Source organism: Geodermatophilus sp. FMUSA9-8 (assembly GCF_037034165.1).
In the GTDB taxonomy this organism is placed as follows: domain Bacteria; phylum Actinomycetota; class Actinomycetes; order Mycobacteriales; family Geodermatophilaceae; genus Geodermatophilus; species Geodermatophilus nigrescens.
In genome coordinates this window covers 1-112,323 of sequence record NZ_JBAGKE010000014.1, presented here as the reverse complement: position 1 = coordinate 112,323, position 112,323 = coordinate 1, and the positions used below count along the sequence as shown (strand labels likewise).

109 protein-coding genes, 2 tRNA genes, 1 other RNA gene, 2 pseudogenes and 1 riboswitch (1 of these 115 only partly in view) are annotated in these 112,323 nt (G+C 75.4%); of the genes and pseudogenes, 49 read left to right on the top strand and 65 right to left on the bottom strand.

All coding sequences use genetic code 11. The annotated features are described in order from the left end of the window. A protein-coding gene (locus WA616_RS23560) for a GGDEF domain-containing protein (RefSeq protein WP_336033692.1) crosses the window boundary here: on the top strand, positions 1-945 show its 3' portion. It extends 213 nt beyond the left edge of the window; the window shows 945 of its 1,158 coding nt (coding positions 214-1,158); its start codon lies beyond the left edge, outside the window; it ends in the stop codon at positions 943-945. 50 nt (positions 946-995) lie between these two features. After that, a complete protein-coding gene (locus WA616_RS23555; RefSeq protein WP_336033691.1) occupies positions 996-2,285 on the top strand; it encodes a M24 family metallopeptidase in 1,290 nt (429 codons plus the stop codon). Here the strand turns inward: WA616_RS23555 and WA616_RS23550 are convergent, their stop codons facing one another. From WA616_RS23550 to WA616_RS23540, 3 genes are all read right to left on the bottom strand, one after another. Next, the gene (locus tag WA616_RS23550) at positions 2,286-2,711 is read right to left on the bottom strand and encodes a ChaB family protein (protein WP_336033689.1); all 426 of its coding nucleotides are present in this window, start codon (positions 2,709-2,711) and stop codon (positions 2,286-2,288) included. A 75-nt stretch (positions 2,712-2,786) separates the two neighbouring features. After that, complete coding sequence (locus WA616_RS23545) at positions 2,787-3,521, bottom strand: polysaccharide deacetylase family protein (protein ID WP_336033688.1); 735 nt, start codon at positions 3,519-3,521, stop codon at positions 2,787-2,789. Positions 3,522-3,534: 13 nt separating this feature from the next. Beyond that, on the bottom strand, positions 3,535-4,713 hold the full coding sequence (locus WA616_RS23540; protein ID WP_336033687.1) for an endo-1,4-beta-xylanase: 1,179 nt from the start codon (positions 4,711-4,713) through the stop codon (positions 3,535-3,537). Positions 4,714-4,874: 161 nt separating this feature from the next. Between WA616_RS23540 and WA616_RS23535 the strand changes: the two genes are divergently transcribed. After that, entirely contained in the window at positions 4,875-5,894 is a 1,020-nt protein-coding gene (locus tag WA616_RS23535; protein WP_336033685.1) for a LacI family DNA-binding transcriptional regulator, read from the top strand. Between the two features lie 16 nt (positions 5,895-5,910). Here WA616_RS23535 and WA616_RS23530 read toward each other — a convergent pair whose 3' ends face one another. From WA616_RS23530 to WA616_RS23515, 4 genes are read right to left on the bottom strand one after another with little or no spacing between them, the layout of a single operon-like run. After that, positions 5,911-6,270, bottom strand: a complete 360-nt coding sequence (locus WA616_RS23530) for an acyl-CoA thioesterase (RefSeq protein ID WP_336033716.1) — start codon at positions 6,268-6,270, stop codon at positions 5,911-5,913. A 38-nt stretch (positions 6,271-6,308) separates the two neighbouring features. Continuing rightward, positions 6,309-6,539: a hypothetical protein gene (locus WA616_RS23525; RefSeq protein ID WP_336033683.1), complete on the bottom strand. Its 231-nt coding sequence runs from the start codon at positions 6,537-6,539 to the stop codon at positions 6,309-6,311. Between the two features lie 4 nt (positions 6,540-6,543). Further along, positions 6,544-6,801 carry a DUF2795 domain-containing protein gene (locus tag WA616_RS23520; RefSeq protein WP_336033681.1) on the bottom strand — a complete coding sequence of 86 codons (258 nt, stop codon included), beginning with the start codon at positions 6,799-6,801 and terminating at the stop codon, positions 6,544-6,546. A 14-nt stretch (positions 6,802-6,815) separates the two neighbouring features. Then, positions 6,816-7,949, bottom strand: a complete 1,134-nt coding sequence (locus WA616_RS23515) for a baeRF2 domain-containing protein (RefSeq protein ID WP_336033679.1) — start codon at positions 7,947-7,949, stop codon at positions 6,816-6,818. Between the two features lie 133 nt (positions 7,950-8,082). On the opposite strand from WA616_RS23515, the gene WA616_RS23510 reads away from it, so the two are divergent. After that, positions 8,083-8,418 (top strand): hypothetical protein, encoded by a 336-nt coding sequence (locus tag WA616_RS23510; protein WP_336033677.1) that lies wholly within the window; start codon positions 8,083-8,085, stop codon positions 8,416-8,418. 86 nt (positions 8,419-8,504) lie between these two features. On the opposite strand, the gene WA616_RS23505 is transcribed toward WA616_RS23510, so the two are convergent. From WA616_RS23505 to WA616_RS23465, 9 genes are all read right to left on the bottom strand, one after another. Continuing rightward, complete coding sequence (locus tag WA616_RS23505) at positions 8,505-9,389, bottom strand: type II secretion system F family protein (RefSeq protein ID WP_336033675.1); 885 nt, start codon at positions 9,387-9,389, stop codon at positions 8,505-8,507. Then, positions 9,389-10,330: a type II secretion system F family protein gene (locus WA616_RS23500; protein WP_336033672.1), complete on the bottom strand. Its 942-nt coding sequence runs from the start codon at positions 10,328-10,330 to the stop codon at positions 9,389-9,391. The genes WA616_RS23505 and WA616_RS23500 overlap by 1 nt, the downstream gene beginning before the upstream one ends. Further along, complete coding sequence (locus tag WA616_RS23495) at positions 10,330-11,823, bottom strand: CpaF family protein (RefSeq protein ID WP_336033671.1); 1,494 nt, start codon at positions 11,821-11,823, stop codon at positions 10,330-10,332. Before WA616_RS23495 ends, WA616_RS23500 begins: the two co-directional genes overlap by 1 nt. Beyond that, a complete protein-coding gene (locus tag WA616_RS23490; protein ID WP_336033669.1) occupies positions 11,820-13,007 on the bottom strand; it encodes an AAA family ATPase in 1,188 nt (395 codons plus the stop codon). Before WA616_RS23490 ends, WA616_RS23495 begins: the two co-directional genes overlap by 4 nt. Further along, positions 13,004-13,708, bottom strand: a complete 705-nt coding sequence (cpaB, locus tag WA616_RS23485; protein ID WP_336033666.1) for a Flp pilus assembly protein CpaB — start codon at positions 13,706-13,708, stop codon at positions 13,004-13,006. The genes WA616_RS23490 and cpaB overlap by 4 nt, the downstream gene beginning before the upstream one ends. 5 nt (positions 13,709-13,713) lie before the next feature. Then, positions 13,714-14,739, bottom strand: coding sequence for a pilus assembly protein TadG-related protein (locus WA616_RS23480; RefSeq protein ID WP_336033664.1), 1,026 nt, complete (start codon positions 14,737-14,739; stop codon positions 13,714-13,716). Further along, positions 14,727-15,158 (bottom strand): TadE/TadG family type IV pilus assembly protein, encoded by a 432-nt coding sequence (locus tag WA616_RS23475; protein ID WP_336033662.1) that lies wholly within the window; start codon positions 15,156-15,158, stop codon positions 14,727-14,729. The genes WA616_RS23480 and WA616_RS23475 overlap by 13 nt, the downstream gene beginning before the upstream one ends. 145 nt (positions 15,159-15,303) lie before the next feature. Further along, complete coding sequence (locus tag WA616_RS23470) at positions 15,304-15,501, bottom strand: Flp family type IVb pilin (protein ID WP_336033661.1); 198 nt, start codon at positions 15,499-15,501, stop codon at positions 15,304-15,306. A 331-nt stretch (positions 15,502-15,832) separates the two neighbouring features. After that, a complete protein-coding gene (locus tag WA616_RS23465; RefSeq protein ID WP_336033659.1) occupies positions 15,833-16,525 on the bottom strand; it encodes a prepilin peptidase in 693 nt (230 codons plus the stop codon). A gap of 246 nt (positions 16,526-16,771) precedes the next feature. On the opposite strand from WA616_RS23465, the gene WA616_RS23460 reads away from it, so the two are divergent. The 4 genes from WA616_RS23460 to WA616_RS23445 all read left to right on the top strand — a co-directional run bounded on the left by WA616_RS23460 (position 16,772) and on the right by WA616_RS23445 (position 19,273). Then, a complete protein-coding gene (locus WA616_RS23460; protein ID WP_073422273.1) occupies positions 16,772-17,032 on the top strand; it encodes a hypothetical protein in 261 nt (86 codons plus the stop codon). A 24-nt stretch (positions 17,033-17,056) separates the two neighbouring features. Continuing rightward, positions 17,057-17,347, top strand: coding sequence for a hypothetical protein (locus WA616_RS23455; RefSeq protein ID WP_336033656.1), 291 nt, complete (start codon positions 17,057-17,059; stop codon positions 17,345-17,347). A 79-nt stretch (positions 17,348-17,426) separates the two neighbouring features. Next, a complete protein-coding gene (locus tag WA616_RS23450; RefSeq protein ID WP_336033654.1) occupies positions 17,427-17,693 on the top strand; it encodes a DUF1905 domain-containing protein in 267 nt (88 codons plus the stop codon). Positions 17,694-17,749: 56 nt separating this feature from the next. Beyond that, positions 17,750-19,273: an HNH endonuclease signature motif containing protein gene (locus tag WA616_RS23445; protein WP_336033652.1), complete on the top strand. Its 1,524-nt coding sequence runs from the start codon at positions 17,750-17,752 to the stop codon at positions 19,271-19,273. Between the two features lie 24 nt (positions 19,274-19,297). On the opposite strand, the gene WA616_RS23440 is transcribed toward WA616_RS23445, so the two are convergent. From WA616_RS23440 to WA616_RS23425, 4 genes are all read right to left on the bottom strand, one after another. Further along, a complete protein-coding gene (locus WA616_RS23440) occupies positions 19,298-20,116 on the bottom strand; it encodes an alpha/beta fold hydrolase (RefSeq protein WP_336033650.1) in 819 nt (272 codons plus the stop codon). Next, complete coding sequence (locus WA616_RS23435) at positions 20,113-20,850, bottom strand: hypothetical protein (protein ID WP_336033648.1); 738 nt, start codon at positions 20,848-20,850, stop codon at positions 20,113-20,115. The genes WA616_RS23440 and WA616_RS23435 overlap by 4 nt, the downstream gene beginning before the upstream one ends. 156 nt (positions 20,851-21,006) lie before the next feature. Next, positions 21,007-21,642: an SIMPL domain-containing protein gene (locus WA616_RS23430; protein ID WP_336033647.1), complete on the bottom strand. Its 636-nt coding sequence runs from the start codon at positions 21,640-21,642 to the stop codon at positions 21,007-21,009. Continuing rightward, positions 21,639-22,142, bottom strand: a complete 504-nt coding sequence (locus tag WA616_RS23425; protein ID WP_336033645.1) for a hypothetical protein — start codon at positions 22,140-22,142, stop codon at positions 21,639-21,641. The genes WA616_RS23430 and WA616_RS23425 overlap by 4 nt, the downstream gene beginning before the upstream one ends. Before the next feature lie 132 nt (positions 22,143-22,274). On the opposite strand from WA616_RS23425, the gene WA616_RS23420 reads away from it, so the two are divergent. The 3 genes from WA616_RS23420 to WA616_RS23410 all read left to right on the top strand — a co-directional run bounded on the left by WA616_RS23420 (position 22,275) and on the right by WA616_RS23410 (position 24,258). Next, positions 22,275-23,225 carry an ABC transporter substrate-binding protein gene (locus WA616_RS23420; RefSeq protein WP_336033643.1) on the top strand — a complete coding sequence of 317 codons (951 nt, stop codon included), beginning with the start codon at positions 22,275-22,277 and terminating at the stop codon, positions 23,223-23,225. Further along, entirely contained in the window at positions 23,218-23,598 is a 381-nt protein-coding gene (locus tag WA616_RS23415) for a hypothetical protein (RefSeq protein WP_336033642.1), read from the top strand. Before WA616_RS23420 ends, WA616_RS23415 begins: the two co-directional genes overlap by 8 nt. 96 nt (positions 23,599-23,694) lie before the next feature. Further along, positions 23,695-24,258: a hypothetical protein gene (locus tag WA616_RS23410; RefSeq protein ID WP_336033640.1), complete on the top strand. Its 564-nt coding sequence runs from the start codon at positions 23,695-23,697 to the stop codon at positions 24,256-24,258. A gap of 45 nt (positions 24,259-24,303) precedes the next feature. Here the strand turns inward: WA616_RS23410 and ppk2 are convergent, their stop codons facing one another. The 4 genes from ppk2 to WA616_RS23390 all read right to left on the bottom strand — a co-directional run bounded on the left by ppk2 (position 24,304) and on the right by WA616_RS23390 (position 27,991). Beyond that, positions 24,304-25,140 (bottom strand): polyphosphate kinase 2, encoded by an 837-nt coding sequence (gene ppk2, locus WA616_RS23405; RefSeq protein WP_336033639.1) that lies wholly within the window; start codon positions 25,138-25,140, stop codon positions 24,304-24,306. A 61-nt stretch (positions 25,141-25,201) separates the two neighbouring features. After that, the gene (locus WA616_RS23400; RefSeq protein ID WP_336033637.1) at positions 25,202-26,662 is read right to left on the bottom strand and encodes a protein adenylyltransferase SelO; all 1,461 of its coding nucleotides are present in this window, start codon (positions 26,660-26,662) and stop codon (positions 25,202-25,204) included. A gap of 73 nt (positions 26,663-26,735) precedes the next feature. Next, positions 26,736-27,512, bottom strand: coding sequence for an MBL fold metallo-hydrolase (locus WA616_RS23395; RefSeq protein WP_336033635.1), 777 nt, complete (start codon positions 27,510-27,512; stop codon positions 26,736-26,738). Next, complete coding sequence (locus WA616_RS23390; RefSeq protein WP_336033633.1) at positions 27,509-27,991, bottom strand: hypothetical protein; 483 nt, start codon at positions 27,989-27,991, stop codon at positions 27,509-27,511. Before WA616_RS23390 ends, WA616_RS23395 begins: the two co-directional genes overlap by 4 nt. 550 nt (positions 27,992-28,541) lie before the next feature. Between WA616_RS23390 and WA616_RS24575 the strand changes: the two are divergent. After that, positions 28,542-29,102 (top strand): annotated as a pseudogene (locus WA616_RS24575) (hypothetical protein); the annotation flags it as partial. A 67-nt stretch (positions 29,103-29,169) separates the two neighbouring features. Then, entirely contained in the window at positions 29,170-29,490 is a 321-nt protein-coding gene (locus WA616_RS23385; RefSeq protein ID WP_336033632.1) for a helix-turn-helix transcriptional regulator, read from the top strand. A 4-nt stretch (positions 29,491-29,494) separates the two neighbouring features. Here the strand turns inward: WA616_RS23385 and WA616_RS23380 are convergent, their stop codons facing one another. Next, positions 29,495-29,959 (bottom strand): RidA family protein, encoded by a 465-nt coding sequence (locus tag WA616_RS23380; RefSeq protein WP_073419381.1) that lies wholly within the window; start codon positions 29,957-29,959, stop codon positions 29,495-29,497. Positions 29,960-30,099: 140 nt separating this feature from the next. Here WA616_RS23380 and WA616_RS23375 point away from each other — a divergent pair, with 140 nt between their 5' ends. Continuing rightward, positions 30,100-31,548: an amino acid permease gene (locus WA616_RS23375; protein WP_336033630.1), complete on the top strand. Its 1,449-nt coding sequence runs from the start codon at positions 30,100-30,102 to the stop codon at positions 31,546-31,548. 8 nt (positions 31,549-31,556) lie between these two features. Here the strand turns inward: WA616_RS23375 and WA616_RS23370 are convergent, their stop codons facing one another. Together WA616_RS23370 and WA616_RS23365 are read right to left on the bottom strand one after the other, a co-directional pair. Continuing rightward, positions 31,557-32,198 (bottom strand): hypothetical protein, encoded by a 642-nt coding sequence (locus tag WA616_RS23370; RefSeq protein ID WP_336033629.1) that lies wholly within the window; start codon positions 32,196-32,198, stop codon positions 31,557-31,559. 161 nt (positions 32,199-32,359) lie between these two features. After that, positions 32,360-32,905 (bottom strand): annotated as a pseudogene (locus WA616_RS23365) (maleylpyruvate isomerase family mycothiol-dependent enzyme); the annotation flags it as partial. 82 nt (positions 32,906-32,987) lie between these two features. Here WA616_RS23365 and helR point away from each other — a divergent pair. From helR to WA616_RS23350, 3 genes are read left to right on the top strand one after another with little or no spacing between them, the layout of a single operon-like run. Beyond that, complete coding sequence (gene helR, locus WA616_RS23360) at positions 32,988-35,228, top strand: RNA polymerase recycling motor ATPase HelR (RefSeq protein WP_336033628.1); 2,241 nt, start codon at positions 32,988-32,990, stop codon at positions 35,226-35,228. Between the two features lie 33 nt (positions 35,229-35,261). After that, positions 35,262-35,483 (top strand): hypothetical protein, encoded by a 222-nt coding sequence (locus tag WA616_RS23355; RefSeq protein WP_083628482.1) that lies wholly within the window; start codon positions 35,262-35,264, stop codon positions 35,481-35,483. Between the two features lie 15 nt (positions 35,484-35,498). After that, on the top strand, positions 35,499-35,993 hold the full coding sequence (locus tag WA616_RS23350; RefSeq protein ID WP_336033625.1) for a Clp protease N-terminal domain-containing protein: 495 nt from the start codon (positions 35,499-35,501) through the stop codon (positions 35,991-35,993). 6 nt (positions 35,994-35,999) lie between these two features. Here WA616_RS23350 and WA616_RS23345 read toward each other — a convergent pair whose 3' ends face one another. Next, the gene (locus WA616_RS23345) at positions 36,000-36,632 is read right to left on the bottom strand and encodes a LysE/ArgO family amino acid transporter (RefSeq protein ID WP_336033623.1); all 633 of its coding nucleotides are present in this window, start codon (positions 36,630-36,632) and stop codon (positions 36,000-36,002) included. Positions 36,633-36,704: 72 nt separating this feature from the next. Between WA616_RS23345 and WA616_RS23340 the strand changes: the two genes are divergently transcribed. Both WA616_RS23340 and dapB read left to right on the top strand, forming a co-directional pair. After that, positions 36,705-37,589 carry a LysR family transcriptional regulator ArgP gene (locus WA616_RS23340; protein WP_336033621.1) on the top strand — a complete coding sequence of 295 codons (885 nt, stop codon included), beginning with the start codon at positions 36,705-36,707 and terminating at the stop codon, positions 37,587-37,589. Positions 37,590-37,598: 9 nt separating this feature from the next. Beyond that, positions 37,599-38,396, top strand: a complete 798-nt coding sequence (gene dapB, locus WA616_RS23335; protein ID WP_336033620.1) for a 4-hydroxy-tetrahydrodipicolinate reductase — start codon at positions 37,599-37,601, stop codon at positions 38,394-38,396. Here the strand turns inward: dapB and WA616_RS23330 are convergent. Together WA616_RS23330 and WA616_RS23325 are read right to left on the bottom strand one after the other, a co-directional pair. Next, the gene (locus WA616_RS23330; RefSeq protein ID WP_336033618.1) at positions 38,393-39,490 is read right to left on the bottom strand and encodes a sensor histidine kinase; all 1,098 of its coding nucleotides are present in this window, start codon (positions 39,488-39,490) and stop codon (positions 38,393-38,395) included. The genes dapB and WA616_RS23330 overlap by 4 nt on opposite strands. After that, positions 39,487-40,173: a response regulator transcription factor gene (locus tag WA616_RS23325; RefSeq protein WP_336033616.1), complete on the bottom strand. Its 687-nt coding sequence runs from the start codon at positions 40,171-40,173 to the stop codon at positions 39,487-39,489. Before WA616_RS23325 ends, WA616_RS23330 begins: the two co-directional genes overlap by 4 nt. Before the next feature lie 88 nt (positions 40,174-40,261). On the opposite strand from WA616_RS23325, the gene WA616_RS23320 reads away from it, so the two are divergent. Next, a complete protein-coding gene (locus WA616_RS23320; RefSeq protein ID WP_336033614.1) occupies positions 40,262-40,849 on the top strand; it encodes a M15 family metallopeptidase in 588 nt (195 codons plus the stop codon). Positions 40,850-40,856: 7 nt separating this feature from the next. On the opposite strand, the gene WA616_RS23315 is transcribed toward WA616_RS23320, so the two are convergent. The 4 genes from WA616_RS23315 to WA616_RS23300 form a co-directional block, all read right to left on the bottom strand. Next, complete coding sequence (locus WA616_RS23315; protein ID WP_336033613.1) at positions 40,857-41,183, bottom strand: hypothetical protein; 327 nt, start codon at positions 41,181-41,183, stop codon at positions 40,857-40,859. A gap of 651 nt (positions 41,184-41,834) precedes the next feature. Beyond that, positions 41,835-42,074 (bottom strand): hypothetical protein, encoded by a 240-nt coding sequence (locus WA616_RS23310; RefSeq protein ID WP_336033611.1) that lies wholly within the window; start codon positions 42,072-42,074, stop codon positions 41,835-41,837. A gap of 93 nt (positions 42,075-42,167) precedes the next feature. Further along, positions 42,168-42,572, bottom strand: an RNA gene (rnpB, locus tag WA616_RS23305) — RNase P RNA component class A. 36 nt (positions 42,573-42,608) lie between these two features. Beyond that, positions 42,609-45,062: a phosphoketolase family protein gene (locus WA616_RS23300; RefSeq protein WP_336033609.1), complete on the bottom strand. Its 2,454-nt coding sequence runs from the start codon at positions 45,060-45,062 to the stop codon at positions 42,609-42,611. Positions 45,063-45,249: 187 nt separating this feature from the next. Continuing rightward, positions 45,250-45,410, top strand: a riboswitch (cyclic di-AMP (ydaO/yuaA leader). A 251-nt stretch (positions 45,411-45,661) separates the two neighbouring features. On the opposite strand from WA616_RS23300, the gene WA616_RS23295 reads away from it, so the two are divergent. Then, entirely contained in the window at positions 45,662-46,297 is a 636-nt protein-coding gene (locus tag WA616_RS23295) for a hypothetical protein (RefSeq protein WP_336033607.1), read from the top strand. A gap of 31 nt (positions 46,298-46,328) precedes the next feature. On the opposite strand, the gene WA616_RS23290 is transcribed toward WA616_RS23295, so the two are convergent. After that, positions 46,329-47,048: a PIG-L deacetylase family protein gene (locus WA616_RS23290; protein WP_336033605.1), complete on the bottom strand. Its 720-nt coding sequence runs from the start codon at positions 47,046-47,048 to the stop codon at positions 46,329-46,331. Further along, entirely contained in the window at positions 47,045-47,407 is a 363-nt protein-coding gene (locus WA616_RS23285; RefSeq protein WP_073419359.1) for a DoxX family protein, read from the bottom strand. The genes WA616_RS23290 and WA616_RS23285 overlap by 4 nt, the downstream gene beginning before the upstream one ends. Before the next feature lie 24 nt (positions 47,408-47,431). Between WA616_RS23285 and WA616_RS23280 the strand changes: the two genes are divergently transcribed. Both WA616_RS23280 and WA616_RS23275 read left to right on the top strand, forming a co-directional pair. Beyond that, entirely contained in the window at positions 47,432-48,184 is a 753-nt protein-coding gene (locus tag WA616_RS23280; protein WP_336033603.1) for a sulfite exporter TauE/SafE family protein, read from the top strand. Between the two features lies 1 nt (position 48,185). Continuing rightward, complete coding sequence (locus tag WA616_RS23275) at positions 48,186-49,421, top strand: SLC13 family permease (RefSeq protein WP_336033602.1); 1,236 nt, start codon at positions 48,186-48,188, stop codon at positions 49,419-49,421. A 63-nt stretch (positions 49,422-49,484) separates the two neighbouring features. Here WA616_RS23275 and nadA read toward each other — a convergent pair whose 3' ends face one another. Both nadA and WA616_RS23265 read right to left on the bottom strand, forming a co-directional pair. Continuing rightward, complete coding sequence (nadA, locus tag WA616_RS23270) at positions 49,485-50,516, bottom strand: quinolinate synthase NadA (RefSeq protein WP_336033600.1); 1,032 nt, start codon at positions 50,514-50,516, stop codon at positions 49,485-49,487. Between the two features lie 117 nt (positions 50,517-50,633). Beyond that, entirely contained in the window at positions 50,634-51,224 is a 591-nt protein-coding gene (locus WA616_RS23265) for a dihydrofolate reductase family protein (RefSeq protein ID WP_336033598.1), read from the bottom strand. 157 nt (positions 51,225-51,381) lie between these two features. Here WA616_RS23265 and WA616_RS23260 point away from each other — a divergent pair, with 157 nt between their 5' ends. From WA616_RS23260 to WA616_RS23250, 3 genes are read left to right on the top strand one after another with little or no spacing between them, the layout of a single operon-like run. Next, entirely contained in the window at positions 51,382-52,272 is an 891-nt protein-coding gene (locus WA616_RS23260) for an ABC transporter substrate-binding protein (protein WP_336033596.1), read from the top strand. Beyond that, positions 52,233-53,141, top strand: coding sequence for an amino acid ABC transporter permease (locus WA616_RS23255; protein ID WP_217651143.1), 909 nt, complete (start codon positions 52,233-52,235; stop codon positions 53,139-53,141). The genes WA616_RS23260 and WA616_RS23255 overlap by 40 nt, the downstream gene beginning before the upstream one ends. Then, complete coding sequence (locus WA616_RS23250; RefSeq protein WP_336033593.1) at positions 53,138-53,881, top strand: amino acid ABC transporter ATP-binding protein; 744 nt, start codon at positions 53,138-53,140, stop codon at positions 53,879-53,881. The genes WA616_RS23255 and WA616_RS23250 overlap by 4 nt, the downstream gene beginning before the upstream one ends. 124 nt (positions 53,882-54,005) lie before the next feature. On the opposite strand, the gene WA616_RS23245 is transcribed toward WA616_RS23250, so the two are convergent. Genes WA616_RS23245 through WA616_RS23225 form a run of 5 tightly spaced genes read right to left on the bottom strand, consistent with a single transcriptional unit; the run spans position 54,006 to position 58,772 of the window. Then, positions 54,006-55,100, bottom strand: coding sequence for a bifunctional RNase H/acid phosphatase (locus tag WA616_RS23245; protein ID WP_336033591.1), 1,095 nt, complete (start codon positions 55,098-55,100; stop codon positions 54,006-54,008). Further along, positions 55,097-55,837, bottom strand: a complete 741-nt coding sequence (locus tag WA616_RS23240; RefSeq protein WP_336033589.1) for a zinc ribbon domain-containing protein — start codon at positions 55,835-55,837, stop codon at positions 55,097-55,099. The genes WA616_RS23245 and WA616_RS23240 overlap by 4 nt, the downstream gene beginning before the upstream one ends. Before the next feature lie 44 nt (positions 55,838-55,881). Further along, positions 55,882-57,534, bottom strand: a complete 1,653-nt coding sequence (gene mctP, locus WA616_RS23235; RefSeq protein WP_336033588.1) for a monocarboxylate uptake permease MctP — start codon at positions 57,532-57,534, stop codon at positions 55,882-55,884. A 3-nt stretch (positions 57,535-57,537) separates the two neighbouring features. Next, positions 57,538-57,909 carry a DUF3311 domain-containing protein gene (locus tag WA616_RS23230; RefSeq protein ID WP_336033587.1) on the bottom strand — a complete coding sequence of 124 codons (372 nt, stop codon included), beginning with the start codon at positions 57,907-57,909 and terminating at the stop codon, positions 57,538-57,540. After that, the gene (locus tag WA616_RS23225) at positions 57,894-58,772 is read right to left on the bottom strand and encodes a Nif3-like dinuclear metal center hexameric protein (RefSeq protein ID WP_336033586.1); all 879 of its coding nucleotides are present in this window, start codon (positions 58,770-58,772) and stop codon (positions 57,894-57,896) included. The genes WA616_RS23230 and WA616_RS23225 overlap by 16 nt, the downstream gene beginning before the upstream one ends. 61 nt (positions 58,773-58,833) lie before the next feature. On the opposite strand from WA616_RS23225, the gene WA616_RS23220 reads away from it, so the two are divergent. From WA616_RS23220 to WA616_RS23190, 7 genes are all read left to right on the top strand, one after another. Beyond that, complete coding sequence (locus WA616_RS23220) at positions 58,834-60,786, top strand: FUSC family protein (protein ID WP_336033584.1); 1,953 nt, start codon at positions 58,834-58,836, stop codon at positions 60,784-60,786. Positions 60,787-60,850: 64 nt separating this feature from the next. After that, positions 60,851-61,843 carry an alpha/beta fold hydrolase gene (locus WA616_RS23215; protein ID WP_336033582.1) on the top strand — a complete coding sequence of 331 codons (993 nt, stop codon included), beginning with the start codon at positions 60,851-60,853 and terminating at the stop codon, positions 61,841-61,843. A 104-nt stretch (positions 61,844-61,947) separates the two neighbouring features. Next, positions 61,948-63,354, top strand: a complete 1,407-nt coding sequence (locus WA616_RS23210; RefSeq protein ID WP_336033581.1) for a WS/DGAT/MGAT family O-acyltransferase — start codon at positions 61,948-61,950, stop codon at positions 63,352-63,354. 39 nt (positions 63,355-63,393) lie between these two features. Beyond that, positions 63,394-64,401, top strand: a complete 1,008-nt coding sequence (locus WA616_RS23205) for an NAD-dependent epimerase/dehydratase family protein (protein WP_073419347.1) — start codon at positions 63,394-63,396, stop codon at positions 64,399-64,401. A 129-nt stretch (positions 64,402-64,530) separates the two neighbouring features. Next, positions 64,531-66,780, top strand: coding sequence for a glycerol-3-phosphate 1-O-acyltransferase (locus tag WA616_RS23200; RefSeq protein WP_336033577.1), 2,250 nt, complete (start codon positions 64,531-64,533; stop codon positions 66,778-66,780). Beyond that, positions 66,777-69,728 carry an HAD-IB family hydrolase gene (locus tag WA616_RS23195; protein WP_336033576.1) on the top strand — a complete coding sequence of 984 codons (2,952 nt, stop codon included), beginning with the start codon at positions 66,777-66,779 and terminating at the stop codon, positions 69,726-69,728. Before WA616_RS23200 ends, WA616_RS23195 begins: the two co-directional genes overlap by 4 nt. A 73-nt stretch (positions 69,729-69,801) precedes the next feature. Then, positions 69,802-71,328, top strand: coding sequence for a long-chain-fatty-acid--CoA ligase (locus WA616_RS23190; RefSeq protein WP_336033575.1), 1,527 nt, complete (start codon positions 69,802-69,804; stop codon positions 71,326-71,328). On the opposite strand, the gene WA616_RS23185 is transcribed toward WA616_RS23190, so the two are convergent. Further along, positions 71,303-72,214 (bottom strand): alpha/beta fold hydrolase, encoded by a 912-nt coding sequence (locus WA616_RS23185; protein ID WP_073419343.1) that lies wholly within the window; start codon positions 72,212-72,214, stop codon positions 71,303-71,305. The genes WA616_RS23190 and WA616_RS23185 overlap by 26 nt on opposite strands. 216 nt (positions 72,215-72,430) lie before the next feature. Between WA616_RS23185 and WA616_RS23180 the strand changes: the two genes are divergently transcribed. Further along, positions 72,431-73,231, top strand: a complete 801-nt coding sequence (locus WA616_RS23180; protein WP_336033573.1) for an esterase/lipase family protein — start codon at positions 72,431-72,433, stop codon at positions 73,229-73,231. 115 nt (positions 73,232-73,346) lie between these two features. Here the strand turns inward: WA616_RS23180 and WA616_RS23175 are convergent. From WA616_RS23175 to WA616_RS23165, 3 genes are all read right to left on the bottom strand, one after another. Further along, a tRNA-Val gene (locus WA616_RS23175) sits at positions 73,347-73,418 on the bottom strand. A gap of 38 nt (positions 73,419-73,456) precedes the next feature. Further along, a complete protein-coding gene (locus WA616_RS23170) occupies positions 73,457-73,918 on the bottom strand; it encodes a peroxiredoxin (RefSeq protein WP_336033572.1) in 462 nt (153 codons plus the stop codon). An 87-nt stretch (positions 73,919-74,005) separates the two neighbouring features. After that, positions 74,006-74,431 (bottom strand): DUF3052 domain-containing protein, encoded by a 426-nt coding sequence (locus WA616_RS23165; RefSeq protein ID WP_073419341.1) that lies wholly within the window; start codon positions 74,429-74,431, stop codon positions 74,006-74,008. Between the two features lie 312 nt (positions 74,432-74,743). Between WA616_RS23165 and aceE the strand changes: the two genes are divergently transcribed. Together aceE and WA616_RS23155 are read left to right on the top strand one after the other, a co-directional pair. Further along, positions 74,744-77,542: a pyruvate dehydrogenase (acetyl-transferring), homodimeric type gene (gene aceE, locus WA616_RS23160; protein WP_442902021.1), complete on the top strand. Its 2,799-nt coding sequence runs from the start codon at positions 74,744-74,746 to the stop codon at positions 77,540-77,542. 38 nt (positions 77,543-77,580) lie between these two features. After that, positions 77,581-78,525, top strand: coding sequence for an FAD-dependent oxidoreductase (locus WA616_RS23155; protein WP_336033571.1), 945 nt, complete (start codon positions 77,581-77,583; stop codon positions 78,523-78,525). Here the strand turns inward: WA616_RS23155 and WA616_RS23150 are convergent. From WA616_RS23150 to WA616_RS23120, 7 genes are all read right to left on the bottom strand, one after another. After that, entirely contained in the window at positions 78,432-79,223 is a 792-nt protein-coding gene (locus tag WA616_RS23150) for a glycoside hydrolase family 88 protein (protein WP_336033569.1), read from the bottom strand. The two genes, WA616_RS23155 and WA616_RS23150, sit on opposite strands and share 94 nt — an antisense overlap. 215 nt (positions 79,224-79,438) lie before the next feature. Further along, positions 79,439-80,176 (bottom strand): SDR family NAD(P)-dependent oxidoreductase, encoded by a 738-nt coding sequence (locus tag WA616_RS23145; protein WP_336033568.1) that lies wholly within the window; start codon positions 80,174-80,176, stop codon positions 79,439-79,441. Then, on the bottom strand, positions 80,173-81,570 hold the full coding sequence (locus WA616_RS23140) for a GH1 family beta-glucosidase (protein WP_336033566.1): 1,398 nt from the start codon (positions 81,568-81,570) through the stop codon (positions 80,173-80,175). Before WA616_RS23140 ends, WA616_RS23145 begins: the two co-directional genes overlap by 4 nt. Before the next feature lie 113 nt (positions 81,571-81,683). Then, positions 81,684-82,778 carry an ABC transporter ATP-binding protein gene (locus WA616_RS23135; protein ID WP_073419335.1) on the bottom strand — a complete coding sequence of 365 codons (1,095 nt, stop codon included), beginning with the start codon at positions 82,776-82,778 and terminating at the stop codon, positions 81,684-81,686. 53 nt (positions 82,779-82,831) lie between these two features. After that, complete coding sequence (locus WA616_RS23130) at positions 82,832-83,734, bottom strand: carbohydrate ABC transporter permease (RefSeq protein WP_336033565.1); 903 nt, start codon at positions 83,732-83,734, stop codon at positions 82,832-82,834. Positions 83,735-83,742: 8 nt separating this feature from the next. Then, positions 83,743-84,732 carry a carbohydrate ABC transporter permease gene (locus WA616_RS23125; protein WP_336033564.1) on the bottom strand — a complete coding sequence of 330 codons (990 nt, stop codon included), beginning with the start codon at positions 84,730-84,732 and terminating at the stop codon, positions 83,743-83,745. Positions 84,733-84,849: 117 nt separating this feature from the next. Continuing rightward, on the bottom strand, positions 84,850-86,145 hold the full coding sequence (locus WA616_RS23120) for an extracellular solute-binding protein (RefSeq protein ID WP_336033563.1): 1,296 nt from the start codon (positions 86,143-86,145) through the stop codon (positions 84,850-84,852). Positions 86,146-86,332: 187 nt separating this feature from the next. Here WA616_RS23120 and WA616_RS23115 point away from each other — a divergent pair, with 187 nt between their 5' ends. Both WA616_RS23115 and WA616_RS23110 read left to right on the top strand, forming a co-directional pair. Then, entirely contained in the window at positions 86,333-87,358 is a 1,026-nt protein-coding gene (locus WA616_RS23115) for a LacI family DNA-binding transcriptional regulator (protein ID WP_073419331.1), read from the top strand. Between the two features lie 160 nt (positions 87,359-87,518). Next, positions 87,519-88,799: a right-handed parallel beta-helix repeat-containing protein gene (locus WA616_RS23110; RefSeq protein ID WP_336033560.1), complete on the top strand. Its 1,281-nt coding sequence runs from the start codon at positions 87,519-87,521 to the stop codon at positions 88,797-88,799. Positions 88,800-88,835: 36 nt separating this feature from the next. Here WA616_RS23110 and WA616_RS23105 read toward each other — a convergent pair whose 3' ends face one another. Then, positions 88,836-89,321, bottom strand: a complete 486-nt coding sequence (locus tag WA616_RS23105) for a pirin family protein (RefSeq protein ID WP_336033558.1) — start codon at positions 89,319-89,321, stop codon at positions 88,836-88,838. After that, positions 89,318-90,022 (bottom strand): phosphatase PAP2 family protein, encoded by a 705-nt coding sequence (locus WA616_RS23100; RefSeq protein ID WP_336033556.1) that lies wholly within the window; start codon positions 90,020-90,022, stop codon positions 89,318-89,320. Before WA616_RS23100 ends, WA616_RS23105 begins: the two co-directional genes overlap by 4 nt. A 45-nt stretch (positions 90,023-90,067) precedes the next feature. On the opposite strand from WA616_RS23100, the gene WA616_RS23095 reads away from it, so the two are divergent. From WA616_RS23095 to WA616_RS23070, 6 genes are all read left to right on the top strand, one after another. Then, entirely contained in the window at positions 90,068-91,246 is a 1,179-nt protein-coding gene (locus tag WA616_RS23095) for a PucR family transcriptional regulator (protein WP_336033554.1), read from the top strand. 149 nt (positions 91,247-91,395) lie between these two features. Beyond that, positions 91,396-92,598, top strand: a complete 1,203-nt coding sequence (locus tag WA616_RS23090) for an acyltransferase domain-containing protein (RefSeq protein ID WP_336033552.1) — start codon at positions 91,396-91,398, stop codon at positions 92,596-92,598. Continuing rightward, the gene (locus tag WA616_RS23085) at positions 92,595-93,560 is read left to right on the top strand and encodes a beta-ketoacyl-ACP synthase III (RefSeq protein WP_336033550.1); all 966 of its coding nucleotides are present in this window, start codon (positions 92,595-92,597) and stop codon (positions 93,558-93,560) included. Before WA616_RS23090 ends, WA616_RS23085 begins: the two co-directional genes overlap by 4 nt. 76 nt (positions 93,561-93,636) lie before the next feature. Further along, a complete protein-coding gene (locus WA616_RS23080) occupies positions 93,637-93,876 on the top strand; it encodes an acyl carrier protein (protein ID WP_073419326.1) in 240 nt (79 codons plus the stop codon). A 49-nt stretch (positions 93,877-93,925) separates the two neighbouring features. After that, entirely contained in the window at positions 93,926-95,164 is a 1,239-nt protein-coding gene (locus WA616_RS23075) for a beta-ketoacyl-[acyl-carrier-protein] synthase family protein (protein ID WP_336033547.1), read from the top strand. Between the two features lie 44 nt (positions 95,165-95,208). Then, the gene (locus tag WA616_RS23070; protein ID WP_336033545.1) at positions 95,209-96,624 is read left to right on the top strand and encodes an acyl-CoA carboxylase subunit beta; all 1,416 of its coding nucleotides are present in this window, start codon (positions 95,209-95,211) and stop codon (positions 96,622-96,624) included. A gap of 183 nt (positions 96,625-96,807) precedes the next feature. Here WA616_RS23070 and WA616_RS23065 read toward each other — a convergent pair whose 3' ends face one another. Then, the gene (locus tag WA616_RS23065; RefSeq protein WP_073419323.1) at positions 96,808-97,308 is read right to left on the bottom strand and encodes a DUF3145 domain-containing protein; all 501 of its coding nucleotides are present in this window, start codon (positions 97,306-97,308) and stop codon (positions 96,808-96,810) included. Positions 97,309-97,663: 355 nt separating this feature from the next. Continuing rightward, positions 97,664-98,782 carry a GGDEF domain-containing protein gene (locus WA616_RS23060; protein ID WP_336033542.1) on the bottom strand — a complete coding sequence of 373 codons (1,119 nt, stop codon included), beginning with the start codon at positions 98,780-98,782 and terminating at the stop codon, positions 97,664-97,666. A 97-nt stretch (positions 98,783-98,879) separates the two neighbouring features. On the opposite strand from WA616_RS23060, the gene WA616_RS23055 reads away from it, so the two are divergent. Beyond that, positions 98,880-99,779 carry a maleylpyruvate isomerase N-terminal domain-containing protein gene (locus tag WA616_RS23055; protein WP_336033540.1) on the top strand — a complete coding sequence of 300 codons (900 nt, stop codon included), beginning with the start codon at positions 98,880-98,882 and terminating at the stop codon, positions 99,777-99,779. Between the two features lie 8 nt (positions 99,780-99,787). On the opposite strand, the gene WA616_RS23050 is transcribed toward WA616_RS23055, so the two are convergent. Continuing rightward, positions 99,788-101,011, bottom strand: coding sequence for a M23 family metallopeptidase (locus WA616_RS23050; RefSeq protein ID WP_245794352.1), 1,224 nt, complete (start codon positions 101,009-101,011; stop codon positions 99,788-99,790). A 438-nt stretch (positions 101,012-101,449) separates the two neighbouring features. Here WA616_RS23050 and WA616_RS23045 point away from each other — a divergent pair, with 438 nt between their 5' ends. Continuing rightward, positions 101,450-101,908, top strand: coding sequence for a DUF1707 SHOCT-like domain-containing protein (locus WA616_RS23045; RefSeq protein ID WP_336033536.1), 459 nt, complete (start codon positions 101,450-101,452; stop codon positions 101,906-101,908). Positions 101,909-101,930: 22 nt separating this feature from the next. Here the strand turns inward: WA616_RS23045 and WA616_RS23040 are convergent, their stop codons facing one another. Further along, positions 101,931-102,380 (bottom strand): hypothetical protein, encoded by a 450-nt coding sequence (locus WA616_RS23040; protein WP_073419319.1) that lies wholly within the window; start codon positions 102,378-102,380, stop codon positions 101,931-101,933. A gap of 121 nt (positions 102,381-102,501) precedes the next feature. Between WA616_RS23040 and WA616_RS23035 the strand changes: the two genes are divergently transcribed. Continuing rightward, positions 102,502-102,575 (top strand) — tRNA-Ile (locus WA616_RS23035). An 80-nt stretch (positions 102,576-102,655) separates the two neighbouring features. On the opposite strand, the gene WA616_RS23030 is transcribed toward WA616_RS23035, so the two are convergent. The 3 genes from WA616_RS23030 to mobF all read right to left on the bottom strand — a co-directional run bounded on the left by WA616_RS23030 (position 102,656) and on the right by mobF (position 107,895). Then, on the bottom strand, positions 102,656-103,753 hold the full coding sequence (locus WA616_RS23030; RefSeq protein ID WP_336033534.1) for a tyrosine-type recombinase/integrase: 1,098 nt from the start codon (positions 103,751-103,753) through the stop codon (positions 102,656-102,658). A gap of 85 nt (positions 103,754-103,838) precedes the next feature. Continuing rightward, on the bottom strand, positions 103,839-104,051 hold the full coding sequence (locus WA616_RS23025; protein WP_336033533.1) for a helix-turn-helix transcriptional regulator: 213 nt from the start codon (positions 104,049-104,051) through the stop codon (positions 103,839-103,841). 190 nt (positions 104,052-104,241) lie between these two features. After that, entirely contained in the window at positions 104,242-107,895 is a 3,654-nt protein-coding gene (gene mobF, locus WA616_RS23020; protein WP_336033531.1) for a MobF family relaxase, read from the bottom strand. A 595-nt stretch (positions 107,896-108,490) separates the two neighbouring features. Between mobF and WA616_RS23015 the strand changes: the two genes are divergently transcribed. Continuing rightward, entirely contained in the window at positions 108,491-108,730 is a 240-nt protein-coding gene (locus WA616_RS23015) for a hypothetical protein (RefSeq protein ID WP_336033529.1), read from the top strand. A 97-nt stretch (positions 108,731-108,827) separates the two neighbouring features. Here the strand turns inward: WA616_RS23015 and WA616_RS23010 are convergent, their stop codons facing one another. Then, positions 108,828-109,253 (bottom strand): hypothetical protein, encoded by a 426-nt coding sequence (locus tag WA616_RS23010; RefSeq protein ID WP_336033527.1) that lies wholly within the window; start codon positions 109,251-109,253, stop codon positions 108,828-108,830. 226 nt (positions 109,254-109,479) lie between these two features. Between WA616_RS23010 and WA616_RS23005 the strand changes: the two genes are divergently transcribed. Beyond that, complete coding sequence (locus tag WA616_RS23005; protein WP_336033525.1) at positions 109,480-110,313, top strand: hypothetical protein; 834 nt, start codon at positions 109,480-109,482, stop codon at positions 110,311-110,313. A 255-nt stretch (positions 110,314-110,568) separates the two neighbouring features. Here WA616_RS23005 and WA616_RS23000 read toward each other — a convergent pair whose 3' ends face one another. Continuing rightward, a complete protein-coding gene (locus tag WA616_RS23000; protein WP_336033523.1) occupies positions 110,569-111,201 on the bottom strand; it encodes a GrpB family protein in 633 nt (210 codons plus the stop codon). Between the last annotated feature and the right edge of the window lie 1,122 nt (positions 111,202-112,323).

Here is a 112,323-nt window from a genome sequence, read left to right as displayed (position 1 = left end):
GCCCTCGTGCTCGCGGTGCGCCGCCGGGTGGACCGCTGGTCGACCTTCGGCCTGGTGCTGCTCGGCGAGGTCATCTACGCCGTGGTCGCGCTGTGCATCGAGGACCCGGTGCGGCACGCGACGCCGATGATGCTGCTGTTCGTCGCGCTCACCGCCGCCTGGTTCCTCGACGGCTGGATGTTCGCCGTCTCGCTGGCGGTCACGCCGGTGTCGGTCCTGGTCGCCATGGCCGGCAGCTATCCCGACCGGGTCGACCTCGCCGTCCAGGTCGTGGTGCACGCCGGGATGCTCGACGTCGTCGCCACCGGGGTGTTCCTGCTGCGCCGCCGCGTGCAGCGGCTGCTCGTGGCCACCGAGGAGCTCTCGCAGCGCGACCCGCTGACGGGGCTGGCCAACCGGCGGCACCTGGTCGAGCAGGCGCCGCGGCTGTGGCGCCACGCCCGCCGGGAGGGCCTGCGGGTCGCCGCGCTGGTGATCGACCTCGACCACTTCAAGCAGGTCAACGACGTGCACGGCCACGCCGCCGGCGACGCGGTGCTGCGCGCGGTGGCCGACGCCCTCGGCCGCAGCGTGCGCCCCAGCGACGTGCTCGCCCGGCTCGGTGGCGAGGAGATGGTCGTCCTCGGGCTGGTGGGCGACCCCGGGGAGGCGGGCCGGCTCGCCGAGCGGCTGCGGCACGCGGTGTCCGCCGCCCGCACCGACGTCGGGCACGCCGTCACCGCCTCGATCGGCGTCGCGCTCACCCGGCCCGCCGACGGCGACGACGCCGCCGCGGAACTGTGGTGGCTGGTGGACCGGGCGGACGCCGCCATGTACGCCGCCAAGCAGGGCGGCCGCGACCGGGTGGGATGGCCGGCGCCGCCGCGGCCCCGCCCCGCGCCACGCGACGAGCGGGTCGACCCGCCGACGGTCCCCGGCCCGGCGCTGCCCTCCGACGCCGGCTGACCTCTCGTCCCACCCGGTGGGGATGGCGTTTCTCTGCTTCCCTGTCCTACATGACGCTGGTCGTCCCGGACCCGACACGGACGGTCCCGCTGCCGCTGCGGCAGCAGGCCGACGTCCGCGACCGGTGGCTGACCCAGCGCCTGCTCGACCTGCTGCCCGGGCTCATGGACCGCGCCGGCATCGACCTGTGGATCGTCACCGGCCGGGAGAACAACGAGGACCCGGTGCTCGCCACCCTGCTGCCGGCCAGCTGGCTCTCGGCGCGCCGGCGCACCGTCCTCGTCCTGCACCGCAGCGACGACGGCGTCACGCCCGTCGCGGTCTCCCGCTACCCGGTGGGCCAGTTCCTGGCCGGCTGGGCGCCCGGCGACGGCGGGCAGTGGTCCGCGGTCCGGCGGATCGTCGAGCAGGCCGCCCCGCGCCGGATCGGCGTCGACGTCTCCGGCCGCTGCGCGGCGGCCGACGGGCTGTCGGTGGCCGAGCACCGCGCGCTCACCGAGGCCCTCGGCCCGTGGGCGGACCGGGTGGTGTCGGCGGAGGACCTCGTCGTCGGCTGGCTGGAGACGCGGCTGCCGGAGGAGGTCGCCGCCCTCGACGCGCTCAACCGGCTCACCGACCGGGTGCTCGCGCACGCCCTCTCCCCCGACGTCGTCGTCCCGGGCTCCACGACGGCCGCCGACCTGGCGTGGGCGGTGCACCAGCGGCTGGCCGACCTCGGCGTGCCGCCGTGGTTCCACCCCGGCGTGACCGTGCAGCGGGCCGGTGTCCCGCTGGCCGACGACGGCGGGACCGCGCTGCCGTCGCTGCCCCAGGACACGGTGCTGCGGCCTGGCGACCTGGTCACCTGCGACGCCGGCCTGGCGAGCCTGGGCCTGGCCACCGACCTGCAGCGCAGCGCCTACCTGCTGCGGGAGGGCGAGACGGCGCCGCCGCCGGGGCTGCAGGCGGCCTGGACCGCCGGCACCCGGGTGCGCGCGCTCACCGCCGAGGCCCTCGCGGCCGGCCGCACCGGCGACGAGGTGCTGGCCGCCGCCCGCGCCGCCGCGGCCGCCGAGGGCCTCGACGCGGAGGTCTACTCCCACCCCGTCGGCGTGCACGGGCACGGCGCGGGCCCGGCGATCGGCCGCTGGGACCGTCAGGACGGCGTCCCCGGCGACGGCGAGCGGGTGCTGCGCCCGGCGACCGTCTTCGCCCTCGAGCTGGCCGTGCGCGTGCCGGTGCGCGAGTGGGGCGGCCAGTGCGTGCGCCTGGCGCTGGAGGAGGGCGTGGAGCTCACGCCCGCCGGCACGGTGTTCCTCGGCGCCCCGCAGCGGGAGCTCTGGACGCTGCCCGCCGGCTAGCTAGCCCTCGCGCGCCTTCCGGGTCTCGCGGTCGCTCGCCTTCTGGATGGCGTCGACGAGCTCGTCCTTGGTCATGGACGACCGGCCGTGCACGTCGAGCCGCTTCGCCACGTCCATGAGGTGCTCCTTGGTGGCGTTGGCGTCGACGCCGCCCCTGGTCTCCCGGTCGGTGTCGGCGCCGCCCTCGGCCTGCGCGTCGGAGGGGCCGTTGTGGTCCTTCGGCTCCCAGTGGTCGCCGACCTTCTCGTGGGTGTGCTTGACCGCCGCCCACGCCACCCGGTTGGCGCGCTGCTCGTCGCCGTCGTAGCTCTCCGCGGCGGAGTCGTGCGCCTTGGCGAAGGTGCGCTGCGCCTTCTCGTCGGAGCGCTGCAGGGTGCTGGGGATCTCGTCCTGCTTCGCCTTCCCGCTCTTCGTCGTCTTCGGCATGGGACGGACCTACCCAGCCGCGACGCCGGGGAACGGCGGGCTGCCCGGCCGGGGTGCGGCCGGGCAGCCCGTCGGTCAGCCCCGGCGGTCGGGCTTGTGGAACCGCCAGCCCTCGGCCCGCAGCTCCGGGACCACGCGCGCCACCGCCTCGACGGTGCCGCTGCGGTCCATCACCGGCCCGTCGTGCAGCAGGACGACGGCGCCCGGGTTGGCCCGGATCCGCGACTCCAGCCGCTCGGTGAGCACGTCGGCGTCCTGGGTCTCCCAGTCCTCGATGGTCACCGTCCAGCCCAGCGGCTGCATGCCCAGGTCCGCGGCCACCTGCGCGCTCTGCCCCCACGACCCGTACGGGGCGCGGAAGTACGGGATGGGCGCGCCGGGCGCCACCTCCCGGATGAGCGCCGAGGTGGCCTCGAGGTCGGCCCGGACGGCCTCCGGCGTCCAGGTGGCGAGGTCCTCGTGGTGCATCGTGTGGTTGCAGAGGGTATGCCCCGCCGCCACGATCTGCCGCACCAGGTCGGGGTTCTGCCGCACCACGTCACCCCAGAGGCAGAACACCGCCTTCACGTCGTTCTCGGCCAGCACCTCGAGCAGCCGCGGGGTGTCGTGCGGGTTCGGTCCGTCGTCGAAGGTCAGGGCGGCGACCTGCCCGCCCAGCCGCGTGGTGGTGACGACGTCGGCGGTGGCCGGGCCGCCCTGGCCGGGGCCCGCCCCGGTGCCGCCGGCCAGCGCCGGGGCGGCGCCGGACAGCAGCGCCCCGACGGCGAGCGGAACGGCGAGCAGGCGCAGGCGGGTCCGCCTCGAGGTCATCGCGCTCCCCCGCTCAGTCCTGCGCCGCGGCGAGGGTCTCGTGCAGCGCCCAGTACGCGGGCTTGCGCTCGTAGTCCTCGAACATGACGTTCGCGGCACCGGTGCCCTCGAAGAAGTAGGGCACCCACGAGTACTCGTCGGTGAAGCCCCAGATCGTGAAGGAGTTGCACTCCTCCACACCGAGGCAGGCCTCCAGCGCCTGCTGGTACCAGTCGGCCTGCTGCTCCAGCTGGGCCTCGGTCGGGCCGCCCTCGGCGACCGGCATGCGGACGTCGAGCTCGGTGACCGCCGTCTCCAGGCCCAGGTCGTCGAAGCGCTGCAGGTTCTCCTGCAGGGAGGCCGGGAACGAGTACTCGAAGCTCAGGTGCGCCTGGACGGCGAAGCCGTGCAGCGGCACGCCCTGGGCGAGCAGGTCCTGCGCGAGGGCGTAGTAGGCGTCGCTCTTGGGCCCGATGTGCTCGACGGCGTAGTCGTTGAGGAACAGCGTCGCCTGCGGGTCGGCCTCGTGCGCCCAGCGGAACGCGTCGGCGACGATGCCCGGCCCGAGCCGCTGGATCCAGAAGTTCTCCGGACGCAGCCGCGGCGTCGCCGCGTCGGTGAAGATCTCGTTGGCGACGTCCCACTGGTCGATGCGGCCCGCGTAGCGGCCGACGACGGTCCGGATGTGGTCCTCGAGGATCTGCCGGAGCTCGGCGTCGTCGATCTCGCCGCTGGCCACGCCCTCGGTGAGCCACGCCGGGTTCTGGCTGTGCCACAGCAGGGTGTGCCCGCGGACGGCCTGGCCGTTGCGCTCGGCGTTCTCGACGATCGCGTCGGCCGGGCCCCAGTTGTACTGGCCGCGCTCGGGCTCGAGGAACTCCCACTTCATCTGGTTCTCGGGCGAGACGGAGCTGAACTCGGCATTGAGGATCCGCCGGTACTGCCGGTCGTACGTGAACGGGTCGGGGTAGCCGGCCGTGACGTGGTGCCCGCCGCCGGCGGCAGCGGTGCCGATGACGAGGTCGTCGGGCGCGACGGTGCGCAGGCCGTTCTGCTTGGCCTGGCCGTACGACTGGTCCTCGTTGGCGTGCGGCGGCGGGCCCTGCGGACCGGGCGCGGCCGACGCGGGGAGCACCGCGGCGGCCAGCAGGAGGGGCGCGAGCCCGAGCCCGACGGCGCCGCGGGCGAGGGTGCGGTTGCGAGAGGAACGCATGCGGGGAGGACCTTCCGGGAGGAGCGACTCTGCTTTTCGGAATGTTCCGGAACATGAGCCACGTTACGAACCCGACCCGGACGGGTCAAGGCCGACCCCGGGTCCGGCCGGTGCCGGAGGCGGCAGCCCTAGGCTGACCAGCACCGAGGCAGGAGGCACGCGTGTCCGAGAGTCAGGGCCGAGCCGTCACCATCGCGGCGATCGCGGCGGAGGCGGGCGTCTCCCTGCCCACGGTGTCCCGGGTGCTCAACGGGCGCTCCGACGTCGCCCCGCACACCCGCGAGCGGGTCGAGGCGCTGCTGCGCGAGCACGGCTACCAGCGCCGCGGCGGCCGCCCGCGGGAGCGCGCCCGCCTGGTCGACCTGGTGTTCAACGACCTCGACAGCCCCTGGGCGCTGGAGATCATCCGCGGCGTCGAGGACGCCGCGCACGCCGAGGGCGTCGGCACCGTCGTCTCGGCCATCCACCGCCGCGTCAGCGCCACCCGCGCGTGGCTGGAGAACCTCGCCGCCCGCGCCAGCGACGGCGTCATCCTGGTGACCAGCGAGCTCGACCCGGTGCTCGGGTCGGAGCTGCGCGACCTGCAGGTGCCGGCCGTGGTGATCGACCCGGCGGGCGTGCCCTCCCTCGACGTCCCCACCGTCGGCGCGACCGACTGGGCCGGCGGCCTGAGCGCCACCGACCACCTGACCGGCCTCGGGCACCGGCGCATCGGCTTCGTCGGCGGGCCGGCCCCGCTGTGGTCCAGCCGCGCCCGGATGGACGGGTACCGCGCCGGCCTGGGCGCGGTCGACGTCGCCGTCGACCCCGACCTCGTCGTCGAGGGCGACTTCGGCTACCGCTCCGGGTCGGAGAGCGGCGAGCGCCTGCTGGCGCTGCCCGACCGGCCGACGGCGGTGTTCGCCGCCAACGACCAGATGGCGCTCGGCGTCTACGAGGCCGCACGCCGCCGGGGCCTGCGGGTGCCCGAGGACCTCAGCGTCGTCGGCTTCGACGACCTGCCGCAGGCGCAGTGGTCCTCGCCGCCGCTGACCACGGTGCACCAGCCGCTCGCGCAGATGGGCACGCTGGCGGCGCGCACCGTCCTGCGGATGGTGCGCGGCGAGCCGGTGGAGACCCCGCGCATCGAGCTGGCCACCCGCCTGGTGGTCCGGGACAGCACCGCTCCCCCGGCCGGCTGACCCCGCCGGAGCGGGGTCAGCCCACCTGCCAGCGCGCCCAGTGCGCCCGCTGCGCCTCGGTCATGGGCGCGGACCGGTCGGCGGCGTAGTCGAAGGTGACCAGCACCATCTCCGCGCGCAGGGCCACCTCGCCGTCCTGGGTGAGGTCCTGGCGCATGCCGATCGAGCTGCGGCCCAGCCGGGTCACCGTGCTGGTGACCGTCAGGTGCTCGGCCACCCGGTAGTGGACCTGCCGCAGGTAGTCGATCTCCAGCCGGGCGAGGATGATCCCCGCGCCCGGCGACGGGTCGGCCATCGCCAGGCGGGCGTCCTCGAGCAGCCCGAGCACCCGGGCGTGGTTGACGTGGCCGAACACGTCGGTGTCCGACCAGCGCAGCTGGACCGGGTGCTCGTGCGGCTCGCCGCCCCCTCCGTTCAGGGCAGGTCCGCCGTCTCCGCCGACTGCCGGTGCGCGCCCTGGGCGTCGTCGGGGTCGGGGTGCGCGGTGCGCTCCTCGGACTCGGCGAGGATCACCTCGGCGGCGACCTCCTCCATGCCCGTGCCGCGCACCGCCGCCTCCTCCGGCAGCAGGTCCGCGCGCGTCTCGATGTTGTGCTCGGTGAGGTTGGCGAGGGCCTCGGCGCTGGGCTCCTTGTTGGTGGTCACCGGGTCAGAACCGCTGCTGCTCGGTGCCGATGCCCAGCGCCCGGGCGACGTCCTGCACGTTCTCGAAGGTCTGGCCCTCCGGCAGGCGGCGCAGGTCGCCGAGCACGCGATCGGGGGCGTGGGACTCCTGCGCCTTGGCCACGAGCGCGTCGCGGTCGGCCGGCCAGACCTCCTTGCCGAGGGCCTCGGCGATGGCCGCGCGGTGGTCGACGTCGGCCGGGCTGGTGCCGGCGGGGGTGCCTTCCTGGCGGGGATCGGTCATGTCTGCTGCCTCCGTCACTGCGGGGTGGGGGTCGAGTCGTCGGTGTAGCGCAGGATCGCCGCCACCGGGATGTCGCCGGGCATGGCCGCGCGCGGGACCACGACGACGCCGGCGGTGCTGGCGACGGCGGCCGCGAGCAGCGCGTTCGTGGCCGGCACCGAGCGCGCCTCCTGCACGCCGAGGGCGTCCATGTCGGCCTGCGCGACGCCGAGCTCCAGCGGCGAGCCGCCCACGAGCAGCTCCTCGTCGTCGGCCGGCTCGGCGAGCACGAGCGTCTCCACCTGGGCCTTGCGGAGCGCCCCCACGACGTTCGCCGTGCCGGTCACCGCGAGGCCGTGGGCACCGGCCGAGCTGATCTTCTCGACGGCGTCGGCCTCGTCCCGGGCCTCGTGCTCGGCGACCAGCTCGGCGGCCTTGCGCTCCACCGGCTCGCGGTCGGCGCCGGCGGCCCGCCCGCCCTCGTCGATGGACACGATGAGGTCCGACCACAGGTCGCTGGCGCGGTCGGTGAGGATCTGGCGGGCCCGCATGTCACCGGCGAGCAGCACGAAGCGGGGGTGCAACCGGCGGACCACCGAGGAGACGTGCTGGGCGACGTCCTCGGCGTTGTGCACCCACTTGTTCTCCGCGTTGTGCTGGTACCGGTGGTGGGCCCAGCCGCCGCCCTGGAACTTGCGGATCTGGAAGGTGTCGCCCTTCACCGTCTCCTCCTCCTCGGCGTGCCCGGGGAGGCTCGCGACGGTGAGGTCGGCGCCGGTGCGGTCGGTGAGCACGACGACGTGCGGGATGCGACCGGGCAGCGCGCGCAGCACCGGCAGCAGGTCCGGCGTCGGCGACCACTGCGCGAGCTCCTGCCGCGGCACGTCGGCGAGCTGGGAGTCGAAGACGACGGTGCCGTCGGCGGCCACCACGACCGCGCGGCCGCGGACGGTGCCGGCCTCGCCCCCGTCGTTGCCCTCGAGCAGCCGGCCGCGCACCGCCTCGACGACGGCCTCGGGCGCGCCCTGCTCGCTGAGCTTCTCGGCGACCGCGCGGACCTTGAGCTCCAGCTCGGTGTCGGCGGTCTCGGTGTTGTGCGTGACGTCGGCGGTCACCGTGGCGTAGGGGCCGGCGGCGTCGAAGACGGGTGCCAGGAACGACACGTCCATGGGTGGGACCACTTCCTCGGTGCGGATCGGTGGGACGGCGTCCTCGGCGGGACGCGCACTGTCCGCCGCCTACCCACCGGCCCCACCCCCACACACCGTGTCGGAACGGGAGAGGACGGGTAGGCGCTGCCCCATGACCGAGCACGACCAGCTGCCGCTGCCCGACTACGACCACCTGCCGGTGGGGGGACTGATCTCCCGGATCCGCACGCTGGACGCGACCGGCCTGCAGACACTGCTGGACTACGAGCGTTCCCACGCCCGGCGCCTGCAGGTCGTCACCGCCATGGAGAACCGGCTGGCGTCACTGCACGAGGGCGCGCAGCCCTCCGGCGGTGACCCGGCGGCCGCGGCGGCCGACGACCCGGTGCACGCGAGCGGGGGCTCCAAGGTGTCCGAGGCGACCACCGGACCGAAGATCAACCCGCCGTCGCAGGGCGACCCGACCAACCCCGGCCAGCCGCGCTGACCGGCCCCGCACACGCAGGCGGCCGCGCACCCCACCGGGGTGCGCGGCCGCCTGCGTCCCGGCCCCGGAGCGCCGGGGCCGGGCAGCTACATGACCTCGCCGAGGCCGGCGATCATCGGGCCGACGACGATGACCAGCAGCGCCGGCAGGATGCACGCGATCAGCGGGAAGGTGACCTTCACCGGCACCTTCGCGGCCTGCTCCTCCGCGCGCTGGCGGCGCTTGAGCCGCATCTCGTCGGCCTGCACGCGCAGCACGTCGACGACGGCGATGCCGTAGGCGTCGGCCTGGTTGATGGCGCTGACGAACCGGCGCAGGTCCTCGACCTGGGTGCGCTTGACCAGCGCCTCGTAGGCCTCGCGCCGCGGGCGGCCGACGGTGACGTCCTGCAGCGTGCGCACCAGCTCGCCGGCCAGCGGGCCGGTGCCGGTGGCAGCGGCGCGGGCCAGCGCGCCCTCGAAGCCCAGCCCCGCCTCGACGGCGATGGTCATCTGGTCGAGGACGTCGGGCAGCTCCAGGGCGATCGCCGCCTGGCGCTCCTGGCCGCGGCCGTGCAGCAGGATCTCCGGCACGTGGTAGGCCACGGCGACGCCGGCGACGCACAGCACGCCGACCAGCAGCCCCGGGTTCTCGGTGAACGCGACCGCCGCGACGAGCACAGCGGCGGCGCCCAGCGCGAGCTTGGCCCACAGCAGGCGGGTCATCGTCCAGCCCTCGGGCCGGCCGGCGAGGTCGAGCAGCCGGCGGACCCGGCGTGCCGCCGGGTCGGGGGTGAGGGCCCGCAGCACCGCGCCCCAGCCGGTGCGCCGCGCCTCCAGCGAGCCGACCTCGTAGGTGGTGGAGAACAGCCCCCGGGTGAGGTTGCGCCGCGCGATCGACAGCACCCGCCCCGAGCGGGACAGCGCCACGTGCACCGACAGGCCCAGCGGCAGGACGATCGCCAGCACGCCGGCCAGCACGATCCCGGGCATCAGAACCTCACCTTGACGACGGCCCGCAGCCACAGCCCGCCGAGCAGCATGAGCACCGCGGCGACGACGAGCATGACCACGCCGGCCGAGGTGCCGGTGATCTGGTCGAAGTAGGTCGGCGAGATCAGGGACAGGAAGCAGAAGACGCCGACCGGCATGAGCATGAGCACCAGGCCGGACATGCGGCCCTCGGCCGACAGCGAGCGGGCGTGCCGGCGCAGGGCGTTGCGCTCGCGGATGGTGGTGCTGACCCGGTCGAGGACCTCGGCCAGGTTGCCGCCGACCTCGCGGTGGATCGCGATGGCCTGCACGACCCACGCGAAGTCGCGGCTGGCGGTGCGCTCGGCCACCTCCTCCAGTGCCCGGTTGACGTCGCGGCCCACGCGGGTCTCGTTGACCACGCGGGAGAACTCGATCGACGTCGGCTCCGGGGCGTCGCGGGAGACGGCGTCGAGCGCGCGCAGCACGCTGTGCCCGGCCCGCAGGCTGCTGGCCATGAGGTGCAGGGCGTCGTCGAGCTGGTCGGCGAAGGCGGCCTGCCGCCGGTCGCGCCGGCCGTTGACCCAGACGACGGCGGCGACGGGCGGGAGCACCGCGAGCAGCACGCCGAGGACCACCCCGCCGAGGACGCCGCCCGCGAGCGCCGCGCCGGCGGTGGCCCCGGTGACGACCAGCGCCACCTCGGCCGGCGGCCGGGAGATCCCGGCGCGCTCCAGCGCGAGCTCGAGCTGCTCGGCGCGGCCGAGCCGCCGCAGCACCCGGTCGGCCAGCGCCGCGGTGTCGTCGGCGGCGCCGCCCAGCCGGGTGGCCTGCTGCGGCCGCGCGCCGGGAGCGAGCCGGTCCAGGCCCACCCGCGGCGGGCGCGGCACGGCGAGCACCAGCACGCCGGTCGCCAGCCCGAGGGCCACCGCGCCGACGGCGACCCACAGCATGGGGGTCATCAGCCGCGGCCCCCGAAGGCGGGCCGCTGCGGCGAGACGCCGAAGACCCGGGAGGACAGGCTGATGCCGAGCTCGGCGAACTTCTCGGTGAACCGCGGGCGCACGCCGGTGGGCACCGCGCGGCCGAGGAACCGGCCGTTGAGGTCGGTGCCGGCGGAGTAGTCGAAGAGGAAGGCGTCCTGCAGGGTGACGGTGTCGCCCTCCAGGCCCTGCACCTCGGTGACGTGGGTGACCCGGCGGGTGCCGTCGCGCAGCCGGCTGATCTGCACGATGACGTCGACGGCGGAGGCCACCTGCTCGCGCACGGCCCGCAGCGGCAGGTCCATGCCGGCCATCAGCACGAGGGTCTCCAGCCGCGCGATGGCGTCGCGCGGGGTGTTGGCGTGCACCGTCGACAGCGAGCCGTCGTGGCCGGTGTTCATCGCCTGGAGCATGTCGAGGCTCTCGCCGCCGCGGACCTCGCCGACGACGATGCGGTCCGGGCGCATGCGCAGCGAGTTGCGCACCAGGTCGCGGATGGTGATCTCGCCCTTGCCCTCGATGTTGGCGGGGCGGGACTCCAGCCGGACGACGTGCTCCTGCTGCAGCTGCAGCTCGACGGCGTCCTCGATGGTGATGATCCGCTCGTTCTCCGGGATGAACGACGACAGGACGTTGAGCAGCGTCGTCTTGCCGGTGCCGGTGCCGCCGGAGACGACGATGTTCAGCCGGGCCTCGACGCAGGCGCGCAGCAGCTCGGCCATGTCCGGCGACAGGGTGCCGAAGGAGATGAGGTCGGCCACCTGGAACGGGTCGCGGCTGAACTTGCGGATGGTCAGCGTCGAGCCGCTGAAGGCCAGCGGCGGGATGACGGCGTTGACGCGGGAGCCGTCGGCGAGGCGGGCGTCGACCAGCGGGGAGGACTCGTCGATGCGGCGGCCGACCCGGGACACGATCCGCTCGATGACCTGACGCAGGTGCTGCTCGTCGGCGAAGGACGCCGTCGTCCGGCTGATCCGGCCGTTGCGCTCGACGTAGACCGAGTCCGGGCCGTTGACCATGACCTCGCTGACGGCGGGGTCGTCCAGGTAGGGCTGCAGCGGGCCGTGCCCGAGCACCTCGTCGGTGAGCTCGGAGATGAGCCGGCGGCGGTCCTCGGCCGACAGCGGGGTCTGCTCGTTCGCGACCACCCGCTGCAGCTCGGCGCGGACCATCGCGAACAGCTGGTCCTCGGGCAGGTTGCCGTCGCTGAGCTTGGCGCCCAGCCGCTCGAACAGCGACCGGCGGGCGCGGTCCTTGAGCCGGCCGAGCGCGTCGCCGCCGGCCACCGCGGCCTCGGCGGCCGGCCGCGGGCCCGGCAGCGCGCCGGGCTCGGGGACGGGGTGCGCCGCCGCGGCCCGGGTGGCGAGCGAGCCGTGCTCGATCACCTCGGGCGTGCTGCGGGCCACCCGCACGGGGTCGGCGCCGAGGGCCGCCTCCCCGCGCGCGAGGGCCACCCGGTCATTGAGGTTCACCGCGAGCCCGCCCGGAGGCGGCCGAAGAGGCCGGACTTCCGCGGGCCGCCGTCGGGCAGCATCCGGCCGAGCAGGGTCTGCAGGCCGCGGGCGACGGCGTCGCGGCTGCCGGACTCCAGCAGCGGCGCGCCGGTGTTGGTCGACAGCGGGACGGCGGTGGTGCGCGGCAGGACGACGTCGAGCGGCGCGCCCACGGTCGTCTCGACGTCGGCCATCGACAGCGCGCCCGCGGAGTCGGCCATGTTGATGACCAGGTGCCGGCCGGCGGGGACGAGGCCGAGCTCCTGCAGGACGTCGAGCTCCTTGCGCAGACCGCGCACGCCCGGGACGTCCATGCTGCTCATGAGCACCAGGTCGGTGGCCTTCTCCAGCGCCATGAGCGTGTGGTCGGACAGGCCCGGCGCGGTGTCGACGACGACGTAGCGGAACTCGTGGCTCAGCGTCTCGATGAGCCGGCCGACCTGTTCGGCGGTCACGGCGTCGCCGGAGGCCGGCGACTCGCTGCCGGCGACCACGTAGAGGCCGCTGGGGTGCCGGGTGAGGAAGGTCTTGAGGACCAGCGGGTCGTTGCTGGCCGCGCCGTGCACGGTGTCGGGCAGCGAGTACTCCGGCGCGAGGGCCAGGGCGCTGGCGACGTCGCCGAACTGCACGTCGAGGTCGACGATGACGGTCGGGCCGACGCCGGCCTTCGCCAGGCCGACGGCGAGGTTGGTCGACACGGTGGTCTTGCCGACGCCGCCCTTGGGCGAGGCGACGACGATGACGCGGTGGTCGGGGCGCGAGGCGGTGCCGGCCTGGGTGGCCTCCCACCGGGCGCGCGCGAGGTCACCGGCGCGGCCGAGGACCGCCGCGACCTCGCCCGGGCCGGCGTCGGCGGCGAGGACGTCGCGGACGCCGGCGCGCATGGCCGCCATCCACAGGTCGGGGTCGGCCGGGGCCACGACGACGACGCTGGTGGTCGGGGCGGCGACGTCGACGTGGCCGGCGAGAAGGAACGCCCGCTCGAGCGGCACGGCGGGACCGAGCACGACCACCTGCGGGCTGCCGGCCTCGGCGATCCGGGCGAGCAGGCCGCCCTCGGCGTCGAGCGACTCGACGCCGAGGTTCAGCAGCGCGCCGTTGCTGGCGTGGGCGAAGCGCTGGACGAGGTCGGCGCCGACGCCGACGGTGAGGACCTGGGTCACTTGTCGCCTCCGGAGGTGGTGCTGGTGCTGGCGGTGGTCCCCGCGGCGCCCGCGGCGGGCGTCTCGAGGGAGAGGTAGAGGGCCTGTGCGGTCGAGCCGATGACGAGCAGCTCGGCGTCGGCGGGCGAGACGGCGAGGGTGACCAGGAAGCCGGTGGCGGCGTCGGTGGGCACCTCGACCCGGGTGACGAGCACCTGGTGGAAGACCTTGAAGACGGTGTAGGCGGTGAGGCCGTCCACGTCCGGGAGCTGGCTGGTCAGCTGGACGCCGACCTTGTCCCCCGCCTGCAGCGCGCCACCGGCGGCTCGCTGCGCGTCGAGCGCGACGGTCACCTCGACGGCGCCTGCCGGCGCGAGGACCGTGCCCTCGGGCGCGAGCGCGGCCGGGTCGACGAAGCGGTCGGTGAGCAGCTGCTCGCCGGGCAGCAGGTCCGTGGTGGTGACCTTGCCGGAGGCGCCGCTGATGTCGGTCATGGCGTCGGGCGCCACCAGGCGGGTGGGCACCTCCTCGGTGCGGACCGCGCCGCTGACGGTGATCGCGTCCGCGCCGGCAGGCACGAAATCGTCGACGACGAGCACCGAGACGAGCTCCTCGTCGGCGCGAGCCTCCTCCTTGTAGCTCTCGACTTCCTTGATGAGGATGACCGCCCCCAACATGGCGATGGCGAGGGCCGTGAAACCGGCCAGCAGACGACGTCGCATGGGTCCTATCCCTGGGGTTCGAGGAAGACGGAGTACGCGCCCCGGTACTGCGCGTCGAAGGTGGTGAGGTCCGGCGCCGTCCGGGAGACGGCGGCCGCGACGGGGGCCGACGACGGGAGGGCGGCGCGCGAGAAACGGCCGATCAGCGCCGGGTCGTCGGGCCGGTTGATGTAGTCGTAGCCCTCGAGGTAGAAGGCGGCGTAGGCGTACACCCGCATCTGCGCGCTGCCCTCCGCGCCGGTCACCCGGTCCCAGATCGGCACGATCACCGTCGTCCCGATGAGGCTGCCGAGGTGGGCGTTGGTGCAGCTGATCGGCAGCCGGTAGGAGGTCGTGTACATGCCGGTGTACTGGCTGACCGTGCCGCCGATGCTCGACGTCGTGCCGCAGGAGGAGTTGCCGCCGTCGCCGTTGGTCACGGCGTAGCCGACGCGGACCGGCGTGACGCCGTCCGGCCCGATGCAGGTCTCGGGGGACCCGAGGTCGGTGGTCGCGTTGACGCGGATGGTCGTGGTCCCCGTGCGGTCGCGCTGCATCTGGCCGACGTACTCGCACCAGCTGATGACGAGCGGGAACCGGGCGGTCCCGGCGGAGGTCGGGGCCCAGGTGGCGCGGCTGGTGGCGGTGACCCGGCTGGAGTCGCGGCCGAGCAGCGGGGCGAACCAGTGTGCGGCGTCGGCGGACGTCGTGACGTCGACCCGGCGGGTGCCGACGGTGACGGCCGGCGTCCGGAGGGCCGCGTCGAAGGAGTCGGCGACGGAGGCGTTGGCGGTCTGCAGCGCCGTCGCCGTGGTCGTGGTGTTCCCGCAGGCACCGCGGGCGCAGTCCGAGGCGATGGCGATGGCCGCCGCGTCGGCGGCGTTGAGCAGCTGTGCGCGGTCGGAGTAGTACGAGGCGACGTCGACGGCGATGGCGCCGCAGGCGAGCAGCGGCACGAGCAGCATCGCCGTCATCACGGCCGTGGCCCCGCGCTCCTCGGCGAGGCGGCGCGGGGCGAGGCGGCGGAACGGCCAGGTGATCAGCCGCCGCATCGCATCCTCGCCGTGCCGGAGAGGTCGACGCCGGTGCGGCCGAGGAAGCCGGAGACGAAGGTCTGGCGGTAGGTGATCCGGGCGGTGACCGTGTCGGTCGGCGTCGCGCCGGAGCAGGAGGTGCCGCGGGAGAACGTGAAGGTCACGGAGCCGGCCGGGACGCCGAGCGAGGTCGCGGCGTTCACGGCGGCGGTGCGCGCGTTGGTGACGTTGTTGGTGAGCGCCATGACCCGGACGCCCTCGCGGGCGGCGGCGGACAGGGTGCTCTGCGCCTGGAACATCTTGCTGCACTCGACGATGCCGATGAGCAGCATGATCAGGACCGGGGCGACGAGGGCGAACTCGACCACGGCGGCACCCCGCTCCCCCAGCAGACGGGTGCGCAGGGTGCGGGGACGGCGGCTCGACCGGGAGCGCATGGCCGGTGCACGTCCTCTCGGGGTGGTCAGGCAGGGATGCCGGGCGGCCCGGCGGGATGGGGCGAGAGGGGTGGAGGCGGCGCGGTGCCGGGAGGGCACCGCACCGCCTCGCACGACCCTTCGGGAGCGGCTGGGCCGCGACGGGTCAGGGGATGATGCGCTCGAAGAGGCCCGTGAGGTCGTCGGTGAAGGCGGCGACGGCGGTGGCGACCACCGCGGCGATGGCGGCGACGAGCAGCGCGTACTCGACCATCGTGGCGCCCTTCTCGTTCTCCTTGACCGCCGCGAGGCGGTCCGAGACGACGAAGGACAGGGTCTGCAGGGCGGCGAGGATGCTGGTCACGGGGTGCTCTCCTAGAGGGTCGGCCGTCGGCGGTCCGGGTCGGTGTGAACCGGTGTCGCGGCGTCGCAGTGGTGTTCGGCCGGTCGACCGGGCGGGTGAAGCAGGTGGCGCGGCGTCTCCCCCCGGGGGGTGAGGCCGGGCGCTCCACAGGCCCGGTCAGGTCCGGCGGTTCAGGTGCGTCTCCGCAGGTCAGCCGGGCGTTCGCCCGTTCCGGGGGCGGGCCTGCGCCGCGGGGTCCACCCCGGGTCTCCTCCGGTCACGGAGCGTGCGCGGGACCACCGGGACGGGTGGCGCGCAGCACCCGTCCGGGGGCACGGGCGCCGTTCGGCGGTCACAGCAGGCCCTGCCAGGTGCCGGCGAGCACCGCGGCGGCCAGCGCGCCCGCCGCGAGGGCCGGCCCTGTCGGCAGCTCGGTGCGCCGCCCGGCGCGGCCGGCCGCCATGAGCGCCAGCCCGAGGACGGCCTGGAAGAGGAAGCCGAGGAGGAAGCCGACCAGGACGACGGCCCAGCCGAGCCAGCCGAGCAGCAGCCCGAGCAGGCCGGCGAGCTTGACGTCGCCCATGCCCATGCCCGACGGCGAGACCAGGACCAGCGCGAGGAGGACGCCGTAACCGGCTGCACCGGCGAGGACCGCGCGCAGCAGGTCGTCCCAGCGGTCCCCCGCGGCGGCGGCGACGGTGAGCAGGACCAGCGCGCCGGCGACGGCGGGCAGCAGCACCCGGTTCGGCAGCAGCTGCTCGCGCAGGTCGATCACGCTGAGCAGGACGCCCGCGGCGACGAACCACAGCCAGGCCGGGAGCTCCGCCGTCGGGCCGAAGCGGAGGGCGGCGAGGAGGAACAGGGCCGCCGTCGCCGCCTCGAGCAGCCCGCGCGGCGCGGCGCCGCCGCGGCCGCCGAGCACGGCGCCGACGGTCGCCGGGCGCGGCCACGGGAAGCGTGCGGCGGCCCGGTCGACGAGGTGGCCGACGCCCGCCCCGGTCAGTGCCGCCAGGACCGGCACCAGCACCGGCGCGGGGCCGGTCACCGGGCGGTCCGGGGGCGGGAGGCGGGCACGGCGTGGACGCTGACACAGCGCGGACACCGGTCCCGGGCGGTCCCGCGGGCGCTTTCCCCGCGTCGTCCCGCTCGTCACGGACGGCGCAGTCGCCCCACCGTCCCCTCCCGCCCACGGCGAGATGCCACGGGATCGGTGCTGGTCGGACGGCAGGTCCTGCCGAGAGACGTGCGACGATGCGCCCGTCGGCCGACGCGGCCGGCGGGGGGAGGTCGCGTGGACGAGCAGGCGCCCGAGCGGCCCACCCGGCGCGCGCGGCGTCTGGCGGCCCGGGCCGAGGCGCGGGTCGACGCGCGCGGCCCGCGCACCGGGGAGATCGCCGTCACCGACGCCGCCCGGGCCGCCCGCGAGGCGGCCGGCCTCCCGGCGGAGCCGTCGGACACCGCCCGCTGGCGGTGGCTGCAGCGTGAGGAGGAGCGGGCCCGCGCGACGCCTCCTCCCCCACCCTCGGGCGGGCGGCACCGCGCCCCGGAGTGAGCGCCGATCCGTCATGCTCCGACCGTGCGCACGCTGCCGGTGCTCGCCGTCCTGTGGTTCCTGCCGCTGACCGCTGCCTGCGACCTGGGCGGCTGCGACCAGTTCGCCGTGTCCCTCGCCTCGGACCGGGGTGGCGCCGCCTCCCCAGTGGCCGCGGCGGAGGAGTACGCCGGGCCCGGGGACGTGCCGTCCACCGGCTGGCGGGTGGTGGACGAGGACGCGACCGGCGTCGAGGTCAGCGCCGGCGACATCACCCTGCACGCCGTCCAGGGGCCGGACTCGACCTGGCAGGTCGACTCGGGACGCCGCTGCTGAGGCCGCGGGGCGTGAGCCGGAGGTCGCGCTGGCGCTGCTCGCCGGCTGAGCTGTCGGTGCCCCGCGGCAGGGTGTGCGCATGGCCTTCGAGACGACGCTCGTCCGCTCGCCCGGCTCCGGCGGCTGGGTCTTCGCTCCGGTGCCTGCCGAGCACGCGCCCGACTCGGCCGGCCCCTTCGGCCGCGTGCCGGTGACGGCCACCGTCGACGGGAGCACGTGGGCCACGAGCGTCTGGCGCGACCGCCGCGCCGGGTGGCTGCTGGCCGTGCCCGCGCGGGTCCGCCGCGGCAAGGACGACGGCGACGTCGTGACCGTCGAGGTGACCGTGGACCCGACGCGGATGTGAGCCGATCCGGCGGCTGACCTGCCGTTTCTGTCGTACCCCCGCCGTAGGTTCGGGTCATGTCGGCGGGCGCGGAGCACGTGTCGCCGATCGAGCGCGCGCTGGCCGGCTGGCTGATCGAGCAGCCGGTGTCGGTCAAGCGGCTGCCGGTCGGGGTGCTGTCCGACGCGCAGGCCGCCGCCGAGCTGGCGCGGGTGCAGGCCCGCAAGGCGATGGACGCCGCCTACGAGGCCGAGCTGGTGCTGCGGCTGGCCGCGACCCGCCCCGCCGACCTCGACCCACCACCGGGCACCCCGGGTGCCCGGTCGGGGTCGTGGGCGCCGGACCCGGAGGTGTCGGAGTTCTTCACCGCCGAGCTGGCGGTCGTGCTCAACGTCGGCCGGCCCACCGCCTCCACGCTGGCCAAGCGGGCGTGGACCTACCGGGAGTCGCTGCCCGCCACCTGGGCGGCGCTGGCCGCCGGGCAGCTGGACGAGCGCCGGGCGATGGTGCTGGTCGACGTCCTGCAGTGGACCAACCCGGCGCTGGCGCGGCGGGTCGAGGCCCGGCTACTCCCCCACGCCACCGGCTGGACCGTGCGGACGCTGCGCACGCGGGCGGTCGAGGCGCTGCTGGAACTCGACCCCGACGCGGCCCAGCGCAAGAAGGACGACGCCACCCGCACCGCCGACGTCCGGATCGTGCCCTCCCCGCAGGACGGGATGGCGGTGCTGATCGCCGAGCTGCCCGCCGAGGTCGCCGCCGCCTGCATGGCCGTGCTCGACTCCTTGGCGCGGCTGGCCAAGGACGCCGGCGACCCCCGCCCGATCAGCCAGCTGCGCACCGAGCTCTACGCCGCGGTGTTCCTGCGCGCCGGCGACCCGGGCCGGCCGGCGGTCACCGCGCACCTGCAGATCATCGCCACCCTCTCCGCGCTGCTCGGGCGGTCCACCGAGCCCGGCGAGGTCGACGGGCAGCCGATCACCGCCGCCCATCTGCGCGAGCTGCTCGCTCAGCTCGACGCGCTGGGCATCCACGTCCCCGCCGGCGGGTCGGTCACCCTCGCGGTCACCGACGACGACGGCACCCTGCGCGCCACCACTCCCCTCGACCAGGCCCGTCGCCTCGCCCGCCGCGGCTGCCCCGACCACCCGGCCACCGACCTGGCCACCGACGAGGACGCCGACACCGCGGACGACGCCGACTGCGACTGCCCGGTGCTCGACCGGCCCGAGCCCACCGACCGCTACACGCCCACCCGGCCCCAGCAGCGGTTCGTGCGCACCCGCGACCGCACCTGCCGCTTCCCCACCTGCGGCCAACGCGCCGGGTGGGCCGACGCCGACCACGTCATCCCCCACGCATCCGGCGGGAAGACCGACTGCGCCAACCTCTGCTGCCTGTGCCGCAGCCACCACCGCCTCAAGACCTTCGCCCGCGGCTGGCGATTCCAGATGACGCCCGACGGGGTGCTCACGGTGACCACCCCGTCGGGCATCACCCGCACCACCCGCGCACCCGGCATGCGCCCACCACCGGAGCGAGACCCGCCACCCAAACCCGACCCGCCACCGACGACGGCACCCGAGCCGCCACCGTTCTGACGCGCGCCCGCGACGGCGCGCGCGTCAGCCGAGAGCCCGGTCGAGGAACGACCCCACGACGGCACGGTAGGCGGCCGGCTGCTCCACCCACGGGAAGTGGCCGCAGCCGTCGACGACCGCGGCCTCCCCGCGGGGGAAGGCGTCGGCCACCGCGAGCACCGGCGCACAGCCGGCGGCCGCGTCCTGCGCGCCCGCGACGACGAGGACCGGTGCGGTCATCGCGGGCAGCCGCTCGCGCAGGCCGTCCGGGGCGTCCCCGGCCATGAACGCCCGCGCCGCGGCGAGCGAGTACCGCATCCCCTCGGCATGCGCGCGCGTCGTGGCGTCCCACCGGGCGTAGCCGAGCGGCGCGGTGCGCAGGCGCCAGGCGGTGAAGTCGTCGTCGGTGAGGCCAGGTCCTCCCTCGAGCGCCGCCAGTGCCGACGCCACGGCCGGCTCCCCCGCCCGGGCAGCCAGCAGGTCCGGGACGTCGGACGGCACGTCCACCAGGTACTCGGCGGGCGGGGTCACCAGCACCAGCGCCGAGAGGCGCTCCGGGAAGCGGGCCGCGTACGCCACCGCGAGGCGGGTGCCGGCCGAGTGCGCCACGACCGCGCAACGATCCAGACCGGACGAGGCCCGCAGCCGGTCGACGTCGTCCATCTGCTCCCACCGCGAGGCGAGCGGCGCGGCGCTCGACCGGCCGACCCCGCGCAGGTGCGGCACCACCAGCCGGTACCGCTCCCCCAGCCCGGCCAGGTCCCCGAGGTAGGACGGGTGGGCCGCCGCGCCACCGGCCAGCACCAGCACCGTCGGTCCGTCGGCCCGCCCCAGGACGTCGGCGTGCAGGTCCACCGCACTCACCGGCCGTACCGGACGGTCAGCAGCCCGTCGTCGGAGTCGGCCAGCCGGCCACCGGCGGCGGCCATCGCCGCGGCCACCCGCGCCAGCCGCTCGTAGGCCGCGGCGGCGTCGACCAGCGTGGCGACCCGGTCGGCGGCGTGCCGGAACGTCAGCGCCTCCGTCGTGCGCACGAGCGCGCCGTCCTCGACCGCGTGCACGCGCAGCGCGACGGCGTCGGCGACCAGGTCGCGCCCCGGCCCCACGCGCGCCGGCACCACCGCCCACCAGCGCTCCCCCGCGTCGGCCGCCGTCACCTGCCGGCCGAGCTCGTCGAGCACCCCGGCGGCGAGCCCGGGGCCCGACACCTGCCGCGGACCGGAGGGGCACCACGCGACCACGGGCGTCCGCGGCACGGCGCCCAGGTCGAGGACGTCGTCGCCCGGTGCCGGTGGCTCGTCGACCACCCGCACCCGCCAGCCCGGCAGCGGCGGCGCCTGCCCCTCGCCGGGCGGGACGGCGACGCCGTCGCGGGCGCGCGCCCGGCGGGAGGGCCGCGTGGCGAGCAGGTGGCCGTCGCGCAGCGGCTGCGCCGGGACCCACCCGGCGGCGTGCGCGGCCCGCAGCTCGGCCGCGAGCGCGGTGAGCCGGGCGACGACGTCGTCGAGCGTGCGGGCGCCGTCGAGCTGCCAGCGGTGCTCGGTCTCGTGCCGGGAGCCCGGCCAGGGCGACGGCGGGTGGGGTGCGGTGGCGGTCATGGCGTCTCCACGCGGATGCACCTCGGGCCACGGCGGGGTGGCGGCGGGAGGTGCCGCGCCGGCGCCGGGCCCGGGGGGTGCGTCGCGGGTCGGGGCCGGCGGGGGTCCCCGGTCGGGGGCCGCGCCGGCCGGGCCGATCATGGCACGCCCCGGCGGTCAGTCCAGGGCGTAGGTGGCCTCGACGACGGCGTGCACCGTCACGTCCTGCGGGTCGAGGTGCAGCTCGGGCTCCCCGCCCATCGCGCCGCGGCCCTTGGCCATCATGAGCTCCGGCCCTCCGGCCGTCGCCGACGACAGCCCCGCGTCGGCCAGCTCCACCAGCGCGCCCAGCGGCCGGCCGACGGCGTCGGCGAGGTCCTCGGCGGCCTCCCGGGCGGCGTCGACGGCAGCCCGGCGGACGGCGCGCCGCGCGGACGCGGGGTCGTCGAGCTCCCACGCCACCCCGCCGATCTCCGCACCGGCGCCGGCGGCGACCTCGGCGACGGCGTCGGCCGCGTCGGCGTCGACCCGCACCGACCCGCTCACCGACGCCTCCCACCCGTCGGGCCGGTGCCGGCCGGTGTCGGGGTCCCAGGCGTGCCGCTCGTGCACCGACACCCGCGACAGCACCACCCGGCGCACCCCGGCCGCCGGCTCGAGCGCCGCGCGCAGGCCGGCGGCCAGCGCCGAGGCCCGCTTCAGGGCCTCGGACCGCGACGACGGCGACACCGCGCGGGCGTGCACGGCCAGCACCGCGGCGTCCGGCGCGTGCTCGGCACTGGCCTCCCCGCGGACGCGCACGACAGCGGTCACACGCGCGACCCCGCGGGCGCGGCCAGTGCCGCCTCGAAGCAGCCGTGCAGCAGGTCGAGGCGCTCCACCAACCGGGCCACCCACGCCGGCGAGGTGCTCACCGGCACCGGCTCGAACATCAGCGACCAGAACAGCCGGTCGACGGCGCCCGCCCGCACCCACCGCAGCTCCTCCGCCGACAGCGTGCTCCCGATGGCGGCGGCGAGGTCCTGCGCGACCCGGCGCCGCAGCCGGCCCGCCGCGGGACCCGTCGCGGGCCCATGGGCGACGAGGCCGATCGCGCGGCCGAGCAGCGGCAGCAGCCGGGGCCGGTCGGCGTCGGAGAGGACGTCGTTGGCGTGCCGCAGCACGACGGCGAGCTCGGCGTCGACGCAGCGCGGCGCGTCGGTGAACGCCTCGCCCGCCAGCAGCGCCGTGTACTCGAGGAAGCACGCGCCGCGTGCGGGTGTGCGGTGCCGGCCGCGGCCGAGCACCGGCAGCGAGTCCGGGATCCGTTCCATGGCAGCCCCCTCCGCCGGGAGCCCCGAGCGTAGGTCCGCGCGCCTCCTCCTCCCACCCCCGGAGCGCAGCGGATCGAGAACGGACGCCGGACCGTCTTGTGAGGCAAGGCTGTCCTCACTATCCCTGTGTCCGTGACCCGTTTCGGCATCGCCTCCTGTGCCACCGCCGGGCTGCTCGTCCTCGCCGGCTGCGGCACCGACGACGAGCCCTCCGTCGCCGCACCGGCCTCCGGCGGGAGCGCCGACGACCAGGTGGTCGTGGCGCTCGACGACTTCGCGGCCATGCACGCGCTCGCCCTGGGCGTCGAGCCCGACCTCGTCCTCGAGGCCTTCGCCTACGAGTCGACGTCCGCCGTCTTCGACGACCTGGGCCTCCCGACCCAGCCCTACGGCGACGCCCTCGACCCCGAGGCCGTGGCCGCCGCGGACCCCGACGTCGTCATCGGGGTCTCGCTGCCCACCACCGTCGCGGCGGAGGCGCATCTCGAGGCCATCGCCCCCACCACGGTCGTCGACTACACCGCGGGCTGGGACGAGCAGCTGGCCACGGTGGCCGGGGCGCTCGGCCGCGAGGACGAGGCCGCCGCCGTGCGCGAGCGGCTCGACGAGCAGACGGCGGACCTCGCCGCCGACCTCGAGGAGGCCGGGCTGGCCGGGGCGGTCGTCTCCGTCGTCGGCGACAACGGCGGCTTCTTCTCACCGCCCGGCGCGACCGCCGTCGGCTCGCTGCTCAGCGAGGTCGGCCTCGCCCGGCCGCCGGCGCAGGAGACCGCGGGCAGCGCCGACAGCCCCTTCGCGCTCTTCGGCGCCGAGACGCTGACCGACCACGACGGCGACGTCCTCTTCCTCCTCTCCGGCGGGCCGTACCTCACCGAGGGGCTCACCGGGTCGCCGCTGTGGAGCGGGCTGCAGGCCGTCCGCGACGACGCGGTGCACGAGGTGAGCGGCGAGGTGTGGCTGTCGGCGTCGGCCTTCTCGGTCGCGTGGGTGCTCGACGACGTGCGGGCCGTCCTCCTCGACGGCGGGACGGCGGCCACCGGCGCCGAGGCGCCCGAGCGGTTCGCGGAGTTCACCGGTGTCTGACTCCACCGCCGCCTGGGACGGCGACCTCCTGCACGTGGCGCTCGTCGGCCGGCTCACCGCGGAGCACATCGCGCTGATCGTGACGGCGCTGACGTCGGCGGGCGACCGCTTCGGCGTCGTCCTCGACCGGCGCCTGCTCGGCGCGCCCACCGCTGACGGCCGCGCCGCCCTCGAGCGGTGGGCCGCCGAGGACCTGCCGGCGCACGTCCCGGCGATCGCCGCATGGGCCGACGTCCTCGACGAGCGCCGCTACCGGTCGCTCACCCGCGACGGCGCGTCCGACGACCACGGCCCCGGCTATCCGCAGCGGACCTTCGACGACCACGACGCCGCGGTCGCCTGGGTGCGCGAGCGGTTGGGCGCGGCCGCCTGACCAGCGCACAGGGCAGTTGGCCTCTGTCCCCGGGACGCGGTGCGGAGCAGCGTGCGGGGCCTCGCACCCTCAGGTCCGCCACCCGCAGGAGGAGCCATGTCCCTCGCCCGAGGAGCCACCGCCGCCGGCCTGGTCGCACTGTTCAGCGCGGCGATGACCGGCGGGGCCCTCGCCGAGCCCCCCGTGCGCGAGTCGATCGACGACGCGTTCACCGACGTCGTGACGGACTTCTGCGGCGAACCGGGGCTGACGGTCGACGTCGAGGGCACCGTCACCGGCCGGCTCCAGATCACCCGTCACGGCCGGGACGGGCTGGCCTACTTCGCCGAGCACCTCGTCGTCGAGCTCACTCTGTCCACACCGGACGGCGCAGTCACCGAGGTCGACCGGGTCCTCAACAAGGACCTCCACGTGGTCGCCACCGATGGGAACACGCTGACCATCGAGACGCTCTCCACCGGTAACGCCACCCTCTACGGGCCCGACGGGAAGGCCATCGCACGCAACCCCGGGCAGGTGCGGTTCGTCTTCGTGGTCGACGACAACGGGACGCCGGCCGACCCGGACGACGACACCGAGATCAGCCAGGTGCAGACGAAGGGGTCGACCGGGCGCAGTGACGACTTCTGCGACGCGGCCGTGCCCGTACTGCAGGGCTGAGGTGACGGCTCCCGCCACCGGCCCGGTCCGGTGGCGGGGCGCCCGTCAGGGGACGACGTCGGGGACGAAGCGCTGGCTGTCCTTGGGCGGGCGGACGTAGTCCTCGTCGACCGGCGGGCGCGGCGGCAGCTGCGGCGGCTCCGGCGTGAGGTCCTCGTAGGGCACCTGGGCGAGCAGGTGGGTCATCACGTTGATCCGGGCGCGCTTCTTCACGTCGGCCTCGACCACCCACCACGGCGCCTCGGGGATGTCGGTGGCGGCGAACATCGCGTCCTTGGCCTTGGAGAAGTCGACCCAGCGGTTGCGCGCCTCGAGGTCCATCGGGCTGAGCTTCCACCGCTTGGTCGGGTCCTCGAGCCGCTTCTGGAAGCGCTTCTCCTGCTCGGTGTCGCTGACGGAGAACCAGTACTTGACCAGCACGATCCCGCTGCGAACGAGCATCCGCTCGAACTCCGGGCAGGAGCGGAGGAACTCCTCGTACTCCTCGTCGGTGCAGAACCCCATGACCCGCTCGACGCCGGCGCGGTTGTACCAGGACCGGTCGAGCAGGACCATCTCGCCGCGGGTGGGCAGGTGCGCCACGTAGCGCTGGAAGTACCACTGCCCGCGCTCGCGCTCGGTCGGCGCCGGGAGCGCCACGACCCGCGCGGCCCGCGGGTTGAGGGTCTCGGTGATCCGCTGGATCGCGCCGCCCTTGCCGGCCGCGTCCCGCCCCTCGAAGACGACGACGACGCGCAGCCCGCGGGCGCGGATGAACTCCTGCTGCTTCACCAGCTCGACCTGCAGCCGCGCGACCTCCTTCTCGTACCAGGCCGTGTCGACCTTGCCGGTGGAGGTCGGCGCCTCCTCGACGGAGTGCCCGGACCGCTGCTGGGTGGCCATGCCGCAGCATCGACCCGCCGCCGCCCGGGGGCAACAGGGCGGCGTCCGCCGAGGTGCGACCTCAGGTGCCGCAGAAGGTGACGTACGGGCCGGCCGGGCCGGGCTCGGCGTAGCGCTCCAGCCCCGGGCGCTCCTCGAACGGCCGGCTCACCACGTCGACCAGCCGGTCGAACGGCGCGAGGTCGCCGGCGGTCGCGGCGGCCAGCGCCTCCTCCACGAGGTGGTTGCGCGGCACGTACACGGGGTTGACCCGGTCCATCGCGTCGGCGTCCGGGCCGGTGGCGCGCCAGCGCTCGAGCCAGGCGTCGATGCCGGCGAGGTCGAGCACCAGCCGGCGCACCGGCTCGGCGTCGCCCCGGGCCGCCGACGACAGGCGGCGCGCGAACGACGTCAGGTCGACCTTCCCGGCCTGCAGCAGGTCGAGCAGGTCGGAGACCAGCGCGGTGGCGACGGCGTCGTCGAGCCCGGCCGGCAGGCCCAGCTTGGCCCGCCACCCGCCGAGCCACGCGGCGTCGTAGGCGGGGCGGAAGCCGCCCAACGCGGCGACCGCGAGCTCGACCGCCTCCTCCTGCTCCTCGGCGAACAGCGGCAGCAGGGCCTCGGCGAGCCGGGCGAGGTCCCACTCGGCCACCAGCGGCTGGTTGCCGTAGCGGTAGCGCCCGCCCTGGTCGACGGAGCTGTACCAGGCGTCGGCGTCGTAGCCCTCCATGAACGCGCAGGGCCCGAGGTCGATGGTCTCGCCGGACAGCGTCACGTTGTCGGTGTTCATCACGCCGTGCACGAACCCGACGAGCATCCAGCGCGCCACGAGCCGGGCCTGCGCGGCGACGACGGCCTCGTACAGCGCCAGGTACCGGTTCGGCGCGTCCGCGGCGGCCGGGTGGTGCCGGTCGATCGCCTCGTCGGCCAGGCGCCGCAGCAGGTCGCGGTCGTCGGTGGCGCGCGCGTACTGCGCGCTGCCCACCCGCAGGTGGCTGGCCGCCACCCGCGCCAGGACGGCGCCGGGCAGCAGGGTCTCGCGCCGCACCGGCCGGCCCGTGGCGACGACGGCGAGCGCGCGCGTGGTCGGGATGCCGAGCGCGTGCAGGGCCCGGCCGACGACGAACTCGCGCAGCATCGGCCCGACCGCGGCGAACCCGTCGCCGCCGCGGGAGAACGGCGTGCCGCCCGACCCCTTGAGGTGCAGGTCGCGCAGCCGGCCCCCGCGGTCGGTCAGCTCGCCCAGCAGCAGCGCCCGGCCGTCGCCGAGGCGCGGGTTGTAGTAGCCGAACTGGTGGCCGGCGTAGGCCTGCGCGACCGGCCGCGCGCCGTCGGGGACGGCGGTGCCGGTGAGCAGCCCCAGCCCGGCGGGGGTGCGCAGCGCGGCGGCGTCGAGGCCGAGCTCGGCGGCCAGCTCCTCGTCGAGGGCCAGCAGCCGCGGCTCGGGCACCTCGGCGGCCTGCCAGGGCACCGCCATCTCCGGCAGGGTGCGGGCGAACCGGTCGCCGAGGGCGACGGTCGGGGCGGCGGGCGCGGCACTCACCCCGGCCAGTCTACGAGCGCCCCGCCGCCCGGACCCCCGCCGCTCAGACCCCCGCCGCTCAGACCCCCGCCGCTCAGACCTCCGTCGCGACGCCGCGCTCGACCCACCGGAACCGCCGCCGCACGTCCTCCGGCGCCGCCGCGAGCTCCCGCTCGGCGCCCGTGCGGCCCTGCCGGAAGTGGCTCCAGCCCTCGTGGTGCACCGGCACGACCACCCGCGGCGCGGTCAGCCGGGCCACCCGCGCCGCCTGCCGCCCGGTCATCGAGTACCGCAGCGGCCCGCTCACCGGGAAGCGCACGCCACCCAGGTGCAGCACGGCGACGTCGACCCGCAGCCGCTCCGCGACCTCCCGGAGCCCGCGGAAGGCGACCGTGTCCCCGGAGATCCACAGCACGCCGTCGGTCCGGCCCGGCTCCCGCAGCGCGAACCCGACGACCTCGCCGACGACCGGGCGGCTCAGCGGCGGGCCGTGCCGCGCGGGCGTGGCGGTGACCTCCAGCGGAGGCAGCCCCGGACTCGCGAGCACCGTCGACTCCCAGGGCCGCAGCCCCCGGGCGTCCCCGCCGAGCCGCCGGGCGCCCGGGGCCGTGGTCACCACCACCGGCACCCGGTCCAGCAGCGCCCGGCCGGCGTCGTCGAGGTTGTCGGCATGGTGGTCGTGGGTGAGCAGGACGGCGTCGACCGGCAGCAGGTCCACCGGCGTCAGCGCCGGCCCGGCGGTCTTCGTCGACCCGGTGCCCCAGCCGAAGGAGTAGGACCGGCCGGGCGGGTCGAAGGTGGGGTCGGTGAGCAGCCGCCACCCGTCGACCTCGACGAGCAGCGTCGGCCCGCCGACGTGCGTCAGCCTCACTGCGCCCCGGCCGGCTCGGTCCGGGCGCCGGTGGCGTGGGCGAGCGCCCAGTCGAGGACCTCGTCGGCGATCCGCTCCCACCCCGGCTGGGCCGGCAGCAGGTGGGCGTAGCCGGGGTACTCGCGCAGCTCGGTGGTGGTGTCGCCGCGGTAGTGCGCCGCGTTCGAGCGCTGGATCGCCGGCGGCATGATGTGGTCCTCCCCGCCGGAGACGAACAGGAGCGGCGGGCGGGCCGGGTTGGCGTAGTCGACGTGCGCGTCCTGCGGGCCGGGCATGAGGTTGGCCAGCACCGAGTTCCACAGGATCCGGCCCGACGCCGGCACGTGGTAGCGCCGGTAGAGCTCCCGGGACTCCCCCTCGGAGAACGTGTTGGTGAAGGCGTAGTGCCACTGCTCCTCGGTCAGCCCGACGGCGCGGTGCCGGTTGGCCGGGTTCTTCAGCACCGCCCACGTCGAGCGCAGCTGCGACAGCGGGACCACCCGCACGCCCTCGGTGGGCGCGGAGTTGAGCCACGCCGCACGCGCCGAGCCCGCGGTCGAGCAGCAGCTGCACGATCGTGCCGCCTGCCGAGTGGCCGATGAGCACCGGCGGGCGCTCCAGGCCGCGGACCACGTCGGCGATGGAGTCGACGATCGCCGGCAGCGTCACCTCGGCCACCGGCGTCGGGTCGGCGACGAGCGCCTCGACCTCCACCTCGAAGCCGGGGTAGGTGGGCGTCAGCACGCGGAACCCGCGCGCCTCGTAGTGCGCCTTCCAGTGCTCCCAGCTGCGCGGGGTCACCCAGAAGCCGTGGACGAGGACGATGGTGTCGGGGACGGACGGCTGGGCTGACGGCGGCACGGTCATGGTCGCTCCCTCGCAGGTGGTGGCCGGTGATCGGGAGCCTGGCAGCGGAGCCCCGGGCCGACCGTGCCCTGCCTGCACGACCACGGTCCCTGCCCGCACGTCCGCTGCTTCCCGGCGCGCGGCCGCTCTGCCAGGCTCGTCGCCGTCCACGGGGACCTCCGCAGACCAGCCCAGGACGGCGCCATGCTGCTCTTCGACACCGCCCCGCTGCCCCGCGCCGACCGCGCCGAGGCCTTCCGCGTGGCGATGCAGGAGGCCGCCGCACCCTGCCGCGTCGAGCACCGCGAGGACCCGGGGGCGATGGAGGCCCGGATGCAGGCGTGGCCGTACGGGTCGGTGACGCTGCTGGCCACCGACGCCACGCGGTTCCGGATGGTCCGCACCCGCCGGCACGTGGCCCGCGACGACGGCGCGGTGGTGGCCCTGGCCTTCCAGCACCGCGGCCGCGGCGAGTTCGACCAGCTCGGCCACGAGCAGCACGTGCAGGGCGGGGACCTGATGCTCGTGGACATGTCCTCGCCCTACGGGTTCGGCTGCGCCACCGGCGGCGGCTCGCGGGCGCTGCTGGTCCCGCTGGACCGGCTGGGGCTGCCGGTCGACGTCGTCCGCCGGGCGACGCCGCGGCTGCGCGCGAGCCCGCTGCACGACCTGGTCCGCGACCACCTGCAGCGGCTGGCCGACGCCGCGCCGGAGCTGTCGGCCGACCCGGGCGCCGCGGCCCTGGGGACGGCGACCGTCGAGCTGCTGCGGGCCCTGGTCGTCTCGGCGGCCGGCGACGACCGGCACGGCCCCGAGGTGCGCGGACACGCTGGTGACCCGCGTGCGCGCGCACGTCGCCCGGCACCTCACCGACCCCGCGCTGACGCCGGCCGCGGTCGCCCGCGCCCACGGCGTCTCGGTGCGCCACCTCTACAAGGCGTTCGCGGCGGCCGGCGCGAGCCTGGAGCAGGAGGTGATCGCCGGCCGGCTGGAGGCCGCGCGGTCACGGCTGGCCAGCCCCGCGGGGCGGCACCGGCCGATCGCCGCGACGGCCCGCGCGTGCGGCTTCGCCGACGCCAGCCACTTCGCCCGCCGCTTCCGCGCGGCGTACGGGATGAGCCCGCGGGAGTGGCAGCGGGCCGCCGCCGGCTGAGCCGTCAGGGAGCGACCTGGACGACGGCCTCGATCTCGACGGCGATGTCGAAGGGCAGCTCGGCCATGCCCACCGCCGAACGGGCGCCGCGGCCGCGGTCCCCGAGCACCGCGACCAGCAGGTCCGAGCAGCCGTCGATCACCGCGGGCGTGCGGGTGAAGCCGGGCCGGCAGTTGACCATCCCGAAGAGCTTCACGACCGAGCGGACGCGGTCGAGGTCGCCGAGCTCCGCGCGCATCGCGGCGAGCATCTGCAGGCCGGTGAGGCGGGCCGCCTCCCGCGCCGTGTCGAGATCGAGGCCGCCGTCGCCCACCTTGCCCGCCACGAGGGTGCCGTCGGGTCGGATCGGCCCCATGCCGGAGAGATACAGCAGGTCGCCGGCCGCCTTCGCGGGGAGGTAGTTGCCGGCCGGGGTCATCGGCTCGGGCAGCTCCAGGCCGAGCTCGCGCAGTCGTGCGTCGACGTCCATGCGCCGATGCTGGTCCTGCCACCGGTCCGGCGCGAGCCCCCGCGCGCGGCCCGTGGGCCGGCGCGCCCCTCCGCTTTGCCGATCGGGCGCGGTGGGAGCACCCTCTCCCCCACCACGGGGCCAGCGACGAGGGGACGCCCATGAGCACCCGCGATGCGCATTCGATCTGGCGGCGCATCCCGGTGGAGTCGATGCACGACGAGGAGGAGCGCACCGCCGGCGGCGCGCTCGCCAAGAGCCTGGGCCTGTGGCAGCTGACCGCGATCGGCGTCGGCGGCATCATCGGCGTCGGCATCTTCTCGCTGGCCGGGCTGGTGGCCGCCGGGGACGAGAGCAACGAGGGCGTCGGCCCGGCCGTGCTCATCGCGTTCCTCATCGCCGGCCTGGCGTCGGCGGCCGCGGCGCTGTCCTACGCCGAGTTCGCCGGCATGATCCCGCGGGCCGGGTCCGCCTACACCTACGGCTACGTGGCCCTCGGCGAGGTCATCGGCTGGTTCATCGGCTGGGACCTGCTCCTGGAGTACATCGCGATCGTCGCGGTCGTGGCGATCGGCATCTCCGGCTACCTCGGGGAGCTGCTGGACAACCTCGGGCTCACCCTGCCGACGTCGCTCACCGCGTCGGCGGAGGAGGGCGGCGTCGTCAACGTCCCCGCCGTCCTGATCTGCCTGCTCGTCACGTTCATCCTCAGCCGCGGCACGAAGACCTTCGGCCGCTTCGAGCTGGTGGCCGTCGCCGTCAAGATCCTGCTGATCCTCGGCATCATCGGGCTCGGCGTGTTCTACGTCGAGGCCGGCAACTACGACCCGTTCCTGCCCTCGGGCTTCGGCCCGGTGCTCACCGGCGCGGCCACCGTGTTCTTCGCGGTCTTCGGCTACGACGCCATGAGCACCGCCGCCGAGGAGGCGGAGGACGGCAAGCGGCACATGCCCAAGGCGATCATCCTGTCGCTGGTCATCGCGATGCTGCTCTACGTCGCCGCCACCCTGGTGCTCACCGGGATGCAGGACTACCGCGACATCGACCCGACCGCCGGCTTCGCCTCGGCCTTCGAGGGCGTGGGCCTGCCGGTGATCGCCAGCATCATCTCGGTCTTCGCGGTGCTGTCGATCCTGACGGTGATGCTGACCTTCCTGCTCGGCGTCACCCGCGTCTGGTTCTCCATGAGCCGCGACGGCCTGCTGCCCCCGTGGTTCGCGAAGGTCGACCGGAGCGGCACGCCGCAGCGGGTCACCTGGATCGCCGGCGTCTCGTCGGCCCTGCTGGCCGGCGTCTTCCCCATCCGCGCCGTGGCCGACCTGACGAACATCGGCATCCTGTCGGCGTTCATCGTCGTCTGCGTCGCGGTCATCCTGTTCCGCTACACGCGCCCGGACACGCCACGCTCGTTCCGCCTGCCCCTCATGCCCGTGGTGCCCGCCTTCGGGGTCCTCGCGTCGCTGTTCCTGATCTGGCAGCTGCCGTGGGAGACCTGGGCGCGCTTCGGGGTCTGGCTGCTCATCGGGCTGGTCCTCTACTCCACCTACGGCCGGAAGCACTCGCTGCTCAACCCCGACAGCCCCCACCACCGCCGGCAGGCCGACGTCTGAGCGGACCGTCAGGGACGGACGGCCTGGCTCAGCCGGTAGGACAGGTCCCGCACGGCGCGGAACAGCGCGACCGGCTGCAGGTCGTCGGCGCCGAGCGTCGGCCGGAACCGCAGCTCCTCCGACACCTCCCCGGGCAGCGGGTCGCCGAGGGTGAGCCGGCCCCACCGCGTCCAGCCGCCGGCGAGCGGGGCGGCCAGCAGGTCGTAGCCGTCGCCGGCCTCCCGCGCGCCGAGCAGGACGGTGCGCCCGCTGCCGGTGCGGTACGGCAGCACGGAGGAGAACGTGCGGCCCAGCGGCGCGGGCAGGAACACGTGCCGCAGCCCGGGCGGGCCGCCGGCGGTGTTGACCAGCAGGTCCAGCGGGCCGCCGTCCCGGCCGAGCCCGTCGAGCCGGATCGCCAGGCCGACGACGTCGGGCAGTGGTTCGGGCAGCCCGGCACCGCGCGAGACCCGGACGACGGCGCCGTGCCGGCCCGCACCGTCGAGCAGCCGCGCGCCCCACGCGCCGCCGCCGTCGGTCTCGACCGTCGCGGCCCGCGCGACGCCCCGCGGGTGGAACACCCGGGCGCCGCGCACCGCCGTCCCGAGCGCGAGGGCCGACGACGTGAGGGCGCGGGGGACGGCGAGCGGGTCCAGGGAACGGAGGGGCATGCCGACCGCCTACCCGGGCTTGCGGCCGCCGACCCGCTCCCTCGGCAGCGGGCCCGCAGCACCTCGATGCCGTCGCCGGACAGGTCGCCGACGAAGGCGGCGCGGCCGGCCGTCGCCATGACGAGGGCCAGGGTCGGGCCGCGGACGAGCGGCCCGGCCCCGGCGGCGAACGGCCAGTCGGTGGCCTCCAACCGGAGGCCGGCGGCGCGGCCGCGCGCGTCGGCCGCCCGGTCGCCGCGGGAGGAGTAGGCGGCCACGCGGGTGAGGACGTCGATCGGCGGGGTGCCGGGGAGCCCGAGCGGCCGGCGCACGTCGGCGCCGTGCACGACCACCTCCCCGAGCAGCGCGATCCGCGGCAGCGGCGGGGCGGTGGTGCGCGCGACGACCCGCTCGAAGCGGGCCAGGGTGTCCGCGCCGGAGCAGCCCAGGTGCTCGCGCAGGCGCACCGCCACCTGCCGGTCGCGGTCGACCCGGAGGCGCAGCGCCCCGGCCAGCCGGCGGAACCCGCCGAGGCGCGCGCCGGCGGTCAGGTGGGCGAGCACCTCGCGGACGGTGAGCCCGCCGCACAGCGAGGGCGTGTCCCACCGGTCCTCGTCCAGGCCGCGCAGGTCGGCCGCCAGCGCGCGGCGCTCGGCGTGGATGAGGGGCCAGTGGTCGACCGCGGTCGTCGTCACGCGGAAGGGACCCGGGAGGCGGGCGGAACTCATCGCCGCTCCTCGTCCCACCTCAACGTATAGCGCCTGCCGGGGCTTGCGGCAAGACCCGGGGAGGGGTCGAGGATCCCCGGCCGTGGCTGCACAGACTCCCCTCTCCACCAGCGCGTTCGACCTCCCCGCCCGCCTCGCCGCGAAGGCCGACCCGGCCCTCGTGGCCGCCGACGAGGCGCACTTCGCCGCCATGGCCGACAGCCTCCGGCGGACCGTCGCCGAGCTCTCCGGCCGGCTCGACGCCGAGCGCCGGGCGCCGGGCGGCACCGGCCAGGAGGCGCTCGACCGGGACCTGGAGGTGCACCGGCTCACCGCCCGGCTGCGGACGCTGCGCCGCTTCGGCCTGGACCTGTGCCTGGGGCGGATGGTGCCCGCCGACGGCGGGGCGCCGGTGTACGTCGGCCGGTTGGGGCTGACCGACGGCGCGGGCGGGCGGCTGCTGGTCGACTGGCGCTCCCCCGCCGCCGAGCCGTTCTTCGGCGCCACCCACGCCGACCCGATGGGGCTGGCCAGCCGGCGGCGCTACCGCTGGACCCGCGGCCGGATCACCGACTACTGGGACGAGGTGTTCACCCCCGACGGGCTCGAGGGGCACGCCGCGCTCGACGACCAGTCGGCCTTCGTCGCGAGCCTGGGCACCAGCCGGTCGCCGCGGATGCGCGACGTGCTCGGCACCATCCAGGCCGACCAGGACGCGATCATCCGCGCCGGCTCCCGCGGGGCGCTGGTCGTCGACGGCGGCCCGGGCACCGGCAAGACCGTCGTCGCCCTGCACCGCACCGCCTACCTGCTCTACGCCGACCCGCGGCTCGGGCACCGGCGCGGCGGGGTGCTGTTCGTCGGCCCGAGCCGGCCGTACCTGACCTACGTCGCCGACGTGCTGCCCGGCCTCGGCGAGGAGGGCGTGCGCACCTGCACCCTGCGCGACCTGGTGCCCGAGGGCGCCGCCGCCGTCCCCGAGCCCGACCCGGAGGTGGCCCGGCTCAAGGCCGACGCCCGGATGGTGGCGGCGGTCGAGCCCGCGGTCCGTCTCTACGAGGTGCCGCCGGCCAGCGGCACCGACGTCGTCACGCCGTGGGGCGACGTGCGGCTGGACCCCGCCGACTGGGCGGAGGCGTTCGCGGCGGCCGAGCCGGGGTCGCGGCACAACGACGTCCGGGACCGGGTGTGGGAGGCGCTGCTCGACGTCCTGGTCGACAAGCTGACCGAAGGGGCCGACGAGGACGACGACGGCGATGACGACGGCGACGACGACCAGTTCGACGCCTACGGGCTCGGGCACGCCGACCCGCACGAGCGGTACCGGCGGGCGCTGGCGGGCAACCGCGAGCTGGTCGGCGCGTTCGGGCGGGCCTGGCCGCTGCTCGAGCCGGCCGACCTCGTCGGCGACCTGTGGTCGGTGCCCGCCTACCTGCGCCGCTGCGCGCCCTGGCTGACGCCGGAGGAGGTCTCGCTGCTGCAGCGCCCGGACCCCGCCGCCTGGACGGTCGCGGACCTGCCGCTGCTCGACGCCGCCCGGCAGCGGCTCGGCGACCCGGCCGCGGCCCGGCTCCGCCGCCGCCGGGAGGCCGAGGTGGCCGCCGACCGCGCCCGGATGTCCGACGTCGTCGAGCACCTGGTCGCCACCGACGACTCGGACATGGGCGTGATGTCGATGCTGCGGGGACAGGACCTGCGCGGCGCCCTGGTCGACGACGCCGCGCTGCCCGCCCCCACCCCGGACGCGCTGGCCGGCCCGTTCGCGCACGTCGTCGTCGACGAGGCGCAGGAGCTCACCGACGCCGAGTGGCAGATGCTCCTGCTGCGCTGCCCGTCACGGAGCCTGACCGTGGTGGGCGACCGGGCGCAGGCACGCCACGGGTTCCCGGAGTCGTGGGAGGAGCGGCTGGCGCGGGTCGGCGTCCCCGAGGTGTCGGTGGCCTCGCTGACGGTGAACTACCGGACGCCGGCGGAGGTGATGGCCGAGGCCGAGCCCGTCATCCGGGCGGCGCTGCCGGACGCGAACGTGCCGACGTCGGTCCGCAGCAGCGGCGTCCCCGTCGTGCACGGGCCGGCGTCGGACCTGCCCGCGGTTCTGGACGACTGGCTGGCCACGCACGCCGAGGGCACCGCCTGCGTGATCGGCGCCCCGGGGTTCCGCGGGAGCGAGCGGGTCCGGTCGCTGACGCCGGTGCTGGCGAAGGGGCTGGAGTTCGACCTGGTGGTGCTCGTCGACCCCGAACGCCTGGGCACCGGGGTCGAGGGCGCCGTGGACCGGTACGTGGCGATGACCCGGGCGACGTCGCGGCTCGTCGTCCTGACCTCGCCCATCAACCAGGGTTGACGGACGCCGTCGCATCAACCTAAGTTGATGGCCATGGCCGAGCTGCAGTCCCTGCCGGGTCCCGAGGACCCGGAGGCCGCCCTGGCCGCCGTCGTGGCCCTCCGCCGGCTCGCGGGCCGGCTGGAGTCCGCGGCGGTGGCCGAGGCGATCGGCCAGGGCTGGACGTGGGCCCAGGTCGGCGAGGCGCTGGGGATCAGCGGCCAGGCCGCGCACAAGAAGTTCGCATCCGAGGTCCGCGCCCGGCGCGGCTCCTGACCGAGAGGACAGACCATGGGGCTCCTGACCGCCGTGCGGGACGTGCGCACGATCAAGCAGCTGCTGACGACGGCCGAGGCGGAGGCGCGGGCCGGCGGGGAGGACACGCCGGGCGCGGAGCACCTGCTGCTGGCCGCGACCGCGCTGCCCGACGGGACCGCCGGCCGCGCGCTCGCCCGGGTCGGCGTCGAGCCGCAGCGGCTGCGCGCGGCCGTCGAGGAGGCGCACGCCGGCGCGCTGGCCGCCGTCGGGATCGACGCCGGGCCCGCCCCCGCCGCGCCCGCTCTCCAGGCGGCGCCGGCGGGTGCGTTCCGCTCCACGCCGCAGGCGCAGCAGGTCTTCCAGGACGCCGTCGCGCTGGCGAAGGGGCGCGGCCGGCTGACCGGCGCGCACGTCGTCGCGGCGGCCGCCCGGCTCGAGCACGGCACCGCGGCCCGCGCGCTGGCCGCGCTCGGCGTCGACCGCGACCGGCTGCGCGCGGCCGCGGAGGCCGAGGCCGGCCTCGGCTGAGCCGGGTCAGACCTCGGCGACCCCGCGGACGGCGAGCGAGACGGCGAGGGCGGTCATCACGACGGCGATGACGCCGTCGAGGACCCGCCACGCGGCGGGGCGGGCGAACACCGGACGCAGCAGCCGCGCGCCGAACCCGAGCGCGGTGAACCACACGATGCTGCCCAGCCCCGCCCCGGCCGCGAACGCCCACCGCTGCTCGCCGTAGGTGGAGGCCGTCGACCCGAGCAGGACGACGGTGTCGAGATAGACGTGCGGGTTCAGCCAGGTGAGCGCCAGGCAGGTGCCGACGGTGACCGCGAGGCCGGCGCGGATCCCGCCGGCATCGGGCAGCAGGGTCCCCGGCCGCAGCGCCCGCCGGGCGGCGAGCAGCCCGTAGCCGAGGAGGAAGGCGGCACCGGCGAAGCAGACGACGGGCACCAGCCAGGGCAGCCGGTCCAGCGCCGCGCCGGCCCCGGCGACGCCGGCCAGGATGAGGACGAGGTCGGACAGGGCGCAGACCGCGACGACGGCGGCCACGTGCTCGAGGCGCAGGCCCTGGCGCAGGACGAAGGCGTTCTGCGCGCCGATCGCGACGATCAGGCCCAGCCCGAGCGCGAGTCCGGAGGCGGCGGCGAGCAGGGCGGGCGTCGTGAGCACACGCCCGACGCTAGGAAGTGCCGCGTCGGCGGTCCAGCTAAGGATCCTGATGCACCGTTAGCCTCGCTGTCCGTGGAGCTGGACCTGGCGCAGCTGCGGGCGCTGGACGCGACGGTGCGGGGCGGGACGCTGGAGGCGGCGGCGCGGGCGCTGCACGTGACGCCGTCGGCGGTGAGCCAGCGGCTGCGCGCACTGGAGGTGGCCACCGGCCGGATCCTGCTGGTGCGCAGCAAGCCGGTGCGGGTGACCGAGTCGGGGCAGGCGGTCCTGCGCCTCGCGCGGCAGGTCGACCTGCTCACCGCCGACGTCGCCCGCGAGCTCGGCGACGACCCGGAGACCGCGGCCGTCCCCACGCTGCCGGTGGCCGTCAACGCCGACTCGATGGCCACCTGGGTGCTGCCGGCGCTGGCGCCGCTGGCCGGGGAGGTCTGCTTCGACCTGCACCGCGCCGACCAGGAGCACACCAGCGCCCTGCTGCGCGCCGGCACGGTGATGGCGGCGGTGACGGCGGAGGCCGAGCCGGTGCCCGGCTGCACCTCCACCCGGCTCGGCTCGATGCGCTACCGGCCGATGGCCGCCCCGGCGTTCGCGCGGCGCTGGTTCCCCGGGGGGCTCACCGCCGAGGGCCTGGCGCGGGCGCCGGTCGTCGTCTTCGACCGCGAGGACGAGCTGCAGCACCGGCTGCTGCACGCCTGGGCCGGCAGCGACGCCACTCCCCCGCTGCACTTCGTGCCCGCGTCGGCCGACTTCGTCCGCGCCGTCGCGCTGGGCTTGGGCTGGGGCATGGTGCCCGACCTGCAGGCCCGCGACCTCGACGCGGAGCTGACCGACCTCGACCCGTCCGCCGCCGTCGAGGTCACGCTCTACTGGCAGCAGTGGAAGCTGCGCTCGGCGACGCTCGACCGCGTCCGCGAGACCGTGCTCGCGGCGGCCGCCCGGGAGCTGGACCGGCCCTAGGGTCGGCGCGTGATCCGCGTCTGCTTCGCCGGCGTGACCGGCTGGACCGCACCGCCCGTCCTCGCGGCGATCGACGCCGCGGAGGACCTCGCACTCACCGCCGGGGTCTCCCGCTCCGCGGCGGGCCGGACGCTGTCGGAGGCCACCGCCTCGACCGCCGACGGCCCCGTCTCCGCCACCGTCGCCGATGCGCTCGCCTCCGCCGAGGTCGACGTCCTGGTCGACTACACCAGCGCGGCCGCGGTGCGCGGTCACGTGGAGACCGCCGTCGCGGCCGGGGTGCACGTCGTCGTCGGCTCGAGCGGCCTGACCGCCGCGGACTACGCCGACCTCGACCGGCTCGCCCGCGACCGCGGCGTGGGGGTGATCGCCGCCGGCAACTTCTCGCTCCAGGCCGCCGTCCTCCAGCAGGCCGCGAAGCTTGCCGCGGCGCAGCTCGACCGCTGGGAGATCGTCGACTACGCGAGCGCCGGCAAGCCCGACGTGCCGAGCGGCACGGCCCGCGAGCTCGCCGAGGTGGTGGGCGCGGTCCGCAGGCCGCTCGGCGCGGTGCCGCTGGAGGACCTGCACGGCCCGGTCGAGGCGCGCGGCGCGGACGTGGCCGGGAGCCGGGTGCACTCGGTCCGGCTGCCGAGCTTCGTCGTCAGCACCGAGATCGTCTTCGGCGGCACGGGCGAGCGGCTGGTCATGCGGCACGACACCGGGGAGTCGCCGGACCCCTACGTCGCCGGCACCCTGCTCGCCGTCCGCCGGGTGGCCGAGCAGCCCGGCGTGCGCCGCGGGCTCGACACGCTGCTGTTCGGCTAATCCGCGGCGGGCAGCCGCACCGTGACGCGGAGGCCCCCGCCGGCGCGCGGCGTCAGGGTGAGCGCGCCGTCGTGCGCCGCGGTCACCCGCTCGACGATCGCCAGACCCAGGCCCACGCCGGCGTGCCCGGTGCGGACGCGCCGGCCGCCGCGCTGGAACGGCTCGGTCAGGGTGGCGCCCAGCTCGGGCGCGAGCTCCTCGCCGGTGTTCTCGACGGTGAGCACCACGGCGCCGGGGCGCGCCGTCGTGGAGATCCACACGCAGCCGCCGGGCACGTTGTGCACCACCGCGTTCTGGACGAGGTTCGCCGTCAGCTGCAGCAGCAGCGCGGGCGAGCCGCAGGCGGAGGCGACCTCGCCGGCGGTGTGCACCTGGACGCCGAGTGACTCCGCCAGGGGCAGCAGCGTCTCGGCGGCCTCCTCGACGAGCAGGGACAGGTCGACCCGCTCGCGGTCGGGCGGGCGGTGGTCGGCGCGGCTGAGCAGCAGCAGCGCCTCGGTGAGCTCGATGGCCCGGGTGTTCACCTCGTGCAGCCGCTCGACGAGGACGTCCGGGTCGCGGCCGGGGTCCTGCCGGGCGACGTCGAGGAGGGTCTGCGTGATCGCCAGCGGGGTGCGCAGCTCGTGGGAGGCGTTGGCGGCGAACCGGCGCTGCTCGGCGACGTGTGCCTCGAGCCGGGCCAGCATGCCGTCGAAGGCATCGGCGAGCTCGCGGAACTCGTCGCTGCGCCCGGGCAGGGCGATCCGGTGCGACAGCGAGCCGGTCGCCGCGGTGCGGGTGGCCTCGGTGATCCGGGTGAGCGGCGCGAGCACCCGGCCGGCGAGGAACCAGCCGCCCGCGAGGCCGACGAGCAGCAGGAACGCGAGGGCGGCGGCGGCCCGCGGGACGAAGGCTCGCTCGAGGTCAGAGCGGTTGGGGACGAACAGCCCGGGGCCTCGTCCGGGGCCGCCGCCGGTGACCAGGACGGCGTCGGGCACGTACCGGAGCAGGAAGACCCAGACGACCGCCAGCAGCAGGGCGCCGGTGAGGACGACGACGCCGGCGTAGCTGAGGGTGAGGCGCAGGCGGACGCTCGGGCCGGGCGCCCGGGTCACCGGCCGCCTCCGAGGGCGCTCGTCGGGGCCTCGATCCGGTAGCCGACGCCGGGCACGGTGGCGATCAGCCACGGCTCGCCGAGGCGCCGGCGCAGCGCGGAGATGGTGATGCGGACGGCGTTGGTGAAGGGGTCGGCGTTCTCGTCCCAGGCGCGCTCGAGCAGCTCCTCGGCGCTGACCACCCCGCCCTCCGCGGCGACGAGCACCTCGAGGACGGCGAACTGTTTGCGGGTCAGCGCGACGTAGCGGCCGTCGCGGAACACCTCGCGGCGGAACGGGTCCACCCGTAGTCCGGCGATCTCCCGCACCGGCGGGCGGTGGTGGGCGCGGCGGCGGTCGAGCGCGCGGAGCCGGAGCACGAGCTCGCGCAGCGCGAAGGGCTTGGTGAGGTAGTCGTCGGCGCCGAGCTCGAAGCCGGAGGCCTTGTCGTCGAGCCGGTCGGCCGCGGTGAGCATGAGGATCGGCAGGCCGCTGCCCGAGGCGACGATGCCCCGCGCGATCTCGTCGCCGGAGGGGCCCGGCACGTCGCGGTCGAGCACGGCGACGTCGTAGGTGTTGACGGCGAGTAGCTCCAGGGCAGCGTGCCCGTCGCCGGCGACGTCGGCCGCGATCGCCTCCAGGCCCAGCCCGTCGCGGATGGCGCCGGCCAGCACGGGCTCGTCCTCGACGATCAGCACGCGCATGCGGCGAGGGTAGGGAGCGGGGGCGTATCGCCGGCGTATGCACGGCGGCATACGCCCCGGCAACACGCCCACGCCTTGGCTGCCGGGCATGCCCGCTCCCCTGCTCCGCCGCGCCCGGCCGCTGGCCGCCGCCGTCCTGGTCCTGGCCGCCGGCTGCGAGGTCGCCGGTCCCGCCCCGTCCCTCCGGCACGGCGGGAGCCCGCCCGCTCCGCCGGGAGGCGTCACCGTCGACGACGGCGTGCTCCCCGACGGCGCCGGCGTCTTCGACGACCGGTACCCGGCGGTGTCCCGGCTCGACGCCGAGCTGCTCACAGCCCTCCGCGCGGCGGCGTCAGCGGCATCCCGCGACGGGGTGGAGTTCGTCGTCACCAGCGGGTGGCGGTCGCCGGAGTACCAGGAGCAGCTGCTGCGGGAGGCGGTCGACGAGTACGGCTCCCTGGAGGAGGCGGCCCGCTGGGTGGCGACGGCGGAGACGTCGGCGCACGTGACGGGAGACGCGGTCGACGTCGGGCCCACCGACGCCATGTCGTGGCTGTCGCAGCACGGCGCGGACTTCGGGCTGTGCCAGGTCTACGGCAACGAGCCGTGGCACCACGAGCTCCGCCCGGCGGCCGTCGAGGACGGGTGCCCGGCGCCGTACGCGGACCCCACGGAGGACCCCCGCATGCAGCCGTGAGCAGCGGCTAGAAGCTGCCGACCGCCAGCGCGGTCGTCGCGGCGAAGACGACCAGGGCCAGCGGCCCGACGGCCAGCGCGGCGGCTCGCGCCCATCCCGGCCGGCGGCGCCTCGCGGCGACGACCAGCACCAGCCCGACGACGAGCAGGACACCCTGCAGCACCCACCCCGCGGTCAGCCACGTCTGGGCCGTGGTGCAGGGCCGGCAGCCGGTCACCGTGCAGCTGTGGGTGTTCGTGCAGTTCGTCATGACGCCGAAGGAGGCGCCGAAGCTGCCGAGCGTGGCGAGGAACAGGGCCACGGCGAGCGAGCCGACGCGCAGCAGGCGCTCCACTAGGCCGGGATGACGGGCTGGGCGAGGAGCACGCGGTCGAGCATCGCAGCCGGACGGCCCTCCGGACATCGACCGTCGGGCGTACACGGCCGGACGTCGTCCCGGGGCTGCTCTTCCCATCCGCCAGTGTGACGGGGTCTTCGCCACCTGGCACCGGGCCGAGGACATCGCCTTCGACGTCGACCTGGAGGCCGGCCCGGTCGACCCCTCAGGCTCTCCTCCGCCCCCTCCTCCGCCTCCTCCTCCGCCCGGCCGGGAGGGCCGACGGGCAGCCGCCGAGCAGGCCCAGCCGCTGGCCGACCGCCTCCGCGAGCTGGCCGGCCGCGAGCTCCGAGGCCGGCGGGCTCCGGTCCGCCCGTCGGCCGACCACGGACGGGTAGCGTCAGCGCGGAACGAGGAGGCTCCATCGCCACAGACCGTGGACGCGACGCCGACGCCGATCCCGACTCCCCCGCGCGGGGCGGGGAGACGACGGACAGAGAACCGGCCGCCCGGCTCACCGACGCCCAGATCCCGTCACGCCAGGCCGTCGAGTGCCCCGAGTGCGGCGCCCCTACGTCGGCGCGGGCGCTGTCCTCATGGGGGAACTGCCGCGCGTGCCGCACGGCCCAGTCCCGCCTGACCGACCCGCTCCGCTGGTGACCGGCGTCGTCACCCGTGGATCCCGGGCGCCCCGACCTCACGCAGGTCGGTGACCGCCAGGACCCGGCCGGTCGGGTACAGCTCAATCTCTGCGTCCTCGGTCGCCGCCGCCATCGCCGTCAGCCAGCCGGCGGGCCCGAACCGGACAATTCGGCGCACCAGCTCCAGCTGACGGGACGGATCCGCCGGGTCCTGGACCACGACGCGGGCCTGGTAGAGGTGCCGGTCGTTGACGGTGGTGATGTCCATCGGCCGAGCCTCCTCCGCGGCGTGCCTGCGTGACACCTGCGGCGGATGAGGGGACCCCGCCGGACCTGAAAGCGCAGGTCAGGCGGGAGGCGACGGACGAGTCGGCCTGTACGCCGGGTTCTGTCCTCGGGCGCCTCGCGGCCTCCCGATGGGCGGTCATCCATCTAGGCCCGCCGTTGCCGGCGGGCTCGAGCGGTCCACCCGCAGGCATCGGGCGGGCAGCCCTCGAACGCCTGCGCAGGACGACGGTCGCCCGCCGTCCCTTCTCGACCTTGCTCCGGGTGGGGTTTACCGAGCCGCACCGGTCACCCGGTGCGCTGGTGGTCTCTTACACCACCGTTTCACCCTGACCAGCAGCGAACTGCTGGCGGTCTGTTCTCTGTGGCACTGTCCCGCGGGTCACCCCGGGTCGCCGTTAACGACCACCCTGCCCTGTGGAGCCCGGACGTTCCTCGGCGACGGGGTCTCCCCCGCCGACGCGACCGCCCGGCCGACTCGTCCGTCGTGCCGGCCAGTCTACGGGTCGCCGTCCGGTCAGTTCTCCGGCTCGTGCAGCGGCTCGTTGCCCCCGCCGACGACGACCGGCCCGGCACCCGAGCCCCACTGCCAGCCCGCCACCTCCGGCAGGTCCTCCCCGTGGGTGCGGATGTACCGCTTGTGCTCGATCAACCGGTCCCGCAGCCGGTCGCGCAGGTGGGCGCCGCGGGAGCGCAGCCGCGGCACCCGGTCGATGACGTCGATCGCCAGGTCGTAGCGGTCGATGCCGTTGACGACGCACATGTCGAACGGCGTCGTCGTCGTGCCCTCCTCCACGTAGCCGCGCACGTGGATGTTGCCGTGGTTGGTCCGGCGGTAGGTCAGCCGGTGGATCAGCCACGGGTAGCCGTGGTACGCGAACACGACCGGCCTGTCGGTGGTGAAGTACGCGTCGAACTCGGCGTCCGAGAGCCCGTGCGGGTGCTCGCGGTTGTCCTGCAGCCGCATGAGGTCGACGACGTTGACCACCCGCACCCGCAGGTCCGGGAAGGCCGAGGTGAGGATCTCCGCGGCCGCGAGCGTCTCCATCGTCGGCACGTCGCCGGCGCAGCCGAGGACGACGTCGGGTTCGGCGCCGGCGTCGGTGCTCGCCCACTGCCAGATGCCGATGCCCTTGGTGCAGTGCTCGACGGCGGCGTCCATGTCGAGGTACTGCAGCGCCGGCTGCTTGCCCGCGACGATCACGTTGACGTACTGCCGGGTGCGCAGGCAGTGGTCGGCGACCGACAGCAGCGTGTTCGCGTCCGGCGGCAGGTACACCCGGATGACGTCGGCCTTCTTGTTGACGACGTGGTCGATGAAGCCCGGGTCCTGGTGCGAGAAGCCGTTGTGGTCCTGCCGCCACACGTGCGAGGTGAGCAGGTAGTTCAGCGACGCGACCGGCCGCCGCCACGGGATGTCGTTGGTGGTCTTCAGCCACTTGGCGTGCTGGTTGACCATCGAGTCGACGACGTGGATGAACGCCTCGTAGCAGGAGAAGAGCCCGTGCCGGCCGGTCAGGAGGTAGCCCTCCAGCCAGCCCTGGCACAGGTGCTCGGAGAGCACCTCCATGACCCGGCCGTCGGGCGCCAGGTGGTCGTCCTCGGGCTCGCGCCGCGCCATCCAGGTGCGGTCGGTGGCCTCGAGCACCGCGCCGAGGCGGTTGGAGTTGTTCTCGTCGGGCGCGAAGACGCGGAAGGTCTGCGGGTTGCCGCGCATGACGTCGCGCAGGAACTCCCCGAGCACCCGGGTGGCCTCCACCGCGCCGGTACCGGGCTCGGGCACGGGGACGGCGTAGTCGGCGAACGCGGGCATCCGCAGCGGCTGCAGCAGCAGCCCGCCGTTGGCGTGCGGGTTGGCGCTCATCCGGCGCGGGCCCTCCGGGTGGAGGTCGCGCACGGCCGGGACGGGGGCGCCGGCGTCGTCGAAGAGCTCCTCGGGGCGGTAGCTGCGCAGCCACTCCTCGAGCACCCGCCGGTGGCCGTCGTCCTCGCGCGCGTTGGCGAAGGGCACCTGGTGCGAGCGCCACGAACCCTCGACGCGGTGCCCGTCGACCTCCGCCGGCCCGGTCCACCCCTTGGGCGAGCGCAGCACGATCATCGGCCAGCGCGGCCGCTCGGTGGCGCCGCCCTCCCGTGCCCGCCGCTGGATGTCGGCGATCTCGTCGAGGCAGCGGTCGAGCGTCGCGGCGAACTGCTGGTGCATGAGCGCCGGGTCGTCGCCCTCGACGACGTACGGCGTGTGCCCGTAGCCGCGCAGCAGGGCGTCGAGCTCGTCGGGCTCGATGCGGGCCAGCACGGTCGGGTTGGCGATCTTGTAGCCGTTGAGGTGCAGGATCGGCAGCACCGCGCCGTCGCGGGCCGGGTCGACGAACTTCGTGGCGTGCCAGCTCGCGGCCAGCGGCCCGGTCTCGGCCTCGCCGTCGCCCACGACGGCGGCGACGACGAGGTCCGGGTTGTCGAAGGCGGCGCCGTAGGCGTGCACCAGGGCGTAGCCGAGCTCGCCGCCCTCGTGGATCGAGCCGGGGGTCTCGGGCGCGACGTGGCTCGGGATCCCGCCGGGGAAGCTGAACTGGGTGAACAGCCGCTTCATCCCCGGCTCGTCCTGCGACACGTCGGGGTAGACCTCGCTGTAGGTGCCCTCCAGCCAGGCCGACGCGACCGGGCCGGGGCCGCCGTGGCCGGGCCCCATCACGTACATGCAGTCGAGGTCGCGCGCGGCGATCGCCCGGTTGAGGTGCGCGTAGACGAAGTTCAGCCCCGGCGTCGTGCCCCAGTGGCCCAGCAGCCGCGGCTTGACGTGCTCCGGGCGCAGCGGCTCGCGCAGCAGCGGGTTGTCCATGAGGTAGATCTGGCCGACCGACAGGTAGTTGGCCGCCCGCCACCAGGCGTGGATGCGGGTCAGCTCCTCCTGGGTCAGCGGCCCGACGCCGTCGGTCGCGGCGATCTCCTCGCGCGTGCTGGCCTCGGTCACCGTCGTCCTCCCGGGGGTGGTCGCGCTCGACGCCCCCACCCTGGCGGACCCGGCCCCGCCCCGCAGGTCGGTGCGACGGCCGGCCGCCCGCCCCACCGGAACTCCCCGGTCCCCGTTGCCGGGCCCCGCGGGCCTCCCTACGGTCGACCCGTCCGGACGGCCCTTCGCGCCCCAGCCGGGGTGATCCGCCCGGACGCCGCCGAGTCGCGGACCACGCCTGTGGCCGCGAGCCGGGGACCCACCGCGTCACCGGGGTGAGTCCCACCGCCCGGTCCTCCGGGAGGTGGGTAGGGCGACATCCCCGCCCGAACCCGTCAGCTGACCCGGTAGGCGGCCACGGGAGAAACGGAGAGCCGCGACACGGGGAGCGCCGTCGGCGCCTGCCCCGACGCGCCCCGCCCCCAGACACCTCGCCGCGGCCCGCGCACCCGCGCCGGCCGCCGCGCCTCCGGGATCCGGACCCGACCGGCCTCCGCACACGCCCCGCCCGGGCTGCCGCGTGCCGTCCCGGACCCCGTGCCCTCCCCTGCCCCGCGCCGGGTGCCTGCCGAGCAGACGGCGGGACCGCGCGGGGCCACACGACAGGAGCTCTCCTCGTCATGCGCAGACACGCCCTCCGCCGCACGCTCACCGTCGGCACCGCCACCGTCGCCCTCTGCCTGGCCGGTCAGTCGGCCGCCTCCGCCGACCGTCCCTGGGACGGCGACCGGCACGACCGGGGCGGCTGGTCCGAGCACTGGTCCGGCCGCGGCGACGCCGCCGCGGCACCCGCCCCCGCCGCCGAACCAGCAGCGGCACCGGCGGCGGCTCCCGCACCGGCGGCGGCTCCCGCAGCCGCGCCCGCCGCCGCGGCGGCCACCGCCGTCGTCGCCGTCGCCACGGACCTGACCGGGGCACCGACCCCGACGTCGACCGCCTACAGCGCCTGGGCGCCGCACGTGCGGCCGGCCGTCGCGGAGGTCACGCAGGCCTTCGCGGTGTCCACGGTCCTCACCCGGCCCGGGCACTCCCCGACGCAGCAGCTGGCCGCCGACTTCATGGTGTACGCCGACGCGGCGAAGGGGGACGCGGTCGCCCAGTTCGTCATCGACAACGCGACGCGGCTGCGCGTCGAGTACGTCATCTGGCAGCAGCGGATCTGGCTGGTCGGCGGGTCCGGCTGGCAGGCCATGGCCGACCGCGGCTCGCCGACGGCCAACCACAGGGACCACGTCCACGTGAGCTTCCTGCCGTGACGCCCGCCTGAGAGGTGGACGGCCGGCGCGCTCAGCCGGCGTAGAGCGCGAAGCCGGTCCTGCGCCGGCCGTCCACCTCCGGCGTCGCCATCTCGACCTGTCGCCGTGCCTGCTCCTCGACCGGGTCGTCCGACAGCGCCTCGAGGTAGCGGCGGTGCTCGGCGAGCGAGGCCACCGCCCGGTCGACGACGCCGGTGACGTCGACGGTGTGCGTCGCCCCGACCGGCGTGGCGACGGCGATCCAGCGCACGCCCCGCCACGGCTCCTGCCCGGCGAGCTCGGGGAAGATCCACTCGTTGGCGGCGTCGCCCACCGCGTCGACCACGGAGCGGCCGAGCGCCCGGTGGTCGGCGCTGTTCCAGTACGCCGGGGCCACGCCCGGCGGCGTCCACGTCTCGCCGAAGTGCATCGTCACCACCAGCTCCGGCCGGTGCCGGCGCATCGCCGCGGCCAGCGACCGGCGCAGCTCCAGCCCCTCGACGACCCGGCCGTCGGGGAACCCGAGGAACTCGACCTCCGAGACGCCGACCACCGCCGCCGACGCCCGCTGCTCCCGCTCGCGCAGCGGCCCCGCCTCCCCCGGCGGCAGCCCGGCGATGCCGGCCTCCCCGCGGGTGGCCAGCAGGTACCGGACGTCGCGCCCGGCGTCGGTCCACGCGGCGACGGCGGCCGCGCACCCGTACTCGACGTCGTCGGGGTGGGCGACCACGACCAGCGCCCGCGTCCAGTCGCCGGGAAACGGCTCGGTCACGCCCGGCCCCGGGCCACCCGCAGCGCCGCGCCGATCATCGGCGCCTGCAGCGGCAGCCGCAGCACCCCGGCGGCCAGCAGCGCCGGCCTCCCCCGCGCGATGCGGAGGTGGTGCAGGTGCGCCGGCACGAACGACGCCAGCAGCCCGGCCGCGGCCCAGCCTCCGGCCCGGCGGGTGGGCGGCGCGGCCAGCAGCGCGGCGGTGGCCACCTCGGCCACCCCGCTGCCGAGCACCCAGGAGCGGGCGTCGCCGAGCTCCGGGGGCACCAGCCACTCGTAGGTCCGCGGCCGCACCAGGTGCAGCACGCCGGATCCGCCGAGGGCGGCGGCCAGCCAGGTCGCCGGGGCGGGGAGGCGCATGGCGCCACCGTAGGCTCCCGCCCCGTGTCCGCCGCCGACCTGGTCATCGCCGCGGCGGTCTCCCTGCTCGCCGGCGTCATCAACTCGATCGCCGGCGGCGGGTCGCTGATCCTCTTCCCCACCCTGGTCGCGCTCGGCCTGCCCACCGTGGCGGCCAACGTGACCAACTCGGTGTCGCAGTGGCCCGGCTACCTCGGCGGGATGCTCGGCTTCCGCCGCGAGTACGCCGGCCAGCGCGGGCGGCTGGTGCGCCTCGGCGTCGTCGCGGTGCTCGGCGGCACGGCCGGCAGCGTGCTGCTGCTGACCACGCCGAGCGAGGCCTTCGACGTCGTCGTGCCGGTGCTCGTGCTGCTCGCCAGCCTGCTGCTGGCGGTGCAGCCGCTGCTGACCCGCCGGCTGCGCGACCGCGACGACGGCGCCGTGCGCGACCCGTGGTGGCTCTACGTCGCGCTGTTCCTCGCCACCGTCTACGGCGGCTACTTCGGCGGGGCGCTCGGCGTGATCCTGGTCGGGGTCCTCGGGACGGCGCTGCACCGGCTGGCGCTGGCCAACGCGCTCAAGTCGGCGCTGTCGGCGGTGACGGCGACGGTCACCCTCGTCGTCTTCGGGCTGTTCGGGCCGATCGCCTGGGAGGTGGTCGCGGTCGCCGCGCCGGCCAGCCTGGTCGGCGGGTTCGCCGGCGCGCGGATCGCCACCCGCATCCCCGCGACGCCGCTGCGGGTGCTCATCGTGGCCTTCGGCGTCGCGGTCTCGGTCTACCTGTTCACCCGCATCTGAGGTGACCGACCCGGTCGCGCTCGGCACCGCCGGCGTCGTGCTGGCCGCCACCCTCGCGGCGGCCACGGCCGGCACCCGCCGCGTGCCCCCGGCGGCGGTCGCCGTGGGGGGCGCGGTCTACCTGATGGCGGTCGGCGCGGTCGGGTTCGCCGCGGCCGAGACGGCGGTGCGCGGGGCGCTGCCCACCGTGGCCTTCCTCGTCGTCGTCCTGGTGCTCGCCGACCTCGCCGACCGGGAGGGCGTGTTCACCTGGGCGGCCGCGGCGACGGCCCGGCGGGCGGGGCGCTCGGCCGGCGCGCTGCTCGGCCGGGTCGTGCTGCTCGCCGCCGGGGTGACGGCGCTGCTCAGCCTGGACGCCACGGTCGTCCTGCTCACCCCGGTCGTGCTGGCCACCGCGGCCCGGATGGGGCTGCCGGCGCGCCCGCACGCCGTCGCCACCGGGCACCTCGCCAACTCCGCGTCGCTGCTGCTGCCGGTGTCGAACCTGACCAACCTGCTGGCGTTCTCCGCGAGCGGGCTGTCGTTCCTCGCCTTCGCCGGGCTGATGGCCGGCCCCTGGGTGGCCGCGGTCGCCGTCGAGTACCTGATGCTGCGGCGGCTGTTCCGCGCCGATCTCGCGGTGCCCGTCGCCGCGCCCGTGGCCGAGGTGCCGCCGGCGCCGCGGGCCGCCCTGACGGTGGTCGGGCTGACCGCCCTCGGCTCCGGCGCCGCCTCGCTCGCGGGCCTGCCGCCGGTGTGGCCGGCCGTGGCCGGCGTCGCCGTGCTCGCCGTCCGGCTGGCGCGGGCCGGGCGGCTGCGGGCGGCCGACGTCGCGGCCGCCGCCGACCTGCCGTTCGCGCTGTTCGTCTGCGGGCTCGCGGTGGTCGTACAGGCCGTCCTGGGCGCCGGGCTCGAGCAGGGGCTGGCCCGGTTGCTGCCCGACGGCGAGGGCCTGGCCGAGCTGCTGGCGGTCGCCGTCGTCGCCGCGGTGCTGGCCAACGTCGTCAACAACCTGCCGGCCATGCTCGCGCTGCTGCCGGTGGCCGCGGCCGTGGGCCCGGGCGCCGTGCTCGCCGTCCTGGTCGGCGTGAACGTCGGGCCGAACCTCACCTACGCCGGGTCGCTGGCCAACCTGCTGTGGCGCCGGGCCCTCGGCGCGGAGGCGCCGTCGGCGGCGCGGTTCGGCGCGCTCGGCCTGGCGACGGTGCCGCTGACACTGCTCGCGGCCACCGTCGCCCTCTGGCTCGTGGTGAGGTGATGGAACGGCCGCCCTTCAGGGTCCCGCGCCGAGCTTGCGAGGCGTGGGGGGAAGGGTGGTCCTTCATTCCCCGCCGCGGCCGGGCTCGCCGATGGCGACCATCGCCTCGACGGCACGGCGGGCGCGGGCGGCGGTCCCCGGGTCGACGTCGATCGCGCCCTCGCCGGTGCGCAGCGTGTGCAGCAGCTTGGCCGGAGTGATCATCTTCATGTAGCGGCAGGCGGCGCGCTCGTTCATCGGGATGAACGCCGTCCCGCTGTTGAGCGCCCGCAGCTGGTGCAGGATGCCGACCTCGGTGGCCACCAGCACCTGGCCCGACGACGTCCGGGCCGCGGCCTCGACCATGCCGCCGGTGGACAGCACGCGGGTGCGGTCGGCGGGCAGGTCGCCGTGGCTGACCAGGTCGAGCACCGAGGTGGTGCAGCCGCACTCGGGGTGCACGAGGATCTCCGCGTCCGGGTGCGCGGCGATCTGCGCGCGCACGTCGGCCGGGCTGATGCCCGCGTGCACGTGGCACTCCCCCGCCCAGACGTGGATGTTCTCGCGTCCGGTGACGCGCTTGACGTGCGCGCCGAGGAACTGGTCGGGGCAGAAGAGGATCTCGCGGTCCTCGGGGATCGACCGGATGACGTCGGCGGCGTTCGACGACGTGCAGCAGATGTCGGTCTCGGCCTTCACCGCGGCGGTGGTGTTGACGTAGCTGACCACGACGGCGCCCGGGTGCTCGGCCTTCCACTCCCGCAGCTGCTCGGCGGTGATCGAGTCGGCCAGCGAGCAGCCGGCCGCGTGGTCGGGCAGCAGCACCGTCTTGTCCGGCGAGAGGATCTTGGCGGTCTCGGCCATGAAGTGGACGCCGCAGAAGACGATCTCGCGGGCGTCGGTCTGCGCCGCAACCCGCGACAGGTAGAGCGAGTCGCCGGTGAAGTGGGCGACGTCCTGGATCTCGGGCACCTGGTAGTTGTGCGCGAGCACCACCGCGCCGCGCTCGTCGGCCAGCCGGCGGACCTCGGCCGCCCAGGTCTCGTACTCGGCGGGCGACAGGGTGCGCTCGTCGCCGGCGACGGCGGGGGTGGCGGGCGCGATGGTCGCGGTCACGGGGCTCCTCGGAGATGCGGGGGGCTCATCGTCCCCGTCCCGCCGTCGGAGGCCGGACCGGGGTGCGCCGGGTACAACGCCGGCCGCCCCGGCCCGCTTCCCGCCTCGAGCCGCAGCTCACCGCCGGACGTCGTACGCCAGGAACGTCACCCGGCTGCCCTGCACCACCCGCGGGTCCTCGAACGCGATCTCCGGCGGGCCGCCCACGCCGAAGAAGGGCCGGCCCGAGCCGAGCACCACCGGCACCTGCGCCAGCACCACCCGGTCGACCAGGCCCGCCCGCAGCGCCTGCCCGCCGACGTCGCCGGCGCTCACCGTGACGTCCCGGTCGCCCGCGAGATCCCGGGCGCGCTCCACCGCCGCCGGCACGTCGGGCGCGAAGGTGAAGGGCGCGGTGCCCCGGTGCGGCCAGTCGTCGGCCGGCCGGTGGGTCACGACGACGACGTGCTCGCCGTTCGGCGGGACGCCGCCCCAGCCGTCGGTGAGGTCGAACAGCCGGCGGCCGCAGACCATGACGCCCACCCGGCCGGCGAACTCGCGCAGGAGCCCCGCCGTCGGGGCGGTCACCCGGAACGGCCGGGCGGGATCGCTGAAGGTCAGCTCCACGTCCCCGTTGCCGTACCAGTCGAACAGCGGCCCCGGCATGTCGTCGTCGCGGCCGACGAACCCGTCCAGCGAGACCGCCGCGAACAGCACCACCGCGCCCATGGCGCACCTCCTGCGTCCCGGCTCCCCGGCGGAGCCGATGAGGGTCAGACCGCGCCGCCGTCCTCAACTCATCGGTTGAACAGGCGAGGTGAGGCCGGACACACCGTCCCCGGACCTACGATTCCCGCGCCGCACCGACCTCAGCCAAGGGACCCCCATGCGCCGTCGCCCCCTCCCCCTCGTCCTGGCCGCCGCCACCACCCTCGCGGTCGTGGCCTGCGCCCCGCAGGAGGAGTCGACCGACGCCGGCACCTCCTCCGGCGGCGGCTCGGCCACCACCGGCGCCTGCACGCCCGACGAGCTCGACACCCTCGAGCCGGGCACCCTGACCGTCGCCACCGACCAGCCCGCCTACGAGCCGTGGATGGTCGACGACACCCCGGAGAACGGCGAGGGCTTCGAGTCCGCCGTCGCCTACGCCGTCGCCGAGCAGCTGGGCTACGCCGAGGACGACGTCACCTGGACCCGCGTGCCGTTCAACGCCGCCATCCAGCCCGGCCCGCGGCCCTTCGACTTCGACATCAACCAGTTCTCCATCACCGAGGAGCGCCGGCAGGCCGTCGACTTCTCCTCGCCGTACTACACGGTCAGCCAGGCGGTCATCACCACCGCCGGCTCCGCGGCCGACGGCGCGGCGAGCCTCGACGAGCTGCGCAGCCTGCGCCTCGGCGCCCAGGTGGCCACCACGAGCCTCGACGTCCTCACCACGGTGATCGACCCCGAGTCCGACCCGGTCGTGTTCAACACCAACGACGACGCCAAGCTCGCCCTGCAGAACGGCCAGGTGGACGCGATCGTCGTCGACCTGCCGACGGCCTTCTACATCACCGCCGCCGAGCTCGACAACGGCGTGATCGTCGGCCAGATCGAGGACTCGGGCGAGAGCTCCACGGCCGAGGGGGACTCCTTCGGCCTGCTCCTCGCCAAGGACAGCCCGCTCACCGACTGCGTCAGCCAGGCCGTCGACGCCCTGCGCGAGGACGGCACGCTCGCCGACCTCGAGCAGCAGTGGCTCTCCGACGTCGCCGACGCGCCCGTCCTGTCCTGAGCACCGTCCTCCCCGGCGGGGCGCTGCCCCCGCCGAGCGCGCTCGAGCTCGAGCGCCGGGCCTGGCGCACCCGCCGGGCCCGGCGCTCGACGCTGGTCGCGCTGGCCTCGACGCTGCTGTTCGCCGTCGTCGCCTACCTCGCGGTCACCCGCTCGCCGGGCTGGCCGCGGGTGCAGGCCACCTTCTTCTCGCCGTCGGCCGCGCTCGACGCGCTGCCGGAGATCGCCGAGGGGCTGCTGGTCAACCTGCAGGTGCTCGTCGTCGGCGGGCTGCTCGTGCTCCTCGTCGGGCTCGGCACCGCCGCGCTGCGGACCCTGCGCGGGCCGGCGTGGGCGCCGCTGCGGATCCTCGCGACGGTCTACGTCGACCTGTTCCGCGGCATCCCGCTGATCATCGTGCTGTACCTGGTCGGCTTCGGGTTCCCCGCGCTCGGCCTGCAGGGCGTGCCGACGTCGCCGTTCGTCCTCGGGACGGCGGCCATCGTGCTCGTCTACTCCGCCTACGTGGCCGAGGTGTTCCGGGCCGGCATCGAGTCGGTGCACCCCAGCCAGCGCGCCGCCGCCCGCTCGCTCGGCCTCACCCACCGCCAGACGATGCGGATCGTGGTGCTGCCGCAGGCGCTGCGCACGGTCACCCCGGCGCTGCTCAACGACTTCGTCGCGCTGCAGAAGGACGTCGGCCTGATCTCCGTGCTCGGCGCGATCGACGCCGTGCGCTCGGCGCAGATCCAGGTCGGGCAGACCTTCAACTTCACGCCCTACGTCGTCGCCGGGCTGCTGTTCGTGCTGCTCGCCGTCCCGTCGGCCCGGCTGGCCGACGCCGTCACCGCGCGGGCGCGCCGCCGCCAGCAGAGCGGATCGCTGCTGTGAGCGTCCTCGAGCTCCGGAACATCGTGAAGGCGTTCGGGTCGAACGTCGTGCTGCGCGGCGTGGACCTCGCCGTCGACGAGCACCGGGTGGTGGCGCTCATCGGCGGGTCGGGGTCGGGCAAGTCGACGCTGCTGCGCTGCGCGTCGCTGCTGGAGACCGTCGACGACGGCCAGGTCCTGCTCGACGGCGAGGACGTCACCGACCCCCGCGTCGACGCCGACCGGGTGCGCCGGCGCCTGGGCGTCGTCTTCCAGGCCTACAACCTCTTCCCCCACCTGTCGGTGCTCGACAACGTGACGCTCGCGCCGACCGCCGTGCACGGGCGGCCGCGGGCGGAGGCGGTCGAGGAGGCGCGCGGCCTGCTGGCGCGGATCGGGCTGGCCGACAAGGCCGCCGAGTACCCCGACCGGCTCTCTGGTGGCCAGCAGCAGCGGGTGGCGATCGTGCGGGCGCTCGCCGTCCGCCCGCGGGTGCTGCTGCTCGACGAGGTGACCAGCGCGCTGGACCCCGAGCTCGTCGGCGAGGTGCTCGCGCTGGTGCGCGAGGTGGCCGGTCAGGGCATGACGATCGTGATGGCCACCCACGAGATGGGCTTCGCCCGCCAGGTGGCCGACACGGTGGCCTTCCTCGACGGCGGGGTCCTGCTGGAGTCCGGCCCGCCGGCGCAGGTGCTCGGCGAGCCGGAGCACCCGCGCACGCGGCAGTTCCTCTCCCGGGTCATCGACGCGGGGAGGCTCTAGGAGCCGCAGGCGACTGCGGGGTCCCGGCGCGGGGGCCGGAGGCCTCCCGGCGGGTTCCCGCGGATGGGCTCAGCGCGACGGGAGGACGGCTCCTGGCCGCGGTGCGGTCCGGAGGACCGCAGTGTCACCGCAGGTGCGCGATGTCGTTGACGACGCGGACGGACGTGCGGCCGTCGGAGCTCCACGCGACCGTCGACAGCGACGCCGCCTCGAGGAATACCCGGTGGACCACCTCGTCGCCGACGCCGAGGCCCGCGGCGAGCATCAGCTTGATCGGCGTGACGTGGCTGACCAGCAGCACCGTCCTCCCGGCGTGCCGCTCGAGCAGCCGCGCCCGCGCCCGGGCCACCCGCCGCGACACGTCGGCGATCGACTCGCCGTTCGGCGCGGGCACCGTCACGTCGGACATGAACCGGCGCGCGGCCAGCGGGTGCCGCTGCTGGGCCTCGGCGCCGGTCAGCCCCTCGAGGTCGCCGAAGTCGAGCTCGACCAGGTCGTCGTCGAGGTCCACCGGCAGGCCGAGCGCGCCGGCGACGACCTCGGCGGTCTCCCGCGTCCGGCGCAGCGGCGAGGCGACGACGACCTCGATGCCGAGCTCCTTCGCCCGGACGGCGGCCGCCTCGGCCTCCGCGCGCCCGGTGGCCGACAGCGGCAGGTCGTTGCGGCCGCTGTAGCGGCGCTCGGGCGTGTGCTCGGTGCGCCCGTGCCGCAGCAGGTGCGTCACCGTGGTGACCGGCGGCGCGGGCTCGGCGGCCGGCTGGACGTCGTCCTCGACCACGGTCGGCTCGGCGGCGAGGTCGCGGTGCACGGGCCGGCCGTCCATCGCGCTGTTGGCCAGGGCGTCGGCGGCGCCGTTCTGCGCGCGCGGCACCCAGGTGTAGCGGACGCTGCCCAGGCGCCGGGCGATCTCGCGGGCCTGCACGGCCAGCTTCTGCATGTCGGGGTGCTTGATCTTCCAGCGCCCGGACATCTGCTCGACGACGAGCTTGGAGTCCATCCGGACCTCGACGTCGGCGCTCGCGTCCAGGTCGAGCGCCGCCTGCAGCCCGGCCACCAGCCCGCCGTACTCGGCCACGTTGTTCGTGGCCCGACCGACCGACGCCGCCCGCTCGGCGAGCACCCGCCCGGTGTCGGCGTCGCGCACCAGGGCGCCGTAGCCGGCCGGCCCCGGGTTGCCCCGCGAGCCGCCGTCGGCCTCGACGACGAACCGCCTGCTCACAGCCCGGACTCGGCGGTGCGGACCAGGATCCGGCCGCAGTTCTCGCAGCGCACCACCTCGTGCGGGTCGGCGTTGCGGACCGCGGCGAGCTCGCGGCCGTTGAGCTCGATGCGGCAGCCCTGGCACTGGCGGGCCTTGAGCATGGCCGCGCCGGTGGTGCCGGTCTGGGTGCGGATGCGGTCGTACAGCGTCAGCAGCGGGGCCGAGATGCCGGCGGCGACCTCGTCCCGCGCGGCCTGGTGCCGCGAGGTCGAGTCGGCGATGTCGGCGAGGGAGTCGTCGCGGAGCTGCTCGGCCCGCTCGCGGTCGGCGACGGCCGACGCCCGGCCGGTCTGCGCGGCGACCAGCGCGGCGTCGGCGGTCTCCCGGCGCTCCATCAGCTCGAGCACCTGGTCCTCCAGGTCGGACTGCCGCCGCCCCAGCGACTGCAGCTCCGACTGCAGCGAGGTGATCTCCTTCGGCGTCGCCGCCCCGGAGTCGATCCGGGACCGGTCGCGGTCGGCGCGCTGCCGGACGGTGTCGACGTCGCCCTCGAGCCGCTTCTGCTCCCGGTCGAGGTCGCGCACCTCGGTCTCCGCGCGGACCTCCGCCTCGGCGAAGGTCCGCTCGGACTCCAGCGCGGCCTCGACGGCGGCCGTCTCCGGCAGCGTCCGCTTCCGGTGGGCGAGCTGGGTGAGCGCGACGTCCTCGTCGGCCAGCGCCAGGAGCTTCTGCTGCTCGAAGTGGTCGGCCTTCACCAGGACAACCTACCGGGGCAACGCCCGGGCCCCCGGTCCTCCCGCTACCTGCGGGCCGCGCGCCTCCCCGTGCCCTGCTCCACCCCGGGCGGGGCGGACTCCAGCGGGTCGGGGAGCTCGCGGAACGTCGGGTCCTCGCGCTCGGCGGTGTAGTCGGCCGGCGCCGTCGCGTCGACGCCGTCGGACACCTTCATCGCCCGCAGGACCACGGTGACGAGCACGGCCACCAGCAGGTTGGCCAGCAGCGCGAGCAGCCCGGTGTAGACGCTGGAGGCGCTGTCGAGGCCGAGCTTGGACAGCGCGAACGACGAGCCGCCGAAGTGCTCGCGCACGACCGTGCCGTCCGGGCCCAGGCGCGGGATGTTGTAGAGCATCAGCAGGCCGGAGGCCATGCCGGCGAACCAGCCGGCGATGAGCCCGCCGCGGTGCAGCCAGCGGGTGTAGAGGCCCAGCGCCACCGCGGGCAGCGTCTGCAGGATGATCACGCCGCCGATGAGCTGCAGGTCGATGGAGAACTGCGGGTCGATGAACAGGATCGCCGCGACCGCGCCGAACTTGACCACCAGCGAGACGATCTTGGCGACCTGCGCCTCCTGCCGCGGGGTGGCGTCCCGCTTCAGGAACTCCTTGTAGATGTTGCGGGTGAACAGGTTCGCCGCGGCGATCGACATGATGGCCGCCGGCACCAGCGCGCCGATGCCGATGGCGGCGAACGCGACGCCGGCGAACCAGCTCGGGAACATCTCCTGGAACAGGACTGGCACGATCGTGTTGCCGTCCTCGCCGATCGGCGTGACCCCGGCGGCGATCGCCATGAAGCCCAGCAGCGCGATGAAGCCGAGCGCCAGGCTGTAGACCGGCAGCGCGCTCATGTTGCGCTTGAGCACGTCGCGGTTGCTGGCGGCCAGCACGCCGGTGAGCGAGTGCGGGTAGAGGAACAGCGCCAGCGCCGAGCCGAGGGCCAGCGTCGCGTACCCCAGCTGCCCGGTCGCCGGGAGGATGACCCCGGCTCCGGTGCCGGCGGAGAACTTCTCCTCGGCGGCGCCGAAGATGGCGTCCCAGCCGCCCAGCTTCACCGGGATGACGATGACCGCGACGATGATCGTCAGGTAGATCAGCGTGTCCTTGACGAACGCGATGAGCGCCGGCGCCCGCAGCCCGGAGTTGTAGGTGTAGAGCGCCAGGATCACGAACGCGACGATCAGGGGCAGCTCGCCCTCGACGCCCATCGCCTTGAGGATCGCCTCGATGCCGACCAGCTGGAGGGCGATGTAGGGCATCGTCGCGACGATCCCGGTGAGGGCGACCAGCAGCGCCAGGCCCGGGGAGTCGAACCGGGCGCGCACGAAGTCGGCCGGGGTGACGTAGCCGCGCACGTGGCTGACCGACCACAGCCGGATCACAACGAGGAAGACCAGCGGGTAGATGACCACCGTGTACGGGACGGCGAAGAAGCCGGCCGCGCCCGCGCCGAACATCAGCGCCGGGACGGCGACGAACGTGTAGGCGGTGTAGAGGTCACCACCGAGCAGGAACCAGGTGACCCAGGTGCCGAAGTTGCGCCCGCCCAGGCCCCACTCGTCGAGGTGCATGAGGCTCTCCGCCCGTCGCCAGCGCGAGGCGACGAACCCCAGCACCGTGACGACGACGAAGAAGAAGATGACGATCGACAGCTCGACGACGTTGACCCCGTCCACGGCTCAGCGCCCCCCGTCCCGGTCGGTGTCGCGCGGCGTCGTGCCCCGCGCGGTGGTGTCGCGTGCAGTGGTGTCCCGCGGCGTCGTGTCCCGCGCGACCGCGGCGCGAGCGGCGGCCTGCTCGGCCGGGCTGCGCCGGGTGGCCCGGTAGACGACCACGGTGGTCAGCACGCCGAGGGCGACGAACAGCAGCTGCACCCAGTAGAAGAACGGCCAGCCGAACAGCGTCGGCTCCACGCGGTTGAACAGCGGGACGAGCAGCGGCACCACGATCGGCACCAGCAGCAGCCAGTTCCACGGGCTGCGGTCGCTGCGCACCGGCGCCCCGTCGGTCCCCCGCGGTGCGCCCGCGGGCGGTGTCACTGCGCTGGCCATGCGTCCCCTCCTCGTCCACCGGCCGGTCGGGCCGGGTCGTCCCCCGTGCGCGGGCCCCGGTGCACCGTCCACGGATCGGTGCGCAGCCGCGACGCGGCCACCGAGACCCTGCCCGACAGGTCCCCGGCCAGCACGTCGGCGGCCACGGGCACCCAGGGCCACTCGGAGGCGAAGTGTGCCACGTCACAGACCGCGGGCCCGGCCGACTCCCGGGACTCCGACACGGGGTGGTGCCGCAGGTCGCTGGTGAGCAGGACGTCGGCGCGGGCGGCCGCGGCGGCCGGGAGCAGCGAGCCGCCGCTGCCCCCGCAGACGGCGACCGTGCGCACCGGCCGGTCCGGGTCCCCGGCCGCGCGGACGCCGCCCTCGGTGGCGGGCAGCACCGCCGCGGCGAGCGCGGCGAACCCCGCCAGCGTGGTCGGCTCCGGCAGCTCCCCCACCCGGCCGAGCCCCTGCCGCGAACCCGGGGCCACCGGCTCCAGCGGCCGGGTGCCGGTCAGCCCGAGGACGGCGGCCAGCGCGTCGTTGACCCCGACGTCGGCGGCGCGGTCGGCGTTGGTGTGCGCGACGAACAGCCCGCACCCCGCCCGGACCAGCCGGTGCACCAGCCGCCCCTTCGGGTCGCCGGCGGGGACGCCGTGCACCGCGGTGAGGAACAGCGGGTGGTGGGTGACGAGCAGCTGCGCGCCGGTGTCGATCGCCTCGTCGACGACGGCCGCCACCGGGTCGACGGCGACGAGCACGCGCCCGACCGGCTCGGCCGGGTCGCCGCACACGAGCCCGACGGCGTCCCAGCCCTCGGCCAGCGCCGGGTCGTAGCGGGCCTCCAGCGCGGCGACGACCTCGCCCAGGGTGGCGGTCACGGGCGCCGACCCTAGGTGCGCCGCCCCGGCCCTCCGCCCGCCGGGTGGCAGGCTCGGTCCCGTGGCGGACAGGTCGCTGCGCGCACCCGCGTGGCTCGAGGAGCTGGTGCGCACCTCGCCGCCGCCGGTGCCGTGGCGCGACGTCGCCCGCTTCGCCGTCGCGGTGCCCGCGCCGCTGGCCGTGGCGCTGCTCGTCGGCGGCCAGCACGCCCTGGGCGCCGGCGTCTTCGGCACCACCGGCGCGCTCGCCGCCACCCTCGCCCCGCAGGGCGGGCCGCTGCGCGACCGGCTGCGGCGCACCGCGGCCGCGGTCGGCTTCGGCGCCGTCGGGCTCGTGGCGGGGCAGTACGCCAGCGGCGGCGGGGTGCTGCCCGTCCTGGTGGTCGCGCTGCTGGCGGCCGCGGCGGCGCTGATCAGCGCGGTCAACTCGGCGATGTCGCTGGGCGCGCTCCAGCTGCTCGTCTACACCGCGCTCGCGTCGGGCCTGGTCACCTCGCTGCCGGCGGAGGCGGAGGTGGCGTTCTTCGCCGCGGGCGCCGGGTGGGCGACGCTCCTGACGCTCGTGCAGGCCGCGACCGATCCCGCCGACCCCGACCGCACCGCGGTGGCCGCCGTCCTCACCCGGATCGCCGGGCTGCTCACCGCCGTCGGCACCGACGGCGCCGACGGCGCCCGCCGCGAGCTCACCACCGCCCTGAACGCCGCCTACGACCGGGTGATCCGCACCCGCAGCCTCGCCGCCGGACGCAACCGGGAGCTCGCGGAGCTGGCCGGCGTCCTCAACGCCACCGCGCCGCTGGTGGAGGCCGCCGTCGCCTCGGCCCGGGCGGGCGTGCACGCCGACCCGCACGACGTCACCGCGGTGCACGCGCTGGCCGCGGCCGTCACCGGCGGCCGCTCGCTGCCGCCCGACCGGCCCCCGGCGCTGGAGGAGGGCCCGCCCCAGCGGCGCGCGGTCCGGCACGGGGTGCGGCTGGCGTGGGCGGTGGTCGGCGACCCCGAGGAGCGGGCCGGCGCCGCCGTCGCCCAGGACCGCCCGCCGTGGCGCGAGCGGCTGCGCGACGTCGCCGACCGCACCCTCGGCAGCCCCGACACGCGCGACTTCGCGCTGCGCCTCGTGCTGTGCATGACGATCGCCGAGGTCGCCCGCCAGCTGCTGCCCATCGAGCGGCCCTACTGGGTGCTGCTCACCGTGGCGATCGTGCTCAAGCCCGACTTCGGGTCGGTGTTCACCCGCGCGGTGCAGCGCGGCGCGGGCACGCTGCTCGGCGTCCTCATCGGCTCGCTGCTGCTGTCGGTGCTGCCCGGCAACGCCTGGGTGGTCGCGGCGATGGCCGTCGGCGCCGGGCTGCTGCCGTGGGCTCGGGGCGCGAACTTCGGCCTGTTCTCGGTGTTCCAGACGCCGGTGATCATCCTGCTGCTCGACCTCGCCGTGCCGGGCGGGCCGGGGCTGGTCGGCGCCCGGCTGGTCGACACCCTCATCGGCTGCGCGATCGTGCTGGTCGCCGGCTACCTGCTCTGGCCGCAGACCTGGCGGGCGCCGCTGGACGAGGCGATGCGCGCGGCCGCCCTCGCCCTCGACGAGTTCGTCGGCGCCGCGTTCGGCGAGGACGCCGTCGTCCGGCGGCGGGCGCGCCGGCGGGCCTACCGGGCGCTCACCGAGCTGCACACCCAGCTGCAGCGGCGGCTGGCCGAGCCGCCGCCGATCAGCACGCGCGCCGGGGCGTGGTGGCCGGTGATCGTGCAGCTGGAGCGGACGGCCGACGCCGTCACCGAGGCGGTCATCGCCGTCCGGCACGGCGGGCACTCCCCCGACCCGGCGCAGGTGGCGGTGCTGCGGCGCGCCCTGCGCGAGCTGGAGGACGACGTCCGCGCGCACCGGCCGCCCGACGACGCGGAGATCCACGCCGACGGCGTCCTCGCCCCGGTGGCGCGCGAGGTCGACGCCGCCCGCCGGCTCGTGCGCGACGCCGCCCCGGGCAAGCGGCCGGAGACGACGGCCCCGGGCGGCTGAGGGGCCTCTGTCGTCCTATCGGCCCCCGGTCGCCGCCCGCGGGGACCTGCGTTGTCATGGACGGATGCCGCGCCGCCGCCGGGCCACCCCGCCCGCGCCCCGCATCCCGATCGTCCCGGGCACCGGCGGTCCCCCGCCGCCGGGCTCGCGCACCGTCCGCACCGACGACGGCGTCGACCTGCACGTGGAGTTCGACGGCACCGAGGACGCGCCGGTCACCGTCGTCTTCTGCCACGGCTTCACCGCCCGCCTGGGCGAGTGGCAGCTGCAGCGCGAGGCCGTCCGCGACCGCGCCCGCCTGGTGCTGTGGGACCACCGCGGCCACGGCCGGTCGAGCTGGGCCGACCCGACGACGGCGACCATCGACCGCACCGCCCGCGACCTCGGCCAGGTGCTCGACGCCGTCGTCCCCGCCGGGCAGCCGGTCGTGCTCGCCGGGCACTCGATGGGCGGCATGACCGTCATGGCCTATGCCCGGCAGCGGCCGCAGGAGATCGGCACCCGCGTCGTCGGCGCCTTCCTGCTGGCCACCTCCGCGGGCGGCCTGGTGTCCGAGGGCCTGCTCGGCGCGGCCGTGGGGCTGATGCGCCGGCTGCACCTGCTCCCGCTCTACCTGTGGTGGCTGCGGCTGCTCGCCCCGTTCCTCGAGCGCCACCGCCGCCGCGGCACCCGGATCGGCCGCCGCGCCATGCGGACGTACCTCTTCGGCCGCGACGACGCGACGCCCGAGGCCGTCCGCGTGGTGCAGGACATGCTCGAGGAGACGCCGCTGACGGTGACCATGGCCTTCTACGGCACCTTCCTCGACCACGACGAGACCACGGCGCTGCCGGTGCTCGGCCGGGTCCCCACCGCCGTCGTCGCCGCGGAGTACGACCGGCTCACCCCCGCCGCCCACGGCCGCCGGCTGGCCGAGCTGCTCGGGCCCGGCTGCGAGCTCGTCGTCGTCCCGGGGGCCGGGCACAGCGTGAACCTGACCCGCACGTCCGTGGTGGACGAGGCCCTGGTCGCGCTGCTCGACCGGGTGGCGGCCGGGGACGCCCGCCGGGCGGGCTGACGACGCGCCGTCCTACTGTGTCCGGCACCACAGCACGGGGTTCGGCCGGCCGGTCGGTGGACACAGGACCGGACGGAACAGTCTCGACCAGCGAAGGAGCGACCGTGGACCGCCTGAGCTCCACCGACGCCGGCTTCTACTACGCCGAGAGCGAGAACGCGCCGCTGCACGTGGGGTCGGTCGCGGTCTTCGAGGGCCCGGCGCCCTCCTACGGCGACCTCGTGCGGCTGCTGCTCAGCAAGCTGCCCCAGGTGCCGCGCTACCGGCAGCGGGTGCGCGAGGTGCCGCTGAACCTGGGCCGGCCGCTGTGGGTCGACGACCCGCACTTCCAGATCCTCTACCACGTCCGGCACACCGCCCTGCCCAAGCCCGGCGGCCAGGAGCAGCTGCGCAACCTCGCGGGGCGCGTGCTCGGCCAGCGCCTGGACATGGCCAAGCCCCTGTGGGAGGTGTGGCTGGTCGAGGGCCTGGAGGACGACCGGTGGGCGATCATCTCCAAGGTCCACCACTGCATGGTCGACGGCGTCGCCGGCACCGACCTGATGCAGGTCATGTTCGACCTCGACCCGAACGCCGAGCACCCCGCGCCGCGCGACTGGTCGCCGCAGCGCACCCCCTCGGGCCTCGCGATGGCCGCCGGCGCGGTGGCCGAGACGATGACGGCGCCGCTGCGCCAGCTGACCTCGCTGCCCGGCCCGGAGGCGGTCTCCCACGGCGCGAAGGGCCTGGTGTCCAGCGCCCGCGCCGCGGCCGCGAGCCTGCCCACGCTCGCCCGCCAGGCGCTCACCCCGCTGGCCCGCACGCTGACCGGACCGATCGGCCCGCACCGGCGGTGGGCGTGGTCGGACGCGGAGCTCGCCGAGATCAAGGCGGCCCGCGCGGGACTCGGCGGCACGGTCAACGACGTCGTCCTCACCGCCATCACCCGCGGCTTCCGCGACCTGCTGCAGGGCCGCGGCGCGCTCGGCGGGGACACGGTCGTGCGCACGATGGTCCCGATCTCGGTGCGCCGGGAGGACGAGCGCGGGTCGCTCAACAACCAGGTGACGGCGGTCTTCGTCGACCTGCCCGTGGGCGAGCCCGACCCCGTGGCCCGGCTGGCGTCCATCCGGCGCCAGATGGACGAGTACAAGAAGACGATGCAGGCCGTCGACGCCCGCTCGATCATCGCGATGGGCGACTACATGGCCCCGACGCTGCTCGCGCTCGGCGTGCGGGCGGCGGCCTCGGCCGGCCAGCTGTGGTGCCAGGCGGTGACCACCAACGTGCCCGGCCCCCGGGTGCCGCTGTACGTGCTCGGCAGGCGGATGGTCTCCGCGCACCCGTACGTCCCCATCGGCGGCGGCACCCGGATCTCGATCGGCATCTTCAGCTACCTGACCTCGATGACGTTCGGGATCAACGCCGACTTCGACGCCTTCCCCGACCTCGACGTCCTCTCCGACGGCATCCGGCGGGGCCTCGACGAGCTGGTGGGCCTCGCCGCCCAGCCCGCGGCGGCGAGCAGGTGACCCGGTTCACCTCCGGAGGGGTCGGGTAGCGGAACCGTCGTGACCGCTCCGCAGACCGACCTCACCGTCGCCGTCACCGGCCCCACCGGCACCTTCGGCGAGGGCCTCGTGCCCCTGCTCCAGACCGACGACCGGGTGCGCCGGGTCGTGGGCATCGCCCGCCGACCGTTCGACCCGGCCGCCCGCGGCTGGACGAAGATGGAGTACCGGCGGGGCGACGTCCGCGACGCCGGCGCGCTGCGCGAGGCCTTCGCCGGCGCCGACGTCGTCGTGCACCTGGCGTTCCTCATCACCGGCAACGCCTCCCGGCAGACCACCCGCGCGATCAACGTCGACGGCACGCTCAACGCCTTCCGGGCCGCCGCGGCCGCCGGCGCGGAGCGGTTCGTCTACGCCTCCTCGGTGGCCGCCTACGGCTTCCACGCCGACAACCCCGTCGGCATGACCGAGGAGTGGCCGGTCCGGCCGGCGTCGCGGCTGTTCTACGCGCAGGAGAAGGCCGAGCTCGAGCACCTGCTCCAGGAGGAGGCGGCGAGGCACCCGGAGATCGGGCTCTACCTGCTGCGCCCGCCGGTGGTGCTCGGCCCGCACACGCTCGGCGCCAAGGACGTCCTGCCGGGCCCGCTGGCGCCGCTCGGCCGGCGCCTCGCCGAGCAGTCCACCCGCCGGCTGCCGGTCCCGGTGCCGGTGGCGGTGCCCGCCCTGCCGCTGCAGTTCATCCACGAGGACGACGTCGGCTCCGCGCTGCTGCAGTGCGTCGTCGCCGCCGGCCCGCCCGGGGCCTACAACATCGCCGGCGACGGCGTGCTGACCGCCGCGGACGTCGCCCGCGAGTACGGCGCGCTGCCCCTGCCGCTGCCCGCTGCGCCGGCCCAGCTCGCCGCGCGGGCCGTGGCGCGGCTGCCGTTCCTGCCGCCGGTGGCCGAGTGGGTGGAGGCGGCGAGCCATCCGGCGATCATGGACACCACCAAGGCCCGCGAGCAGCTGGGCTGGCGCCCGAACTACTCCGGGCTGGAGGCGCTGCGGGCCACGCTCCGATCAGGGTGAGGGGCCTTCTCCCCGCGGCGCCGGACCGGCAGGCTCGGCGTCCCCCGGGCGTGAGCGAGCTGCCGCCGGCCGTCGACACGAAGCGTGCAGCAACGAGCGATCCCGGGTGAGCCCCGGAGAGAGGTGCGCATGACCCCGCCGCTGGACACCGACGTCCCGCTGATCGTGCTGACCGACGTGGGCAGCGAGGTGGAGCGCCGGCTGGTGGCCGACGCCCTGCCCGCCGACCCCGGGCGCGCCACCGTGCTGCCGCTGCACGGCGAGGCGCTGGCCGGCCCGCTCGCCGACGCCTCCCCCGACACCGTGGTGACGGCGGTGCGCGTCGCCTGGTCCGGCCGGCGCCCCGCCGCGCCCGGCCGCCGCGCGGGCACCCGCCGCCGGCTGCACGACGCCCGGCCCTCGCTGCTGCGCCGCCCGCCCGCGGCGCTGCAGGCCGCCGCGCTGCGCCGCGACCCCGACCGGGCGCGGGTCGTCGTCGCCGAGCCCGCCACCGTGGCCGAGCTGCGCGAGCGCTGGGACGGCACCGGCGACGTCGCCGCCTTCATCGCCCACCAGGCCGCGCTCGCGCTCGACCGCGCCGAGCGGCTGGTGGTCGGCGACCGCGCCAAGGTGCCGCGGCACGTCGCCGAGGCGATCCAGTACAGCCCGGAGTTCCGCGCCGAGGTGGCCGCGCTGGCCGACCGGCTGGAGCGCCCCGAGGAGGAGGTCACCGCCGAGGCGGTCGAGGACCTGCGCGGGCTGGTCGCGGCGATGGACCCGGTCGCCGTCGAGCTGTTCACCGGGCTGCTGCGGCCGGTGCACGCCCGCGCCTGGGACGTGCAGGCCGACACCGCCCGCCTCGACGACCTGCGCGAGCTCAACCGCCGGCACCCGCTGGTGTTCCTCCCCAGCCACCGCTCCTACGTCGACCCGCTCGTGCTCGCCGACGTGCTCGCCGCCCACGACTTCCCGCGCAACCACGTCCTCGGCGGGGACAACCTGCGCTTCTGGCCGGTCGGCCCGATCGCCAAGCGCGCCGGGCTGGTCTTCATCCGCCGCAGCTTCGGCGACGACCAGGTCTACAAGCTCGCCGTCCGCGAGTACTTCGCCTTCCTGCTGGCCAAGCGGTTCAACCTCGAGTGGTACATGGAGGGCGGCCGGTCGCGCACCGGCAAGCTGCGCCCGCCCCGCCACGGGCTGCTGCGCTTCGTCGCCGACGCCGTCGAGCGGGGCCGGGTGGAGGACGCCTACGTCGTCCCCGTCTCGATCACCTACGACCAGCTGCGCGAGGTCACCGGCATGGCCGCCGAGCAGGGCGACGCGGCCAAGCGCGGCGAGGGCCTGTCGTGGATGGCGTCCTACATCCGCGAGCAGGTGCGCACCCCGCTGGGCACGGTGCACGTCGGGTTCGCCGAGCCGATCTCCCTGGCCGCGGCGCTGCGCGGCGGCGCCGACCCGGCCGACCCCGACGCCCGCCGGCTCACTCTGCAGAAGGTGGCCTTCCAGGTCGCCGTCGGCATCAACGCCGTCACCCCGGCGACGGCGACCGCGCTGGTCACCCTGGCGCTGCTCGGCGTCCGCGACCGGGCGCTCACCCTCGCGCAGGTGCAGCGGGTGCTCGAGCCGCTGCTGGCCTATCTCACCGCGACCGGCCGGCCGCACTCCGGCGCCGCGCTGCACACCCCGCGCGGCGTGCGCCACGTGCTCGGCGCGCTGGCGCAGCAGGGCGTCGTCACCGTCTACGAGGGCGGCGAGGAGCCGGTCTACGCCATCGAGCGCGGCCAGCACCTGGTGGCCGCCTTCTACCGCAACAGCGCCATCCACCACGTCGTCGACCGGGCGATCGCCGAGCTGGTCATGCTGCGCGACCCGGTCGACCGCTGGGAGGAGGCGGGCCGGCTGCGCAAGCTGCTGGAGTTCGAGTTCTTCTTCCCCGAGCGGGAGGCCTACCGGGAGCGGCTGACCGCCGAGCTCGAGCGGCTCAATCCGCACTGGGAGACCGCCGACGGCCGCGAGGTGCTCTGCGGCGCCCCCCTGCTGCTCGCCCACCGGGTGCTGCGCTCGTTCGTCGACGCGCAGCTCGTCGTCGCCGAGCGGCTGGCCGCCCGCGACCCGCGCACCCCCGTGGTGCAGGCCGACTTCCTCGCCGAGTGCAGCGGCGTGGGTCAGCAGATGCTGCTGCAGGGCCGGCTGCACGGGCCGGAGTCGCTCTCCCGCGAGCTGTTCGCCAGCGCGCTTCAGCTGGCCGCCAACCTCGACCTCGTCGACCCCGGCCGCGAGGAGCTGGCCCGCCGCCGCCAGGAGTGGGCCGCTCAAGTCCGGGACGTCGTGAGCCGAGTAGGAGTGATCGACGAGTTGGACGCCGCGGCGCGGCGCGAGAACGTGGGGGTGGAGCCGTGACCGACGGCGGGACGACGCCGGCCGGCGGGCTGGGCGCGCAGGCCGCGGCCATGGCCCGGACGAACGTGTGGACCGAGGAACAGCTGGTCGCGGACGTGGAGTCCGCCCCGCCGGGCCCGCGGATCGGCGCGTTCTTCGACTTCGACGGCACCGTCATCGACGGCTACTCGCTCGCGGCCTTCGCCCGCCACCACCTGCGCTCGCTGGAGGTGACGCCGAACTCGTTGGGCGAACTGCTGCTCAACGGCCTGCGCGGCGTCACCACCGAGGAGGACTTCGAGCGGTTCACCGTGGCCGGCATGCGGGCGTGGGCCGGGCGCAGCGAGGACGAGCTGCTCGAGCTCGGCGAGCGGCTGTTCGTGCAGGGCATCGCCGGCTCGCTGTACCCGGAGGCGTGGCGGCTGGTCACCGCGCACCTCAACGCCGGGCACACCGTCGTCCTGGCCTCCTCGGCCACCCGCTTCCAGGTGGAGCCAGCCGCCCGCGCGCTCGGCGTCGAGCACGTGCTCGTCTCCCCCGTCGAGATCGTCGACGGCGTGTGCACCGGCCGGCCCGGCGGGCCGCTGCTGTGGCGCAAGGGCAAGGCCGCCGCCGTGCGCGCCTTCGCCGAGGAGCACGGCATCGACCTGCTGCAGAGCTACGCGTACTCCAACGGCGACGAGGACGTGCCCTTCCTGCGCACCGTCGGGCGGGCCCGCGCGCTCAACCCCGGACGCGGGCTCGTCGCCGCCGCACGGCACTACTCGTGGCCGGTGGCCCGCTTCCGGCGCCGCGGGAGCACCTCGCCGGTCGACCTCGCCCGCACCGTGGCGGGGATCGGCGGCATGCTGGGCGGGTTCGCCACCGGCGTCGCGGTGGGCGCGCTGGGCGGCTCCCGGCGGGAGGCGGTCGACCTCGGCATCACCCTGGCGGGCGAGCTCGGCAGCGCGATCGCCGGCGTCCGGGTCGACGTGCAGGGCGCCGAGCACCTGGCCACCCGGCCGGCGGTGTTCCTGTTCAACCACCAGAGCCAGCTCGACGTCCTGGTGCTCGCCAAGATGCTGCGCGGCGGGTTCACCGCCGTCGCGAAGAAGGAGCTGGCCCACACCCCCGGCTTCGGCCTGGCCTTCCGCCTCGCCGACGTCGCCTTCGTCGACCGCGCCGACTCCGGGCAGGCCCGCAGGGCGCTCGAGCCCGCGGTGCAGCGCCTGCGCGACGGCATCTCGCTGGTCATCGCGCCCGAGGGGACACGGTCGGTCACCCCGACGCTCGGCCCGTTCAAGAAGGGCGCCTTCCACGTCGCCATGCAGGCCGGCGTCCCGATCGTGCCGATCGTGCTGCGCAACACCGGCGAGCTGATGTGGCGCGGGGCCACCACGGTCTCCCCCGGCGTCGTCCAGGTGCGGGTGCTGCCCCCGATCCCCACCGAGGGCTGGACGGCCGAGGAGATCGGCGACCGGGTGGCCGAGGTGCACGACCTGTACGTGCGCACGCTCGCCGACTGGGGCGGCCGCGCCGAGCGCCCGGTGGTCAGCGAGGAGCCCACCGCCGGGCAGCCCGCGGCCGTGCCCGCCACCCCGCTGGACTGGGGCAGCGCGCCGGAGATGAACCCGCTGGAGACGGCGATGTGGCGCGCGGAGGTGGCCGACCCTCGGCTGCGCGCCAACGTCGCCCTCCTCGAGCTGCTGGACCCGGCGCCGGACTGGGAGCGGCTGCGCGCCGCGCACGAGTGGGCCTCGCGGATGGTGCCGCGGATGCGCCAGCGCGTCGTCGAGCCGGCGCTGGGCATCGGCACGCCGCGCTGGGTGACCGTCGACGAGCTCGACCTCGACGCGCACGTGCACCGGGTGCGGCTGGAGGAGCCGGGCTCGATGCGGCAGCTGCTCGACGTCGTCGGGGAGTTCGTGTCCGCGCCGCTGGACCGCGACCGGCCGCTGTGGCAGGTGCTGTACGTCGAGGGGCTGGCCGACGGGCGGGCCGGCTACGTCGTCAAGACCCACCACAGCACCACCGACGGCCTCGGCGCCGTGCAGCTCATGGGGAAGCTGCACAGCCGCACCGCCGAGCACGACCCCGTGCGGCCCGAGCCGCCGGTGCCGCTGCCCGGCGACGGCGTGTCCCGCACCGGCCTGCTCACCGAGCAGCTGGTCGGCACCGCCCGCTCGGCGCCGCTCGCGGTGCTGCGCCGCGGCGTCGAGGCGCTGACCACCGGCGCCCGGCCGTGGGAGGTCGTCACCTCCGCGCTGGGCTCGGCCCGCTCGGCGTCGCGCACGCTGCAGCCGCCGGGACCGGGCTCGGACCTGCTCGCCCCGCGCGGCGGCGGCTGGCACCTGGAGGTGCTCGAGGTGCCGCTGGCCGACCTCAAGGCGGGCGCGAAGGCGGCCGGCGGGTCGCTCAACGACGGCTTCCTCGCCGCGATGGTCGGCGGGTTCCGCCGCTACCACCAGCGGCACGGCGCGCCGCTGGGCACGCTGACCGTCGGCATCCCGATCAGCCTGCGCTCGCAGGACGCGCCCGAGGGCGGCAACCGGTTCACCGGCGCCCGCTTCCCCGCCCCGCTGGAGGAGGCCGACCCGGCCGCCCGCGTCCGGGCGATCCGGGAGTTCGTCCTCTCGGTGCGCGGCGACAGCGGCTCCGGCGTGCTCAACGACCTGCTCGCGCCCACGCTCAGCTGGCTGCCCGCGCCGGTGATCGGGGCGGTGTCGGGGCGGTTGACCAGCGCCAACGACGTCCAGATCTCCAACGTGCCCGGCGTCGCGCACCCCGTGTACATCGCCGGCTCGCGGATCACCCGGATGTTCCCGTTCGGCCCGCTGCCGGGCTGCGCGGCGATGATCACGCTGCTGTCGCACGAGACCCAGTGCTGCATCGGCATGAACCTCGACGCGGCCGCCGTCACCGACCCGGCGGGCCTGGTCGCCGACCTGCAGGCGGGCCTCGACGAGGTGGTGGCCCTGGGCCGGGGCTGACGCCGCGAGGTGTGGAACGCCGCCGGGGCGGTACTGGACCGGGTGTCACCCACGTCACAGGGCAGGAGCGGCCATGAGCTTCAACCTCGCCACCATCCTCCGCGAGTCGGCCCTCGCCTCGCCGGACAAGCCGATGCTGCTCATCGGCCCGACGACGCTCACCTACCGGCAGGTCGACGTCCTCTCCGGGCAGGTGGCCGCGGGGCTGCGCGCGGCCGGGCTGCGGCGCGGCGACTCGGTCGCGCTGCAGCTGCCCAACGTGCCGCAGTTCGTCCTCACCTACTTCGGCGCGCTCAAGGCCGGGATGACCCTCGTCCCGCTCAACCCGCTGCTCAAGGCGCCCGAGGTCGCCTACCACCTGTCCGACAGCGGGGCCAAGGCGCTCGTCACCTTCGACGCCTTCGCCGACGAGGCGGTCAAGGGCGCGGCCGAGGCCGGCGGCGTCCCGGTCTGGGTGGTGTCCGCCGGGCAGGCCGCCGCACCCCCCGACACGACGCCGTTCGACGAGCTCGTCGCCGCCGGCGCGGGCGGCGACCCGGCCGAGGTCGAGCAGATGTCCCCCGAGGACACCGCGGTGATCATCTACACCAGCGGCACGACCGGGCGGCCCAAGGGCGCCGAGCTCACCCACTTCCAGGCCTACATGGCCGCGTCGGTGGCGGCGGAGACCTTCGCCTACCGCGAGGACGACGTCAGCATGGCCGTGCTGCCGCTGTTCCACGTCTTCGGCCTGTCCAGCGTGATGAACTGCGCCGTCCGCTCGGCGGCCACGCTGGTGCTGGTGCCGCGCTTCGACGTCGGCGCGGTCCTCGACGCGATGGAGCAGCACCGGGTGACGGTGTTCTGCGGCGTGCCCACGATGTTCGTGGCGCTGATGCACGCCGACCTCACCGGCCGCGACGTCTCCGCGCTGCGGATCTGCGTCTCCGGCGGCGCCTCGATCCCCGGCGAGGTGATCAAGGGCTTCGAGGCCGCCTACCCCGCGACGATCCTCGAGGGCTACGGCCTGTCGGAGACCGCCGCCATCGCCACCTTCAACCGCAGCGCCGAGGAGCGCCGCGTCATGTCGATCGGCAAGCGGCTGTGGGGCTGCGAGGTGCGCGTCGTCGACGGCCAGGACGCCGAGCTGCCGCGGGGCCCCGAGCACGTCGGGGAGATCGTGCTGCGCGGCCACAACGTCATGAAGGGCTACCTCGGCCGGCCCGACGCCACCGCCGAGGCCATGCGGGGCGGCTGGTTCCACACCGGCGACCTCGGCTACCAGGACGACGACGGCTTCTTCTACATCGTCGACCGCAAGAAGGACCTGGTCATCCGCGGCGGCTTCAACGTCTACCCGCGCGAGATCGAGGAGGTCCTGCACGAGCACCCCGCGATCCGCGAGGCCGCCGTCATCGGCCGGCCCGACGAGCGGCTCGGCGAGGAGGTCGTCGCGTTCGTCAGCCTGCGGCCCGGCGCGACGGCCGAGCCCGCCGACGTCATCGCGTTCTGCAAGGAGCGGCTGGCGGCCTACAAGTACCCGCGCGACGTCACCGTGGTCGACGAGCTGCCCAAGGGCCCGAGCGGGAAGGTGCTCAAGACCGAGCTGCGGAGCCGCTGACGGCGACGTCGCCGAGCCAGGAGAGGACGAGGCCGGCCAGGCGGTCGGGCACCTGCAGCTGCGGCACGTGCCCGACCCCGGCCAGCTCCTCGTAGCGCCAGCCGGGGTTCTCCCGCGCCGCCTGCCGCGCGGCGTCCACCGACACCAGCCGGTCGCGGTCACCGTGCACGAGCAGCACCGGCGCGGTCACCCGGGCCATCGCGCCCCGGTAGCGGCGCGGGTCGAGCAGGATCCACAGCAGCGAGCGCGCCGCTGCGAGGAACGCCCGGTCCATGCCGGCGGCGTCCTCGCGCTGCTCGAGCAGGGTGACCGCCCGGTCGACCACCGGCGCGGGCAGCTCGTCGGGGTCGACGCCGACCAGGTCGAGCATCGCGCGCACGCGGGTGAGCGGCGTCGACCGGACCCGCCGCAGGCGCAGGAACCGCTCCCCCACCCCGGGGACGGCGTACAGCGCGAAGGTGGCCGCCACGAGCGGGTCCAGCCTCCGGCGGCCGCCGGGCAGCGCCGGGTCGAGCAGCACCAGCGCGCGGACGGCGTCGGGCGAGGCCGCGGCGGTGAACAGCGAGATCATCCCGCCCATCGAGTTGCCGACCAGCACCGCCGGCTCCCCCACCACCTCGCGCAGGAAGCGCTGCAGGACGCCCACGTTGGCCTGCACCGTCGTCCGCCGCTCACCGGGCTCGCTGCGGCCGAAGCCCGGCAGGTCCAGGGCCCACACGCGGGCCGACGGCGTCAGCAGCGGCGCGAACAGGTCCCAGTTGCCGTGCGAGCCGCCGAGGCCGTGCACCAGCACGACGGCGGGGCCGCCCTCGAGCCCGCCGTGGTCGACGACGTGCACCGGCCCGCCGAGGTCGATCGTCCGGCCGGTCCCTGCTGGCTGCTCCACGTGCCGTCCCTCCCGCTCCGCCGGCGCGCCCGCGCCCGCTCCCCCGACGGTTGCACGACCGGGTGGACCGTGCAGCGGGACCCCTGTGGTCCGTGTGGCGTGGGACACACTGCGGTCCACCGGATCGCCCGCGATCGGGCAGTCAGGTGTGACCGGCTGCCGAGAGTGGTACCGGAGCGGACACGTGGCACCGCTGCCACAGGCGAGGAGGACGACGTGTCGGGATCCGGGTACGAGCAGCCGGCACTGCCGCTGTACCTCACCGAGGTGGGCCGCGCGTTCGGCGACTACGGCCTCTACCTGGCGGCGCGGCCGCTGCTGTCGCGGCTGCCCGCCGGCGACGGGCACCCCGTGCTCGTGCTGCCCGGCCTGATGGCCGACGACATGTCCACCGTGACGCTGCGCCGCACGCTGCGCCGCCTGGGCTACCGGGTGCACGGCTGGCGGCTGGGCCGCAACATCGGCCCGACCGCCGAGTGCGTCGAGGGCATGGCGCAGCGCATCTCCGACCTGAGCGACCGCTACGGCCGGCCAATCAGCCTCGTCGGGCAGAGCCTGGGCGGCATCTTCGCCCGCGACCTGGCCCGCAAGACGCCCGACTCGGTGCGCCAGGTGATCACCCTGGGCAGCCCGTTCGCCCTGCAGCGCGACGACCAGACCCGCGCGCACAAGGTCTTCGAGCGCTACTCGCACCTGCACGTGGAGCGGCGCGTGCTGCCGCTGGAGACCGAGTCGACGCCGCTGCCGGTGCCCTCGACGTCGATCTACTCGCACCAGGACGGCATCGTGCCGTGGCAGGCGTGCCTCGACCGGCTCTCCCCCACCGCGGAGAACGTCGCCGTGTACGCCAGCCACCTCGGCATGGCCCACCACCCGGCGGTCATCTACGCGGTGGCCGACCGGCTGGCCCAGCGCGAGGGGACGTGGCGCCCGTTCCGCACCCCGCTGGCGCTGCGCCCGTGCTTCCCGCGCGCCGACGTCCCCGAGCCCTCGTGGGCGGCCGCCGCCGCGGCCTGACGCCGGGAGCGGCCCCACCGGCCGGCTCGCCGCCGCGCCGAGTGGTCACGGATCGGGGGCTCCGCCCGGCGGGGACCCCGGCAGGCGACCGCTCGACGGCGGGAGGACGGGTGGGTGGGCGCGGCAGGGATCGAACCTGCGACCGCTCGCTTGTAAGGCGAGAGCTCTCCCGCTGAGCTACGCGCCCCGCCCGACCAGGGTAGAGGCCCCGGACGGGGATCCCGCTCAGGCGGCCAGCGCCGCGACGGCGTCCTTCCAGCCGGACTGCTCGCGGGCGTCGCCGGGCGAGTTGACCTCGGCGAAGGCGATCTTCCCCTCGGCGTCGACGAGGAACGTCCCGCGCAGCGCCATGCCGGCCTTGTCGTTGAACACCCCGTAAGCCTGGGCGGTGGCCCCGTGCGGCCAGAAGTCCGACAGCAGCGGGAAGTCGAAGCCCTCCTGGGCCTTGAACGCCTTGAGGCTGAACACCGGGTCGGTGCTGACGGCCACGACCTGCACGCCGGCGTCGGTGTAGGTGGTCAGCTCGTCGCGCAGCTGGCAGAGCTCGCCGGTGCAGATGCCGGAGAAGGCGAACGGGTAGAAGACGACGAGGACCGGCCGGCCCCGCAGGCCCGCGAGGGAGACGACCTGGCGGTCCTGGTCGGGCAGGCTGAACTCGGGCGCGGCGTCGCCGACGGAGAGGGTCATGCCCCCATGGTGACGTGCTGGAACCGGCCGCCTCGCAGGGGCCCGCCGCGAGCGTGCGAGCGGTGGGGAGCGAGGGGGTCCTTCGTCCTAGCGGCGGGAGCGGGCGGCCTTCGGGGTGACCAGCCGGATGCCCGACCAGTCCTTGGCCGCGGAGATGCTGCTGGTCTGCGACAGGCCCGCGGTGGGTGCCACCTCGGTGACGTCGCCGGGCTCGACGTGGCCGGGCCGCCCGGACTTGGGCACCAGCAGCCAGACGACGCCCTCGTCGGCCAGCGAGGTCAGGGCGTCGGTGAGGGCGTCGAACAGGTCGCCGTCGTCCTCGCGCCACCAGAGGAGGACGACGTCGGCGACCTCGTCGGTGTCCTCGTCGACCATGTCGCTGCCCGAGGCCTCGACGATCGAGTCCCGCAGGTCGTCGTCGGCGTCCTCGTCCCAGCCGAGCTCCTGCACGACCATGCCCGGCTTGATGCCCAGCCGGGCCGCCATGCTGGCGCTGCCCGAGTCGACGCTCATCCCTGCTGTTCCTCCGAAGGTCCGATGGTGTCCGGTCGCCGACCGGCGGGCACGCGACCGCGCAGCGCGCGTGCGTGGGGGGTGTGCAGGCCCACGGCGGACACGACCGGCGGGGATGTCACCCGCAGCCTGGTCATGTCACCCCTCTCGGACCCGGACGCGCGTTCCCGACGGCGTCGGTGCACGTGGGCAGGAGCGTAGGGCATGCCTGGTCAGGCGCAAGCCGTCGCGCGGACCCCGTCCGCGGCGCCGACGTGGCCGACTCGGGACCTCTACGTGACGCGGGGACGCCCGGCGCGAGACGATGGACCCATGAGCGCACCGCAGCAGGGTGGGGACCCCACCCGCGACGCCGGCCAGCCACGCGCGGTCATCACCGACGGACTGCCCAGCCAGCTGGTCGACACCGATCCCGACGAGACCCAGGAGTGGGTGGAGTCGCTCGACAGCGTCGTCGAGCACGCAGGCCGCGGGCGCGCCCGCTACCTCATGCTCAAGATGCTGCAGCGCAGCCGTGAGCAGCAGGTCGGCGTCCCGGCCCTCCGCAGCACCGACTACATCAACACGATCCCGCCCGAGCGGGAGCCCTACTTCCCCGGCGACGAGCACGTCGAGCGGCGCATCCGCGCCTACATCCGGTGGAACGCCGCGATCATGGTGCACCGCGCGCAGCGGCCGGGCATCGGCGTCGGCGGGCACATCTCCTCCTACGCCTCCTCCGCCAGCCTCTACGAGGTCGGCTTCAACCACTTCTTCCGCGGCAAGGACCACCCCGGCGGCGGCGACCAGATCTGGTTCCAGGGCCATGCCTCCCCCGGCATCTACGCCCGCGCCTACCTCGAGGGCCGGCTGTCCGAGGACCAGCTCGACGGCTTCCGCCAGGAGGTCAGCCACCCCGGCGGCGGGCTGTCGAGCTACCCGCACCCGCGGCTGATGCCGGACTTCTGGGAGTTCCCGACCGTGTCCATGGGCCTCGGCCCGATGAACGCGATCTACCAGGCGCGGTTCAACCGCTACCTGCACTCCCGCGGCGTCAAGGACACCTCCGACCAGCACGTGTGGGCGTTCCTCGGCGACGGCGAGATGGACGAGCCCGAGTCGCTCGGTCTCATCGGCCTGGCCGCCCGCGAGGAGCTGGACAACCTCACCTTCGTCGTCAACTGCAACCTGCAGCGGCTCGACGGCCCGGTGCGCGGCAACGGCAAGGTCATCCAGGAGCTGGAGTCGTTCTTCCGCGGCGCCGGCTGGAACGTGATCAAGGTGGTGTGGGGCCGCGAGTGGGACGCCCTGCTGGCCGCCGACCGCGACGGCGCCCTGGTCAACCTCATGAACCAGACGCCCGACGGCGACTACCAGACCTACAAGGCCGAGGACGGCGCGTTCGTCCGCGAGCACTTCTTCGGCCGTGACCCGCGCACGCGCAAGCTCGTCGAGGGCATGAGCGACAAGGAGGTCTGGGACCTCTCCCGCGGCGGCCACGACTACCGCAAGGTGTACGCGGCGTTCAAGGCGGCCGTGGAGCACAAGGGCCAGCCCACGGTCATCCTCGCCAAGACGATCAAGGGCTGGACCCTCGGCAGCCACTTCGAGGGCCGCAACTCCACCCACCAGATGAAGAAGCTGACCGCCGAGGACCTCGCCGCCTTCCGCGACCGGCTCTACCTGCCCATCCCCGACGAGCAGCTCGACAAGACGCTGCCGCCCTACTACAAGCCGGCGCCCGACTCCGACGAGATGCAGTACATGCTCGAGCGGCGGCGGGCCCTGGGCGGGGCGGTGCCGCGGCGGCGCTCGGAGTTCAAGACGCTCAAGGCGCCCGACGACAAGGCCCTCGACGTCCTGCGCCGCGGCTCCGGCAAGCAGGAGGTGGCGACGACGATGGCGTTCGTCCGCCTGCTCAAGGAGCTGCTCAAGGACAAGGAGCTCGGCCCGCGCTTCGTGCCGATCATCCCGGACGAGGCCCGCACCTTCGGGATGGACAGCCTCTTCCCGTCGCAGAAGATCTACAACCCGGCCGGCCAGCGCTACACCTCGGTCGACCGCGAGCTGATGCTGGCCTACAAGGAGTCCGAGCAGGGCGTGATCCTGCACGAGGGCATCAACGAGGCCGGGTCGACGGCGTCGTTCACCGCGGTCGGCACGTCGTACGCCACGCACGGCGAGCCGATGATCCCGATCTACATCTTCTACTCGATGTTCGGGTTCCAGCGGACCGGCGACTCGTTCTGGGCGGCCGCCGACCAGATGACCCGCGGCTTCGTCCTCGGCGCCACCGCCGGGCGGACGACGCTCAACGGCGAGGGCCTGCAGCACGAGGACGGCCACTCGCTGCTGCTGGCGCAGACCAACCCCGCCGTCGTGTCCTACGACCCGGCCTTCTCCTACGAGGTCGGCCACATCGTCAAGGACGCGCTGGCCCGCATGTACGGCGAGGACCCGGGCGCGCCGCTGGGCGGGCACCGCAGCCCGGACGTCATGTACTACCTGACGGTCTACAACGAGCCGTTCCAGCAGCCGGCCGAGCCCGAGGGCCTGGACGTGCAGGGCCTGCTCGCCGGCATGTACCTCTACGCCCCCGGCTCCGGCGAGGGGCCCAAGGCGCAGGTGCTGGCGTCGGGTGTCGCGGTGCCGTGGGCGCTGCGGGCGCAGGAGCTGCTGCGCGAGGACTGGGGCGTGTCGGCCGACGTGTGGTCGGTGACGTCGTGGAACGAGCTGCGCCGGCAGGCCGACGCGGTCACCGAGCACAACTTCCTGCACCCCGAGGACGACCCGCAGGTGCCCTACGTGACCCAGCGGCTGCAGGAGGCCGAGGGCCCGGTCGTGGCGGTGTCGGACTGGATGCGCGCGGTGCCCGACCTGATCGCCCCGTTCGTCCCGGGCGGCATGGCGACGCTGGGCACCGACGGGTTCGGCCTGTCCGACACCCGCCCGGCGCTGCGGCGGCACTTCCACGTCGACGCCGAGTCGATCGTCGTCCGGACGCTGGGCGCGCTGGCCGACCGCGGGCTGGTCGAGCGCTCGACGGTCCGCGAGGCGGTCGAGAAGTACCGGATCCGCGACGTGCAGGCCGCCCCGGCGGAGGAGCGGACCGACCCGAGCCCGGCCACCTGAGCGGGCACCGGCCCGTCGCCGGCGGCGGCCACCTCACGGTGGCCGTCGTCGGCGGCGGCGTGGTCGGCCTGACCTGCGCGCTCGAGCTCGCGCGGGCCGGCCACCGGGTCCGGCTGCACACCGCCGACCCGTGGGCGGCGACCACCTCCGCGGTGGCCGCCGCCATCTGGTTCCCCTACCGGGCCGCGCCCGCCGACGCCGTCCTGCGGTGGGGCGCCACCTCGCTCGGCGTGCTCACCGCGCTGGCCGGCGACCCGGCCTCCGGCGTGCGGATGCGCCCGGGCACCTACCTGCACCGCACGCCCGACCCCGACCCGTGGTGGACGCCGGGCATCCCGGGCGTGCGGCCCGCGACGCCGGAGGAGCTCCCGCCGGGCGTCCCCGCCGGCACCCGCTGCACCCTGCCGGTGGTCGACACCGGCGACTACCTGCCCTGGCTGTCCGCCGCGTGCGCCGCGGCCGGGGTCACCACCGTGCCGGGCCGGGTGGACGCGCTGGACGGCGTGCCCGGTGACGTCGTCGTGGTGGCCGCGGGTCTGGCGTCCGGGCCGCTGCTCGGCGACGGCACCGGCGTGCCCGTGCAGGGCCAGGTCGTGCGCCTCGCCGACCCCGGGATCGGCGAGTGGCTGCTCGACGAGGACGGCCCGGCCGGGCTGACCTACGTCGTCCCCCGCGGCCGCGACGTCGTCGTCGGCGGGACGGCGGTCGAGGGCGCCACCGGCCGGGAGCCCGACCCGGCGGTGGAGGCGGCGATCCTGGAGCGCGCGTGCGCGCTGGTCCCGGCGCTGCGCGGGCAGCCGGTGCTCTCGCGGGCGGTCGGGCTGCGGCCGGGCCGGCCGACGGTGCGGCTGGAGCGGCTCGACGTCGGCGGGCGGCCGGTCATCGCCTGCTACGGGCACGGCGGCGCCGGCGTCACCCTCTCCTGGGGCTGTGCGGCCGAGGTGGCGGACGAGGTGGCCGCCGCGGCGAGCGCCCTGGCCTGAGCGTCGGCCAGCAGGAGCCAGGCCTGCGCTTCGGGCGAGTGCCCGGGGCGGTCGAACCGGGGCGCGGCCGCGGCGCCGGTGACCCGCCCGAGGACGTCGAGCGCCGCGACGACGTGCGCGAGCAGCGAGCGGCCGACGTCGGCGTACCCCCGTGGCAGCCACCTCTCGCGCGCGCCGGTGAGCGCGGCCCAGGCGAGCATCGCGGCCACCGCGGTGTCCGGCGGCGCGGCGGCGTCGTCGAGCACGTCCCCGAACGACCCGTCGGGACGGCGGTGCGCGAGGCACGCGTCGAGGTGCGCGCGCGCCTCCGCGGCGAGCCCGGCATCCGGCAGGAGGGACACCGCCCGGGCGAGCGCCGCGGCCACCCAGCCGTTGCCGGTGCCCCAGGCGCGGCCGTCGGACGGCGCGCCCGCGGCGTCGTCCCAGCGCGCCCGCCACAGCCCGTCGGGGCGCCGCAGCCGGGCGCGGTGCCCGGCCAGCTGGGCGAGCGCGGCCTCCCTGTGCCCGGCCGCGGCCATCGGCGGCACCACCATGAACACGGTGTCGGCCCAGACCTCGCGGCCGCCGAGCAGGTGGTACAGCGTGCCGTCGGCGGCGCGGGGCGCGCCGGTCAGCAGCCAGTCGCGCTGGCGGGCGGCCGCGGCGGCGAGGCCGGCGTCGCCGTCGCGGCGGGCCACCCGGTCGACGTACTCCCCCACGACGCCGCCGTTGACGCTGCAGGCGGGGTCGAGCTCGGCCAGCCGGCCGTCGGGCAGCTGCCGGGCGACGGCGTCGTCGACGAGCGCGCGCAGCGCCGCGGCCTCCCCGCCGGCATCGAGGACGGCATCGAGGACGGCGGCGGTGAGGCCCTGGTCCCAGGAGTGCCGCTGGCAGACCAGCAGCGCGGCCAGGACGCGGCGGCGCGTCGGCTCGGCTAGAACGAGATCTCCTCGCCGTCCTTGACGATCCGCCCGGTGACGGTCGCGGGCTCGCGCAGCAGCGCCAGCGCGCCGGCCGCGCTCTCCTCGACGGTGCCGGGAGCCTGCTGCCCGCCGAGGTCGGTGCGCACCCAGCCCGGGTCGAGGGCGTTGACCGCCACCTCCCCGCGCAGCTGCGCGGCCTGCATGAGCACCAGCCCGTTGAGCGCGTACTTGCTCACCCGGTAGCTGCCGATCCCGGGCTCCGCCATGCCGTCGCGGGTGCCGGCGCCGGAGCTGACGTGCACCACCTGCGGCTCGTGCCCGGCCCGCAGGCACGGCAGCAGCGCGAGCACCAGCCGGTGCGGGGCCACGAGGTTGACCGCGAGCGTGTCCTCCAGCGTGCCGGCCGGCTCGTCCTCGAACCGCTCGTCGCGGGCGAGCATCACCCCGGCGTTGCTGAAGAGGACGTCGAGGCCGCCCCAGCGCCGGGCGACCGTCCCGGCCAGCAGCGCCGGCGCGGCCGGGTCGGTCAGGTCGGCGACGACCGGCTCGAACCGGCCGGGGCCGGTCACCTCGGCGGCGAGGGCGTCCAGCCGGCCGGCGTCGCGCGCCGTGCCGAGGACGTCGGCGCCGGCGGCCACCAGGGCGCCGACGACGGCCCGCCCGACGCCGCGGGAGGCGCCGGTGACGAGGACCCGGCGGCCGGTCAGGTCGCGACCGGCCGCCGGCCCTGCCGGGGATGCCTGCGTCACTGCGCCTCGCGGTGACGGCGGAGCACCTCGGCGTAGACCCGGCCGCTGTCCTTGACGGTGCGCCGCTGGGTCTCGTAGTCGACGTGCACCAGCCCGAAGCGCTGGGCGTAGCCGCGGGCCCACTCGAAGTTGTCCAGCAGCGACCACGCGAAGTAGCCGCGGACGTCGGCGCCCTTCTCGATCGCGGTGGTCATCGCGGCGAGGTGGCGGAGCAGGAAGTCGACGCGCTCGGGGTCGTGCACCGCGCCGTCGGTGTCGACGACGTCGTCCCACGCCGAGCCGTTCTCGGTGATGACCAGCGGCACGCCGGGCGCGCGCGAGCCGATCCAGAGCAGCAGGTCGGTGAACGCCTCGGGGCTGATGCCCCAGCCCATCGTGGTGGTGACGCCGACCGGGTCGAGCTCGAGGACGTCCTCGCCGCCGATGAACGACGTCGGCTTCTCCGCCGGGCGCGGGCCCGCCTGCACGGTGGACTCGAAGTAGTAGTTGACGCCCAGCCAGTCCAGCGGCGCGGCGATGACCTCGAGGTCGCCGTCGCGGATGGGCAGCGGGGCGCCGGCGGCCTCGAGGTCGGCGACGACGTCGGCCGGGTACGCGCCGTTGACGGCCGGCTCGAGGAACATCCGGTTCTGCTGGCCGTCGAGTCGCCGGGCGGCGTCGAGGTCGGCGGCGGAGTCCGAGGCCGGGTTCATCGGGGTGAAGTTCAGCGTGATGCCGAACGAGTCCACCCCGGCGGCGCGCAGCCGGCCGGCGGCGAGGCCGTGGCCGAGCAGCAGGTGGTGGGTGGCGGCCGAGGCGGCGACCGGGTCCTGCAGGCCGGGGGCGTGCAGGCCGCTCATGTGGCCGAGCAGGGCGCTGCACATCGGCTCGTTGAGCGTCGACCAGTGCCGCACCCGGTCGCCGAGGGCGTCGACGACGACGGCCGCGTAGTCGGCGAACCGCTCGGCGGTGTCGCGGTCGGCCCAGCCGCCGCGGTCCTGCAGCGCCTGCGGCAGATCCCAGTGGTACAGCGTCAGCCACGGGTCGACGCCGGCGCCGAGCAGCTCGTCGACCAGCCGCCGGTAGAAGTCCAGGCCGCGCTGCTCGACGCGGCCGCTGCCCTCGGGCAGCACCCGCGGCCACGACACGGAGAACCGGTAGGCCGAGAGCCCCAACTCCTCCATCAGCGCCACGTCGGCCGGGTAGCGGTGGTAGTGGTCGACGGCGACGTCGCCGGTGTGGCCCTGGAAGGTGCGGCCGGGCGTGTGGCTGTAGGTGTCCCAGATCGAGGGGCCCCGCCCGTCCTCGGTGACGGCGCCCTCGATCTGGTACGCGGCGGTCGCGGCGCCGAAGACGAAGCCGGGCGGGAACGTCAGGCCGGCGAGCAGGTCCTCGCGGGCGTCGGTGGTGGTCACGGCAGGGGTTCTCCTCGGAGCAGGGGATCAGGAGCAGGAGGTCGGGCGGAGGTCAGGGGCCATCGCGGCGGCGTCGCGGCGACGCCGTCGCTGGTGTGGGGATGGATCGGGCGCTAGTCGATGCGCTGCTGGGAGACCGGGTCGAACACGTGCAGGCCGCCCTCGCGGACCCGCAGGTGCACCGTCTCCCCCACCGCGGGGGCGGAGCGCGGCTCGGTGCGCACCACCAGGTCGGCAGTGTGCAGGACGTCGCCGTCGTCGGAGGCACCCAGGGTGGCGTAGAGGAAGGCGTCCGAGCCGAGCTGCTCGACCACGTTCACCACCACCGGCACGCCCTCGGGGGCGAGCTCGACGGCCTCGGGGCGGAAGCCGACGGTCACCCGCCCGCCGTCGCCGGCGGCGCGCAGCAGCCGCTCGCGCGGCACCGGCAGCACCGCACCCGCGAGCCGGACGCCGCCGTCGACGACCGGACCGGTGATGACGTTCATCGCCGGCGAGCCGATGAAGCCCGCGACGAAGGTGTTGGCCGGCCGCTCGTAGAGCGTCCCGGGGGTGTCGCACTGCTGCAGGAGGCCGTCCTTGAGCACGGCCACCCGGTCGCCCATCGTCATGGCCTCGACCTGGTCGTGGGTGACGTAGACGGTGGTGACGCCGAGGCGCCGCTGCAGCGCCGCGATCTGGGTGCGGGTCTGCACGCGGAGCTTGGCGTCGAGGTTGGACAGCGGCTCGTCCATGAGGAACACCTGCGGGCTGCGGACGATCGCGCGGCCCATGGCCACCCGCTGCCGCTGGCCGCCGGACAGCGCCTTGGGGCGCCGGCCCAGGTAGTCCTCGAGGTCGAGGATCTTCGCCGCCTCGGCGACCCGGGTGGCGATCTCCGACTTGGGGACGCCCGCGATCTTGAGCGCGAAGCCCATGTTCTGCTCGACGGTCATGTGCGGGTAGAGCGCGTAGTTCTGGAAGACCATCGCGATGTCGCGGTCCTTGGGCGGCGCGTCGGTGACGTCGCGGTCGCCGATCCGGATGCTGCCGGCGTCGATCTCCTCGAGGCCGGCGAGCATGCGCAGCGAGGTGGACTTGCCGCACCCGGAGGGGCCGACGAGGACGAGGAACTCGCCGTCGCCGATCTGCAGGTCCAGGCCGTCGACCGCCGGGCGGTCGGACTTCGGGTAGATGCGGGTCGCGGAGTCGAAGGTGACGGTGGCCATGGCTCAGGCGCCTTCCGGGCAGGAGGTGGGGGGAACGGGGGTGGACGGGCGCCTCATCCCTTCACCGCGCCCTGCATGATGCCGCCGACGATCTGCTTGCCGAGGACGACGAAGACGACGAGCACCGGCAGGGTGCCGACGAGCGTGCCGGCCATGATCACCGCGGTGTCGGGGACGTAGCCGCCACCGAGACCGGCCAGCGCGACCTGCACGGTCGGGTTCTCGCTCGTGAGGGCGATGATCGGCCAGAAGAAGTCGTTCCACGCGGTGAGGAAGGTGAGCATCGCGAGCACCGCCATGGCCGGGCGGGCGACCGGGACGACGACCGACCAGAAGGTCCGCATCGTCGAGGCGCCGTCGACGCGGGCGGCCTCGAGCAGCTCGTCGGGCAGCGCCTGCGACAGGAACTGCCGCATGAAGAAGACGCCGAACGCGCTGACCAGCGTGGGCAGCACGACCGCCTGGAGGTGGTCGACCCACTGCAGCTGGGCGATGAGGATGAACAGCGGGATGATCGCCAGCTGCGTCGGCACCATCATCGTGCCGATCACCAGCCCGAGCAGCGTCTTGTTGCCCCGGAAGCGCAGCTTGGCGAAGGCGAACCCGGCCAGGGTGCTGCACAGGACGGTGCCCACCGTGATGCAGCCGGCGACGATGACCGAGTTGACGATGGCCAGCCCGATCGGCGCCTCCTCCATGGCCCGGCCGATGTTGGTGAACAGGTCGGCGTCGGGGAGGAACGGCGGCGGGGTGCCGGCGAGCTCGGCGTTGGTCTTCGACGCCGCGACCGCCGTCCAGTACAGCGGGAAGACCGACAGGAACGCGGTCAGGACCAGCAGCACGTGGGTGAGCGGCCCGGCGGAGGTGACCTTGCGGGCGCCGCGGCGGCGGGTCCGGGTCGGGGTGGCGGCCGGCGCGGGCGCCGTCTGCTCCGGCGCGGAGGCGAGGGTGGTCATGACGGCTCCTACCGCTCGGCCCGGGCGCGGCGGCGGGCGATCAGCCCGTAGACGCCGACGACGACGAGGATGATCAGGAACATGGTCCAGGCGGTCGCGGCGGCCTGGCCGAGGCGGAAGTTCGTCCAGCCCTGGTCGTACATGAGCAGGCCGAGGGTCTGGTACTGGTTCGAGACGCCGCCGTTGGTCATGCCGTTGCCACTGAACAGCAGCGGCTCGCCGAACAGCTGCACCGCGCCGATGGTCGAGACCACGATGGTGAACAGGATCGTCGGCTTGAGCGCCGGCACCGTCACGTGCACGAACTGCTTCCAGCGGCTGGCGCCGTCGAGGGTGGCGGCCTCGTAGAGGTCGTTCGGGATGGCCTGCATCGCGGCCAGGTAGATGAGCGCGTTGTAGCCGGTCCAGCGCCAGGTGACGATCACCGAGATGGCGATCTGGCTGGTCCAGCTGCCGCTCTCCCAGTCGATGCGGTCGAAGCCGACGGCCTCCAGCAGCGTGTTGATCAGGCCGTAGTCGTGGCCGAACAGCTGCGCGAACACGAGCGTGGCGGCGGCGATGCTGGTGGCGTAGGGCATGAGCATCGCGATGCGGAAGAAGGTGCGGCCGCGCAGCCGGTAGTTCAGCAGGTGCGCGAGTCCCAGGGCGATGGCCAGCTGGGGCACCGTGGAGAGGATGCCGATGGTGAGGGTGTTCCTCGCGGCGTTCCAGAAGAACTCGTCCTGCAGCAGCTCGGTGTAGTTGCCGAAGCCGACGAAGACCGCGCCGTCGAGGTCGGAGAGCCGCACGTCGTGCAGCGAGATGTAGGCGGTGTAGAGGAACGGGTAGAGGCTGAAGGCGGCGAAGAGGAGGAAGAACGGGGCGACGTAGGCGTAGCCCCAGCGGTTGCGGGTGAGCCGGGACCGCCGCCGGCGGGCGGCCGTTGCGGGCGCGGGCGGGGCGGACGGCGGTGGTGCGGCGGCCGCCGCGACCCGGGGGTCGTCGCTGGCGATGGTCATGCGGGGTGCCTCACTGCGGTGTGCGGGCGGGAGGAGCGGGGGCCGGCGAGGTGCCGCCGACGTGGTGCCGGCCGGTGCCCGGGCGGGTGGACGCGCTCGGGCACCGGCCGGGGTCTGTCAGCCTCCGGTGACCTGCTCGATCTCCGCGAGTGCTGCCTGGAAGGCGTCGTCGGGTGAGGTCCCGTCGGCGACCGTGCTCAGGGCGTTGGTGAACGCCTCCTGGATCTGGGTGTCGTAGGGGCCGATCGGCGTGAACTGCAGCGCTGCCGCCGAGTCCGCGAAGATCTGCCCGACCGGCGCGCCGCTGAAGTACTCGTTGGTCGCGCTCGACACCTGCGGGTCCTCCGCCGCCTCCTGGCTGGAGGGGAAGTGGGCCTCCTCGGTGAACATCTTGATCTGCTGCTCGGGGGCGGTCAGCCACTCGACGAGGGCGATGGCCTCCTCGCGGTGCTCGCTGTTCTCGGTCACGCCGAGCCAGGAGCCGCCCCAGTTGCCGGCACCGCCGGGCAGCGGCGCGACGTCCCAGGCGCCCGAGGCCTCCTCGCCGGCCTGCTCGCTGATGTAGCCGAGCATCCAGGCCGGGCAGGAGATGGTGGCGAAGGCGCCGTTGGCGAAGGCGGAGTTCCACTCGTCGCCGAACTGGATGAGGTTGGCGGTCATCCCCTCGGCGGCCGCCACGGCGGCGTCCTCCCAGGCGGCGGTGACGCCGGGGCTGGTCTCGGGGATGGGGTTGCCGCTCTCGTCGTTGTAGGCGGTCTCGCCCTGGTACACCGCGGCGGAGAAGACGCTCGCCGGGCTGTCGACGAACGAGGTGCTCTCCGGCTTGGTCGGCGAGGCGTCGTACTCGCGGCCGAGCTCCAGGTAGCCCTCCCAGGTCGACCAGCGGGAGGCGAGCTCCGTGCGGTCGGTGGGCAGGCCGGCCTGCTCGAACAGGTCGCGGCGGAAGCACATGGCCTCGGGACCGGCGTCGGTGCCCAGGCCGATGACCCGGCCGTCCTCGGTCGTGGCCGGCTCGACCTTCCAGTCGTAGTAGTGGCCGAGCAGCTCGTCGGCGTTGCCCTCGGCGGCGAAGTCGACGAACGCGTCGGCGTGGTTCTCGACGACGTCGGCGACGAAGCCGATCTCGATGCCCTGGATGTCGGCGAGGCCCGAGCCCGCCGCGAGCCGGGTCTGCAGGGCCCGGTAGTAGTCCGCCGACCGCTCCACCGAGGTCTCCTCGATGCGGATGTCGGGGTTCAGGCGCATGTACTCGTCGTACAGCCCGGCCTGCTCGAACCCGAAGGTCCCGAACAGGCCCAGGTCGAGCGTGACGGTGCCGTCGTCGGCGGAGCTCGAGCCCCCGCAGCCGGCGGCCAGGAGCGAGGCGACGAGGGCGGCGCCCAGTGCGGCCCTGCGTCTCGGGGGAACGGTCATCGGTCCTCCTGGATCGGTTCCCGAACGACCTCGTCCGGGCTACTGTGTCCGGCGTGAAAGCGCTCTCACGACCGGCTGGGAGGAGAGTGATGGGGACCACACCCGGCTGTCAAGTATGAGGTCGTGCGCTTCGCGGAACCGCCCGGGCCGTGCACCATGGACCCCGACCGCGACCCCAGGAGGACCCGTGACGACGCTGGCCGGACGCGGCTCCTCGCCCACGCTCGACGAGGTCGCCGAGCTCGCCGGCGTCTCCCGGGCCACCGTGTCGCGGGTGGTCAACGGCTCGCCGAAGGTCCGCCCGGAGGCGCGCCGCGCCGTCGAGGCCGCCGTCGCGCAGCTGCACTACGTGCCCAACCCGATGGCCCGCAGCCTGGTCACCCGGCGCACCGACACCATCGCGCTGGTGCTGTCGGAGTCCAACGCCCAGGTGTTCTCCGACCCGTTCTTCGCCCGCGTCTTCCGCGAGCTGTCGGAGTCCCTGGCCGACACCGAGATGAACCTCGTGCTGCTCGCCGCGCGGGGCGAGCGGGAGCAGGAGAAGGTCGGCCGCTTCGTGCGGCAGGGCCACGTCGACGGCGTCGTCCTGGTCTCCCCGCACCGCGACGACACGCTGCCCCGCATGCTCGACGAGGCCGGCGTCCCGCTGGTGCTGTCGGGCCGGCCGCCCGACGGCCGCGACCTCTGCTACGTCGACGCCGACAACACCGGCGGGGCGCGCACGGCCACCGAGCACCTGCTCGGCTCGGGCCGGCGGCGGGTGGCCACGGTGACCGGCCCGCAGGACATGATCGCCGGCCTCGACCGCCACGCCGGGTACCGCGAGGCCCTGGAGGCCGCCGGGCTGCCCGTCGACGAGCGGCTGGTGGCCGAGGGCGACTTCACCGAGGCCGGCGGCGCCCGCGCCATGGCGGCGCTGCTGGAGCGCGCCCCCGACCTCGACGCCGTCTTCGTCGCCTCCGACCCGATGGCGGTGGGCGCCCTGCGGGCGCTGCGCGAGGCCGGGCGCACCGTGCCCGGCGACGTCGCGGTGGTCGGCTTCGACGACGCCGCCGTGGCGGCCACCTGCGACCCGCCGCTCACCACGGTGGCGCAGCCGCTGGAGGACATGACCCGGCTCATGAAGGAGCTGCTGTTGTCGCAGGTCGAGGGCCAGGAGGGGGTGCGGGCGCGGGTCTGCCCCACCCGCCTGGTCCGGCGCGCAAGCGCCTAGGGGAGGAACTCGACCCACGCCCCGGGTTGGAGGCGGGTCCGCGACCCGGGGATGAGGTCCCAAGCGTCCCCGCCGTGTCACCGGACCCGTCCGTCACACCGTCCCCATCGTTGCCGCACGCGCCGGGCCCCCGGCGCGCCCGGCACACGATGGAGGACACATGCAGCACTCCGGTACGGCGAGACGTCCCCGCCCGTCGGCGGCCGCCCGCGGGCTGACCGTCACCGCCTCCGCCGCCCTGGCGCTCGCCGCGCTGCCGGCCGGCGTCGCGGCGGCGGGCGGGGGCACCACCTGGGTGGTCTCCCCCGGCGAGTCGATCCAGGCCGCGGTGGACCAGGCGAGCTCCGGCGACACGATCCGCATCGAGGCGGGCACCTACGAGGAGGCCGTCTGCGTCGACGGCAAGGGCCTGACCATCGTCGGCGAGGGCCGCGGGGAGGACGGCACCCGGATCGTGTGGCCCGAGTGGACCACCCCCGACCAGCTGCCCGAGGTCGCGCCGACCGCCTGCTGGGAGGCGCAGAACGGCGGGGACCCCGAGACCGACCCGGGCACCCTGCGCGACGACGTCTCCGGGCTGTTCTTCCTCGAGCCCGACGGGCCGGTGCGGGTGAGCCACCTGTCCACCTGGAACCACCCGGCCAACGGCATCGCCGCCTGGGGCGCCGACGGGTTCCGCGTGCACAAGACCGGGGCGCACGCGCACGAGCGCTACGGCATCCTCGCCGCGGACTCCACGCACACCCGGATCTCGCGCAACGTCCTCGAGGGCCTCGACCGGGGCACGGCCGAGGCGCCGAACAGCGGCACCGCGGGCATCGGGATCACCGACTCGCACGAGGCCTACGCCGACGTCGTCGCCAACGACGTCCGCGGCTACAACCTCGGCGTCTTCGCGCGCGAGTCGCGCGTCGGCGTCGTCCGCAACAACTACGTGGCGGGCAACTGCGTCGGCATCCTCGTCTTCGACGACGCGGCGACCGAGATCCCCGACTTCGACGGCCGCGTCGAGGGCGGCGACTGGCAGCTGAAGTGGAACGAGGTGACCGGCAACGACCGCTTCTGCCTCGCCGGCGTCGGCGAGGTGCAGGCGTCGCTGCGCGTCTCGGGCACCGGCATGGCGGTGGTCAACGCCGACACCGTGTCGATCCGGCACAACGACGTGCACGACAACGCGCCGTCGGTCGACCCCGCCTCGCTGCAGTTCCCGGCCGGGGGTCTCGCTCTGGTGTCGCTGCCGCCGTTCAACAACGCCGGCGGGGTCGACCCCGGCCCGGTGGACGGCGTCGTCGTCACGGGCAACGACCTGACCGGCAACGCCCCGGTCGACGTCCTGCTCAGCTCGCCGCAGGTCAGCCCGTTCCTGCGGGACGTCGGGGCGGTCGAGTTCGAGGACAACGTCTGCGGGTCCAGCGTCCCCGCGGAGGTCTGCGCCCCGTGAGGCACGACCGGGGGCCCTCCGCCGGAGGGCCCCCGGTCACCCCGCCCAGTCGGGACGGGCGGCGTCGACCGCCCAGACGACGGCGCGGCCGCCGCCGGGCCGCAGCACGACCCCGTCCGGCACGCCCGCCCCGTCGTCGCCGAGCCACAGCCGGGCGTCGGGCCGGCCGAGGTCGACCCACCCGGCGGGGGCGCGCAGCACCTCGTGCGACGGCGCGGCGCCGGGGTCGCCGGCGCGCAGGTGGCACTGGAGCACGCGGGCCCCGGCGGGACCGGCGACCTCGTCGTGGTCCAGACCCGCCCCGGCGCGGAGCACCCCGACGTCGCCCGCTGCCAGCGGCGCGTCCCCGCCCCAGCGGTGGGTGAGCGACCCCTCGAGGACGACGGCGACGACGTCGACCGCGCGGTGGGCGTGCACGCCGTAGCCGGCGCCGGGCGGGAGCCGGTCGTCGGTGACGCGCAGCAGCGGGCCGAGCGACCCGTCGCCGGGCTCGAGCAGCGGAACTCCCTCGACGGCGGTCACCGCGCGGCCTCCTCGGCCTCCCGCTCGGGCAGCGCCGCCGGGCCACCGGGCAGGCCGCCGAGGACGAGCGCCACCGCCAACGACCAGGCCAGGCCCAGGGAGAGCCCGCCGACGACGTCGGAGGCGAAGTGCACGCCGAGCCAGGTGCGGGTGAGGCCGACGAGCACCGCCAGCGCCACCCCGGCGGCGACCGCGGCCCGCCGGCCCCGGGCGGTCAGCCGCGGCCAGGCCAGCACCAGCGCGACCGTGACCAGGGTGGCGATGCCGGAGGAGTGCCCGCTGGGGTAGCTGAGGCCCGGGTAGTCCAGGCCGCCGTGCTCGAAGGCCGGGCGGGCGCGGCCGGCCAGCTCCTTGAGCCCCGTGGTGACCGGCCCGATCGCAGTGATCGCCACGACCACCCACAGCAGCGTGCGCCAGGCGCGGCGGGTTCCGAGCCAGGCCAGCACCGGGAGGAACACCAGCACGCGGAACCAGGTGACGCCGGGGGTGGTGAGCACCTCGAGCAGGCCGCCGACGAACGGCGAGCGGTCGTCGCCGGCGTACAACGCCCGGCTGAGCGCGTCGTCGAGGCGGACCTGCGGGGTCCACCCGGTGACCACCCCGGCGCCGAGCACCCCCAGCACCGCCAGGCCGCCCCCGATCGCGGTCAGCACCCGGCGGCGGGCGCGGGCGGGCCGGGACAGCGGCGGGGCGGGGACCACTCCCCCACTCTCCCCGACGCCCGCACCCGTGACACGCTGGCCGCCGTGCCAGCCCGCGGGACCGACCCGCCGCCGTCCGCCGCGACGCTGCGGCGGCTGGAGCGCGCGTCGGGGGCCATCGCCACCCGTGCCGTCGCCCGCATGGACGAGGACCTGCCGTGGTTCCGCGCCATGCCCGCCGACCAGCGGTCCTGGGTCATGCTCGTCGCGCAGGCCGGCATCGCCTCGCTGGTCGAGTGGTGCCGCAACCCCGGCCGACCGCCGCGGCTGACCGGCGAGGTGTTCGGGGCGGCGCCCCGCGACCTGGTGCGCGCGGTGCCGCTCAAGCAGACCGTCGACCTGGTCAAGCTCACCGTCGAGGTGATGGACGACCACGTCGAGTCGGTGGCCGAGCCCGGCGACGCGGTGCCGCTGCGGATGGCGGTCCTGACGTTCAGCCGCGAGGTCGCCTTCGCCACCGCGCACGTCTACGCCAGCTTCGCGGAGAACCGCGGCGCCTGGGACGCCCGGCTGGAGGCGCTCGTCGTCGACGCGCTCGTGCGCGGCGAGCGCACCGAGGAGCTGCCCGGCCGCGCGGCGGCCCTCGGCTGGGCCGGCACCGAGCCGGTCACCGTGCTCGTCGGCGCCGCGCCGCCCGACGGCGACGCGCACGCCGCGGTCCGCCGCGCCGCCCGCTCCTCGGGCGGCGAGGTGCTCGTCGGCGTGCACGCCGAGCAGCTGGTGGTGGTGCTCGGCGGCGCCGAGGACGTGGCGGGCGCCGCCGCCCGGGTGGCCGAGGAGTTCGGCCCGGGCCCGGTGGTGCTCGGGCCGGTGGTCGACCGGCTCAGCGCCGCGGGCGGGTCGGCCGCGGCGGCGCTGGCGGGGCTGCGCGCGGCCCGCGCGTGGCCCGGCGCCCCGCGCCCGGTGCCGGCCGACGCCCTGCTGCCCGAGCGCGCCCTCGACGGCGACCCGCTGGCCCGCGCCGCGCTCTCCGAGCGGGTGGTGCTGCCGCTGCGCGGCGCCGGAGGCGAGGTGCTCGAGACGGTGCGCGCGGTGCTCGCCGGCGGTGGCAACCTCGAGGCCAGCGCCCGGGCGCTGTTCGTGCACCCGAACACCGTGCGCTACCGACTCAAGCGCGCCGCCGAGCTCACCGGGCAGGTGGCCACCGACCCCCGCGGGGCCTGGACGCTGCACGTCGCGCTCGCCCTCGCCGACCTCGACGGCGGCCGCTCGCTCTGGCACTGAGCGCGCGACCGCAGTGTGGTCCCCACCACGGATCGGCTCCGCGACGGCCCGGCGAGGCCCGCCACTTGTGGAGACCCTCCAAAGAGGGGTGGTGTCCTTTCGTCGCGGCCGAGCGCGCAAGAGGCCCGCTCCTCTGACACGGTGAGGAGGTGCTGGCCGTCCTCGCCCCCGGACAGGGTGCCCAGAAGCCCGGGATGCTCACCCCCTGGCTGGATCTCCCCGGAGCCGAGTCCTTCTTCCGCTGGGCCGGCGCGATCGCCGACGCCGACCTGCTGACGATGGGCACCACCGGCGACGCCGAGGCCATCCGCGACACCGCGGTCACCCAGCCGCTGGTCGTCGCGATGAGCCTGTTCGTGGCCCGCGAGCTCGGCGGCCTGCCCGGCCCGGTGGTGCACTCGCCGCACACCGGCCGCGACGTCGTCATCACCGGCCACAGCGTCGGCGAGCTCACCGCGGCCGCGCTGGCCGGCGTGCTGTCGGTGGAGGCCGCGATCGCGCTGACCGCCGTCCGCGGCCGGGCCATGGCCCGCGCCTGCGCGCTCACCCCCACCGGCATGTCGGCCGTGCTGGGTGGCGACCCCGACGAGCTCGCGGCGGCGCTGGAGCGGCACGGCCTGGTGGCGGCCAACCTCAACGGCGGCGGGCAGACCGTCGTCGCCGGCCCGGTCGACGGGCTCGCCGCGCTGAAGGCCGAGCCGCCGGCGAAGGCGCGGGTGGTGCCGCTGTCGGTGGCCGGCGCGTTCCACACCGCGTACATGGCCCCCGCCCGCGACGAGCTCGAGGGCCTGGTCGGCGGCCTGCGCCCGGCCGACCCGAGCCGGCTGCTGCTGTCCAACGCCGACGGCGCGGCGGTCTCCTCCGGCGCCGGGGCGCTCTCCCGCCTGGTCAGCCAGGTCACCAGCCCGGTGCGATTCGACGCGTGCCTCACCACCCTGCGCGAGCTCGGCGTCACCGCCGCGATCGAGCTGCCGCCGGCCGGCGCCCTGGCGGGCCTGGCCAAGCGCGAGTGGAAGGGCTCCGACGTCGAGGTGCTGGCGCTGGCCGGCCCCGACGACCTCGACCGCGCCCGCGCCCTCATCGACGCCGCCCGCGGCCGCCCCGAGGCCGAGCACCAGCCCGACTGGCGGGTCGTCGTCTCCCCCGCCCGCGGCACGGTCAGCCCCGCCGACGTCCCCGAGGGCACCCACCTGCCCGCCGGCACCCCGCTGGGCTGCGTGCGCAGCCGCCGCGAGGAGGTCAAGGTCTCGGCCGGCTACGACGGCGTGCTCGCCGAGTGGCTGGTGCACGAGGGCGACCTGGTCGACGCCGGCGACCCCCTCGCCCGTCTCTACCCGGAGGTCCCCGCGTGAGCATCCGACTGCCCGCCGGCGCGCCCGGCGCGCGCATCCTCGGCCTGGGCGGCTACCGCCCGCGGCGCCGCGTGACCAACGACGAGCTCGCGCAGGTCATGGAGACCAACGACGAGTGGATCCGCACCCGCGTCGGCATCGCCGAGCGCCGCTGGGCGTCCGAGGACGAGACCCTCGTGGAGATGTCGGTCGCCGCCGGCGGCAAGGCGCTGGCCGCCAGCGGCCTGGCCCCCGACGAGGTCGACCTGGTGATCCTCGCCAGCGCCAGCCTCACCGAGCCCATCCCGGGCATCGGCCCGCAGGTGGCCCACCGCCTGGGCATCCCCCGCCCCGGCGCCTTCGACCTCAACGCCGGGTGTGCCGGGTTCTGCTACGCGCTGGAGGTGGCCTCGTCCGCCATCCGCGCGGGCTCGGCGCGCAACGCGCTCGTGGTCGGCGTCGAGCGGCTCACCGACGTCGTCGACAAGACCGACCGCTCCACCGCGGTGATCTTCGCCGACGGCGCCGGCGCGGCCGTCCTCGGCGCCTCCGACGAGCCCGGCATCGGCCCGGTCGCGTGGGGCAGCGACGGCGACCAGTTCTCCGCGATCGAGATCGCCGCGGGCACCGGCACGATGACCATGGCCGGCCAGGCCGTCTACCGCTGGGCCACCACCCGGCTCACCGACACGCTGGTGCAGGCCATGGAGTCCGCCGGCGTGGAGGCCAAGGACGTCGACGTCTTCGCCCCGCACCAGGCCAACCTGCGCATCGTCGAGTCCATGACGAAGCGGCTCGGCTTCGGCGAGGACGTCGTCGTCGCCCGCGACATCGTGCAGTCGGGCAACACGTCGGCCGCCTCCATCCCGCTGGCGCTCGCCGCGCTGCTGGAGTCCGGCGAGGCCAAGAGCGGCGACCTCGCCCTCGTCCTCGGCTACGGCGCCGGGCTCACCTTCGCCGGCCAGGTGCTCGTCCTGCCCTGACCGGCCCCACAGACCCCCGGACCACCGGGACCCGACGGCGGGCAACCCCCGCCTCCACCGAGAGAGAGGACCCCGCGTGAGCGAGGACATCCAGGCAGGTCTGGCCGAGATCCTGGAGGAGGTCGCCGGGGTCGCCCCCGCCGACGCCACCCCGGAGAAGTCGTTCACCGAGGACCTCGACGTCGACTCGCTGTCGATGGTCGAGATCGCCACCGCCGTCGAGGACAAGTTCGGCGTGGCCATCCCCGACGACGAGCTCGGCAACATCAAGACCGTCGGCGACGCGATCAGCTTCATCCAGAAGAACAAGGGCTGAGCCGGTCCCCCGGCCGCCCGCGCCCGCACGTCCCCAGGGAAGGACCGTCATGAGCTCGAACGACGACGTCGTCGTCACCGGCCTCGGAGCCACCACGCCGTTGGGTGGCGACGTCGCCAGCACCTGGGACGCGCTGCTGGCCGGACGGTCGGGGGTCCGCCGCCTCGACGACGAGTGGGTGAAGGAGATGCCGGCCCAGCTCGCCGCCACCCTCGCGGTGGAGCCCTCCGAGCAGATCGACCGGGTCCGCGCCCGCCGGCTCGACCGCAGCCAGCAGGTGGCGGTCGTCGCCGCCGAGCAGGCGTGGGCCGAGTCCGGCGCCGCCGACGCGGGCGTGGCGCCCGAGCGCATCGCCGTCGTCTTCGGCACCGGCATCGGCGGGGCGATGACCCTGCTCGGCCAGGACGACGTCCTGGAGGCCAAGGGCGCCAAGCGCGTCTCGCCCTTCACCATCCCGATGCTCATGCCCAACGGCCCGGCCGCGGCCGTCGGCCTCGCGATCGGCGCCCGCGGCGGCGTGCACGCCCCGGTCAGCGCCTGCGCCTCCGGTGCCGAGGCCATCCGCTGGGGCCTGGACCTGCTGCGCTTCGACCGTGCCGACGTCGTCCTGGTGGGCGGCGCCGAGGCCGTCGTGCACCCGCTGCCCATGGCCGGCTTCGCCGCGATGCGGGCGATGAGCACCCGCAACGACGAGCCCGGCCGCGCGTCCCGCCCGTTCGACAAGGGCCGCGACGGCTTCGTGCTCGGCGAGGGTGCCGCCGCCCTCGTGCTCGAGCGCGCCTCCTCGGCGCAGGCCCGCGGCGCCCGGGTGCACGCCCGGCTCGCCGGCGCCGGTGCCACCGCCGACGGCTACGACCTCGTCGCGCCGCACCCGGAGGGCGAGGGCGCCGCCCGCGCCATCACCGCCGCGCTGCGCGACGCGGGCCTGTCCCCCGCCGACATCGGCCACGTCAACGCGCACGCCACCTCCACGCCGGTGGGCGACACCGCGGAGGCCGCGGCCATCCGCAGCTCCGTCGGCGAGCACGCGCTGGTGGCGGCCACCAAGAGCCAGACCGGCCACCTGCTCGGTGCCGCCGGCGCGCTGGAGGCGGTGTTCACCGTGCTCGCCCTGCGCGAGCAGGTGGTCCCGGCGACGGCGAACCTCGACGACCCCGACGACGACGCCGCGGTCCAGGCACTCGACATCGTCCGCCACGAGCCGCGGAAGGCGAGCCTCAGCGCCGCGGTCAACGACTCCTTCGGCTTCGGCGGGCACAACCTCGCGCTGGTCTTCACGACCGCCTGACCCATTTCCCGCCCGGCCCGGTGCCGGGAGTCCCTGGAGGCCCGGTGACCACCACCGTCCACGCCGTCCCGACCCTGCCCAGCCCCGACCCGCGCGACCCCGAGGACCGCCTGCTGCGGTTCTTCGACGCCGGGTCGATGAGCCTGCTCGTCCCCCGCGACACCTCCGGCGTCATGGCCGCCCGCGGCACCGTCGCCGGCTCGCGGGTGGTCGCCTTCTGCACCGACGCCACGGTCATGGGCGGGGCGATGGGCATCGACGGCTGCCGGCACATCGTCGACGCCATCGACACCGCGCTGCGGGAGCGGGTGCCCGTCGTGGGCATCTGGCACTCCGGCGGCGCCCGGCTCGCCGAGGGCGTCACCGCCCTGCACGCCGTCGGCGAGGTGTTCGCCGCGATGGTCCGCTCCTCGGGGCGGATCCCGCAGATCTCCGTCGTCCTCGGCCCCGCCGCCGGTGGCGCCGCCTACGGCCCCGCGCTCACCGACCTGGTGATCATGGGGCCGGCCGGGCGGGTGTTCGTCACCGGTCCCGACGTCGTCCGGTCGGTCACCGGCGAGGACGTCGACATGGAGAGCCTCGGCGGGCCCGACACCCACGGCCGGCGCAGCGGCGTCGTGCACGTGGTGACCGACTCCGAGGCCGCGGCGCTGGAGACCGCCCGCCAGGCCGTCGACCTGCTCGCCGCGCAGGGGTCGTTCGCCCCGGCCGCCGACGAGCCCGACGTCGACCTGCGCGCGCTGCTGCCCGAGCAGACCAACCGCGCCTACGACGTCAAGCCGGTGGTGGCCGCGGTGCTCGACGGCCCCGGCCTGGAGCTGCACCCGCGCTGGGCGCCCAACGTGGTCACCACGCTGGGCCGGCTGGCCGGGCGGACGGTCGGCGTCATCGCCAACAACCCGCTGCGCCTCGGCGGCTGCCTGGACTCCGCGTCGGCGGAGAAGGCGGCCCGCTTCGTGCGGATGTGCGACGCGTTCGGCGTCCCGCTGGTCGTGCTCGTCGACGTGCCCGGCTACCTGCCCGGCGTCGGCCAGGAGTGGGACGGCGTCGTCCGCCGCGGCGCGAAGCTGCTGCACGCCTTCGCCGAGGCGGTGGTGCCCCGGGTGACGCTGGTGACCCGCAAGTCCTACGGCGGCGCCTACATCGCCATGAACGCCCGCTCGCTCGGCGCGACGTCGGTGTTCGCCTGGCCGGGCGCGGAGGTGGCGGTCATGGGCGCCAAGGCCGCCGTCGGCATCCTGCACCGCAAGAAGCTGGCCGCGGTGCCGCCGACCGAGCGCGAGGCGCTGCACGCGCAGCTGGCCGAGGAGCACGAGCGGATCGCCGGCGGGGTGAACCGGGCGCTGCAGATCGGCGTCGTCGACGAGGTCGTCGAGCCCTCGCGCACCCGCCGCCGGCTCGTGGAGGCCCTGGCCGCCGCCCCGGCCGGCCGCGGCGCGCACGGCAACATCCCGCTCTGAGTCCCCACGCGTGAGAGGGCCCGCCACCGCTGCTGCGGTGGCGGGCCCTCTCGCGTCGAGGCCGTCCGGACGCCGCTTCCCCGACGGCGTCCGGACGACCTGCGACGAGCCTACGACGGGGTGCCGGGGGCGCTCACGTCGTCGTGCCCGGATCGTGACCTGCGCGTTCCCGCGGGCGCCGGCTCAGACGACCTGGTGCAGCCAGGTGGTCTGGCTGCCGTCGCCGGCGTAGCGGTACACCTCGAGGTCGGCGTCCCACGCCGCGCCCAGGAGCTGGTCGACGCCGTGGCGGAAGGCCTCCACCGACGTCGCGGTGGCCGCGAGGGTGCGCAGCTGCTGCTCGGTGACGACGAGGTCGCCGTTGGCGCTCGTCGGCGCGCGGTAGACCCCGTGCCCGGGCACGTAGGACATCCGCTCGCCGTCGTTGCCGGAGCTGGCCTCCTCGGTCACCTCGAAGCGCAGCATCGGCCACGCGCGCAGCGCGGCGACCAGCTTGGCGCCCGTCCCGGGGGCACCGGTCCAGGCGACCTCGGCACGGTAGGACCCGTGCGCCGCGGGCTGGTCGGCCCACGACAGGGAGACCGGCGCGCCGATGACGCGCTCGAGCGCCCACTCGACGTGCTGGCAGAGCGCCTTCGGGCAGGCGTGCACGAAGACCACACCCTGGGTAGACCGTTGCCGCACGAGGCACCTCCATCGACTCGATCGGTCTCGTCTTCCCCAACGGACGATCGGTTCGGTGACAGGCTGTGGTCGGCACGGGTGGACCAGGGGTACTGGGGACAGTGTGCACGATGGAGTGCCGGTCGCGCCAGTGCGGATGGGGCGGCTGGTGCAGGAGAGGTCCCACACGCCGCTCGGGGCACGGAAGTGCTGGTCAGCGCCATAGCACGACCTGGCCGGAGGTGTCCAACCCGGCTCCGGGCTGCCCTGACGGTACACCGGGCCGGCCGTCACACCCCGTTGCCGCGCGGGGTGTCGCCGAACGGGGACGACGACGTTCCGGTGACTCTGCGTACTCGGTGAGCGGGCGCGGCCGTCACCCTGCGAGATCGCCCACCCTGTCGCCGCCGGCCGCCTTGGCCCGGTACATGGCCCCGTCCGCGCGGTGCAGCACCCCCGCGACGTCGTCCCCGGGGCCCACGAGCGCCAGCCCGACGCTGGCGGTCACCCCGCGGCCGGCGCCCGCCCCGGCGACGGCCGCGCGCACCCGGTCGGCGAGGGCGGCGTCGTCGGCGGGCCCCGGGGAGGCGGCCAGGACGGCGAACTCGTCGCCACCGAGCCGGGCCACGGTGTCGGTCTCGCGGACCGCGGCGCCGAGCGCGGCGGCCACCCGGCGTAGCACGGCGTCACCGGCGGCGTGCCCGTCGCGGTCGTTGACCCCCTTGAAGCCGTCCAGGTCGACGATGCAGACCACCGAGCGCCCGTCCCGGGCGGCGACCGCGCGCCCCACCCGGTCGAGGAAGACCCGGCGGTTGGGGACACCGGTGAGCGGGTCGGTGGTGGCCAGCGCCTCCTGGGTGCGCAGCAGCAGGACCTGCCGGTCCTGGGCCGCCCACTGGTTGGCCGAGGACAGCGTGCAGATGAGCGTGACGGTGCCGAGGACCGTGGTCACGAGCAGCGTCTGCGGCCCGAGCGGCCCGTCGACGAGCAGGACGTAGGCGGTCGTCATGAGCGCGCCGGTGAGCACCACGCCGGCCGGCGGGTAGGCCACCGCCATGAACACCAGGACGAGGAAGAAGAGCACCGGCAGCGGGCTGTCGGCGCCGCCGTCGAAGGCGGCCGCGGTGGTGACGATGGCCGTCACCGCGGCGTTCCACGCGTAGAACAGCAGCGGCCCCCGCAGGTCGCGGACCACGCGGTCCAGCGGCAGCAGCAGCACGAGCGGCGTCAGGACGACGACGGCGCCCGCCAGCGCGAGCAGCACGGGGTGCCGGTGCCCGGGCGTAGGGGTGGTCATCGTGTAGACCAGGCACGCCCAGCCGGCGATCTCGCTGAGCAGCACGCCGGTCTGCACGTGCCGCACCCAGTAGCGGGCGCGCTCGTCGTCCTCGGCCAGCGGGCGGTAGAGGCCGGCGGACAGCCAGCCGGGGGCGCGGCGCGGCGGCGCGGCGGGCGCCCCCGTGCGCGCCCGCCGTCCGCCCTCCAGCACCGTCACGAGGGGGACTACGGCCGGAACCGTTCCGTTCTGCAGTCGGGACGGGCGGGTCTCCCCCGTCGGGGTGCCCGCGCCGCGGCCGGGGTAGGGGCCGGGCGTGACGGGTGCGCAGCGCGGGCTGGCCGGGGCCGGCCGGGAGGTGGTCGGGCCGCTGGTGCTGGAGGCGTGGGACGCCTTCCTGGCGCAGGCGGAGGCGGTGGACCTCGCGCGGCCCAGCCGGCTGCCCGGGTGGCGGGCGCACGAGGTGTGCGTGCACCTGGGCGCCTGGCCCGACCACGAGGCGCTGGCCGACCTGACCGCCTCCGCCCGCGCCGGCGGGCGCGGGACGCCGCCCGACGTCGACGCCACCAACGCGCGGGTGACCGCCGCGCACCGCGACGCCTCCCGCGACGAGGTCCTCGCCGCGCTGCGCCGCAACCGCGAGGCCACCGTGCGGTACCTGGCGGATGCGGCCCCGGAGCTCGACCTCGCGCCCGCGGTGTCCACGGTGGGCCGGCTGCCGCTGCTGTCGGTGGTGCTCGGGCAGGTCTACGAGCTCGCCGTCCACGGCCTGGACCTCGCGGCGGCCGGCGCTCCCCCGGTCCCGCCGCCGGTGCTGCAGGCCGGCCTCGCCGCGCTGGCCGAGGTGACCGGGTCGCTCGCGGCGTCCTCCGGCATCCGCGGCGGGGCGGCGCTGCTGACGCCGGACGGCGGGTGGCTGTTCGCCGCGGACCCGCCGGGGTGGACGGTCACCCGGGTCGACGGCGGCCGGCCGGCGGGCGCCGTCGTCGAGGCGCCCGCCGACGTCCTGCTGGAGGCGGCCTCCGGGCGGGCCAACCCGGCCGCGGCCCTGGTGCGCCGCCGGCTGCGGGTGCGCGACCTGCCCGAGCTCATGCGGCTGGCGCCGATCGTGGAGGCGGCGCCGGGCATCCCGGGCGGGCCGATCCTGGCGCTGGCCGCCCGCACCGTCGGGGGCACGGGCGACCTGCTCGGCCGGCTGCGCGGCCGCCGGGGCTGAGCCCGCGCTCAGCAGCTGCCGAGCGACACCCCGTTCGCGGCCAGCCACGGCACCGGGTTGACGCGGCTGGCGTAGAGCCCGCCCTGGTGCACCTCGAAGTGCAGGTGCGGGCCGGTCGACTGGCCTCGGTTGCCCACCTCGGCGATCTTCTGGCCGGCGCTGACGACCTGGCCGGCCGAGACGTCGAAGCTGTCGACGTGCCCGTAGAGGGTGATCGAGCCGTCGCCGTGCTGGACGTAGACGGCCTGCCCGAAGCCGCTGGCGGGCCCGGCCTGCAGGACGACGCCGGGCTCGGGCGCGTAGATCGGGGTGCCGATCGGCGCGGCGATGTCGACGCCGTAGTGCATGGTCCCCCAACGGGCGCCGTAGCAGGAGGTGACCCGGCCGGTGGTCGGGGCGATGCCGCCGCCGGAGGCGGCGGGGGCGGACCGCACGTTGACGGCGGCCTGCTGCGCGGCGGCCTGCTGGGCGGCGTAGGCGGCCTCGGCGTCGCGGACGCCGCGCAGGCGCAGCAGCTCCACCTCGGCCGCGCGCAGCCGCTCGTCGAGACGGGCCTTCTCGGCGGCGCGGGCGTCGAACTCGGCCTGCGCGCCCGCGAGGCGGGCGTCGGCGGCGGCCTGCGCCTCGGCGGCGGCACGGGAGGCGGCGTCGCGCTCGGCCACGGCGGCGCGGGCGGCGGCGTCGGCTGCCGCCTCCTGGGTCTCCAGGATCTCGTACTGCTCGAGCGTCTCCGAGCGCTGGGCGCCGAGCAGGTCGAGGGTGGCGGCGCGCTCGAGCACCTCGCGGGGGCCCTCGCTGTCGAGCAGCACCGAGGCTGTGCCGCCCAGGTCGGCTCCCCCGCCGCCCATGTAGGCCTCGCGGCCGAGTTCGACCACCTCGGCCTGCGCCGCGGCCACGGCGTCGCGGGCGGCCTGGAGCTCGGCGGCGGCGACGGCGGCCTGCTGCTGTGCGGCCTGGAGCTCGGCCTGGGCGACCAGCGCGGCGTCCGCGGCGGCCTCGGCCTCGACGGTCATCCGCTGCAGCTGCTCCTCGGCCGCGGTGACCTCGCCCTGGATCCGGGCGACCTCGGCGACGAGGTCCCGCTCGGCGGCCTCCGCGGCGGCGACGTCGTCGTCGGGGTCGGCGTGCGCGACGGACGGTGCGGTGAGCAGCAGGCCCGCGGCGGCACCGGCGGCGAGCACGGCGCGGCGCAGACGGGGTGTGCGGACGGTCCGGTGGTGCAGGGACGCCAAGACGGCGGGTCTCCGTTCCTCGCGACCGCCTCCCCGGGTCACCACGGCCCCGGAGGGCGCGCGGCTCGTCCACGCTCCCCGTGCGTGGACGTGACCGAGCCGGGGCCTCGGAGAGGTCCCGGTCCCCCGGCGCGGAGGCCGGCGGTCAGGCGGGGCCCGGCCGGTGTCCTCGGGGATCGAGGAGCAGGAGGGCCCGGCAGGACCGCGGGCGAACGTACTACGGGTTCAGCAGGCCAGGTAACGAAACGGTCAAGGACCCGGCGCGGGTACTTGCGCTCTCAAGCGTGTGACCTGCGGTCCTGACGGGACGTGTGGGACGACGCACGGAGCGCCACGGAGCGTCCCGTGGCCCGTCGCGGGGGTGCCGTGGCTCACAGGTGCGTCACAGGTGCCGCGGGCACGCTGGCGCGCCGGACCGGCTCGAGAGGGAGGAGCGACATGGACGCGACGGGCATGCCGCAGCAGGCGCCGCCGATGCGCGCGGCCGACAGCGACCGCGCGGCCACCGTGCACGCGCTGCAGGACGCCGTGGCACGGGGGCTGCTGACGCCGGACGAGGGCAGCGACCGGATGGCGGCCGCCTTCGCGGCGGTGCACCTGCGCGACCTCCCGCCGCTGACGGCGGACCTGCCCGCGGCGGCGCCCGTGCGCCTCGGCCCGCCGGGGTGGCGCCCGCTCGGGTCGATGGCGTGGGAGCAGGTGCGGGCGACGGTGGCGGGCGCACGGTCCGGCGGCCCGGCGGCGGTGCGGCTGGCGATCGCTGCGGTGGTGGCGCTGGTGCTCCTGGCGACGCTGGTCTCGCTGGTGGTGCACGGACTGGCCGACGGCCTCGGCATGGACGGTCCCGGCGACCGCGGGTTCGGCGGACCGGACTTCGACGGGCCCGGCCGGGACTGACGGCCCGGCCGGGCCGCGGGGCTCAGATGGTGCCGCCCGTCCCGTCGTCGGTGGTGCCGTCGTCGGTGCCGTCGTCGGTGCCGCCGAGGCCGGGCGGGGTGCCGGGGACGCCGCCGCCCGGGAGACCCTGACCGCCGCCGGGCAGCGTGCCGGTGGTCCCGTCCTCGGTCGTGCCGGGCTGGACCACCGCGGTGCCGGCCGCGTCGTCGCCGGCGGTCGCCGAACCGACGGCGTAGCCGCCGGCACCACCGATCGCCAGGAGCGCGGCGGCGGCCGCACCGACCGCGGCACGCTTGCGCAGCCGCGGCGGCAGCGAGCGGCGCGGGCGCTCGGCGGCCGGTGGAGGCGCGGCGGGTGGGGCAGCCGCGGGCATCGGCAGCTCGGCGGTGGCCGACCGCGCGCCGGAGGGGTGCTCGGGGTGCCAGGCCGGCGGCTGCCAGCGCGCGCCGGCAGGGGTCTGCTGGTCGTCCACGGTGCTCCTCGTCGTCCGGGGAGCACCGACGTTCGCGGACCCCGCTGGACCGGAGCCGGGGCGTCGCTGTGGGTCCGCTGAGAGGCGCGCGGGCGTCTGGCAGGCTGGGTGGCACACGTCGGGGGCGGTAGCTCAGCCGGTCAGAGCATGGGACTCATAATCCCTGGGTCGTGGGTTCGAGCCCCACCCGCCCCACCGATATACGTACAGGTCAGAAGGTTGGTACATGATCGCCGATCTTGGCGATGGGGCCCCGTGCCCACACGGTGCCCACACTACGTACCGTGACGTCTTGTAACGGATGCCTGGTGGGCGGCGTCCATGCGTTCCGCGAGGGCGCCCAGGTCGTCGTCGAAGAGCCCGGAGTAGACGTCGAGGGTCATCGCTGCGGAGGCGTGACCGAGCATCCGCTGGACCGCCTTGACGTTCGCCCCGCTGGCCACCAGCAGGCTCGCGGCGGTGTGCCGGAGGTCGTGCGGGCTGAGGTCCTCGAGCCCGGCGGCGGTGGCCGCCGGGTCGAAGAACCGCCGCCGGAAGTTGCCCGAGCGCAGCACCGCGCCGCCCGGCGAGGTCAGGACGAGGTCGTCGGGCCCCTTGCCCTGACAGCGGCGGGACAGGGGCTCGAGGAGGATGCTCGGGATCGGCACGGTGCGCTGCTGGTGCGTCTTGGGCGCTCCGTACTCGACGGTGCCGCCGACCTCCGTGGCGCTCTCGGCGACGGTGAGCCGCTTGCGGAGGAAATCGACCCGGCGGACCCGCAGGGCGGCCATCTCGCCGAACCGGAGGCCGGTGTACGCCAGCAGGCGGACGACGTCGCCGTACTCCTCCGCCGCGTCCGCCAGCCGCTCCACCTCCTCGCGGGTGAGGAACCGGGGATCGGCGCGCCGCGCCCTGGGCAGCGGGACACCAGACGCCGGGTTGCGCGGGATGCGCCCGTCACGGACGGCAAGGGTGAGGATGAGCGCGAGCACCCGGTGCGCCTGCCGCACCGTCGCCGGCGCGAGGCCGCCGGCGACGAGTTGGGCCACCCACGAGGCGACCTCGGCATGGGTGACGTCGGCCAGCCGGTGCCGGCCCCAGCGCGGCAGGATCTGGACGCGCAGCAGTGACCGGTAGCGGTAGAGCGTGCTGGGCTTCAGCCCCGTCTGCGCGGCGAGCCACTGCTCTGCCCAGGCATCGACGGTGACCCGGCCACGCTCCGGCGCCGTCCAGGTCTGCGTGACGATCGCCGACGTCTGCTCGTCGAGCCATCGTTGGGCGTCGACCTTGCGCAGAAATCGCTTCTCGTGCTGCCGCCCACGAGCATCGCGGTACCGCGACCGGTACCGCTTGCTGCCGTCGCTGAGCACGTCCACGGTGATGCTGCCGGCCATCAGATGACCGTGCCCACGACGGCTCCCTGGGTCAACGCCGTCTCGAGTCTCTGGGGAGGCCGGCAGGCCTGTGGACAATGCCCGCTCATCGACGGTCGAGGGCCTGGGCGTGCTGTTGCGCGATCCAGGCGTGGAGGTCGTCGGTGCGGTACAGGACGCGGCGGCCGAGGCGGAAGCTGCGCGGTCCGGTGCCCAGGTGTCGCCAGTACCGCAGGGTGGCGACCGGGGCGCGGAGGAGTTCGGCAGCTTCGGTGATGGTGAGCAGGTCGGGCTGGCGCTTCGTGATGGGGTCGGACACGGTGGCTCCTGTCGGGTCGATGGGTGCCTGCACGGGAGAAGGCGCCGTTTTCGGCTGTTTGCTGACACCTGCGGACGAAGTCGACCCGACAGATCTCCTGCAGGTCTCCTGGTCTTCTCCCCTCTCCTTCGTCCGCCGCTCGCTGCTGGGGGTCCTGAGCACCGGCCGAGCCTCGACCCTGGCTCCGACCTCACCGCCCGAGGGAGGGGCCCGGGCTGCGGTGGCCGACGGCCCGTCCGCCCGGCAGCGGCACGGGACGCTCGTCGAGAGGAGCGGCGGCCGGCCACCGGCCTGCCGCCCGCCCGTGGGTGTCGGCGTCGCGATCGGCTCGCCAGGCGGCGCGCTCGTCGTCGAGGCGGCCGGGAGGCAGGGTGGCCAGGGCCGGCTCGTGGCGCAGGCCGGTGATGCGGGCGCGGGCGTCGGTCAGCCGCTGCTGCGCGTCGGCGAGTTCGCGCTGGGCCTCGGTGAGCCGTTCGGCGGTTCCCTTGTCCGGGGGCGCGGTGCCGGCGAGGCGGTCCTCGTGCCGGCAGCGGGCATCGTCCAGCCGGTGCTGGGCCTGGTCGGCAGCGCGCTGAGCCGCCTGGGCGGCCTCTCGCGATACGGCGTGCTGCGGATGAGCTCGTTCGGCGGCCCGGCGGGCGGCGGCGCTGAGGGCGGCCTCCAGGGTGGGCCGGTCGTCGGCCGAGCCGGCGACCTCCGCGAGCGCCTGGGGGTCAGTGGGTAGGTCGGGCAGGTGCGGGCGCCATCGTCCGGCCCAGGCGTTCAACTGCCCGGCGGCGCGGACCACGGCGGCGCGGCGCAGGCCGAGCCGGCCGGGTCCGTCGGCCACCGTGCGGGCGGCGTGGGCGGCGCCGGTCCGGTCGGCGTCCCAGCGGGTGAGCAGGTCGCCGTGGATGCGGTCGGCGGTCGCGTCGACCAGTGCGCCGACGGCCTCGACCTGCTGCCGCGCATCGGCGGCGTCGCGCGCCGCCGACCGGTGGACCGTTTCGGCCGCGGACATCACGGCAGCCCCGTCCGCGTCGGTGGTGACCTGGCGCTGGTAGGTGGCCTGCAGCCGCTGCCAGAAGGCCAATTGGTCGAGGACCCGCTGTTCGGCCGTACAAGCGCGGCGCAGGTCGCCCAGCGCGTCGTCGAGCGGGCGGGCCGGGGCATACCGGGCGGCTTCGGCTGCCGCCAGGGCGGCGGCGTGGCCGGGGCCGAGGTCGGCCCGGTCACGGGCGAACACCGCGATCCACTGCTCCCGTGCCTCGGCCGGGTCGGCGGCGACCAGGTGGGCGGTGTTCGCGCACCGGCCGCGGGTCATCCCCACGTAGGCAGACGCGGCGCCGGTGTGCTCACCGACCACCATGTGCGCGGCGAGCACGGTGTCACCTTGCACGCCGTGCGCGGTGCTGGCGTAGGCCAGCTCGACGTGCGACGTGACGTAGGCGGCGGACAGCACCCGCTCCCGTGCCCCGCCCGGGGTGACGGCGCGCGGAATGACAAGGCCGGGGGTGACATCGCCGATGGGCCGGTCTTCGGTGGGGGTGACAAGGAGCCAACCGGCCTCGTCGACGGCGGTGACGGCCCAGGTGTCGCGGTTGGCCACGCCCAGGTCGCGGTCGTTGCGGCGGGTGGTGATCCGATCCCCGGCGCCGATCCGCTGCCCCGCCCGGGTGCTGACCGCCCCGGTGTCGTCGACGCGGCCGTCGGCGACCAGCCGGTCGCGGATGGCGGCGTTGAGGTCGGCGGCCTGCTCACGGGTGTCCACCACCACGGCCACCGCCTGCCGGTCCCGGGAAGCGGTCGCGGCGAGCCCAACCAGGGCCTCCTGCAGCGCCGCCAGGTCGGGATGGACGGTGATCTGCCCGCGGGCGGTGAGCGCGTCGAACACCGCACCCGGATCGTCACCGGCCCGCATGGCCAGCGTCAGGGCGGCGTACTCCTCGTCCGGGGTGACGGCGCCGGTGGGGTCGGTGCGGGTGAACCGGTGCACCTCGTCCAGGGCGAGGTGGGCGGGAGGGTCGACGGCGCCGGCGGCGAGGTCCAGCACCCCACCGCGGCCGACCGCGGCCAGCTGCCGCCGGTCCCCGACCAGCGCCACCCGCAGCTGCTGCTCGTCGGCCAGGACGAGCAGGGCGCGGGCGGTGTCCTGGTCGAGCATCCCGGCCTCGTCGACCACCAGCAGGTCCCCCGCAGCCAACCGGGCCGCGTCCTGCGGTCCGGCGTACGTCGTCCCGGTCCGGAGGTCGCCGTCCCCGAGCGCCAGGCGGGTCCAGGTGCCGTCGTCGTCCCACCGCCAGCCGTGCTGGTGGGCCAGCCACGCCGCCGACCCGGTGCGGGCGCCGACCTCGGCGGCGGCGACCGTGGCCGCCTTGAGCGTCGGGGTCACCACCATGAGCTGACGACTCTGCGCCTCGAGCAGGTTGCGGGCGGCGGCGAGCAGGGTGGTCTTGCCCGCCCCGGCCGCGCCCTCCACGACCACCAGCGCCTGGTGGCCGGCCAGCGCGGCGGCCGCCGCGATCTGCCCGGCGTCCAGCCCGCCCGGCATTGGCGGTGTCACTTCGGCCCCGTGCGCCTGCGGGCCTGGGGACGGCGAGGCCTCGGCGCGGGCGGCGAGCCGGGCAACCAGGTCGGCCTCCACCTCCAGCACCGGGCGGGAGGTCCACGCCCGGACGTCCTCGGGCACGCCGCGTCGATCGAGCAGCGGCACGGAGGCGGCCCGGGTGCGGGCGGTGAGATCCTCGGCCAGCTCCAGGCGCACCGCCGGCTCGGCGACGACGCCGTGCGCGGCGATCCACTGCTCGACCCCGCCCCGGATCTCCGCGGCGTTCCACGCCGACGCGCCGGCGGCCAGCCGGGTCAGCACCGAGTCGACCGCGGCATCGCGGTCAAGCCCGCCCACCGGCACCGGCACCAAGTCGACCGGCCGGTCCCGGTCGACGTAGCCCAGCCCGGCCAGCTCAGCCACCCACCGGGCGGTGAGGTCCTCGCCCGGCTGCGGCAGGACCTTGTCCGGCCGCCCGTCGGCCCACGCGCGGGCGTCCCACACCCGCCGCAAGCGCGGCCCGGGTGTCCGCCCGGGGTTCGCCGCGGTCCACTGCTGTTCGTAGCGGTCGATGTTGCGGCCGATCTGCGCCGCCCGGGCGCTGAAGGATCCGGTGTACTCGGCGAGCTCCCGTACTTCTCCAGTTCCGTCCAGGCGGTAGCCGTGGGATGCCAGCGCCGTGCGGAAGCCGGGGTCGCACATGACCGCGGCGTGCCCGATGCCGTTGATCGCGGCGATGGCCTCCCGCACACCGACGGTGTGCAACCCCCGCCACCGCCCGTCCGCGAACACCCGGGTGTTGATCTGCAGGTGCAGATGCCGGTGCGGATCCCCCGCCCGCGACGTGTGGTGCCGCACCACCGCGGCCTCGATCCCCTCCACCGGCACCAGCACCTGCCCGCCGCGCGGGCCCACACGAGTGGTGCCGTGGGCGGCGAGCCAGCCAAGAATCTGCTCGGCCGCGCGGTCCTGCGCCGCGTCGTACGCCGCGGCGACATCCGGGTGCAGGGCGGCGGCCAGGGACCAGGACTTGGGCCCGTTGACGATGACCTCGACGAACCGCACCGCACGGGCGTCGCTGTGCAGCCGCCCCCGCGACTCCCCAGTGTCGGGGTCGATGCCGGCGACCCAGGACTCGTAGGCGTCGCCGTCCAGCGGCGCCAACTCGGCCACCGACCCGGCGGCAGTGGCGGTGTAGCGGCGGGCGACGCCGGCCCCCTCGGCCAGGTAGTAGTCATCCGCGCGGTACCGGCCGGCCTCCACATAGTGCCGAGCCCCGGCGGGTGCGCCGGTGAAGAACTTGACTCCGCCGTGCATTCTCAGCACCTGCCAACAATGGCCAACGAGTCACCCCTAGAAGCGGCGAAGGCCCCCGCGAAGCGGGGGCCGAACTGGCTACCAAGGTAGCATTCGTGCCGCGTCTTAGACGCTCTTTGAGTGAAGCTGTGGGCATGCGCAGGAGATGTCAGAAGCTCCGGGCGGCCAGTCGTCGCAGGCCTCATTCCACTTGTCGGTTATGGCGATTATTGACGGCAAGGCTCATCTCGTCCGCCCGGCTACTGGTGGCTGATAAGGCGCTCCCAGATGTATCGGTTCGGCCACGCAGCAGCCCTCCCGCGACACGATGACGTGGATGTCGAGCCGCTCGCGGACGGCGCTGCCCTGCCGGCCCGCAGGGTGTCCTGGTTGTCCTCCCATGCGGGAAGGTCCACCAGGCGGGCCTTACGGGACGGCTGCGCAGGGGCGCAAGTCTGTCCTGCCGGGTCGCCAGCTGGCGTCTCCCGCGTGGCGACGGCGACCCGAGGCGGCGGACCTGTCCCTGAAGGCGGCCTATGGGACACCCTGCGGCTGCGCGCTTGGTCGGGCGCGCACAGGGTTCCGCCGGTTGCATCCTCAGAGGACGGGGCGGAACGTGACGACTCTCGTGGCCGTCGGCATCTTCGCCATCGTGCTCGGCGGAGGGCTGCTACTCGGCCGGACACGTCTCGTTCGATTCGACGCCTCATGGGAGCGCCGAGCAGCCGCAAAAAGCAGCCCCTTGGCGAATCCGTTGCAGGCGCACGTGGGGGCTACCCGGGGTTGGTACACGGCCGCCGGTGCGCTAGCGATCGTCGCGGGCACAGTCATGCTGCTGATCGGGCTCATCGCCTGATCACCAGGGCCGTGCAGACTGTCAAGCCACCGCCGTCGGCATGGAAGCTTGGTGTCCCAATGTGGGCCGCTCAGGGATACGGGCGCGAGAAGGCGGCCTATGGGACAGGCCCTATGCGCTCTGCGCGCAGTGCCGCAAGGTCGGCGTCGAAGGCCTGTTGCGCGACCCTGGCAGAGGTCTGATCGTCGAGCCATTGAACCGCGCGCCGGGTGTCATTGCCGACGGTCATCTGCCCGCTGTCCCAGAGGTCAAGTTCGTCATGGAGGGCGTCCTGCTGCCACCACCCGTCGGCGTAGGCCTCCTGCACCCAGTCAGCCAAGATCCAGACCTCTACCTCGACGTAGGGATCGCTCCAGCGTCTCCACCAGAGGTGACCGCCAGTCTGGGTCCAGACGGTCATGGGGAGGACGAGCGCGTAGCTGGTGTCCTTGTCGTCGGGGCGGCTGAGGTCACCGACCCGAAAGGCGTAGCGGTCGACGCGGTGCGGTGGCGTCGGAGCTGTTGTCGGGGGCCGCCAGGACATGGTGGCCAACCTAAGCGCCATGGAACACCGTTGGGCCGCTAGATCGAGCCTGCCGGGCCGATGTCTGTCCCTAAGTGGGCCGCTCAGAGAAATCGGCCGCGCGGGTCGCCGTGAGGGCGCACCACCTCTCGTCTAGCTCGATGCCAGCCGCAGGTTCGGGCAGTATGGCGCGATGCTGTCCCGTGGGTCTTGGGTTCGCTCATTCATCATCTGCCCAGGTCTACTGGTGGCCGCTGCGGGTTGTAGCGAGAGCCGTTCGGATCGCCAGGATGCGGGGTCCCGCATCGATTCGGTGCTGGCGGTGCCGGAAGATGCCGAGCTCCTCGGGACAGTCTTCCCCGCCGAACAAGAGGGCGACTGGGATGCGGTCCTTATCATCACCGGTACGGAACCTCTCGTGGTCCTGCAAGACCTGATGGAACAGGTGGGAGAGTCCGGGTACGACGTCAGCACGTTTGACCAGGACGGCGACGTCTGCACCGTTCGTAGCGAATTGCTCTGGTGCGAGATCCTCGCGTCTCGGGAAGACGCGCCCGAGAGCTACCAGGTCTCACTGCACTGGGGCGAATCTGGCGGTGCGAGCTTTCGACACGTGCTTGTGCGGCGGCAAAGCTTCGACAACTACTTTCCACCGAACGTGACGACCATCCAGACTGACCTGCCGTCGCCTCCTGCACCGATTGACGAGTGGGATGCCCCGGAGGTCGGCGAGCTGGTCGCCATCCCGCCAGACGCGTTCGACCCCGACGGGACGGTCGTCGTGCTCGAACCTGGCGGACGCGTCACCGGTCCGCCCGGCCACTCTTGGAGTCTGACCGGCGGCTACAACGTCGTGGTCGCTCTCGATGACGACGCCGATGCCGGGGAGGTGCTCGCTGCATACGCGGTGCAGTTCGAGAACCTCGGCTTCCAGGGCACAACCAACGAAAGCGGCTCCGACGGAAACACGTCGGGGGCGGCGCGCTACAGCCAAGCTGGCGGGGGAAGTCTCGAGGCAGTCATCGCTGACGACTCAAAGTCTGGTGATTTGTTCCTCCTCCTGTCTCGTTCCAACGACTAGGACGCAAGGAAGTAACTGCGTTAGCGACGTCTCGACTTATTGTCCCTTAGTGGGCCGCTCAGGGCCACCGTGTCGTGGCTTGGTCCGAGAACGTCCGGGGACTGGTCTTGGACGCCGGTGGCCAGCGCTTCGCCCTCCCCTGACAAGGACGCCGGCGACGACCCGGACGTGGCGAGCGTCGCCAGCCAGTCAGAGCTGTGGCACCCCCGCGGCTCGGCGCACCCCGGACCTGTCCGAGCCCGCAGGGACGATCGGTCAGCGCGCCGTCGCAGCGCGGATGAAGGCGGTCTTGCCTCGCGTGTAGTCGTCGTAGTCCGGATCTCCGGCGTGGGCGGCGGCCAGCTGACGCTTGAGCTCCTCGTAGGAGGCGCGTAGGTCCGGGTCGGCGCGCAGCCGGTCGCGGAAGGCGACGGTGCGCCTGCCGAATGGGGATGCCGACAGGCGCAGGTGCAGGATCGCCGGCCGCGCCGGGTTGCTGGAGGCGAACAGCCGCTTGGCCCAGACCTCCTCCGGCTCGGTGTCGCCGGGAGCTGGGATGTCGCGGAAGACGCCCGGCGAGTCGGGTCGGCTGCCAGGCGCCGGAACCCATCCCAGAGGCGCAAGCGCGGCGTCCAGGGCCGTCGGCTCGGGCAACGCGGGGGCAAGCACCTGCAGGTCGATCGACGCCTTGGCGGCCAAGCCGGGTACCGCGGTGGAGCCGATGTGGTCGAAAGTGCAGGCGCTCACGTCGACCAGTGGAGCCAGTGCCCGACGCAGTTCCGTCAGCCCCTCGGCCGCGAGCGGCGCCCACTGCGGGTCGTGCGGGACCAGAACCGCCGGGCCGCTTTGAATGGGACCGCTCGCACGGCTGGCCAAGTCGCCACCACCTCCGCCCGCCGGACCGGTCACGACCTGAGCTTAGGGTTTCGACGCGCGGTCGCGCCGAACGAGACCGCACCAGACGACGGTGACAAGCAAGTCGATGCGCAGGTGCACCTGGTGCCAACCCTGCCACCGCCCAGGCCGCCGCTGGTGGTCCTCAACGGGCAACCAGGTCTGGGGCGGCAAGCGGCTCCGCGGGGCTCTCACCGACCCCGATTCCACATATGGGTGACTGGAGTCACTTTTCGCACATATGTACGGCGCGCCCCCCTGCACTTTCGTCGGTCGCCAGGGTCACGCTAGGTACGTGGCAGGCGAAGAAACTCCGCAGGCAACTAAGCAGCATGTGCCTGAGTGGCATTGGTGGCGCGATCCTTCGTGGTGGCGGGACACCGCAAGCAAGACCGTGTCCACTCTCATCTCCGGTCTCGTAGTCGCTGTAATCCTCAAGCCGTCGGTGCGGCCATGGGTTCTCGGCTTCGCCATCGCTGGGCTGGTCCTCCTCGCGGGCTGGATGATCGCGAGGCGCGTGCGCCGCTACCGCGCCGCCCTGAAGGCGCAGGGGCCGCCTCGGCACGGGATGCCGACGCGACGGCCCGCGAGACTCGCACCAGGTCGACCCGCACGAGACCCGCGGCGGCGGCGCCCTCCGCCTAGTTCCCGGCGGACCGCCATGCTCCTCGCCTGGGCGCTCGTCGGCGCTGTCACGGCGGGCGTGCTTGTAAATGCACCACCCGAGTCCGGCATGGACCCCTCACAGGACATGCCGAGCATCAGCGACACCGACGAGCCCGGCTAGAAAGCACATACAACAGCGGGTGTCCCGCCCCCTAGATTGATGAGCTTTCCGCCTGATGACCAAGATGAGATGCGCTTTGCTTCGGGAAGCGGAGCGTTGCGGGTCGGGTCGCCAACTTTTCGATTGCACGCGGGGCACTTCTTGAGCGGCGCTCACCTTTCCGCGGAAGCGTTTGCAGGCCGCACCCCTTGTTCGCCTTTCCGCGGAAACGTCCCCGCCAGCCTGTTCTCAAGTGGGCCGCTGAGGGCGACGCCAGACGGGGGGCAGTCCCTCCCTGTGTTGGAGATGCGGCGGGACACTCCAGGGGGTGTCCATTTCTCCCCCCGCCGCGGGGGGGGGGGGGGGGGGGG

Bases quoted from the DNA above. Each gene is read 5' to 3' on its own strand.
- WA616_RS23505 (WP_336033675.1), bottom strand. From the start codon at position 9,389: ATGCCCGGGATCGTGCTGGCCGGCGTGCTGGCGATCGTCCTGCCGCTG.
- WA616_RS23380 (WP_073419381.1), bottom strand. From the start codon at position 29,959: ATGGACGTCGACGCACGACTGCGCGAGCTCGGCCTGGAGCTGCCCGAG.
- WA616_RS23515 (WP_336033679.1), bottom strand. From the start codon at position 7,949: ATGGACGTGTCGTTCCTGGCACCCGTCTTCGACGCCGCCGGCCCCTAC.
- aceE (WP_442902021.1), top strand. From the start codon at position 74,744: ATGAGCGCACCGCAGCAGGGTGGGGACCCCACCCGCGACGCCGGCCAG.
- WA616_RS23190 (WP_336033575.1), top strand. From the start codon at position 69,802: ATGAGCTTCAACCTCGCCACCATCCTCCGCGAGTCGGCCCTCGCCTCG.
- WA616_RS23325 (WP_336033616.1), bottom strand. From the start codon at position 40,173: ATGCGCGTGCTGATCGTCGAGGACGAGCCCGTGCTGGCCGGCGCCATC.
- WA616_RS23475 (WP_336033662.1), bottom strand. From the start codon at position 15,158: ATGCGCTCCCGGTCGAGCCGCCGTCCCCGCACCCTGCGCACCCGTCTG.
- WA616_RS23540 (WP_336033687.1), bottom strand. From the start codon at position 4,713: ATGCGTTCCTCTCGCAACCGCACCCTCGCCCGCGGCGCCGTCGGGCTC.
- WA616_RS23285 (WP_073419359.1), bottom strand. From the start codon at position 47,407: ATGCGCCTCCCCGCCCCGGCGACCTGGCTGGCCGCCGCCCTCGGCGGA.
- WA616_RS23510 (WP_336033677.1), top strand. From the start codon at position 8,083: ATGACCGAGCACGACCAGCTGCCGCTGCCCGACTACGACCACCTGCCG.
- WA616_RS23010 (WP_336033527.1), bottom strand. From the start codon at position 109,253: ATGTCCTGGCGGCCCCCGACAACAGCTCCGACGCCACCGCACCGCGTC.
- WA616_RS23375 (WP_336033630.1), top strand. From the start codon at position 30,100: ATGAGCACCCGCGATGCGCATTCGATCTGGCGGCGCATCCCGGTGGAG.
- WA616_RS23125 (WP_336033564.1), bottom strand. From the start codon at position 84,732: ATGACCATCGCCAGCGACGACCCCCGGGTCGCGGCGGCCGCCGCACCA.
- WA616_RS23480 (WP_336033664.1), bottom strand. From the start codon at position 14,739: ATGCGGCGGCTGATCACCTGGCCGTTCCGCCGCCTCGCCCCGCGCCGC.
- WA616_RS23450 (WP_336033654.1), top strand. From the start codon at position 17,427: ATGGCCTTCGAGACGACGCTCGTCCGCTCGCCCGGCTCCGGCGGCTGG.
- WA616_RS23520 (WP_336033681.1), bottom strand. From the start codon at position 6,801: ATGACCGATCCCCGCCAGGAAGGCACCCCCGCCGGCACCAGCCCGGCC.
- WA616_RS23170 (WP_336033572.1), bottom strand. From the start codon at position 73,918: ATGACCCTCTCCGTCGGCGACGCCGCGCCCGAGTTCAGCCTGCCCGAC.
- WA616_RS23410 (WP_336033640.1), top strand. From the start codon at position 23,695: ATGTCCCTCGCCCGAGGAGCCACCGCCGCCGGCCTGGTCGCACTGTTC.
- WA616_RS23215 (WP_336033582.1), top strand. From the start codon at position 60,851: ATGCCGCGCCGCCGCCGGGCCACCCCGCCCGCGCCCCGCATCCCGATC.
- WA616_RS23230 (WP_336033587.1), bottom strand. From the start codon at position 57,909: ATGGCCAGCGCAGTGACACCGCCCGCGGGCGCACCGCGGGGGACCGAC.
- WA616_RS23120 (WP_336033563.1), bottom strand. From the start codon at position 86,145: ATGACCGTTCCCCCGAGACGCAGGGCCGCACTGGGCGCCGCCCTCGTC.
- WA616_RS23500 (WP_336033672.1), bottom strand. From the start codon at position 10,330: ATGACCCCCATGCTGTGGGTCGCCGTCGGCGCGGTGGCCCTCGGGCTG.
- WA616_RS23435 (WP_336033648.1), bottom strand. From the start codon at position 20,850: ATGACCGCCACCGCACCCCACCCGCCGTCGCCCTGGCCGGGCTCCCGG.
- WA616_RS23165 (WP_073419341.1), bottom strand. From the start codon at position 74,431: ATGAGCGTCGACTCGGGCAGCGCCAGCATGGCGGCCCGGCTGGGCATC.
- WA616_RS23310 (WP_336033611.1), bottom strand. From the start codon at position 42,074: ATGGACATCACCACCGTCAACGACCGGCACCTCTACCAGGCCCGCGTC.
- WA616_RS23260 (WP_336033596.1), top strand. From the start codon at position 51,382: ATGCGCCGTCGCCCCCTCCCCCTCGTCCTGGCCGCCGCCACCACCCTC.
- WA616_RS23135 (WP_073419335.1), bottom strand. From the start codon at position 82,778: ATGGCCACCGTCACCTTCGACTCCGCGACCCGCATCTACCCGAAGTCC.
- ppk2 (WP_336033639.1), bottom strand. From the start codon at position 25,140: ATGGCCACCCAGCAGCGGTCCGGGCACTCCGTCGAGGAGGCGCCGACC.
- WA616_RS23545 (WP_336033688.1), bottom strand. From the start codon at position 3,521: ATGACCTCGAGGCGGACCCGCCTGCGCCTGCTCGCCGTTCCGCTCGCC.
- WA616_RS23075 (WP_336033547.1), top strand. From the start codon at position 93,926: ATGAGCTCGAACGACGACGTCGTCGTCACCGGCCTCGGAGCCACCACG.
- cpaB (WP_336033666.1), bottom strand. From the start codon at position 13,708: ATGCGACGTCGTCTGCTGGCCGGTTTCACGGCCCTCGCCATCGCCATG.
- WA616_RS23265 (WP_336033598.1), bottom strand. From the start codon at position 51,224: ATGGGCGCGGTGGTGCTGTTCGCGGCGGTCTCGCTGGACGGGTTCGTC.
- WA616_RS23350 (WP_336033625.1), top strand. From the start codon at position 35,499: ATGGGGCTCCTGACCGCCGTGCGGGACGTGCGCACGATCAAGCAGCTG.
- WA616_RS23200 (WP_336033577.1), top strand. From the start codon at position 64,531: ATGACCCCGCCGCTGGACACCGACGTCCCGCTGATCGTGCTGACCGAC.
- WA616_RS23130 (WP_336033565.1), bottom strand. From the start codon at position 83,734: ATGACCACCCTCGCCTCCGCGCCGGAGCAGACGGCGCCCGCGCCGGCC.
- WA616_RS23030 (WP_336033534.1), bottom strand. From the start codon at position 103,753: ATGGCCGGCAGCATCACCGTGGACGTGCTCAGCGACGGCAGCAAGCGG.
- WA616_RS23555 (WP_336033691.1), top strand. From the start codon at position 996: ATGACGCTGGTCGTCCCGGACCCGACACGGACGGTCCCGCTGCCGCTG.
- WA616_RS23445 (WP_336033652.1), top strand. From the start codon at position 17,750: ATGTCGGCGGGCGCGGAGCACGTGTCGCCGATCGAGCGCGCGCTGGCC.
- mobF (WP_336033531.1), bottom strand. From the start codon at position 107,895: ATGCACGGCGGAGTCAAGTTCTTCACCGGCGCACCCGCCGGGGCTCGG.
- WA616_RS23425 (WP_336033645.1), bottom strand. From the start codon at position 22,142: ATGGAACGGATCCCGGACTCGCTGCCGGTGCTCGGCCGCGGCCGGCAC.
- WA616_RS23320 (WP_336033614.1), top strand. From the start codon at position 40,262: ATGCCCGCTCCCCTGCTCCGCCGCGCCCGGCCGCTGGCCGCCGCCGTC.
- WA616_RS23110 (WP_336033560.1), top strand. From the start codon at position 87,519: ATGCAGCACTCCGGTACGGCGAGACGTCCCCGCCCGTCGGCGGCCGCC.
- WA616_RS23550 (WP_336033689.1), bottom strand. From the start codon at position 2,711: ATGCCGAAGACGACGAAGAGCGGGAAGGCGAAGCAGGACGAGATCCCC.
- WA616_RS23045 (WP_336033536.1), top strand. From the start codon at position 101,450: ATGGACGCGACGGGCATGCCGCAGCAGGCGCCGCCGATGCGCGCGGCC.
- WA616_RS23295 (WP_336033607.1), top strand. From the start codon at position 45,662: ATGCGCAGACACGCCCTCCGCCGCACGCTCACCGTCGGCACCGCCACC.
- WA616_RS23355 (WP_083628482.1), top strand. From the start codon at position 35,262: ATGGCCGAGCTGCAGTCCCTGCCGGGTCCCGAGGACCCGGAGGCCGCC.
- WA616_RS23370 (WP_336033629.1), bottom strand. From the start codon at position 32,198: ATGCCCCTCCGTTCCCTGGACCCGCTCGCCGTCCCCCGCGCCCTCACG.